The 114332-nt window shown below is 72.9% G+C and carries 99 protein-coding genes and 1 pseudogene (1 of these 100 running past the window's edge); 57 read left to right on the top strand and 43 right to left on the bottom strand.

What is annotated here, in order from left to right:
- The first annotated feature begins 186 nt into the window (after positions 1–186).
- The gene (locus ACFV57_RS14265) at positions 187–1590 is read left to right on the top strand and encodes an MFS transporter (protein WP_385230415.1); all 1404 of its coding nucleotides are present in this window, start codon (positions 187–189) and stop codon (positions 1588–1590) included.
- A 153-nt stretch (positions 1591–1743) separates the two neighbouring features.
- Here ACFV57_RS14265 and ACFV57_RS14270 read toward each other — a convergent pair.
- The 4 genes and pseudogenes from ACFV57_RS14270 to ACFV57_RS14285 form a co-directional block, all read right to left on the bottom strand.
- Positions 1744–1992, bottom strand: a pseudogene (locus ACFV57_RS14270) (RDD family protein); the annotation flags it as partial.
- Positions 1993–2072: 80 nt separating this feature from the next.
- Positions 2073–2603, bottom strand: a complete 531-nt coding sequence (locus tag ACFV57_RS14275) for a hypothetical protein (RefSeq protein ID WP_385230418.1) — start codon at positions 2601–2603, stop codon at positions 2073–2075.
- Between the two features lie 104 nt (positions 2604–2707).
- Positions 2708–4018 carry a phytase gene (locus ACFV57_RS14280; RefSeq protein WP_385230421.1) on the bottom strand — a complete coding sequence of 437 codons (1311 nt, stop codon included), beginning with the start codon at positions 4016–4018 and terminating at the stop codon, positions 2708–2710.
- Positions 4019–4264: 246 nt separating this feature from the next.
- Entirely contained in the window at positions 4265–5194 is a 930-nt protein-coding gene (locus ACFV57_RS14285; RefSeq protein WP_385230424.1) for a LysR family transcriptional regulator, read from the bottom strand.
- A gap of 146 nt (positions 5195–5340) precedes the next feature.
- Here ACFV57_RS14285 and ACFV57_RS14290 point away from each other — a divergent pair, with 146 nt between their 5' ends.
- A complete protein-coding gene (locus ACFV57_RS14290) occupies positions 5341–6600 on the top strand; it encodes an MFS transporter (protein ID WP_385230819.1) in 1260 nt (419 codons plus the stop codon).
- Here ACFV57_RS14290 and ACFV57_RS14295 read toward each other — a convergent pair.
- The gene (locus ACFV57_RS14295) at positions 6506–7348 is read right to left on the bottom strand and encodes a glutamate racemase (RefSeq protein WP_385230427.1); all 843 of its coding nucleotides are present in this window, start codon (positions 7346–7348) and stop codon (positions 6506–6508) included. The genes ACFV57_RS14290 and ACFV57_RS14295 overlap by 95 nt on opposite strands.
- Positions 7349–7608: 260 nt before the next feature.
- Here ACFV57_RS14295 and ACFV57_RS14300 point away from each other — a divergent pair, with 260 nt between their 5' ends.
- Positions 7609–7842 (top strand): hypothetical protein, encoded by a 234-nt coding sequence (locus ACFV57_RS14300; RefSeq protein WP_385230430.1) that lies wholly within the window; start codon positions 7609–7611, stop codon positions 7840–7842.
- Between the two features lie 98 nt (positions 7843–7940).
- On the opposite strand, the gene ACFV57_RS14305 is transcribed toward ACFV57_RS14300, so the two are convergent.
- Positions 7941–9104, bottom strand: a complete 1164-nt coding sequence (locus ACFV57_RS14305) for a PP2C family protein-serine/threonine phosphatase (protein ID WP_385230432.1) — start codon at positions 9102–9104, stop codon at positions 7941–7943.
- A 99-nt stretch (positions 9105–9203) separates the two neighbouring features.
- Here ACFV57_RS14305 and ACFV57_RS14310 point away from each other — a divergent pair, with 99 nt between their 5' ends.
- Together ACFV57_RS14310 and ACFV57_RS14315 are read left to right on the top strand one after the other, a co-directional pair.
- Positions 9204–9728: a MarR family winged helix-turn-helix transcriptional regulator gene (locus ACFV57_RS14310; protein WP_385230435.1), complete on the top strand. Its 525-nt coding sequence runs from the start codon at positions 9204–9206 to the stop codon at positions 9726–9728.
- Positions 9729–9920: 192 nt separating this feature from the next.
- A complete protein-coding gene (locus tag ACFV57_RS14315; protein ID WP_385230438.1) occupies positions 9921–10346 on the top strand; it encodes an STAS domain-containing protein in 426 nt (141 codons plus the stop codon).
- Between the two features lie 44 nt (positions 10347–10390).
- Here ACFV57_RS14315 and ACFV57_RS14320 read toward each other — a convergent pair whose 3' ends face one another.
- Positions 10391–10816, bottom strand: a complete 426-nt coding sequence (locus ACFV57_RS14320; RefSeq protein ID WP_385230822.1) for an SRPBCC family protein — start codon at positions 10814–10816, stop codon at positions 10391–10393.
- 312 nt (positions 10817–11128) lie between these two features.
- Between ACFV57_RS14320 and ACFV57_RS14325 the strand changes: the two genes are divergently transcribed.
- Positions 11129–11569: an ATP-binding protein gene (locus ACFV57_RS14325; RefSeq protein ID WP_385230441.1), complete on the top strand. Its 441-nt coding sequence runs from the start codon at positions 11129–11131 to the stop codon at positions 11567–11569.
- On the opposite strand, the gene ACFV57_RS14330 is transcribed toward ACFV57_RS14325, so the two are convergent.
- The 5 genes from ACFV57_RS14330 to ACFV57_RS14350 are packed head-to-tail and all read right to left on the bottom strand — an operon-like array spanning position 11558 to position 15800.
- Positions 11558–13027: a PP2C family protein-serine/threonine phosphatase gene (locus ACFV57_RS14330; RefSeq protein ID WP_385230444.1), complete on the bottom strand. Its 1470-nt coding sequence runs from the start codon at positions 13025–13027 to the stop codon at positions 11558–11560. The two genes, ACFV57_RS14325 and ACFV57_RS14330, sit on opposite strands and share 12 nt — an antisense overlap.
- Positions 13024–14040 (bottom strand): SpoIIE family protein phosphatase, encoded by a 1017-nt coding sequence (locus ACFV57_RS14335; protein WP_385230447.1) that lies wholly within the window; start codon positions 14038–14040, stop codon positions 13024–13026. The genes ACFV57_RS14330 and ACFV57_RS14335 overlap by 4 nt, the downstream gene beginning before the upstream one ends.
- Positions 14037–14525: an ATP-binding protein gene (locus ACFV57_RS14340; protein ID WP_385230450.1), complete on the bottom strand. Its 489-nt coding sequence runs from the start codon at positions 14523–14525 to the stop codon at positions 14037–14039. The genes ACFV57_RS14335 and ACFV57_RS14340 overlap by 4 nt, the downstream gene beginning before the upstream one ends.
- A complete protein-coding gene (locus ACFV57_RS14345) occupies positions 14509–14919 on the bottom strand; it encodes an STAS domain-containing protein (RefSeq protein ID WP_385230453.1) in 411 nt (136 codons plus the stop codon). The genes ACFV57_RS14340 and ACFV57_RS14345 overlap by 17 nt, the downstream gene beginning before the upstream one ends.
- Complete coding sequence (locus ACFV57_RS14350; protein WP_385230455.1) at positions 14916–15800, bottom strand: STAS domain-containing protein; 885 nt, start codon at positions 15798–15800, stop codon at positions 14916–14918. The genes ACFV57_RS14345 and ACFV57_RS14350 overlap by 4 nt, the downstream gene beginning before the upstream one ends.
- A gap of 282 nt (positions 15801–16082) precedes the next feature.
- Between ACFV57_RS14350 and ACFV57_RS14355 the strand changes: the two genes are divergently transcribed.
- Positions 16083–16973: a SigB/SigF/SigG family RNA polymerase sigma factor gene (locus tag ACFV57_RS14355; RefSeq protein WP_385230825.1), complete on the top strand. Its 891-nt coding sequence runs from the start codon at positions 16083–16085 to the stop codon at positions 16971–16973.
- Between the two features lie 96 nt (positions 16974–17069).
- Here the strand turns inward: ACFV57_RS14355 and narI are convergent, their stop codons facing one another.
- The 3 genes from narI to ACFV57_RS14370 form a co-directional block, all read right to left on the bottom strand.
- Positions 17070–17816 carry a respiratory nitrate reductase subunit gamma gene (narI, locus tag ACFV57_RS14360; protein ID WP_385230458.1) on the bottom strand — a complete coding sequence of 249 codons (747 nt, stop codon included), beginning with the start codon at positions 17814–17816 and terminating at the stop codon, positions 17070–17072.
- Positions 17813–18634, bottom strand: coding sequence for a molybdopterin-dependent oxidoreductase (locus tag ACFV57_RS14365; RefSeq protein WP_385230461.1), 822 nt, complete (start codon positions 18632–18634; stop codon positions 17813–17815). The genes narI and ACFV57_RS14365 overlap by 4 nt, the downstream gene beginning before the upstream one ends.
- 220 nt (positions 18635–18854) lie before the next feature.
- A complete protein-coding gene (locus ACFV57_RS14370; RefSeq protein WP_385230464.1) occupies positions 18855–19460 on the bottom strand; it encodes a hypothetical protein in 606 nt (201 codons plus the stop codon).
- A gap of 293 nt (positions 19461–19753) precedes the next feature.
- Here ACFV57_RS14370 and ACFV57_RS14375 point away from each other — a divergent pair, with 293 nt between their 5' ends.
- Positions 19754–21946: an NACHT domain-containing protein gene (locus ACFV57_RS14375; RefSeq protein ID WP_385230470.1), complete on the top strand. Its 2193-nt coding sequence runs from the start codon at positions 19754–19756 to the stop codon at positions 21944–21946.
- 124 nt (positions 21947–22070) lie between these two features.
- Here ACFV57_RS14375 and ACFV57_RS14380 read toward each other — a convergent pair whose 3' ends face one another.
- The 6 genes from ACFV57_RS14380 to ACFV57_RS14405 form a co-directional block, all read right to left on the bottom strand.
- Complete coding sequence (locus ACFV57_RS14380; protein WP_385230473.1) at positions 22071–23876, bottom strand: coagulation factor 5/8 type domain-containing protein; 1806 nt, start codon at positions 23874–23876, stop codon at positions 22071–22073.
- Between the two features lie 385 nt (positions 23877–24261).
- On the bottom strand, positions 24262–25317 hold the full coding sequence (locus ACFV57_RS14385) for a LacI family DNA-binding transcriptional regulator (protein ID WP_385230476.1): 1056 nt from the start codon (positions 25315–25317) through the stop codon (positions 24262–24264).
- 175 nt (positions 25318–25492) lie between these two features.
- Positions 25493–26593, bottom strand: a complete 1101-nt coding sequence (locus tag ACFV57_RS14390) for a PLP-dependent aminotransferase family protein (RefSeq protein ID WP_385230479.1) — start codon at positions 26591–26593, stop codon at positions 25493–25495.
- A gap of 188 nt (positions 26594–26781) precedes the next feature.
- The gene (locus ACFV57_RS14395; protein WP_385230482.1) at positions 26782–27879 is read right to left on the bottom strand and encodes an alpha-hydroxy acid oxidase; all 1098 of its coding nucleotides are present in this window, start codon (positions 27877–27879) and stop codon (positions 26782–26784) included.
- A gap of 145 nt (positions 27880–28024) precedes the next feature.
- Positions 28025–28792 carry a TSUP family transporter gene (locus tag ACFV57_RS14400; RefSeq protein WP_385230484.1) on the bottom strand — a complete coding sequence of 256 codons (768 nt, stop codon included), beginning with the start codon at positions 28790–28792 and terminating at the stop codon, positions 28025–28027.
- 129 nt (positions 28793–28921) lie between these two features.
- Complete coding sequence (locus tag ACFV57_RS14405) at positions 28922–29911, bottom strand: TauD/TfdA family dioxygenase (RefSeq protein ID WP_385230487.1); 990 nt, start codon at positions 29909–29911, stop codon at positions 28922–28924.
- Between the two features lie 699 nt (positions 29912–30610).
- Here ACFV57_RS14405 and ACFV57_RS14410 point away from each other — a divergent pair.
- The 3 genes from ACFV57_RS14410 (at position 30611) to ACFV57_RS14420 (ending at position 32664) form a co-directional block, all read left to right on the top strand.
- Entirely contained in the window at positions 30611–30985 is a 375-nt protein-coding gene (locus ACFV57_RS14410; RefSeq protein ID WP_385230490.1) for an STAS domain-containing protein, read from the top strand.
- 170 nt (positions 30986–31155) lie between these two features.
- Positions 31156–32028, top strand: a complete 873-nt coding sequence (locus tag ACFV57_RS14415; RefSeq protein ID WP_385230492.1) for a DUF5995 family protein — start codon at positions 31156–31158, stop codon at positions 32026–32028.
- 42 nt (positions 32029–32070) lie between these two features.
- On the top strand, positions 32071–32664 hold the full coding sequence (locus ACFV57_RS14420) for an exonuclease domain-containing protein (RefSeq protein WP_385230495.1): 594 nt from the start codon (positions 32071–32073) through the stop codon (positions 32662–32664).
- A 39-nt stretch (positions 32665–32703) separates the two neighbouring features.
- Here the strand turns inward: ACFV57_RS14420 and ACFV57_RS14425 are convergent, their stop codons facing one another.
- From ACFV57_RS14425 to ACFV57_RS14435, 3 genes are all read right to left on the bottom strand, one after another.
- Entirely contained in the window at positions 32704–34011 is a 1308-nt protein-coding gene (locus tag ACFV57_RS14425; protein ID WP_385230498.1) for a phenylacetate--CoA ligase family protein, read from the bottom strand.
- Positions 34012–34295: 284 nt separating this feature from the next.
- A complete protein-coding gene (locus ACFV57_RS14430; protein WP_385230501.1) occupies positions 34296–37001 on the bottom strand; it encodes a BTAD domain-containing putative transcriptional regulator in 2706 nt (901 codons plus the stop codon).
- A 133-nt stretch (positions 37002–37134) separates the two neighbouring features.
- The gene (locus ACFV57_RS14435) at positions 37135–38043 is read right to left on the bottom strand and encodes a LysR substrate-binding domain-containing protein (protein ID WP_385230504.1); all 909 of its coding nucleotides are present in this window, start codon (positions 38041–38043) and stop codon (positions 37135–37137) included.
- A gap of 214 nt (positions 38044–38257) precedes the next feature.
- On the opposite strand from ACFV57_RS14435, the gene ACFV57_RS14440 reads away from it, so the two are divergent.
- The 7 genes from ACFV57_RS14440 to ACFV57_RS14470 all read left to right on the top strand — a co-directional run bounded on the left by ACFV57_RS14440 (position 38258) and on the right by ACFV57_RS14470 (position 44682).
- Positions 38258–39202: an MBL fold metallo-hydrolase gene (locus ACFV57_RS14440; protein WP_385230507.1), complete on the top strand. Its 945-nt coding sequence runs from the start codon at positions 38258–38260 to the stop codon at positions 39200–39202.
- A gap of 310 nt (positions 39203–39512) precedes the next feature.
- Complete coding sequence (locus tag ACFV57_RS14445; RefSeq protein WP_385230510.1) at positions 39513–40424, top strand: RimK family alpha-L-glutamate ligase; 912 nt, start codon at positions 39513–39515, stop codon at positions 40422–40424.
- The gene (locus ACFV57_RS14450; protein ID WP_385230513.1) at positions 40421–41224 is read left to right on the top strand and encodes a RimK family alpha-L-glutamate ligase; all 804 of its coding nucleotides are present in this window, start codon (positions 40421–40423) and stop codon (positions 41222–41224) included. Before ACFV57_RS14445 ends, ACFV57_RS14450 begins: the two co-directional genes overlap by 4 nt.
- Before the next feature lie 57 nt (positions 41225–41281).
- The gene (locus ACFV57_RS14455) at positions 41282–41755 is read left to right on the top strand and encodes a MarR family winged helix-turn-helix transcriptional regulator (RefSeq protein ID WP_385230516.1); all 474 of its coding nucleotides are present in this window, start codon (positions 41282–41284) and stop codon (positions 41753–41755) included.
- 166 nt (positions 41756–41921) lie between these two features.
- On the top strand, positions 41922–42698 hold the full coding sequence (locus ACFV57_RS14460; protein ID WP_385230519.1) for an alpha/beta fold hydrolase: 777 nt from the start codon (positions 41922–41924) through the stop codon (positions 42696–42698).
- 80 nt (positions 42699–42778) lie between these two features.
- The gene (locus ACFV57_RS14465; RefSeq protein WP_385230522.1) at positions 42779–43462 is read left to right on the top strand and encodes a TetR/AcrR family transcriptional regulator; all 684 of its coding nucleotides are present in this window, start codon (positions 42779–42781) and stop codon (positions 43460–43462) included.
- Positions 43463–43518: 56 nt separating this feature from the next.
- On the top strand, positions 43519–44682 hold the full coding sequence (locus tag ACFV57_RS14470; RefSeq protein WP_385230525.1) for an FAD-dependent oxidoreductase: 1164 nt from the start codon (positions 43519–43521) through the stop codon (positions 44680–44682).
- A gap of 14 nt (positions 44683–44696) precedes the next feature.
- Here the strand turns inward: ACFV57_RS14470 and ACFV57_RS14475 are convergent, their stop codons facing one another.
- Together ACFV57_RS14475 and ACFV57_RS14480 are read right to left on the bottom strand one after the other, a co-directional pair.
- Positions 44697–45881 (bottom strand): GDSL-type esterase/lipase family protein, encoded by a 1185-nt coding sequence (locus tag ACFV57_RS14475; RefSeq protein WP_385230528.1) that lies wholly within the window; start codon positions 45879–45881, stop codon positions 44697–44699.
- Positions 45882–45967: 86 nt separating this feature from the next.
- Entirely contained in the window at positions 45968–46558 is a 591-nt protein-coding gene (locus ACFV57_RS14480; RefSeq protein WP_385230531.1) for a TetR/AcrR family transcriptional regulator, read from the bottom strand.
- 186 nt (positions 46559–46744) lie between these two features.
- On the opposite strand from ACFV57_RS14480, the gene ACFV57_RS14485 reads away from it, so the two are divergent.
- Positions 46745–47488, top strand: a complete 744-nt coding sequence (locus tag ACFV57_RS14485; RefSeq protein WP_385230828.1) for a 3-hydroxybutyrate dehydrogenase — start codon at positions 46745–46747, stop codon at positions 47486–47488.
- Positions 47489–47554: 66 nt separating this feature from the next.
- On the opposite strand, the gene ACFV57_RS14490 is transcribed toward ACFV57_RS14485, so the two are convergent.
- The 3 genes from ACFV57_RS14490 to ACFV57_RS14500 form a co-directional block, all read right to left on the bottom strand.
- Positions 47555–48037: a DUF3515 domain-containing protein gene (locus ACFV57_RS14490; RefSeq protein WP_385230533.1), complete on the bottom strand. Its 483-nt coding sequence runs from the start codon at positions 48035–48037 to the stop codon at positions 47555–47557.
- A 135-nt stretch (positions 48038–48172) separates the two neighbouring features.
- A complete protein-coding gene (locus ACFV57_RS14495; protein WP_385230536.1) occupies positions 48173–49720 on the bottom strand; it encodes an amidase in 1548 nt (515 codons plus the stop codon).
- Between the two features lie 78 nt (positions 49721–49798).
- Positions 49799–50278: a MarR family winged helix-turn-helix transcriptional regulator gene (locus ACFV57_RS14500; RefSeq protein ID WP_385230539.1), complete on the bottom strand. Its 480-nt coding sequence runs from the start codon at positions 50276–50278 to the stop codon at positions 49799–49801.
- A gap of 364 nt (positions 50279–50642) precedes the next feature.
- Here ACFV57_RS14500 and otr(B) point away from each other — a divergent pair, with 364 nt between their 5' ends.
- The 3 genes from otr(B) to ACFV57_RS14515 all read left to right on the top strand — a co-directional run bounded on the left by otr(B) (position 50643) and on the right by ACFV57_RS14515 (position 53573).
- A complete protein-coding gene (gene otr(B), locus ACFV57_RS14505) occupies positions 50643–52283 on the top strand; it encodes an oxytetracycline resistance efflux MFS transporter OtrB (RefSeq protein ID WP_385230542.1) in 1641 nt (546 codons plus the stop codon).
- A gap of 212 nt (positions 52284–52495) precedes the next feature.
- A complete protein-coding gene (locus ACFV57_RS14510; protein WP_385230831.1) occupies positions 52496–53035 on the top strand; it encodes a DoxX family protein in 540 nt (179 codons plus the stop codon).
- A gap of 208 nt (positions 53036–53243) precedes the next feature.
- Positions 53244–53573: a hypothetical protein gene (locus ACFV57_RS14515; protein ID WP_385230545.1), complete on the top strand. Its 330-nt coding sequence runs from the start codon at positions 53244–53246 to the stop codon at positions 53571–53573.
- A 185-nt stretch (positions 53574–53758) separates the two neighbouring features.
- Here the strand turns inward: ACFV57_RS14515 and ACFV57_RS14520 are convergent, their stop codons facing one another.
- Together ACFV57_RS14520 and ACFV57_RS14525 are read right to left on the bottom strand one after the other, a co-directional pair.
- Positions 53759–53893, bottom strand: a complete 135-nt coding sequence (locus tag ACFV57_RS14520; protein ID WP_385230548.1) for a hypothetical protein — start codon at positions 53891–53893, stop codon at positions 53759–53761.
- Positions 53894–53980: 87 nt separating this feature from the next.
- Positions 53981–55282 (bottom strand): DUF4334 domain-containing protein, encoded by a 1302-nt coding sequence (locus ACFV57_RS14525; RefSeq protein ID WP_385230551.1) that lies wholly within the window; start codon positions 55280–55282, stop codon positions 53981–53983.
- A gap of 148 nt (positions 55283–55430) precedes the next feature.
- Between ACFV57_RS14525 and ACFV57_RS14530 the strand changes: the two genes are divergently transcribed.
- A complete protein-coding gene (locus ACFV57_RS14530) occupies positions 55431–55598 on the top strand; it encodes a hypothetical protein (RefSeq protein ID WP_385230554.1) in 168 nt (55 codons plus the stop codon).
- A gap of 33 nt (positions 55599–55631) precedes the next feature.
- On the top strand, positions 55632–55952 hold the full coding sequence (locus ACFV57_RS14535; protein ID WP_385230557.1) for an SDR family oxidoreductase: 321 nt from the start codon (positions 55632–55634) through the stop codon (positions 55950–55952).
- 95 nt (positions 55953–56047) lie between these two features.
- Here the strand turns inward: ACFV57_RS14535 and ACFV57_RS14540 are convergent, their stop codons facing one another.
- From ACFV57_RS14540 to ACFV57_RS14550, 3 genes are all read right to left on the bottom strand, one after another.
- Complete coding sequence (locus ACFV57_RS14540) at positions 56048–56251, bottom strand: hypothetical protein (RefSeq protein ID WP_385230560.1); 204 nt, start codon at positions 56249–56251, stop codon at positions 56048–56050.
- 237 nt (positions 56252–56488) lie between these two features.
- Entirely contained in the window at positions 56489–56899 is a 411-nt protein-coding gene (locus ACFV57_RS14545; RefSeq protein ID WP_385230562.1) for a hypothetical protein, read from the bottom strand.
- Positions 56900–56962: 63 nt separating this feature from the next.
- Positions 56963–58582 carry a fibronectin type III domain-containing protein gene (locus ACFV57_RS14550; protein ID WP_385230565.1) on the bottom strand — a complete coding sequence of 540 codons (1620 nt, stop codon included), beginning with the start codon at positions 58580–58582 and terminating at the stop codon, positions 56963–56965.
- 592 nt (positions 58583–59174) lie between these two features.
- Here ACFV57_RS14550 and ACFV57_RS14555 point away from each other — a divergent pair.
- On the top strand, positions 59175–59594 hold the full coding sequence (locus ACFV57_RS14555) for a nuclear transport factor 2 family protein (protein ID WP_385230568.1): 420 nt from the start codon (positions 59175–59177) through the stop codon (positions 59592–59594).
- 287 nt (positions 59595–59881) lie between these two features.
- Here ACFV57_RS14555 and ACFV57_RS14560 read toward each other — a convergent pair whose 3' ends face one another.
- A complete protein-coding gene (locus ACFV57_RS14560; protein WP_385230571.1) occupies positions 59882–60670 on the bottom strand; it encodes an SDR family NAD(P)-dependent oxidoreductase in 789 nt (262 codons plus the stop codon).
- Positions 60671–60734: 64 nt separating this feature from the next.
- On the opposite strand from ACFV57_RS14560, the gene ACFV57_RS14565 reads away from it, so the two are divergent.
- Positions 60735–61136 (top strand): MerR family transcriptional regulator, encoded by a 402-nt coding sequence (locus tag ACFV57_RS14565; RefSeq protein ID WP_385230574.1) that lies wholly within the window; start codon positions 60735–60737, stop codon positions 61134–61136.
- A 25-nt stretch (positions 61137–61161) separates the two neighbouring features.
- On the opposite strand, the gene ACFV57_RS14570 is transcribed toward ACFV57_RS14565, so the two are convergent.
- Genes ACFV57_RS14570 through ACFV57_RS14585 form a run of 4 tightly spaced genes read right to left on the bottom strand, consistent with a single transcriptional unit; the run spans position 61162 to position 66079 of the window.
- Positions 61162–61674, bottom strand: a complete 513-nt coding sequence (locus ACFV57_RS14570; protein WP_385230577.1) for a flavodoxin domain-containing protein — start codon at positions 61672–61674, stop codon at positions 61162–61164.
- 35 nt (positions 61675–61709) lie between these two features.
- Entirely contained in the window at positions 61710–62432 is a 723-nt protein-coding gene (locus tag ACFV57_RS14575; protein ID WP_385230580.1) for a CBS domain-containing protein, read from the bottom strand.
- Positions 62433–62483: 51 nt separating this feature from the next.
- On the bottom strand, positions 62484–63371 hold the full coding sequence (locus ACFV57_RS14580) for a universal stress protein (RefSeq protein ID WP_385230583.1): 888 nt from the start codon (positions 63369–63371) through the stop codon (positions 62484–62486).
- A 14-nt stretch (positions 63372–63385) separates the two neighbouring features.
- Positions 63386–66079: a GNAT family N-acetyltransferase gene (locus tag ACFV57_RS14585; protein ID WP_385230585.1), complete on the bottom strand. Its 2694-nt coding sequence runs from the start codon at positions 66077–66079 to the stop codon at positions 63386–63388.
- Between the two features lie 229 nt (positions 66080–66308).
- Here ACFV57_RS14585 and ACFV57_RS14590 point away from each other — a divergent pair, with 229 nt between their 5' ends.
- From ACFV57_RS14590 to ACFV57_RS14600, 3 genes are all read left to right on the top strand, one after another.
- On the top strand, positions 66309–67184 hold the full coding sequence (locus ACFV57_RS14590; protein WP_385230588.1) for a universal stress protein: 876 nt from the start codon (positions 66309–66311) through the stop codon (positions 67182–67184).
- Positions 67185–67309: 125 nt separating this feature from the next.
- The gene (locus ACFV57_RS14595) at positions 67310–69031 is read left to right on the top strand and encodes a GAF domain-containing protein (protein WP_385230591.1); all 1722 of its coding nucleotides are present in this window, start codon (positions 67310–67312) and stop codon (positions 69029–69031) included.
- Positions 69028–70551, top strand: a complete 1524-nt coding sequence (locus ACFV57_RS14600; RefSeq protein ID WP_385230594.1) for a carboxylesterase/lipase family protein — start codon at positions 69028–69030, stop codon at positions 70549–70551. The genes ACFV57_RS14595 and ACFV57_RS14600 overlap by 4 nt, the downstream gene beginning before the upstream one ends.
- 50 nt (positions 70552–70601) lie before the next feature.
- Here the strand turns inward: ACFV57_RS14600 and ACFV57_RS14605 are convergent, their stop codons facing one another.
- Positions 70602–71297 carry a response regulator gene (locus ACFV57_RS14605; RefSeq protein WP_385230597.1) on the bottom strand — a complete coding sequence of 232 codons (696 nt, stop codon included), beginning with the start codon at positions 71295–71297 and terminating at the stop codon, positions 70602–70604.
- A 330-nt stretch (positions 71298–71627) separates the two neighbouring features.
- Between ACFV57_RS14605 and ACFV57_RS14610 the strand changes: the two genes are divergently transcribed.
- The 13 genes from ACFV57_RS14610 (at position 71628) to ACFV57_RS14670 (ending at position 86156) form a co-directional block, all read left to right on the top strand.
- Positions 71628–72971, top strand: coding sequence for a cytochrome P450 (locus tag ACFV57_RS14610; protein WP_385230600.1), 1344 nt, complete (start codon positions 71628–71630; stop codon positions 72969–72971).
- A gap of 42 nt (positions 72972–73013) precedes the next feature.
- Positions 73014–74621: an amino acid adenylation domain-containing protein gene (locus ACFV57_RS14615; protein ID WP_385230602.1), complete on the top strand. Its 1608-nt coding sequence runs from the start codon at positions 73014–73016 to the stop codon at positions 74619–74621.
- Positions 74618–74905: a phosphopantetheine-binding protein gene (locus ACFV57_RS14620; protein ID WP_385230605.1), complete on the top strand. Its 288-nt coding sequence runs from the start codon at positions 74618–74620 to the stop codon at positions 74903–74905. Before ACFV57_RS14615 ends, ACFV57_RS14620 begins: the two co-directional genes overlap by 4 nt.
- Before the next feature lie 239 nt (positions 74906–75144).
- A complete protein-coding gene (locus ACFV57_RS14625; RefSeq protein ID WP_385230608.1) occupies positions 75145–75669 on the top strand; it encodes an EF-hand domain-containing protein in 525 nt (174 codons plus the stop codon).
- A gap of 188 nt (positions 75670–75857) precedes the next feature.
- Positions 75858–76673, top strand: coding sequence for a hypothetical protein (locus ACFV57_RS14630; RefSeq protein WP_385230611.1), 816 nt, complete (start codon positions 75858–75860; stop codon positions 76671–76673).
- Positions 76670–77533: a class I SAM-dependent methyltransferase gene (locus tag ACFV57_RS14635; RefSeq protein WP_385230614.1), complete on the top strand. Its 864-nt coding sequence runs from the start codon at positions 76670–76672 to the stop codon at positions 77531–77533. Before ACFV57_RS14630 ends, ACFV57_RS14635 begins: the two co-directional genes overlap by 4 nt.
- Positions 77530–78765, top strand: coding sequence for a cytochrome P450 (locus tag ACFV57_RS14640; RefSeq protein ID WP_385230617.1), 1236 nt, complete (start codon positions 77530–77532; stop codon positions 78763–78765). Before ACFV57_RS14635 ends, ACFV57_RS14640 begins: the two co-directional genes overlap by 4 nt.
- Positions 78762–80600 carry a non-ribosomal peptide synthetase gene (locus tag ACFV57_RS14645; protein ID WP_385230620.1) on the top strand — a complete coding sequence of 613 codons (1839 nt, stop codon included), beginning with the start codon at positions 78762–78764 and terminating at the stop codon, positions 80598–80600. The genes ACFV57_RS14640 and ACFV57_RS14645 overlap by 4 nt, the downstream gene beginning before the upstream one ends.
- The gene (locus tag ACFV57_RS14650) at positions 80597–81400 is read left to right on the top strand and encodes a thioesterase II family protein (RefSeq protein WP_385230623.1); all 804 of its coding nucleotides are present in this window, start codon (positions 80597–80599) and stop codon (positions 81398–81400) included. Before ACFV57_RS14645 ends, ACFV57_RS14650 begins: the two co-directional genes overlap by 4 nt.
- Positions 81397–82236 carry a thioesterase II family protein gene (locus ACFV57_RS14655; protein ID WP_385230626.1) on the top strand — a complete coding sequence of 280 codons (840 nt, stop codon included), beginning with the start codon at positions 81397–81399 and terminating at the stop codon, positions 82234–82236. Before ACFV57_RS14650 ends, ACFV57_RS14655 begins: the two co-directional genes overlap by 4 nt.
- Positions 82237–82376: 140 nt before the next feature.
- A complete protein-coding gene (locus ACFV57_RS14660) occupies positions 82377–83945 on the top strand; it encodes a M48 family metalloprotease (protein ID WP_385230629.1) in 1569 nt (522 codons plus the stop codon).
- A 128-nt stretch (positions 83946–84073) separates the two neighbouring features.
- Positions 84074–85120, top strand: coding sequence for a hypothetical protein (locus ACFV57_RS14665; protein WP_385230632.1), 1047 nt, complete (start codon positions 84074–84076; stop codon positions 85118–85120).
- 148 nt (positions 85121–85268) lie between these two features.
- Positions 85269–86156 (top strand): DUF4190 domain-containing protein, encoded by an 888-nt coding sequence (locus tag ACFV57_RS14670; RefSeq protein ID WP_385230635.1) that lies wholly within the window; start codon positions 85269–85271, stop codon positions 86154–86156.
- 73 nt (positions 86157–86229) lie between these two features.
- Here ACFV57_RS14670 and ACFV57_RS14675 read toward each other — a convergent pair whose 3' ends face one another.
- Complete coding sequence (locus ACFV57_RS14675; RefSeq protein ID WP_385230638.1) at positions 86230–86820, bottom strand: TetR/AcrR family transcriptional regulator; 591 nt, start codon at positions 86818–86820, stop codon at positions 86230–86232.
- A gap of 163 nt (positions 86821–86983) precedes the next feature.
- Here ACFV57_RS14675 and ACFV57_RS14680 point away from each other — a divergent pair, with 163 nt between their 5' ends.
- The 3 genes from ACFV57_RS14680 (at position 86984) to ACFV57_RS14690 (ending at position 90968) form a co-directional block, all read left to right on the top strand.
- Positions 86984–87865 carry a class I SAM-dependent methyltransferase gene (locus ACFV57_RS14680; RefSeq protein WP_385230641.1) on the top strand — a complete coding sequence of 294 codons (882 nt, stop codon included), beginning with the start codon at positions 86984–86986 and terminating at the stop codon, positions 87863–87865.
- 87 nt (positions 87866–87952) lie between these two features.
- Positions 87953–89296 carry a hypothetical protein gene (locus tag ACFV57_RS14685; RefSeq protein ID WP_385230644.1) on the top strand — a complete coding sequence of 448 codons (1344 nt, stop codon included), beginning with the start codon at positions 87953–87955 and terminating at the stop codon, positions 89294–89296.
- 307 nt (positions 89297–89603) lie between these two features.
- Positions 89604–90968, top strand: a complete 1365-nt coding sequence (locus ACFV57_RS14690) for a rhodanese-like domain-containing protein (RefSeq protein ID WP_385230647.1) — start codon at positions 89604–89606, stop codon at positions 90966–90968.
- Between the two features lie 37 nt (positions 90969–91005).
- Here ACFV57_RS14690 and ACFV57_RS14695 read toward each other — a convergent pair whose 3' ends face one another.
- On the bottom strand, positions 91006–91284 hold the full coding sequence (locus ACFV57_RS14695; protein ID WP_385230650.1) for a metal-sensitive transcriptional regulator: 279 nt from the start codon (positions 91282–91284) through the stop codon (positions 91006–91008).
- Between the two features lie 101 nt (positions 91285–91385).
- On the opposite strand from ACFV57_RS14695, the gene ACFV57_RS14700 reads away from it, so the two are divergent.
- The 6 genes from ACFV57_RS14700 (at position 91386) to ACFV57_RS14725 (ending at position 105778) form a co-directional block, all read left to right on the top strand.
- Positions 91386–91952, top strand: a complete 567-nt coding sequence (locus ACFV57_RS14700; RefSeq protein WP_385230653.1) for a rhodanese-like domain-containing protein — start codon at positions 91386–91388, stop codon at positions 91950–91952.
- 529 nt (positions 91953–92481) lie between these two features.
- Positions 92482–100545, top strand: coding sequence for an amino acid adenylation domain-containing protein (locus tag ACFV57_RS14705; RefSeq protein WP_385230656.1), 8064 nt, complete (start codon positions 92482–92484; stop codon positions 100543–100545).
- A gap of 56 nt (positions 100546–100601) precedes the next feature.
- Complete coding sequence (locus tag ACFV57_RS14710; protein WP_385230834.1) at positions 100602–101408, top strand: SAM-dependent methyltransferase; 807 nt, start codon at positions 100602–100604, stop codon at positions 101406–101408.
- Between the two features lie 237 nt (positions 101409–101645).
- Complete coding sequence (locus tag ACFV57_RS14715) at positions 101646–102191, top strand: uridine kinase (RefSeq protein ID WP_385230659.1); 546 nt, start codon at positions 101646–101648, stop codon at positions 102189–102191.
- Between the two features lie 114 nt (positions 102192–102305).
- Complete coding sequence (locus ACFV57_RS14720; RefSeq protein ID WP_385230662.1) at positions 102306–102866, top strand: hypothetical protein; 561 nt, start codon at positions 102306–102308, stop codon at positions 102864–102866.
- Positions 102863–105778 carry a M48 family metalloprotease gene (locus ACFV57_RS14725; RefSeq protein WP_385230665.1) on the top strand — a complete coding sequence of 972 codons (2916 nt, stop codon included), beginning with the start codon at positions 102863–102865 and terminating at the stop codon, positions 105776–105778. The genes ACFV57_RS14720 and ACFV57_RS14725 overlap by 4 nt, the downstream gene beginning before the upstream one ends.
- Before the next feature lie 81 nt (positions 105779–105859).
- On the opposite strand, the gene ACFV57_RS14730 is transcribed toward ACFV57_RS14725, so the two are convergent.
- On the bottom strand, positions 105860–106240 hold the full coding sequence (locus ACFV57_RS14730) for a hypothetical protein (protein ID WP_385230668.1): 381 nt from the start codon (positions 106238–106240) through the stop codon (positions 105860–105862).
- A gap of 179 nt (positions 106241–106419) precedes the next feature.
- On the opposite strand from ACFV57_RS14730, the gene ACFV57_RS14735 reads away from it, so the two are divergent.
- The 6 genes from ACFV57_RS14735 to ACFV57_RS14760 all read left to right on the top strand — a co-directional run.
- Positions 106420–107373 (top strand): ABC transporter ATP-binding protein, encoded by a 954-nt coding sequence (locus ACFV57_RS14735; RefSeq protein WP_385230671.1) that lies wholly within the window; start codon positions 106420–106422, stop codon positions 107371–107373.
- Entirely contained in the window at positions 107370–108347 is a 978-nt protein-coding gene (locus tag ACFV57_RS14740; RefSeq protein WP_385230674.1) for an iron-siderophore ABC transporter substrate-binding protein, read from the top strand. The genes ACFV57_RS14735 and ACFV57_RS14740 overlap by 4 nt, the downstream gene beginning before the upstream one ends.
- 22 nt (positions 108348–108369) lie before the next feature.
- Positions 108370–110451 carry an iron ABC transporter permease gene (locus ACFV57_RS14745; RefSeq protein WP_385230677.1) on the top strand — a complete coding sequence of 694 codons (2082 nt, stop codon included), beginning with the start codon at positions 108370–108372 and terminating at the stop codon, positions 110449–110451.
- 553 nt (positions 110452–111004) lie between these two features.
- Positions 111005–112012: a zinc-binding dehydrogenase gene (locus tag ACFV57_RS14750; RefSeq protein WP_385230680.1), complete on the top strand. Its 1008-nt coding sequence runs from the start codon at positions 111005–111007 to the stop codon at positions 112010–112012.
- Positions 112013–112092: 80 nt separating this feature from the next.
- Positions 112093–113367 (top strand): DegT/DnrJ/EryC1/StrS family aminotransferase, encoded by a 1275-nt coding sequence (locus ACFV57_RS14755; RefSeq protein ID WP_385230683.1) that lies wholly within the window; start codon positions 112093–112095, stop codon positions 113365–113367.
- A gap of 56 nt (positions 113368–113423) precedes the next feature.
- Positions 113424–114332: the 5' portion of a 2-deoxy-scyllo-inosose synthase gene (locus tag ACFV57_RS14760; RefSeq protein WP_385230686.1), read on the top strand. 246 nt of this gene lie beyond the right edge of the window; only the first 909 of its 1155 coding nucleotides appear in the window; its start codon is at positions 113424–113426; its stop codon lies beyond the right edge, outside the window.

Consider the following 114332-nt stretch of genomic DNA (forward strand, 5'->3'; position numbering starts at 1 on the left):
CCTCCGTCTTAGGGGCGGTGCGGAGTGCCCCGCCCTCGGCGCCGAGCCTGCCCCCGCCCGCCCGGCCCGTCGTCACCCCCGGCGGGTGACGACCCGCGATCACCCCGCCACGATGCTGAACCGCGCCCGCCGCACGGCCCCACACCACACGCCGCACGCCGGACGAACGCGATCGGAGTCGAGACGATGGCCGTACCGCCCACCCCCACCGGATCGAGCACCCGCGGGCCCGCCCCGAGCACCCCCCGGCAGGTGCTCGTGCCGCTCGCGCTCGCCCAGTTCATCTGCAGCTTCGCCGGCTCCAACATGAACGTGATGATCAACGACATCAGCCGGGACCTGGACACCAGCGTGCAGGGAGTGCAGCTCGCCATCACCATTTTCCTGCTGGTCATGGCCGCGCTGATGATCCCCGGCGGCAAGCTCACCGACCGCTTCGGCCGCAAACGGTGCCTGGTGGCCGGCCTCACCGTCTACGGCGTCGGCGCCCTGCTCAGCGCCGCCGCGCCCGGCCTCGGCGTCCTTATCCTCGGCAACTCGATCCTCGAAGGCGTCGGCACGGCCCTGCTCATCCCGCCCGTCTACATCCTCACCACGCTGTACTTCACGGAACTGGCCGACCGCGCCCGCGCGTTCGGGGCGATCATGGCGATGGGCGGTATCGGCGCCGCCGCCGGTCCGCTGATCGGCGGACTGATCACCTCCGGCCTGAGCTGGCGGGCGGCCTTCGTCTTCCAGGCGCTGGTGGTCGCGGCGATCGTCGTCCTGAGCCGCCGGATCGCCGATCCGCTGCCCCCGGAGCCCTCGCGCCCCTTCGACCTCGGCGGCGCGGCCCTGTCGGCCGTCGGCCTGGTCCTCGTCGTCACCGGCATCCTCGCCACCGACGACAACGGCTGGCTGGCGGCGGGGCTGCTGGCGCTCGGCGTCCTCGTCCAGGCCGGGTTCTTCCGGTGGATACGGGCGAAGGAGCGCGCCGGCGCCGAACCGCTCCTGTCGACGAGCCTGTTCCGCAACCGCACGTCCAACCTCGGCCTGCTCACCCAGAACCTCCAGTGGCTGATCCTCATGGGTGTGTCCTTCGTGGTGGCCGCCTACCTCCAGGTCGTACGCGGCTACGACGCGATCCGCACCGGCGTGGTCTTCACGGCGGCCACCGCCGGCCTCCTCGCGGCCTCGCTCGCCGCCGAGCGCTTCGCGAAGCGGCGCACCCCGCGGACCCTCGTGACGACCGGCTTCGCCGTGACGGTCGCCGGCATCGCCACGCTCCTGGCCCTGGCCGGCGACACGTCGAGCGCCTGGGCCAGCACGCCCGGACTGCTCATGATCGGCCTGGGGCTCGGGGTGATGCTGACCCCGTCGGTGAACGTCGTCCAGTCCAGCTTCCCCGAGGAACAGCAGGGCGAGATCTCCGGTCTGTCGCGCAGCGTCTCCAACCTCGGCTCGTCACTCGGCACGGCGGTCGCCGGCACCGTCCTCGTCGCCGACCTGGCCTTCGGCTCGTACGCCGCCGCGCTGATCGTCCTGGCGGCCATCGGATGCGCCGGTCTCGTCGCCGCCCTGCTGCTCCCTCACCGGCAGGGAGCGGACTGACGGGACGGACGAGTCGCGGACCTGGCTCCCGTACCAGTCGTGCACGACAGCGCTGCGCACGACGGCATCGGCAACGGACGCGTCCCGCCTGCTCAACGCCACCCAGAGCAGCCCCAGCGGCAGCGCGACGCACAGTACGGCGCGGAGCAGGGCGCGGCCGGGCGGGAGCCGCCGTCCCGAACGGTCCACCACCCGCAGCCCCATGAGCAGGCCGCCCACCGTCCTGCCCGTCACCGTCCAGCACACGGCCGGATATCCGGTGGCGAGGGCGAAGCCGAGCGCGCCGGTCAGCCAGTCCGACGGCTTCGGCAGGTCGAACGGCGGCCCGAGGACCAGGAAGCGCACGGTCCCGGCGCCCAGCCCGGCCAGCAGGGCGAGGCCCAGCACCACGAGGGCGTCCATGACGGCGGCCAGGGCGCGGGACACCAGACCCGCGGTGCGGCCCTGCAGTGGGGAGGGCCCGTCGGTGGGCGGGGGAGGGGTCACCGGGGAGGCCGGTCGGGCGGTTGCGGTCGTGACGACGGTACGGTCCCGTTCCGTCGCAGCAGCCGGTCGGTGAAGGCGTCCACCAGCCGGTCGGCCCGCGCGCTCCGCAGCCGTACGGCATCCAGCGCCTCGCCGGTCAGGCCGCCGCCCGTGTCCCGGACGATCCGCCCGACGTCGATCTCGTCGAGCACCTGCCGGGTGAGCGCGACCGGATCGGCCCGGTCGACCATCGCGTCGACATCGACACGGCGGGCGACCCGTTCGACATCGACGCGGTCCGCGACGCGGTTCACGTCCACCCGGTCCGCCACCCTGTTCACGTCCACCCGGGACACCAGGTCGTCCAGGTCGAGCTGGTCGACGACCGCGGCGACGAGCCGCCGCAGCGCGGCGCGCCGGAGACGGCCCATTTCCGCCCCGGCGCGTCCGGCCACCGCATCCGCGGCGGCCACGGCGCCCAGGGCCAGCCGCGGCCCGAGCAGCAGAATCGTTTCCAGCGGGCTTTCGGCGCCGCGGTGTCCACCCATGGCCGCATCGCAGCGCCGCCCGGCGCGGCCCGCTTCATCCGCCATGGGTGAACCGCGCGTCGCAGATCCCGCCCGGCGGCCGGTCCCGGTCCGCCGCCCGCGGATCAGTCGTCCACGGCGTCCAGCACGTCCCCCAGGCCGACGAACTTGAAACCGGTCGAGGGCCGCACCTCGTCCCCGGGAGTGTCGTGCCCGTCCTGCACGACGAGCAGCCCCTTCGGGTACCGGGCGCCCAGGGGCGCCGCCAGCGCGGCGGCCCCGTCGCACTCCTCCGAACCGTCCAGCACCGCCGAGGCCGCGGTGACGCGGAAGCCGCCCTCGTACTCGTTGCCGTCGGATATCTCCCGGTCGTAGGCGACGAACGTGTCGTCGCCCTGGCTGGACGCCAGCAGATAGCCGTCCCCGCCGGGCTCGGTGACCAGCGTCAGCCCCTCCACGTCGGCCTTCAGGCGTCGGCCGCCGTAGCCCGGGTCGGCGCCCGCGACGCACTTGCCGGCCGCCTCGTCGTACGTGGCGGGGACGCCGTACTCGCGGACCTTGTCGATGAGCTTCGGCGCGCCGGTCAGGTCGGCGCGCAGCCGCCAGATGCCGACGTCCTCCTGGCCCGCGTACAGGGTGCCGGTGTCCGGGTCGACCACCATGCCCTCGACCTGCGGAAGTTCGCCGGGCTCGGCGCAGGGGGACCAGGACGTGCCGTTCGGGAGACGGAAGGCGGCGGGCAGGTCCAGGGTGCGGACCTTGCGGTAGCCGACCGTGCCGCCGGAGCCGGGGAGGATTTCGAGAAGGGCGAGGGTGGTCCGTTCGCGGCGGCTGACCAGGGCGTACGCGCGGCCGGTGGCCTTGTCGGTCCAGGTGGCCAGGCCGTACGCCGTGCGCTGCTCGTCGATCTCCTGCTGGGACGTGGAGAAGACGGGCGGCGCCGCGGGGTCCGTCACGTCGGTCAGCGGGCCGCCCGCGCGGTCGCGGTCGATGCGGTGGAAGCGCAGCCGGTCGCCGCCGCGGTCGCTGGTCACCGCGAGGTCGGCGCGGCCCGAGGACAGGCGCAGACCGTGCACGAGGTCGACGTTGTTGAAGCGGCCGGGCGCGTGGCCGGGGCCGGGCGCGGCGGGTGCGGGCAGGGCCTGCACCTCGCGGGCGTCGAGGTCGTAGACGCGCAGGCCGCCCTGTTTCGCGGTGGCGATCACCAGACTGCGGTCCGGGTCGGCGGCGTTGCGCCAGATCGCCGGATCGTCCGCGTCGGCGTTGCCGCCCGCCGCGTCGTCGTGCAGGGCCGGGGTCTCGGCCCGCGGGGTGACGGCGGGCGGCGCGGCGGACGGGGCGGCACCGGCCGGAGCGGGGGCTGCTGTGGCGGCGAGCGCGGCAAGTGCCGTGGCGAGCACGAGTGTTGTGGTCCGGGCGCTGCGGAAGGCGGCCATGTGGGGGCTCCTGGAGGTCGGAGGGCGGTGGAGAGACCGGGGGAGTCTGGAGCCCGCGTATGACGACTTACCGATAGGTAACGTGTCCGGCTCGCGTCCGGAACGTGAACAGGCAGTGGCCGAGCCCTGATTGACCCCACTTTGAGCCCGTCTCGGGTCCTCCTTCACCCCTCCTTGGACCAGCCTCGGGCCCTCCCTGGGCCGCACTCGGGCCGATGCCCCCGGCTCATGGCCCCGACCGGCCGGTCACCACGCCCACCCCGGCACCCAGGTCCCCTCGTCCCGCCGGTCCGGCCGCACGCTCCCCAGGAAGGCGCGGAGCGCGGCGAGCGTGGGATGCGGGTTGTCGCCGCGCCAGAGCAGCGAGTGCGGATAGACCGGGGTCGGGCGGACCACGGCGACGCGCCGCAGACCGTGGCCGGCGGGCGAGACGAAGGACGTCCCCTCGCCGACGAGTGTCGCCAGCGACGGCGAGCCGGCGATGGTGTCGAGGAGCGGCTCGGTGCCGAAGTCCGGCCCGGTCACCTCGATGGTGAGCCCGAACGCGGCGGCGAGGTCCGCGTAGTAGGCGGCCCACTCGGTACCGGCGACGAGGCCGGGCATCCAGATCCGGTGCCCGGCGAGCTGCGCGGGGGTGACCGTACGGGCCGCGGCCAGCGCGTGGTCCGGGCCGGTGAGGAGCTGGATCGGCTCGTCCAGCACCCGGGCCGCCTCGATCCCGTCGGGAAGCTGCCGCGCGGGCACGGTGACCGCGCGGAACGACGCGTCGATCGTGCCCGAGCGGATCGCGGCGACGGCCGCCTCGGCGTCGAAGAGGGTCACGACATCGAGTTCGGCCGCGGGACCGGCACGGTGGAAGGCGCGCACCAGGTCGGCCGGGGCGAGGCGGCGGCCGATCACGTCGACGCGCAGCGCGCGACTGCCGGGCCGCACGGAAGCCGCCGCCCGCTCCGCGGCCCGCAGGAGGTCGCGGGCGTGCGGCAGGAACGCCTGCCCGTCGATGGTCAGCCGGGCCCCGCGCGCGGTACGGGTGAACAGCCGCACCCCGAGGTCCCTCTCCAGCGCCGCGATGCGCTTGGAGACGGCCTGCTGGGTGATCGACAGATGGGCGGCGGCTTCCTGGAACTGCCCCGTGTCCGCGACGGCGGCGAAGGTGCGTACGGCGTTGAGATCCACGCCGCTCACGCTATCCACAACCAGCGGTTGTGCGCCGTGCTCGCGCCGGTTGTTTGCCCGTACGCCCGGGACCCGCTTCGATGGCGGAGCGCAACGGCCGGTGGTCCGGCCACCGGACGACGAGGGGTGTGCTCGACATGGGGGGCATGGGGTCCGGGCCGTCGCTGGGGCGGCGGTTCCGGTGGCTGTGGGCGTCGTACGCGATCAGTACGTTCGGGACGCGGCTCGCCTTCGACGCGTTCGCCCTGATCGCGCTCCTGGCGCTGCACGCCGGGCCCGCCGAGGTGTCGGCGCTGGCGGCGGCCGGGACGGCCGTGGGGGCGGTGGCGGCGGTGCCGCTCGGCCCCTGGGTGGAGTTCCGCCGCAAGCGGTCCGTGATGATCGCGATGGACCTGGTCCGGTTCGCGGCACTGGCGAGTGTCCCCGCCGCGTATGTGCTCGGCCTGCTCGGCTTCGGCCAGCTGCTGGTCGTGGCGGTCGTCGTCGCGGCGGCGGACATCACGTTCAACGCGGCCGGCGGCGCCTGCCTGAAAGCGCTCGTACCGGCGCCGGACCTGATCGTCGCGAACGGCCGGTTCGAGGCGACGACCTGGACCGCGACGGTGCTCGGACCGCCGCTCGGCGGCGCCGCCGTCGGGCTGTTCGGGCCGGTGGTGACCGTGCTGGCCGACGCGGTCAGCTATCTGCTCTCGGCCGCGGGCATCCGGGCGATCGGCGGCGGGGAGCCGCGCCCGGAGCGCACGGGCGCACCGGCGCGGGCCCGCGCCGGCGGCCTGCTCGAAGGCTGGCGGTATCTCCTGGCCCACCCGTCCCTGCGCCCGCTGTTGTTCAACATGGCCCTGGTCAGCGGCCTGATCATGGCGACCGCACCGCCGCTCGCCGTCCTCATGCTCGGCCGCCTCGGCTTCAGCCCCTGGCAGTACGGCCTCGCCTTCGCGGTGCCCTGCCTCGGCGGCCTGCTCGGCTCGCGCCTCTCGCCCCGGCTCGTCGCCCGCTACGGGCAGCACACCGTCCTGCGCACCGCCGGGACCCTGCGGGCCTGCTGGCTGCTCGGCCTGGCCTTCGTCCACCCCGGCGTCTCCGGGCTGGTGCTCGTCATGGCCGTCGAGTTCGGCCTGATCACCTGCATGGGCGTCTTCAACCCGGTGTTCGCCACCTACCGGCTCACCCTGACACCCTCGGACCGCGTCGCCCGTACGCTGTCCGCGTGGTCGGTGACGACCAAACTCGTCGTCGCGGCACTGACCGCCCTGTGGGGCCTGCTCGCCGCGGCCACCGGCCCCCGCACGGCGATCGTGACCGCCGGCGTCCTCATGCTGGCGACACCGCTCCTGCTGCCCGCAGCAGAAGCCGCCCCTGCGCGTACGTCAGCACCGAAGCCGGAAGGGGAGCTTCGCGCCCGCTGAGGATCGTGGTCAGTGTGCCGTCGGCGCGGGACTCGGGGGCGGGCGGGCGGCCGATGCGGCGCAGGGCCTGGGCGGCTACCGCGTGGGCCGAGCCGTACAGGGCGAGCGGCGGCCGGCCGGGGCGCCGGACGGCCGCGCGGATGCGTTCGGCGACGAGCTCGTAGTGGGTGCAGCCGAGGACGACGGCCCGGACGTCCTCCGGGGTGCGCCGCGCCGCGGCGGCGATCGCGAGGCCGGTGGCGGCCTGGTCCGCGTGCTCGACCGCGTCGGAGAGCCCGGGACACGGCACCTCGGTGACGGATGTGCCGTCGGCGAACTGCCGGATGAGGGCCCGCTGGTACGGGCTGCCCGTGGTGGCGGGGGTGGCCCAGACGGCGACGGGGCCGCCGGCCGCGGCGGCCGGCTTGACCGCGGGGACCGTGCCGATGACCGGCAGGTCCGGTTCGAAGCGGGCGCGCAGTGCGGGCAGGGCGTGCACGGTGGCGGTGTTGCAGGCCACGATCAGTGCCTGCGGGCGGTGCGCGGCGGCCGATGCGGCGACGGCGAGGGCACGGGCCGTGATGTCCCGCGGTGTGCGCGGCCCCCACGGCATCCCTTCGGGGTCCGAGGAGAGGACCAGGTCCGCGTCGGGGCGCAGGTGGCGTACGGCGGCGGCCGCCGCCAGCAGGCCGATGCCCGCGTCCATGACGGCGATGGTCACCCGGTCGTCCATACGGTGGTCCTCGCGGCTGTCCACGTACGCGCCCATGCTCTGTTCTCCCTGCCTGCTGTCTCCGGTGCGCGGCCGGTTGCCGCTGTCACCGGCACGGAGTCTGGACGGCGGCCGGCTCCCGGAACATGGCCAATCCCGACGAGATGGCATGGAACGGCGTTTCCCGGGACCGGTCGGCTCGTTGGGCGTGGACGGGTCCTTTCGAGCCGCCGGCCTCCGGCGAGCCGCGGGAGGGATCTCGCGTGTCCGGAGCGCAGGGCTCCGGCGTGAGCGGACGTGAAGGAGAGTGGACGACCATGCGACGGACGAGTTTCGCCCTGGCCGCGGCGGTGGCGATGAGCGGTGTGCTGTTCACGGGGGCTGCCGCCCAGGTGGCCGTGGCCGCCACGGCGCACCCCCAGGCGGGGACGAGCGGGCCCCCGTTCCCCTACGCCGACTGCCTCAAGGAGGTGAAGAAGCAGTACAAGGGGAAGAAGGACCCGGTGGCCACGTGTGACGCGCTGGTGAAGAAGGGCTGGATCAAGAAGTAGGGCGCCGACCCGGCTTCTTCCGGTGCCGGGCCGCGCACTCAGGACGCGCGGCCCGGTCCGTCGCCGGTGCGGCTCCCGGCCGTACCGTCAGGCCCGCCTCACCGGCGCCCGTCGCCGGACTTTCCGAACCAGTCGAGGCAGAGCACCAGCGCGTCGTCCATCGACTCCGCGTCGCGGTGTTCCGACAGGTCGCGCAGGACGGCCCGGGGCACGCTCGCCGCGGGAAGCAGGCTGGTGGCGTGGATGGCGCGGGCGAGGGCGTGCTCGCCGTACTCCTCGCCCGGCGGCGAGACCGCCGCGTACACGCCGTCGCTGACGAACAGGAGCCGGTCGCCGGGGAGCACCTCGAACTCCTGGGCCACGTACTGCGTCTCCTCGAACATGCCGAGCGGCAGCTGCGGCTCCAGGGGCACCAGGTCGATGGTGCGGCCCCGGCGCCGCCACAGCTGCGGGGAGCCGGCGTCCACGACCTCCACCCGCCCGGTCGCGAGCTCGAAGCGGAGCAGCAGCGTCGAGACGTAGGCGGAGCCGCGGTACTGCCCGTAGAGGGCCTGGTCGGCGAGGGCGGCCTGGTCCGCGATGCCGATGCCGGCGCGGCGGGCGTTGCGCAGCGCGTTGACCGCGAGGTGGGAGAGGACCGACGCCTCGATGCCGGTGCCCATGCCGTTGGTGACGGCGAGGGTCAGCTCGTTCGCGTCCGCGGCCCAGTCGTAGTTGTCGCCGTGGATCGCGTAGGCCGGCTCCAGCTGGGCGCCGATGGCGTACTCCTCGGCCGCGCAGGCGCGGGCGGGCAGCAGCTGCCACTGCATCTCGGCGGCCAGGGTGAGCCGGGTGGCGCGGCGGGCCCGCTGGTAGACGTCGGTGTCGCGCTCGGCGACGAGGATCTCGTGGCCGAGCAGGTCCGCCGCGTGTGCCAGGTCGTCGACGGCCTCGGGCAGGTTGCGCTCGTTGGGCAGCCGGACGGTCAGGATGCCGAGCCGTTCGCCGCGGACCGTCACGGGCAGGTGGTGATCGACGGCGTTGCCGTGCCGGAGCTGCTGCTCGTGCCGCTCCTGGCTGCCGAAAGCGCGTCCCTCCGGGGTGTTGGAGACGGACAGCGCGCCCGTGGTGCCCTCGTCGAGCGAGGAGAACGGCCTGAGCACCGTACCGCCGTAGTCCGCGAGGAACAGTTGCACGGACGTGGCTCCGTAGGCCGCGGCGAGCGCTGAGCGCAGCACGTCCACCAGGGCGTGCGGTGCCGCTGCGCGGACCGCTCTTTCCACATCACAGCTCAGGGTCACGGTCTCTCAAACATTCTTATTTCGGTGGATTTCGACATGGCCGGGCTGACGCGGGCGGCCGGAGGGTGACAGAGTGGTCGTGTGTCCCGTTTCCCCGGTCAGTCGTACCCACGCGAGCAGGTGACCGAGGCCACCCTTGCCGCCTCCGAGTTGCTGGAGGTCCTGTGGGGTCGTGGTCAGGAGACGGCACGCTCCGCGCAGGTCTCGCCGTCCCAGTTGCGGGCTCTTTTGGTGATCGAGGAATACGAGGGTACTAACCTGCGCGCGCTCGCCGACGAACTTGGCTCGCGTCCGCCCGCGGTGAGTCGTCTCTGCGACCGTCTGGAGGCCATGGGCCTGGCCGAACGGTGTCCGAGCGCGACGAGCCGACGGGAGGTCGAGCTGCGGCTGAGCCTGCGCGGGCGGGCGTTCCTGGAGGAGTACCGGGCGGCCCGCACGAGCGAGGTCGCCGCCATCGTGGCACGCATGGACCCGGCGCAGGTCGCCGATCTGGCGTCCGGCCTGGCGGCGTTCCGCAGGGCTGCCTCCTTGCACCGTACGGCCCAGGACAGCAGTCCGCTCGCCGTCCGCCGCTCGCTGGGCGCGGACAGCGCGGACAGTGCGTGATGTCATTCAGGCCCCGCTTCTCGATCCGAAGTCACTCCGGGCAGAGCCGTGTTGCACAGTGACGGGGACAAGATTGTTGCCTTTCTGGAATATTGTCAAACGGCAACAATCGCTTCTATTGTTGATCACTCCATCCGGCCGGACGGCTAGTCCGCTTCCGGCCACCGGCCCCGTTATCGCCTGAGGATCACCGTGCAGTCACAGCCCAGCGCAGACCGGCCGACGCGGGTCGTGGTGCGGGAAGGCCGCCGTGCCGGGGACGCGTTGCTCGTCACCGTCACCGGACCGCTCGACATCGACACCGTCCCGCCACTGGACGAGGCCCTGCGCGAGGCGGGCGCCGCGCGGGACGGGACCGGACCGGGCGACAGCGCCGCGCGACCGGTGGTCGTCGACCTGTCCGGGGTGGACTTCGCGGACTCCACGACGGTCAACGTGCTGCTGCAACAGCACGCCGCGCTGGGTGCCCGGCTGCGCCTGGCCGCCCCGTCCCCGGGGCTGCGCCGGCTCTTCGAGCTGACCGGCCTGGACGGCGTTCTCCCGCTGTACGCGACGGTGGGGGAGGCCGGGGCGGCCGACGGCGTGGCCGGTGCGGGGGAGCGGCCGTACGGGCCGTGAAGCGGCGGCCCGTACGAAGCGGACCCCAGGGGCCGGGCCCCGCCTCAGCCCGCCACGACCGTCTCCGCGAGTTTCTTGAATTCACCCAGGTCATAGTTGGCGAGGGTGGAGTCCAGGTTGGTCAGGGCACCCAGATGCTCCACGAAACCTTCCGGTGAGTAATCTATTTGCAGCGTGACGCGGCTCGCCGTGTCACTGAGCCGGTGGAAGGTGACGACTCCCGCGTGATGGACGCCTTCCGTCGTTTTCCAGGCGATGCGTTCGTGGGGTTTCACCTCTGTGAGTTCCGCCACGAAATTCTTGTCCGCGCCCGGCAGTGACAGCTGCCAGGCGAAATGCGTGTCGTCCAGGCGCTCGACCAGCCGCACATGGCTCAGGAACTTCGGCCAGTGCGTGACGTCCGACCACAGCGCCCAGCTCACCGCGACGGGAGCCTCGATGTCCACACTCTCCAGCAGCGAGGACGACATGACGTATTCCTCCTTGGTCTCGTGGGTGTTCGCCACCGGGCATCCGCTCCCACGGCCGCGTACGGCCGCGTTCGCGGGTGTCCGGGTACCCTGCCCGGTCGTGTCGGCACACGGTCCGGGGTTGCCCTTGTACCCCGTGGCCCGGCAAGTACCCGGCCGCCGGGGTACCGGCCGGGGGCAATCCGCCGGGGCGGGATATCGCCCCATGGGGAACTCGCAGTTCCGTATGTGTCGGTGTGATTGCGTCGTTGCCTGGCGGGAAAGGTGCCTACTTGTACGCCTTACGGTCCAACGGGAAACGAGGTGAAACCGATGAGCAGCGCCACGGCCCCGCACAGGGTTTCCACAGCGCCGTCGCTGGTGGTGACGCTGGAGAACTGTCCTGAAGCGGCTGCCGTTGCGCGGGATGTCGCCGGTGACTTTCTGCAAGGGCTGGGACCGCCACCGGACCGGGACGCCGCCGACGCCGTCGTACTGATCGTCTCCGAACTGGTCACCAACGCCGTCCGGCACACCCACACCCGGACGTGCACCCTGAGCCTGGCGGCCGGCCCCGGCATCGTGACGGTGGGCGTGGCCGACGCCAGCCCCCGGCCGCCGTGCGAGCGCGACCCCGACGTGCGCGGCGAGGGCGGCGGCTTCGGCTGGCCGATGGTCCGCCGCCTCGCCGTCTCCACCTCGGTGGAGACCTCCCCGCACGGCAAGACGGTCAGCGCCGTCGTCGCCCGGGTGAACCGGCCGTCAGCCGCCTGAGCGCGGCGACAGCCGCACGGCCAGGGCGAGCGTGTCGTCGGAGTGCAGGATGACGGTGTGCATGTCCTCGGCGATGGCTCCGGGAATCTCCCCGATGGGCCGGTCGCGGTGCCGCCGGGCGCTCTCGGCCAGCCGCTGCTCGCCCTCCCTGGGGTCCCGGCGGCTCTCGGTCAGCCCGTCGGTGTACAGGACGAGCAGGTCGCCGTCGTCCAGCCGCGCGTGCAGCAGCCGCTCGCTGCCGGGGAACGGATAACCCACCCCGCGCCCGCGGACCTCCAGATACTCCTCCTTGCCCGCGCTCCGTACGACCAGCGCCGGGGGATGGCTGCCGTTGGCGAGTTCCAGGTCCCCGCTGACCGGGTCGATCCGGGCCAGCAGCACCGTGGCCATCAGCTCGGGGTCGAGCGGTGAGAGGATCTCGTCCGTCCGGGCCACGATGGACTTCAGCGGGTGGCCTTCCAGCGCGAGGGTCCGTACGGCGTGGGTGACGTTCAGCGCACTGCGCGTACTGCGTACGCCGTGCCCGAGCGCGTCGACGACGGTGATGTGGACCGTTCCGTCCGGCAGCGTGAACCAGTCGTAGAAGTCGCCGCCGGTGGGCGCGTCGGTGCCGGCCGGCGCGTAGTGGACGGCGAGCTCCAGACCGTCCACCGCGATCGGCGGCGGGCGCAGCGCGTCCTCCAGTTCGCGCAGGATGTGGCCGTGGGCCGTCCGCAGTTGCTCGTCGCGCTCCTCCAGCTGCACGTACAGCGCCAGTACGCCGCTGTTCGTCTCGGCCAGTTCATGCGTCAGACGGCGCTGGTCGGTGGCGAGGGAGTCCACCCGGGCCAGGGCGACCCGCAGTTCCTCCTCCAGCAGACCGGTCTCGGCGGCCGGGTCGGCCACCGGGCCGGCCCCGTCGCCGGCCGGGCCCGCGGGAGCGTCGCCGCCGCGGGCCCGTCCGCCGCCGGTCGTCGTGCCGTCCGACCGCCGCCCCGCGGGGATACGGACCTCCGGCGTCCCGGGCGGGAGCGGTACGTGCCAGGTGGCCGCATCGGGCGACACCTCGGCGGGAAGCAGCAGCCCGGCACCGGCGGGCGGTGCGAGCAGCGGGGCGGGGGTGCGCAGTGTGACGGCGAGGAAGCCGGTCGCGGCGCCGCCGTCGGCACGCGAGGCCCCGGCGGGGGAACCGGCACCCGGCTCCGCGGCGTCCTGCGGACCGGTCCCGTTACCGGGGGCGCGCCCTGACGGCCCGCCGGAACCCGCGTCCGCGGACCCCGCCGAGGAGGAACGATCCGTCGCAGCCGTGCGGGCCGACTCCAGCGTGACCCCGTACCCGGCGCGGAGCGCCGTGTCGGCCAGCGTGCTCACGGACAGCACGAGTCGCGCCCGGGTCTCGACGGGCAGGGCGTTGGCCGCGCCCAGCCGGCGCACGGCATGGCGCAGCGCCGGCAGCGCGTGGAAGGTGTGGCGTTTCACGAGAGTCTCTGGTGGAGGTTGGCGGCGAGTACGGTCGCGTCGTCCCGGCTGCGGCGGTGGCCGTGCATGAGGGCCGCGGCCAGCAGCGGCGCGGGCAGCCGTACGAGGAAGGGGTCCGGGCTGTGCGCCCAGCGGTGGTCGATGCCGTCGCTGTGCAGGAGGGCGGTGAAGTGCGGCTCCCAGGGGAGGTCACGGACCACCGGGTGCGGCATCTCCAGTCCCACCACGCCGGGCTGGCCGGTCAGGCGGTGCCGGACGTCCTGCTGCGTGAGCGTCACGCACCGTACGTTGCCGATCCCGCAGTACTGGGCGCGCCCGGCGTGCAGCCGCAGCAGCCCGACGGCAGCGCCCCGGCTGTGCCGCAGGGCGCGGTGCAAACCGGTCAGCAGAGCGGGCAGCGGCTGGTCCGGGGCCCTGGCGAAGGTACGCAGCGCGAGCTGCGCCGCCTCGGCCGCCGGCGGCCCGTGCCCGAGGCCGTCGACGACGATCGCGGTCAGCCCCTGCCCGGTCTCGGCCACCGCGCACGCGTCGCCGCTGACCTCCTCCCGCTCGGCGGGCAGGCAGACCGAGCCGATCGCCCGGCGGCCGGCGTCCGCGTCCTCGGGCGGCGTGAGCCGCGCACAGGCCACGGTGCCGCCGGGCTCGTGGGTCCGGACGGTGAAACTGGTGGCTATGCGGTTGACGCCGCCGATACCGGCACCGAGCGTCTCGGTCGTCGTGTACCCGTCGGCCAGACAGCGCCGGAACTCCCGCATCCCCGGCCCCCGGTCCGCGGCGATGATCTCCACGCCGTTGCCCAGCGGCAGCTCCTGGACGTACAGCGCCCCGTCGACCGCGTGCTTGGCGAGGTTGCTGCCCAGCTCGGACGCGATGACCGCGGCCTGGTCGGGCAGCGCCCCCTGGAGCCCGCGGCGTTGTGCGACCGACCGCGCCGTCTGGGCGGCCAGGTGTACGGCGCTGTAGTGGTCGACGGGGACGTACGCCGTCGGGTGGGCGGCGGGTGGCAGGGTCAACGGTCGGCCCACCGCGTCGCGGTCACCGTCGTGCCCCCGCCCTCGCGGGTGCGGATCTCGAACTCGTCCATCAGGCGCCGCGCGCCGCCCAGCCCGTGGCCGAGCCCCGCGCCGGTGGTGTAGCCGTCGGTGAGCGCGGCGTCGATGTCGGCGATGCCGGGCCCGGAGTCGTGCACGGTCAGCCGCAGGCCCACCGCGCCGGGCCGGGTCGGGTACTCGATGCTTATCGTGCCGCCACCTCCGTGGATGTAGGCGTTGCGGGCCAGCTCGCTGGCGGCCGTGACCACCCGGGTCTGGTCGACGATACTGAAGCCGACCGTGAGGGTGGCGTCGCGCACCGCGTGCCGGATCGCCAGCAGGTCCTGTTCGCTGCGCACGGTGAGCACCGTGGCGTCGGCCGGCAGGCCCGCCCGTTCCGTACTGTCACCGGTCAGCGTCGTGGTACCGGCGGCGCCGGCACTGCCGAATTCACCGGGTCCCGTCATGCGGTACCTCTCCTGCGGGACGGGGACTTTGATGCCAGCCCAGGGCCGCCATGCCGTGTTCCGCGTTCAGGGCGGTCTCCACGCCGGTCAGCCGCAGTCCCAGCTCGGCCAGGGTCATGGCCACCGGGGGACGCATACCCGCGACGATCACACGGGCGCCCAGGAGCCGCGCCATCGTGGTGAGTTCCATCAGCGTCCGCGCCACGAAGGAGTCGATGATCTCCAGCCGGGAGATGTCGATGAGCACCCCGCGGGCCCGGTCGGCCGTGATACGGGTGGTCAGCTCCTCGGTGAAGGCCACCACCGTGGCGTCGTCGAGCTCGTTGAGCAGCCCGGTGACCAGCACGTCGCCCAGCCTGAGGATGGGCACTCCGGCCGTGGGCCGGGCGTTCAACGGTTCTCCCGCACGCCCGTGGACGGCTGGTCCGCCGCCTCGTCGGTGAGTCTGACGGCGGCGGCCAGCGCGTCGGCGAGGGTGGTGCGGGTCAAGATGGTCGACAGGTCGATGCCGAGCTGGGCGATGGTCTGCGCGATGGACGGCCGGATGCCGCTGATCACACAGTCCGCGCCCATCAGCCGCACCGCGTTGACGGTCTGCATCAGGTGCTGGGCGACCGCGGTGTCGACGGTCGGCACACCGGTGATGTCGATGATGGCGACCAGCGCCTCGTGCTCCTGGATGGCCTCCAGGAGGTTCTCCATGACGACCTGGGTGCGGGTGGTGTCGAGCGTACCGATCAGCGGTACGGCCAGGACCTGCCGCCACAGCCGCACGACCGGCGTGGACACCTCCAGGAGCTGCCGGCTCTGCCGGCGGATGATCTCCTCGCGGCCCTCCACGTACGTCTCGAAGGAGAGCGCTCCGGCGCTGTCCAGCAGCCGGTTGACCAGGACGGCGCTGGCGAAGAGCTCTTCGGTGTCCCGGGTCTGCCGCTGTACCGCCTCCAGGAGCGCTTCCTTGAGCGAGAGGACGGCCAGCGAGGTGACGGTCGGCATGGCGCCGGCCCGGGCCCTGCGCATGGAGAGATCGATCACGGCCTGGCGCAGCGGCCGGTCGGTGGCCACCACCCGGTTCGCCGGGACGTCGCTCTCCAGGCCCTGGAGAAGGGCACCGAGCAAGGCGTCGGCCTCCTCGCGAAGTTCGCCCTCGCTGACTATCTCGCGCATCTCGTCCTGGGCCAGCTGCAGCTGCACCCAGCGGTCGGAGACGGTGTCGGACTCTGCGCGCAGCGCGCCGATGACACGCTCGCGTGCCGCGGCCTCGGTGGAACTCAACCCATGGTCCTTTCCTGGTGATTGGCGATAGCACAAGCGCGCGTGGTGTGCTGCTCGCGCGGTGCGTGTTCAACCGCACGCGATCTTCCATTGCCGTCCGGCAAATGTTACCGAGCGCAGGCCAGGGCATGAAGGCCGGACCACTGCGGCCGCGCCCCGAACCCGTGCCCCTCGCTCTTCCGCCACCTCATGAGCAACTGTTTCCCACTGGCAAGGGTTGAACACCTAAGAGTAGGGCAGGTGCACCTGACCGTACGTACTGTGAAGGGTGAAGACGTGACCATGCTTGCCGTGCAGGACAGTGCAGCGGGACCGGAGGCGGCGCGGGCCGCGGGCGCGGGGCGGGCGGCGCGGGCGCCCGGCCTGCCCCATGTGCCCGACGCGACCAAGGTGGCGCCCCGGGACGCCCGGGAGCTGTCGAAGCTCTTCCTCGTCCGGCTGGCCGCGCTGGAGGAGGGGACGGCCGAGTACCAGTACGCGCGCAACACGCTCATCGAGATGAATCTCTCACTGGTGCGGTTCGCCGCCTCCCGGTTCCGCGGCCGGGGCCAGGATCTCGGGCACGCGGAGGACATCATCCAGGTCGGCACCATCGGCCTGATCAAGGCGATCGACCGGTTCGACCTCTCCCGCGAGGTCGAGTTCTCCACCTTCGCCGTCCCCTACATCGTCGGTGAGATCAAGCGTTTCTTCCGCGACTCCACCTGGGCCGTGCATGTGCCCCGCCGGGTCCAGGAGTTGCGGGTGGAGCTGTCCAGGTCGGGGGAGCGGCTCTCCGCCGACCTGGGGCGCGAGCCCACCGTCCCCGAGCTGGCGGCCGACATGGAGATCGGCGAGGACGAGGTCGTCGACGCGATCGCCGCGAGCAACGGCTACACGGCGGGCTCGCTCGACGGTCCGGGCGACGGGGCCGGCGCGGCCGGCGAGAGCCGCGCCATCGCCGACGTCATGGGCGACGACGACCCGGCGATGGAGCTGGTCGAGAACCTGAACGCGCTGGCCCCGCTGCTGCACGAGCTGGACGACCGCCGGCGCCGCATCATCGAGATGCGCTTCGTCAAGGAGATGACACAGGCTCAGATCGGCGCCGAGCTGGGCATCTCCCAGATGCACGTCTCACGGCTGCTCTCCAGGACCCTGGCGCAGCTGCGGAAGGGGATGCTGGACCAGTAGCCGGATGCCGGTGGAGCCGGGGTGTCGGTGCGTGCCGCGCCGTCCGGCTGCAGGTCCGGCGGGCACCTCTCAGAGCAATCTGGGTGAAAAGCCTCATCATGAACGGTGTACCCATTCCTCCCCCGTACCGAACCGCCCTTTCCGTCCCCGGCTCCCGTGCCCCTGCGGCCCGCGCGGGCGGTAGACGATGTACGGGCGTACGAGATAGCCGACGGGCGCGGTGAAGGCGTGCACGAGCCGGCTGAAGGGCCACAGTGCGAACAGCGCCAGGCCCAGGAGCGTATGGAGCCGGTAGACGAACGGCGCGTGCGCCATGACCGGCACGTCCGGGTCGAAGGCGAACAGGGAGCGGAACCAGACCGAGACGCCCTGCCGGTAGTCGTACGGGTGGGTGCCGGTCGTGGTGGCGGTGGCGGCCAGCCCGGCGATCAGCGTCGCGGCGAGCAGCGGATGCAGGACACGGTCGGTACGCAGGGAGCCCGCGCGCACCGCCGGGACGCACAGCCGCCGGAAGACCAGGAGGGCCAGGCCCGCCGTCGTGACCAGCCCGGCCACGCCCCCGATGGCGAGGGCGTTGGCGTGGTAGAGCCACTCGTGGACGTGTACGCGTTCGGTGAACGTCTCGGGGATGAGCAGGCCGGTGAGGTGGCCCGCGACGACGAAGAGCATCCCGTAGTGGAACAGCGGCGAGCCGACGCGCAGCAGCGTGCTCTCGTGCAGCTGGCTGGAGCGGGTGGTGAAGCCGAAGCGGTCGTAGCGGTAGCGCCAGGCGCTGCCCGCGACGAACAGGGTCACGACGACATAGGGGAGCACGCCCCACAGCGCGGTGTGCAGATGGTTCACCGTCGGACTCCTCGGGGTCCGGAGCCGGGGAACGGGGCCGGCCCCACGGTCTCCACGGGCGGTGGTCCGGTACGGGCCAGGAGGCGGTCGGCGGTCCGGGCCGGGCCGGGCCGGGTCCCGACGTTGTCGAACCACACGTATTCCGTACCGGTGCGGTTGGTCCAGGTCTGTTTGCAGGTGACCGAGCAGGTGTGGCAGCCGATGCACGTGTCGAGATTCATGCGGTCGGGGCCGTGCTCGCGCAGGGTGTGCACATGGGCGGCGGCCGCGATCTCCAGGGCCTCGTCCCAGCCGACGCGCACCAGCCCGCCCTTGCCGCGCGCCCGCTGGTAGCGCAGCCGCTGTTGCGGGTCCCCGGTGACCTGTGCCCAGGCGGCGACCGGGTCGCCCAGACGCGCCCGCGCCGCCCGGTACATCTCCAGCAGCACCCCGCGCGCATACGGGTAGCGCACCCGGGTCGGCGAATAGGTGTACCAGGAAAAGGACGCCCCGCGCGGACAGCCCCGCGGTTCGTATTCCGGACGGTCCGGGCCCACCGACGGATAATCCGTCGCCTGGGTCTCCCACGTGATCAGACCGTCCTTGACGAACACCTGCCACGAACACGATCCTGTGCAATTCACCCCATGGGTGGAGCGCACCACCTTGTCGTGCGCCCACCGTTCACGGTAAGGCGCGTCATTCACCCCCTGATCCGTGCGGAAAACCGCCCGACCGTCGTCCGTCACCGGCACCCGCCGCAACAGCCCCCCGGCCGCCAGAAGCCGTTCGGCCGCGTCCGCCGCGGCACGTTCCGCCTTCGCCCTGCCACGCCACATACGAGGGCTCCTTCCGGGACCGGGTGGCGGACCCGCTCGGCACGCCACGTCACGAAACGACCCCGGATTCCTCCCGCGACGGGCCGACACAAAGTCACCTTTTCGTCAATTGGCCAGCTTTGGGAGTTGTTCTCCTCGTGTTGGGCCGTGGCTGTGCGGAGGTCACCTGAACGACACATTCTCGTGCCCCGGGCAGCGGCGTAAGGCGGAACGCGGCCGGTTACGGCCGGGGCGTCCCGGTCGCCTTGGGGACCGCCCAACCGTCCGACGCCGGGGGACGCATGTCGCCGGTATCCATGGTCGCCGCGTAATGAATCCGAGTCGGCCTGCGGTCCGCGGGCACCGAGTACACGACTTCACCGCGGGTGCATTCGCCGGCCCGTACCTGCGTTTCGACGGGGAACCGGGGCCGCGGGAAAACGTCGCGCTCCGTCTCGGACGGCGCGACAGCCGTCCCGTCGGCATAAAGCAGACTCCAGTCGGAGCCGGTGGCGGTCACACTCCCGGACTCCGCACACACCTCTATGTCGAGAGCGGCCCATACGGAGCCGTCTTTCCCTTTTCCGTCGCCCGCCGAGTCGCCGGAAGCGGCCGACTGCCGGTAGCCGAAGACCTTTGCGGTGCCGCGCCCGGAGCCGTCCTTGCGCTGCCAGGCCAGTGGGCGGCCGAATGCCAGAAGCGCGGGAGAGGCTGCCGATTCTTCCGGTGCGGCGGCTGCCGCCTTCGAAGGCGGGCCGTCGGGGGACTGCGAGGGCGGGGCGGTACTGCCGCAAGCGGTGAGTGCCGCCGAGAGCAGCACGGGTAACAGCAGCAAGGTTTTGCGCACGACTTCTCCAGGAGTGGTGGCCGGGGTGAAACGCGTACGGTCATCTTCACACCGGTTACCGCCAGCCGGCCAACAAAAGTGGGCGGGCGGGGAGTTGCCCGGTCCGCGGCGGAATTGCCCTCCGGAGGCCGCCGCCCCGCCCGCATCCCGTTCCGCTGCGACTTTTTCACCCACTCGGGTGACTTACCGAACACCGGCGTCCCACTCCCGACATGCTGGGACGGTCGCAGCGCGGAGGGCCCGGCCGAGCCGGTCGGGGGTGCCGCCGCCCGGGAGGGAGGAGACGCCGGGAGATGTGGCGCCCCTCGCAGTTCACCACCGTTGTGGTCTTCGTCATCACCGTCGTGGTGATCCCCCTCTCCGTCAACATCGCCGGCACGGCCGTACCGAAGCCCGTCGAGCCGTACTTGTGGCTCGCCTGGCCCCTCTCCGTGGTCGCCGCGATCCTGGCGGCCGTGGTGGAGAGCCGGCGCAGGGCCGCGTCCGGCGCCGCCGAGGGGGCGGACCAGCCGCAACGCGACCCGCGGGCCTGTGCGGCCGACCAGCTGGCGCGCACCCTGTTCAGCCAGTGGTCCGCGGAGGCGGAGATGCGGATGCTGCACCGCCCCCACCCCCTGCGGCTGCGGTGGTCGGCCACCAGCCGCCCGGTCGTGCCCCGGCCGGGCGCCGCCGACAGCGCCACGCGATCAGGTGACGGAGCGTCAGGCGAGTTGAGCGGGTCGGGCGGAGGCCTGCCGGGAGACGGCCACGACGAACTCCTCAGGAACTTCCTGGGCCTGCGCAGCCGACGGCTCGTGCTGCTCGGCGACCCTGGAGCCGGCAAGACCGTACTCGCCATCCTGCTCACGCTGGGCCTGCTGGAACACCGGCGCGACCACGGCGGGCCGGTCCCCGTCCTGCTGTCGCTCTCCTCCTGGGACCCGCGCACCGAGCACCTGCACACCTGGGTGGTCCGGCGACTGGTCGAGGACTACCCGGCGCTCGCCAACACCGACGTCTTCGGCGCGGACGCGGCCCGCGGGCTGGTCACCGACGGGTCGGTACTGCCCGTCCTCGACGGCCTCGACGAGATGCCCGCCCTGCTGCACGGGGCCGCCCTCGAAGCGCTCGACCGGATCGCGCCCGCCCACCCGATGGTGGTCACCTGCCGCAGCATCGAGTACGAGACGGCCGTGGAGACCGGGGGGACGGTGCTGACCACGGCCGCGGTGGTGGAGCTGGAGCCGGTGGGCGCGCACGACGTGATCGCTTTCCTCGACGCGGGCGGCGTGACCATAGGGGAGCGCTGGACCCCCGTACTGGCCCACCTGCGGCAGCAGCCGCACGGCCCGCTGGCCGGGGCACTGTCGTCGCCGCTGATGACCTCCCTGCTGCGGACGGTCTACCGCGATCCGTCCGCCGACCCCGGCGAACTGCTGGACCCGGAGCGGTTCCCCGACCGGGCAGCAGTCGAAGGGCACCTGCTGGACGCCTTCCTCCCCGCCGCCTACCAGCACCTGCCCGCACCTCCCTCGGCAGCACCCGAATCGGACCGGACGGCAACGGGACGGCCGCACTACCCGCCCGAGCACGCACACCACTGGCTGGCCTTCCTCGCGGCGCACCTCCAGCGCAACCGGACACGCGACCTGGTGCTGTGGCACCTGCACCACGGCCTGCCCCAGGGCGGGCACAAAGCCGTCGGGGTGGTCCTGGAAGTGGCGACCGGCTGCGTCGCGGGGCTCGGGGTGGCGGCGGGCGCCGGGTGGGACGTGGGGATGACCGCCGGGCTCGCGGGCGGGTTCGGCGCCGGGCTGATGGCCGCGCCCCCGGCGCACCCGGGCTGCGTCAACCTGGAGATCCGGGGGCGGCTGCGCCCGATCGTCCGGAAGTTCGCCGTGGGCCAGGCACTCGGCCTCGTCACCGGCTTCGGCGCGCTGATCGCGGCCGCGCTCGCGGCCTCGCTGGGGTTCGGGCTGGTGGGCGGCGTGGCGGGGATGGCGAAGGTGTCGTTCGCCGTCGGGCTCGGCGCGGGGCTCGCCTTCGGGGCGATGATGTGCCTCAACACGCCGGCGGACGCGATCCGTTCGCCGACCCCCTGGTCCGTCATGCGGGACGACCGCACGGTCAGCGCGATCCGCGCCGTCGTGGAGACCCTGGGCTCGGGCGTGCTGGCCGGCGTCCTCCTGGGCCGGGGCGAGTTCGGACTCACCGTCGGCATCGAGGCGGCCGCGCTCTTCGGGCTGGGCAGCGGCCTGGCCGTAGGGCTGGCCGGACGCTTCACCTCGCGCTTCCAGACCGGCCTGGCGGCGAGCGCCTGGGCCTGGTACGCCGCCAGCCGCTGCTGGCTCGCGCTGCGGGGCCGCATCCCCTGGCGGCTGACGAGGTTCCTCGCGGACGCCCACCGCCGGGGCGTACTGCGCCAGACCGGCGCCGTCTACCAGTTCCGCCACGCCCGCCTCCAGGACCGGCTGGCCGAACCGGCCGCCGGGAGGACGCGGGAGTGAGGGGGCGGGACGACCGGGCCCGCGGCGAAGAGGCCACCCCACAGGCGGCCTCTGATACGCCAGGGCGGTGGCGGGTGGGCCCCGGGCGCGGTCGTCCGTCCTCGGCGACAAGCCGTACGCGGGATCAGGGGTACGAGACCACCTTCGACGGCTTGGTGTCCGAGCCGGAGGTCGGCGCGCCGTGGTCGTTGACGACATGGGCGTACTGGCCCTTGCCGCCGAGGGAAACCACCAGCAGCCCGTGGAACTTCACCCCGGGCACCCGCGGCGAGGCGAAACCGTGGTCCTGGACGATGGTCGGGTCGTCCTTGTAGAAGCAGTAGCTGCCCATTCCCCAGGCTTCGTGCGTGGTGACGGAATCGGCGACCTTGTAGGCGGCGAAGCCGCGGGTGGAGCCGTTCTGGACGGCCGCCTGGTTCGGGGCGTCGTACGCCTTCTCGTTCTGGTAGAACACGGTGCGGCCGCGCTCGCCGTTCCACTGCACGTCGTACTTGTTGAAGTGTTCCACGAACAGCCCGGTGGCCAGGACGTCGTCGCCGTTGACGACGACACCGTAGTCGGCCCGGTTGGTCTCCCAGCCCACCCCGTCACCGTGGTCGGCGCGCCAGATCCAGGTGTGGTCGACGATCGTGTGGTGGCTGTTGACGACCAGGCTGGTGGTCGCTCGCCCCGCGCCCGCGCCGCCGATGCGTACGAACACGTCCTGCACGGTGATCGGGTCCGCCGCGTGCCCGGCGGACGCGCCCTTGGGGCCGATCTGCACCAGGACCTCGGAGTTCTGCGGGCCCGCGTCGACGAGGAGCCCGGCGAGCCGTACGCCGTCCACGTCGGCGACCTTGATCGCGCTCACCCCGTGGTCCGGGACGATCGTGGGGTAGCCGATGCCGAGGACGACGGTGCCGGCCCGCTTGATCTCGATCGGCCGGTCCACGTGGTAGACGCCGGGAGTGAACAGCAGGTGCAGGCCCTGCTCGACCGCCGCGTTGACGGTCGCCGCGGTCGCCCCTTCCTTGACCACGTAGAACCGGCTCAGCGGCAGGGACGTTCCCTTCGGTGTGCCGCTGCCCCAGGTGGTGCCGCGGGCGCCGGTGCGCAGCGCGGGCAGGAACACCTTGTACTCCCCGCGGTCCAGGTACAGGAACGGTTTTTCGCGGGAGACCGGCGTGGTCCGAAGAGCCGTGTACGGCGGGTCCGGGAAGGACTGCGCGGGGGCGCCCTCGACGCCGGAGAAGACCATGTTCCACACGCCGTTGAGCCAGCCGCCGACGGAGCTGTCGCGGGTGTACCACTGCTGCTGCGAGTACGGCTGCACGGTGCCGTCGATCCGGCAGTCGGCGATGTAGCCGCCGCTGGCCCATCCGTAGCCGTCCGGCGCGAGGTTGAGGTTGCCCTTGACGTGCATACGACGGAACGGGGCCGCCTGGGAGACGGCGAAGCGGTTGGTGCCGCTGACCGGCTTCAGCGCGAGATTCTCCGCCGAGCGCCAGAAGTTCTGGGTGGCGTTGCCGTCGAACCAGCCGGCGTCGACCGTCACATCGCCGTTGATGAGCGTGTCGTCGGGCGACAGCCCCAGGCCCATGATGGAGGTGTAGAACCCCAGTTGGGCGTTGAGCCCGTGGTACGTGCCCGGCTTGAAGAGCAGGGCGTACCGGCCGCCGCCGAACTGCGCTCTCTCCTGCCGCGCGAAGACCTCGTCCAGCTTGGCCTGGATGCCGGGCGTGCCGGGGTCGAAGACGATCACGTTCGGGCCGAGGTCGCCGCCGCCCGGCAGCCGCGCGTCGGCCGACCGGCCCGGCGCGCGAGGTGCCGGTGCCGCGGCCGCCGTTCCGGTCCGGGCGAGCAGGCCGGCGGCGGGAAGCGCGGCTGCCGCGGTGGCGAGGACGCGGCGGCGCGAGGGGGACGGGCCGGGAGGTACGGGGGGTACGGGCATGGGAGTCTCCTGAGTCGTCGGCCCGCCGGGCGAGAGGTGTCGGGGGCCGAGGAGTGGGGGGGTGCCGGGAGGTGCGGGGTGCCCGGGTAGGCCTGTCCGGGCTTCAAGGAACGAACACTTACGGGCGAGAGAGCGCTCTCTTGCGTGTGGGGATGGTGGCGCTGACACGAACGCGGCGTCAAGGGCATGTGCATGGCGGGAGTGGGAGAGGGAGAGTCTGGTCCCGTTATGTCAGCGTTCGGGAGCCGGTGGCGGCGAAATCAAGGCACGCAACGGGCGTGAGCCGCGGCCTGGTTGCGTTCAGGAGGTGACGGCAGCCCGTACCGGAGCGGGTTGTACGGGTGTGAGCCGTACGGGAGCGGGCCCGCCCGCCGACATCGCCCCGCTACGCCGTCTCCCGTACCACCAGATCCGGCCGGAAGATCACCGACGACGGAGCACCGTTGGCCCCCTCGATCTGCCGCAGTACGATCCGCGCCATCTCGGACGCCATCTCCTCCACCGGCTGACGGACCGTCGTCAGCGCCGGATCGCACGCCGTGGCCGCCTCGCTGTCGTCGAAACCGACCACCGCCACGTCCTGCGGGAGCCGCCGTCCCGCGCGCAGGAGCACCGGCACGGCGCCCAGCGCCATCAGATCCGAGGCGACGAACACGCCGTCCAGATCAGGACACCGCTCCAGCAGCCGCCGCATCGCCGCGGCGCCGCCCGCGCGCGTGAAATCCCCCTCGGCCCAGGGGGCGTCGCCGATACCGGTGCTCTTCAGCGCTCTGCGGAACCCTTCGAGGCGTGTCTGCGCCGCGGGCATGTCCTGCGGTCCGGCCACCGTGCCGATCCGGCGGCGCCCCTGGGAAGCCAGGTGATCCACGGCCAGCTGGACCCCGGTCCGCTGGTCGACCTCCACGTAGGGCAGTGGGACCGTACGGCCCGGCCGCCCGGCCAGCACGGCGGGGAGGCCGGTCCCGGCCAGCATCCGGGGCAGCGGGTCGTCGGGGTGCGAGGACACCAGCACCACGCCGTCCACGTGGCCTTGGCGCAGGTACGTCAGGACCTGCCCGCAGGACGCCGCGTCGTCCGCGAGCATCAGCACGGTCTGCACCCGGGCGGGACGCAGCACCTCCATCAGCCCGCTGACCACCCGCCCGAAGTGCGGGTCGGTGAACATCCGGCCGATGAAGGGAGTACGGACGACGGGGCTCCGCTCGCGCTCGGAGACCACCAGGGCGATGGAGTCGGTACGCCGGGTCACCAGGGAGCGGGCGGCGTGGTTGGGCACGTAGTGGGTGGCCGAGACGGCCTCCCGCACCTTGTGGCGCAGCACCGGGTCGACGGAGGAGGACCCGTTGACGACCCGGGAGACCGTCGCACGCGACACCCCGGCGGCCCGGGCGACGTCCTCCAGAGTGGCCGGTCGCGTGGACTTCGGTGTTTCACGAGTCATACGGCCTTTTATAGCGGTCAGTTGGGACGCTTAGACAGGCAGAGGTTCACCGCCGGGAGCGGGGAGGCGGGCGACGGCTCGCGCCGCGCCGGTCCGGTGCTCCGGGCGGAGTCCGTTCCGCCCGGAGCACGTCCGGTACCTGGCGGTTCCCGGGAGACCTGGTGGTACCTGGTCGTCAGCCCTTCGCCGCCACCGCGGCCAGCCGCTCGACGCCGGCGGCGAACTCGTCCGGCTCGAAGGACTGGAACGGCAGCCGGAGGAAGACCCTGCCCTCCGGCGGCGCCGCGTCGCCCGGGTAGAAGCCCGAACCCCGGGTCAGCTTCAGGCTGTCGGCCGTCGCGGCCTTCAGGAACGTCGCCTCGTCCGTGGCGACGGGCAGGTGTACGCCCACGTAGTAGCCGCCGTGCGGTACGGCGATGAGCGCGTCCTCGCCCAGCAGCTCGCGCACGGCCTTGACCGCGCCGTCGTGCCGGGGGCCGAGCAGCTCGCGGACGCGCGCCACGTTCTCCTGGGCGAGCCCGGCCTCCAGGGCCTTCGCGGCGACGGCCTGGAGCAGCGGGGCGGGCGAGAGGTAGGTCCCCTCGGCGAGCGCGGCCAGGGCGCCGAGCGTGGCGGGCTCGCCGATGACGTACCCCACGCGCAGCCCCGGGCTGAGGATCTTGCTCAGCGACCCCATGGTGATGACCCGTCCGGCGGGCGCCAGCTCGAAGAACCCGGCGGGTGCCTCGCCGCCGTACCGCAGCTCCCGGTAGGGGATGTCCTCCAGGATGAGGAAGTCGTGGGTCTCGGCGAGCTGCACGAGGCGGCGGCGCTTGTCCTCGCTCATGGTGACGCCGCTCGGGTTCTGGAAGTCCGGGATGACGTAGACGAGCGCGGGGACGCGGGTCGCCAGCCGGGCTTCGAGGGCGTCCAGGTCGAGGCCGTCGTGCCGCAGGGTGACGCCGGAGACCTGCCCACCGTGCCGCTCGAAGATCTGCACCGCGCGGTCGTAGGTGGGGGCCTCCACGTACACGTCCTTGCGGTCGCCCGCCAGGAGGTGGGCGGCGAGCAGGTCGAGCGCCTGGAGCGAACCGTTGGTGACGAAAATCCGGTCGGCGCCGACCGAGTGGAAGGCCGCGATCTGCTCCCGCAGCGCCGCGTCACCGGTGTGGTTGCCGATCGGCGCGTACTGGAACACCCGGTCCTCGCTGTCCCGCAGGACGGCGGCGGTGTGCTCGGCGATCTGTCGCGAGGGGATCGCTTCCTGCGGGGGGATGCCGCGCGAGAAGTGGAACATGGTGGGTCTCCGTTCTCGGTTCTCGGAAAATCGTCGTACGGGTACGGCGGTGATACGGGTACGGCGGTGATGGGGGTGGGGCGTTGTCACGGGGACGGTGACGGCGTCGCCACGGGCAGGGCCCGGTGACGAGGGGGATCAGGCGCGCGATGTCCGGCCACCGGGCACAGCCGTCGGTCCCAGGTCTCTCAGGCCGCTCCGGCTCCGGCTCCGGCCCTGGCCACGAAGTGCGGTCCCAGCTCGTCGACATCGGCCGCGCCCAGCTGGCGAAGGGTGTCCTCGATCTCCCGGCGCAGGAGCCGCAGCACCGCCTCGACCCCCTCGCGCCCGGCGATCCCCAGGCCCCACAGGTACGGGCGCCCGAGGCAGACCGCGTCGGCGCCGAGGGCGAGGGCCTTGACGACGTGGACGCCGGAGCGTATGCCGCCGTCGACCAGGACGGCGCACCGGCCGTCGACCTCGGCCGCGACCTCGCTCAGAGCGACCACACTGGGCACCGCCCCGTCCAGCTGCCGCCCGCCGTGGTTGGACACGATGACGCCGTCGGCGCCGCTGTCCAGGCAGCGACGGGCGTCGTCGGCCCGCAGCACGCCCTTCACCAGGAGGGGGAGCCGGGTGCGCTCACGAATCCACAGCAGGTCCTCCCAGCTCAGGGCCAGCCGGTCGATGCGGGCGCCGGCCGGTACCTCGCCCTCCAGGATGCCGAGGGCACGCAGTGTCCCGAAGTCCACGTGATCGGGGGTGGCGAACCCGGCGCGCCGGGCGTGCACCCGCAGCGCGGCGTGACTGGCGTCGACCGTGACCACCAGGGCCGAGGCGCCGGCGGTCTCGGCCATGTCGATCGTCGCGGCGATGTCGTCGCGCGACCGGTAGGCGTACAGCTGGAACCAGCTGGCCCCGCCGGACGCCTTGGCGATCTCCGGGTAGGGCACGTGGCTGTCGGTGCTGACGATGGGCACGACCCCGGCCGCCTCGGCGGCGAGGGAGGTGGCGATCTCCGCGTCCTCGTGCAGCAGCCGCTGCGGGCTCGTCGGCGCGAGCAGGACGGGCAGCGCCATGCGGTGCCCGAGGACGGTCACCTCGGTACGGGGCTCGGTCGCCGTGGACGCGAGGACCCGTGGCCGGAGCCAGATGTCGTCGAAAGCGGCGATGTTGGCACGCACGGTGCGGTCGGTTCCGGCGCCGCCGGCGACATACGCCCGGCAGCCCTGGTCGAGCACCGCATCGCTGGCGGCCTCGAAATCCGGCAGGGTCAGGTATTCGTCGAGGTTCCGTACGGTTGCCATGGCGGGCCTCCGGTCACTCGGGGTAGGTGTCGGTGAGTTCTCTCGTCGTTCCCATCAAGTGCTGGACGTGCATTCGTGCTAGTGCTCGTACGTGCTTGAGCGCGTGCCTGCCTGCGCGTATACGTGCTTGCGCGCAAACGTTTCTTCAGGCGAACTGGTCGAACGCCATCTTCGTCACCATGCCGACCACCACGAGCACCAGCACGGTACGGACGAATCCGGAGCCCTTCTTCAAGGCCATCCGCGAACCGATCAGCGCGCCGGTCACATTGCCCACGGCCATGCCGAGCCCCAGCGCCCAGAGCACATTCCCCTGGAGCGCGAAGACCAGCAGGGCGCCGAGGTTGGACGAGGCGTTGATGACCTTCGACATCGCCGCGCTCTCCAGGAACTGCGTCGCCAGGAGCGTGGTGAAGGAGATGATGAGGAAGGTGCCCACGCCGGGCCCGAACAGCCCGTCGTAGAAACCGACCACACAGCCGCCGAGGAGTACGGCGACGACGCGCCGCCGCCGGGTCACCTCGCGGGACAGCGTCTGGGTGCCGAAGCTCGGCTTCAGCGCCACGAACAGGGCGACCGAGATCAGCAGGACCATGATGACCGGGCGGAAGTACGACGTGGGCACGGTGGCCGCGGACAGGGCGCCCAGCGCGCCGGCCGGTACCGCGCAGGCGGCGGCCGGCACGAGGATCTTCCGGTCCAGGGTCGTGCGCCGCGCGTACATGGCGGCGGCGGTCGCCGTGCCCGTGATGGCGGCGATCTTGTTGGTGCCCAGTGCCGTGGCCGGCGGCAGGTGCGGAAAGCTGAGCAGCAGAACGGGGATGAGGAGCACCCCGCCCCCGCCGACCACGGCATCCACCCACCCGGCGGCCACCGCGGCGGTGAGCAGCCCTACGACATCTATGAAATCCACGGTATTCCGGTCCTCGGTACAAGGGCGCGCAGTCCGGGGCGGCTGCGCGGGCAGGGCGGGTCCAGGAGCGGACGGCCGCGCGGGGCGGTCACGCTCGGCGGGGCGCCGCGATCACGCGCGGCAGCGGCCTCAGAGCACGCCCTGGATGTCCTCCATCGTCGGGATGACGCGCTGACGGGGCATCATGTGCTGCGTCCAGCCGAGGATGGAGCGTACGGAGTAGAACCGGCGCAGCCAGCGGTCCCGGCCGTCGTACCGCGGGACGAACGGGCTGCGGCCGTGCGCCGCGACGTGGTTGTCGACCACGACCAGGTCGCCGGGCTCCAGTACGACGTTGTGGCAGACGGCCTCCAGGGCCTCGGCCAGCGCCTTGAGGGCCACGGTCGCCTCGGCGCCGGCGGCGTGCGTGGTGTGCGAGTTGAAGCGCATGAACGGCCGGTCGTCCGGCCCGAAGACGGCGGGGTGCGGCCCGGAGCGGGGCACCGGGCCGGTCCTGCCCCGGGTGAAGGAGGTCGGGTAGGAGCTGTAGAACTGCGGGGTGCGCAGGATCGCCAGCTGTTCGTCGGTCAGGTGCCGGACCGCTTCGCGCACCGAGGCGACGCGGGTGGCCGCGACGCCTTCGTGGTCCTGGCGCAGGCACAGCAGGCCCAGGTAGTCGGGGCGCAGCGGGTGGTGGACGTTCTCGGTGTGGAAGTCGAAGGCCACCGATCCGCTGTTCTCGATGCGCTTCTCCTCACCGGGCACGGCGTGCACGTCGTGGATGAGCGCCCCGTCCTTCTCGTCCTGGTAGCCGACGAGCGAGCCGAGCAGGTCCGCCACGAGCGTGAGGGTGCCGTCGGTGGGGTGGCCGCGCAGGGCGCCGGAGTGGTGGACGGTGGGGGTGTCGGGAAGCTCCCCGAGGGTGACTCCGCGCAGCAGGAAGAACCCCGAGTCGCCACTGCCCTCGGCGAATTCGAGCAGCGCGGTGCGTACGGATTTCGGCAGGTCGAGAAGTAGACCGGAAAGTGCCAGCGCAGACGCTTCCGAGGCGTGGGCGGCGAGCTGGGAGAGCTGCCAGAGCTTGCGTGTTTCGGCCTCGGACAGGCGGTGGATCTGCTGTTCGGCGAGTGCGGGGGTCACCGTGTCTCCTCGTTCTTGATTGCTGCGTTCGAGTTGCGTCTTCAGGCCGCTCGGGCGCGCGGACCTGGCCGGCAAACATCAGAAAACATGCGCACGTGCAAATGGTGAACGGGTGGCATACCGCCCACTATGAGCTGAAAGGAGGGAATGGGCCGGAATTTGCCCGTAACAGTAGAGACAGCGATTCTGGGGTGTCAACGAAAGTTTCCGGTCATCCATGGATGGTGTTGCGCCGATGTCGGCCGCCATCGATTGCCCGTGTAAGGCATAGATAAAGGAGTTACGTCGCATTTGTTCGCCGTGGAGGTTGTAGAGGACCTGTGAGGGTCCTGTGATGGGTGGCGGAACTGCGCCGAGAGTGCCGGACAGGTCGTTACGCGTGTCCGTCTCACTCAGTGGACACCGTCAATTCGGCCGAGTTCCGGTCCCTGGTTCGAGCCATCGTGAGCCCATAGCTTTCGGTCATGGCGTGCATAACCAGCCACACAGGATGACCAAAACTTTACTCTTGGCGGCCGGGGGCATGTGCCCGAGGAACGCCCGTACCTTTCCGACGGCCTTTCCGGAGTCCCGAATTCCCCGTCGTGAATCCCCTCGGCGGGCTGGCCGGGGCCCGCGCCCAAGGCGGCGTTATGTTCGGCGCGAGGGGTCGCCCGGCCTCCTCGCCGCCCCCACCGGCCCGACGCCGGAGAGCCGACCGTGAGCGACATCTTCCAGCTGACCACCCAGCACACCGACGGCGATCTCGCCCTGGCCGCGCTGGCCGGCGACATCGACCTGACCAGCGCCCCCGCCCTGCGCGCCGAGGCGCTGAACCTCATCGGGCGAGGCCACCGCCACCTGGTCCTCGACCTGGAGGAGGTCGCCTTCTGCGACTCCTCGGGCTTCAACGCCCTGGTCGGCATCTGGCGTTGCGCCAAGGCGGCCGACGGCACCCTCAGCCTGGCCGCCGCCTCCGGCCGGCTCACCCGGCTGCTGAACATCACCGGCCTCGACACCCTGCTGCCGGCCTACCCCACCACGGCCGAAGCCCTCGCCGCCCATCACCGCGACGGCAAAGCGGCCACTTCGTAACCCGCGCGTCCCCGGCCCGCGTCCCGACCCCGAAGCCCCGCTGAACGCCTCCTCGATTTCCTGCGTGACCTTCACCGGATGCGGTCGTTCGGCAGACCGGTGCGGTGTACCACGGCGCGATGGCAAGGAGGCGGGGGAGTATGACTCGAACGCGTGGCGCATGCGTCAGGATGTGTACCGCTGTTGTGGCGGGGGCGGTGCTGCTGACGGGAGGGCCGGCTCTCGCCGCGCCACCACCGCGTGACCAAGTCCGGCGCCTTTCCTGCGACGGGCCGGCTGTCGGGTGCGTACAGGAAGCGCGCCGGACGTTGACCCGGGTACGCGACACGTTGGGCTGCGATCACCGTGCGCCCTTTCCCGTCATCTACGTCCATCTCGAACGCTCTCTGGAAGCCGCCGCCGCGAAACCGGGTTCCTTCGACGAGCCGGACTGGCTGGCCGGCGACCTCAACAGCGGGTTCGTCAACCTGTATCTGGACGCCTATCACGCGGACCAGAAAGGCAGAGCCGTCCCGCAGGCGTGGAAGACGGCCTTCGAGGCGGCGCGGGCGGGCGATGCGAACGCGGGCCAGGACGTCCTGCTCGGCGCCAACGCCCATATCCAGCGGGACATGCCGTACGTGCTGGCCTCCCTCGGACTCACCCGCCCCGGCGGCACTTCACGCAAAGCCGACTACAACCGTTTCCAGGCGGTTCTGGACCGCGCCTACGCGCCCGCCGTACAGGAGATCGCCCGCCGCTACGATCCCGTCCTGGGCCTGGCCGACGCGCGCTGGAACCCCATCGCCGGTTACACCGCCGGCCGGCTCTTCCGTATGTGGCGGGAACAGGCGTGGACGCACGCACAACAACTCGTCGACGCCACCACCCCCGCCGCCCGCGCCGGAGCCGTACGGCGGATCGAGACGAACGCGGCCCGATGGGCGGCCCTGCTGAACACCGTGCACGTACCCGGATACCGCGCGATGCGCGACACGTACTGCCGGACACATCACGGCAGCGCCAGCGGGAGCGGGAGTGGCAGGGCGTGGGGGCGGCGATAGACTCCGGGCCGGGAAAGGACTGAGTGCAGGGGGAGTTCCACCGTGTCCACCTTCGTCGTGTTCGACCTCGAATTCACCTCATGGCCGGGAGCGCTGGAGCACGACTGGTCAAAGCCGGGACAGCTTCGGGAGATCGTGCAGATCGGGGCTCTGCGCCTGGCCGACGATCATTCGGTGGTCGAGGAGTACGAAACGCTGGTCCGGCCGGTCGCCAACCCCCGGCTGTCGGCGTACTTCACCGATCTCACCGGCATCGACCAGGAGTCGGTCGACCGGAAAGGGCTGCCGCCGGCCGAAGCGCTCGGTGACTTTTTGGGGTTCTGCCGGGGGCAGTCCGTACTCTCCTACGGCAACGACATGGTCGTCCTCGGGGAGAACGTGGGATGGGCGCGCCTTCGCGGCGAACAGGTCGAAAGCGGCTTTCTCGACGCCCGTTTCTCCAACGTGCGCCCCTGGCTGAACACCGTCGCGCCGGTGACGGCGCCGGTCAACGTCGGCCGCCTGTGGGAAGTGCTCGGCCTGCCCAGGCCCGCCGCCGGAAATGAGCACTCGGCGCTGTTCGACTGCTATTCCTTCGCCGCGGCCCTTTCCTGGCTGCGCGACGCCGGGACCGCATTGCCGGAGGGATTCCGGTAGCCGCCTCGGCGGTTCACCGGACGGACGGCCGGGGACGCGTCAACAGAGGAGACCACGGGACCAGTCCTCGTCGGGGCCGAAGAGACTGCGGGGCATGAGCACGTCGCCCGGCGCGGACAGCACCTCGCCGGGCATCAGGGTGCCCGGCGGCACGGGGGCCACCTCGCAGTCCACGCCCAGGTGCGTACGTACCGCGCGGGCCAGTTCCGCGCAGGCGGCCCCGGCGTGCGCGCTGTCCACCTCCACTTCGGTGGCGATCCGGTCCGCCCCGGCCCGCGCCCGCCAGAACAGCACGCCGTACGCGGCGGGCAGCCGGAACACCAGCTCTTCGAGCTGGACCTGGGAGACGCGCCGCCCGGCGACCGCGAAGGCCTGCTTGGCGCGGCCCGCGAGCCGGATGACGGGGAGCCGGCTGCCGCAGGCGCAGGGCTCGTGGCTCAGGTGGACGTGGTCCTCCAGGTTGTACCGGAGCAGCGGCATGGCCTCGCGGTACAGCGGGGTGATGACGAGATCGCCGGTGCCGTCCGGGGTGATCTCCCCGGTGGCGGGGTCCAGGACCTCGGGTACGACGCGGTCGGCGTAGAAGTGACGGCGGCCCGAGCGGCAGGCGGAGGCGAGCGGCCCGACCTCGGTGGCGCCGTAGTCCTCGATCACGGACACGTCCCACAGTTCGCCCAGCCGTCTGCGGCGTGCCTCGCTCAGCGGCTCGCCGCAGACCAGGAGCGCGCGCAGGCGCGGGAAGTCGGTGCGGGGGTCCAGCCCCGCGGCGCGGGCCGCGGCGGCCCAGATGAGCGGCTCGGTGGGGTTGGACCAGGTGAGGGTGACGTCCAGGTCGCGCAGCAGCCGGACGACGCGCGCGTAGGGGGTGGCGAAGCTGCGGCTGTCGGCGGGGATCACCGTCGCGCCCTTCGCCCGCGCGCCGTAGTGGCCGATGTGCCCGGCCAGGACCATGGCGTACGGGACGCGCACCAGCAGGGTGTCGGCGGCGCCGATGCCGACCGGCATACGGTTGAAGCGCTCACCGATGTCCACCCAGTCGTCCTCGGTACAGAACGAGGATGTCGCCGGTCCCGAATCCGCCCCGGACTCGTGGTACGTGGCGATGCGCCGTCTCGGCACCGCCAGCATGCCGAAGGGGTAGGCGGCACGCAGGTCCGCCTTCGTCGTCACCGGCACGTCGGCGAGGCCGGCGGGCATCGTCCCGCCGCGCTCCAGACGGAACCTGTCGCGGTAGAAGGGGGCGTTCGCGGCCCGGCGCAGGACCGTACCGACGCGTTCCCGCTGGAGCGCGTGCAGTTCCTCGAAGCCGCTCCGCGGCCGGGGTGTGGTCGGTCGCGTCCGTGACATGGCGCTGTCCGCCTCTCCGGCCGGATGAATCCCCCGAATTCCAGGCCCGGGACGGTGGTGCGGTCGGCCGGCCCGGCTCCGGCCAGGGGCGACGGCCCGGTCGATTCCTCGTGGCACGGGGCAGTGTGAGGATCGCAGATCACAAGAAACCTACGACGCGTTCCGCGGTAATCCAAGGTTCCGTTTTCACGGTTGGACAGCGGAGCGAATCGGCCGGCGGCACCATCCACCCGCCCCGTGGCGTTCGTTCGGCTCGTCCGGCCCGCTGGTCGTGCCCGGTCCGTTCAGCCCGCGAGGGCCCGCAGGTTTCCCCCGGCGGCGCGGCCGTTCCGTCCGGCGGCCGTCTTCTCGTCCGGGCCCGGGGTCCCGGTGAGGGCCGCCGCCTCGGCGAAGCAGCGGCGGGCCTCGGCGTCGCGGCCGAGGGCCTGGAGCGCCTTGCCGCAGGTGTCGAGGAGCAGCGCCCGCCGCTCGTCCGACTGTTCGTCCGGGGCCAGCGTCAGGCCGTGCCGGCAGTGGGCCACCGCCTCGTCGGGACGGCCGACGAGGAGGCAGTGGGCCGCCAGGTGGTAGAGGGAGAGCGACTCGGTGTGCGGGTGGTCGAGGGCGTGCGCCATCCGTGCGGCCAGTTCCCGCCGGGTTCCGGCACCGGTCAGGTCGCCGACGTGCTCCAGCGCGGCCGCCCAGTTGATCAGCGCGATGACCTGGCCGCGCGGGTCCCCGGCCCGTACGGCCAGGTCCGGTGCGCGGCGCAGGTGTTCCAGCGCCGCGGTGTGCTGCCCGTTCTCGGTGAGGACCCAGCCGAGCAGCGAGCACAGGCGCGACTCGGCGTCCGGGTCGTCCAGCGCGGTGGCGGCGGCCAGGGCGCGTTCGAGCGTCGGCTCCCAGCCGTCGTGCACCTGCCGTACGACGACCGGCCACAGCTGTACGGCGATGCGCCAGGCCAGCCCCGGGTGCCCGGCGTCGGCCGCGGTGGCCACCGCGGCGGTCAGGTTGGCGCGCTCGGTGACGTACCAGGTCATCGCGTCGGCACGGTTGGCGAAGACCGGCGGCGCGGCGGGCGGGGGCACGTCCGGGGGCAGCGAGGAGCAGGGCTGGCTGCCGGGTTCGGCCGCCGCCGCGGCGGCCTGGGCGGCGGCCAGGTAGTACACCAGCAGCCGGTGCAGCCCCGCCGTGTCGGCGCGCTCGGCGAGGGAACGGGCGTACAGCCTGGTCAGGTCGTGCATCAGATACCGGTCGCCGGTCCACTCCTCGACGAGGTGGGCGGCGGCCAGCTCGTCCAGGGCGGTACGGGCCGCGGCCGGCGGCAGGCCGCTGAGCGCGGCGGCGGCACCGGCGTCGAGGTCCGACCCGACATGCAGCGCCAGCTGGCGGAAGAGCAGCGCACCGGCCGGCGGGAGTTGCTGCACGCTCAGGCGCAGTGTCGCCTCGACGCCGAGGTCCTCGCCGGACAGCAGGGAGAGCCGCCGGTGTTCGTCGACCAGGTCGTCGGCCATGGCGCGGAGGGCGAGCCGGGGCCGTGCGGCGAGCCGGGCGGCGGCCAGCCGCAGCGCCAGCGGCAGGCCGTCGCAGAGGGCGGCGAGTTCGGCCGCGGCGGCGGGCTCGGCGGCCACCCGGACGTCGCCGATGACGGTACGCAGGACCCGTACGCCGTCCGCGGGCGCCAGCCGTTCCAGCGGCAGCAGCCGGGCGCAGTCGGTGGCCACCAGCCCCTCCAGCCGGTTGCGGCTGGTGACCAGGACGGTGCAGCCGGGGGTACCGGGCAGCAGGGGGCGGACCTGCGCCGAGTCGCGGGCGTTGTCCAGCAGGACGAGGACGCGGCGGGTGGCCAGCAGAGAGCGGTAGAGCTGTTCCGCGGCGCGCGCGTCGGCGGGCAGGCGCTCCTCGGGGACGCCGAGCGCCTGCAGGAAGTCGTGCAGGACACCGGCCGGCTGGGGTCCGGTGCCGTCGGGTTCCGTGGCGTGCAGGTCGGCGTAGAGGACGCCGTCGGGGAAGTCACCGGCGTGCGCGTACGCCCAGTGGACCGCCAGTGAGGTCTTGCCGACCCCGGCCGGGCCGGTGACCACGCTCAAGGGCGGGTTGCCCGACCGTGCGGTCTCGGTGAGCCGTGCCAGGTGGTCCGTGCGGCCCACGAAGCCGGCCGGGGCGCGCGGGAGGAGGCAGGGCGGCGGGGGAGTGTCCGGGGTGACGGGAAGCGTGGGGGCGGCGGGCTGTTGCGCGATGGCCTCGGGCTGCGGCGATGCCGGGGCCGGCTGGTCGCCAGCCGGCCGGGAACGCAGGATGGCGAGGTAGGCGTCGGACAGCGCGCTCCCGGGATCGACGCCCAGCTCCCGGGCGAGCAGGCGCTGCGTGCGGTGGTAGAGGTCGATGGCGTCGGCCTGACGGTCGGCGTCGTGCAGGGCGCGGACGGCGACCGCTACCAACGACTCGCGCAGCGGGTGCTGTTCGACGGCGGGCCGCAGCTGGGCGAGGGCTTCCGCGCCTCGGCCGCACGCGTGCAGGGCGGTGGCGAAGTGCTCCAGCGCGGCGAGCCGTTCCTCCGTGAGGCGCTCGGCCGCCGCGGCCATCAGCGGTGTGTCGCCGGTGCCTCCGAGCACCTGGCCCCGCCACAGGCCGACGGCCTCCCGCAGCAGCGCGAGCGACGCCTCGCCGGGGGAGCCGGCCGTCGCCCGGCGCACCAGGTCGCGGAAGCGCCACACGTCCGCCGACTCCGGCGCGGCGTGCAGGGCGTAGCCGCCGCTCCCGGTGACGACCTGGGCCGCGGGCTCGGCGTGCAGCAGCCCGCGCAGGGCGGAGACGTGGCCGTAGACGATGGTCCGGGCATGCTTCGGCGGCCGGGTGTCCCACAGCGCTTCGATGATGCGGTCGGCGGCCACGGGTGCGCCTTCGGCCAGCACCAGCAGCGCCAGCACCGCCCGGCGTTTGGGCGGCCCGATGGGCAGCTGGACGTCCCCCGAGGAGGCCGACACCGGCCCGAGCAGCCGGAATTCCATCAGTGTCGTCTCCCCCTGGCCACGTCGTTACGGCGGAAATCTTACGAGGTCATAGGGCCATGCTCACGTCAGAAGGGGAAAATGCGGCCGGAACTGAACCATGAGAGGCGGCCGGGCCGTATAACGGAAGGAATCAGGGTGAAGTGGTTATGTGGTGCCGAACCGTACGCCGGTCCCGCGGCGGCCGGTTCCACAAGGCCGTCGCGATCCCCACGAAGGAACGCACGAGCGGACCCGGATCGGCGGTCCGCCAGGCGATGACGAGATGGCTGGGCGGCATGTCCACCAACGGGACCGCGGCCAGCCCCTCGGGCAGGGGGTGGGTCAGCGGCGTCAGCCCCACCGCCCCGTCCCACAGGACGGCCTGAAGGCACTCCTGGGCCGTGCGCACGACCGGGCCGTCCCGGCGTGCGGCGTGCGGCGGACGGCTCCAGAAGGCCGCCCACACGGGGTCGGTGCCGTCCGGGAAGCGGAACCACCGGCGGTCGGCGAGGTCGTCGAGGCGCAGGCCGCCGCGGCCGGCGAGCGGGTCGTCGGCCCGCAGGACCACGCCGACCGGGTCCGGGCGCAGCACGCGGGTGGTCAGGCCGGTGTCCGTGAACGGCGCGCGGGTCAGCGCGACATCGACCAGCCCCGCGCGCAGCCCGGTGGTCGGGTCGGTCAGGTCGGCCTCGCGGATGCGGACGCGTACGTGCGGGTGGCGGGCCCGGTACGCGGCGGCGAGCCGGGTCCCGGCCTGCTCGGCGCTGTCGGCCAGGCTGCCGACCGTCAGGGTGGCCGAACCCGCCGCGGCGGCCACCCGGACGCGCGCCTGGTCGGCCTGTGCCAGGAGCGTACGGGCCTCGTCGTGCAGCGCGGCTCCGGCCGCGGTCAGGGAGACGCCGGTGGGGGAGCGGAGCAGCAGGGCGCAGCCGAGGTCGGTCTCCAGCTGACGGATGGCGCGGCTCAGCGGAGGCTGCGTCATCCGGAGCCGGGCGGCGGCCCTGCCGAAGTGGAGTTCCTCGGCGACGGCGACGAAATAGCGCAGCAGGCGTAGCTCCATCCAGCAACGATACCGGCGCGGTATCGGGGATACGGGATCGGTGTTGGACGCCACGGTGCCCCGGGCGGTGGACTCGACGCCGTACCGCATCCGCCGTCGCAACGGATCTGCCGTCCTACCGGATCTGCCGCTGTGGCGAGCCCGCGCGGACGGCCGAAGAAACGTCCCGGCGGATCGCGATGTCCCCATGCATGCCGAATGCCGAGGAGCAGAGATGGCCGAGATGGCCGGGCAGGCGTTGCCCGAGCAGCCGTTGCCGGAGCCCGTCGTACGCGTCGAAGGAGCCAGGGAGCTTGCCCCTGACGTGATCGTCATCCCCGACGAGGGTGTGCGGCTGGTGCCGAACATCGGGATCATCGGCGGCCGGGACGCGGTCCTGGTCGTCGACACCGGCATGGGTACGCGAAACGCGGAGGCGGTGCTGGAGTTCGCGGCCGACCACGCCCGCGGACGCAGGCTGTACCTGACGTCGACGCACTTCCACCCCGAGCACGCCTTCGGGGCGCAGGCCTTCGCCGGCGCGGCGACGTACCTGGTCAACCGGGCCCAGGCCGAGGACCTGCGGGACAGGGGGCCCGGCTACCTGGAGATGTTCCGGCGGCTCGGCGCGCCGGTCGCACGCCGGCTGGAGGGCGTCGTCCTGGCCCGGCCCGACCTCGTCTACGACCGGACCCACGACCTGGACCTGGGCGGCCGCGTCGTGCGGCTGCGGGCCACCGGCCGCGCGCACAGCAGGGGCGACCAGGTGGTCTCCGTGCCGGACGCGGACGTCCTGTTCACCGGGGACCTCGTGGAGGCCGGGCAGTTCGCCATCTTCCCCTGGTTCCCGCCCCACGACACGGACGTCTCGGGCACCCGCTGGCTCGCCGTCATGCGGCGGCTGGCGGAGCGGAGCCCGCGGACCGTGGTGCCCGGCCACGGCGCGGTCGGCGGCCCGCAACTGCTCGCCGACGTCCGCGACTACCTCGAACTGCTCCGGCACGAGACGTGGCTACGCCGCGATTCGGCGGTCGGCGAGCAGACCATCGTCGAGGAGGTCACGGCGCTGATGCTCCGACGGCACCCGGAGTGGGCGGGCCGGGAGTGGATCGAGAAGGGCGTCGGCTGCCTGTGCGCCGAGCACGCCCAGCACGGTGGACACGGGCCCGCCGGGCACTGACCTCGTACGTCACCGGAGCCGCACGCCGCTGCCCCCGTACGTACGCCTCCGGAGCCGTACCCACCGAAGTCTCCGACTTGCCAGGGTCGGTGGCATCCACCCCGCCGCGCCCCTCGGCCCCGCCGCACACCGCTTCGCTCCGGCACTCGCCCGTACGGCCCGGCCACGCGGAGCCCGTCGACCACCCCGTACGCGCGACCTCGCGCGGAAACAGCTCTCCCCGGCGCCGGGGAGAGCGCCGCTGACGGGACATGACATCCTGTGATCTCGCTACGCGCGCCGGGCGGCCGGCGGATTACAAGGAAGATCGATGAGGCTCTGCTTCCTGGTGGAGGAACATTACCGTCACGACGGGATGCCGAACGAGGTGATCCGTCAACTGACAGCTTGGGGACACCAGGTGGACGTGCTGCGGCCGGGCGGCTCCCTGCTGTGCATGACCGAGGCGGTACGGGCGGGGTCGCACGACGCCTGGGTGCTCAAGACGGTCTCCGGCGGCCCGGGGCTCACCCTGCTCGAAGCGGCGGCCTCGGCCGGGATGACCACGGTCAACGACGCCCGGTCGATACGCCGTGTACGGGACAAGGCGCTCGCCGCGGCGATCGGCCGCGGCCGGGGACTCCCCATGCCGCCCACGTACGCCGCGGCGCGTCCCGAACTGCTGGCGGAGCTGCCGGCGTCGGAATACCCGCTGGTGGTCAAGCCCGCCGACGGCAGCTCGGGGAGGGCCGTGCACCTGGTGGCGTCGCCGGAGCAGCTCATCGCGATGGCGCCCGAACTGGCCCGGGAGGGCCTGCTCATCGCCCAGCCGTACGTGCCCAATTCGGGCATCGACGTCAAGGTGTACTGCGTCGGCGGCGAGCTGTACGCCACCGAACGCTGCTCCCCGCTGCATCCGGAGCGCTCGGTACGGGAACGCCGGGTGCCGCTCTCCGCCGAGGTGGCCGCGATCGCGGGCCAGGTCGGGGCGGTCTACGGGCTCGACCTGTACGGCGTGGACGTCCTGCTGGGCCCCGAGGGACCGGTGGTCGTCGACGTGAACGACTTCCCCAGCTTCCGGCAGGTCCCGGACGCCGTGGCACGGGTGGCACGGGCCGTACTCGGGCTGGCGCGCGCGGGACAGTCGCCTGCCCCGGGCGCACCGTCCGCCGTGGCCGCGCCGGGCCCACGCGCACCGCAGATCCCGGTGCAGGTCTCCGCGTCGGCGGGGGAGACCGCATGAGGATCGGCCTGATCACGGCCGACCCCGACCACCCGTTGCTGGCCGCGACCGCCGCCCTCCTCACCCCCGGGCACCACGTGGAGACGCTGGCCCCCGAAGCGGCGCCCGGCATTCCCGACCCGTGTGCCGACGTCTACCTGCTGAAAGCCCGTACGCCCCGGGCCCTCGCCCTCGCCCGCGGCCTGGAGCGCCGCGGCGCCGCGGTGATCAACTCGGCCGCGGCCACCACGCTGTGCCAGGACCGTACGGTGATGGCGGAACGCGCCCGGCAGGCCGGCCTCCCGTTCGCGGGCACCCGTACCTTCGACACGCTCGCGCACCTGGCCGACGGACCGGGGCTGTCCGGCCCCGTGGTGGTCAAGAGCCGGCACAGCCGCAAGCGGGACCTGGTGGCCCGCCTCGACGACGACGCACAGCTGCGGAAACTGGCCGCCACCCACCCGCAGGAGCCCGTCGTGCTCCAGGAGTTCGCCCCGAACAGCGGCTGGGACCACAAACTCTGGGCGGTCGGCGACCGGCTCTTCGCCGCCCTGCGCCGCTCCGAACTCTCGGCCGCAGGGCGGGGTCCCGACCTGCCGCTGGCCTTCGGCGACCTGCCGCCCGGCTGGCCGGCCCTGGTGCGCCGGGTCGGCGAGGTCTTCGCACTGGACGTCTACGGCGTGGACGTCATCGACGCGGGCGACGGTACACCGCTCATCGTGGACATCAACGCCTTCCCGGGCATCCGGGGGCAGTCCGGCGCCCCGGAGGCCCTGGCGGAACTGACGCTGCGCCGGGCGGGCGGAGCGTCGCACGCGTAGCGGGCCCGTACCGGGTGGGCGTGAACCATATGGCAACCCTGGTGTCATGATGGTGGGGTGAGTGAGGACAACGGCAGTCAGGCACCCGGCGATCCGGGCGACCGGTTCGTGGAGATCTTCGACCTGGTGGGGCCGCTGTACCGGCGCGCGCAGCGCAAGGTGGAGCAGGACGCGCCCCTCGAAGGGCTGTCGGTGGGGGTGCGGGCGGTGCTCAACATGCTCCGCGAGGACGGGCCCCTGACCGTGCCCCAGATGGGCCGGGCGCAGGCGCTGAGCCGGCAGTTCGTGCAGCGGATGACCAACGACGCGGCCGGGCTCGGCCTGGTCGAGTTCCTGCCCAACCCGGCACACAAGAAGTCCTCGCTCATCGCGCTCACCGAGGACGGCCGGGCCGCCATCAACGCCGTGATCGACCGCGAACGCACCACGCTGCGCGAGGCGGGCGCCGACCTCACGGACACCGACATCACCGCCTGTATCAGGGTGCTCTCCTGTCTGCTGCACTCCCTCGACGACATCGATGTGAACTGACGCGGGGGCGACGCGAACCGGCACGAACGCGACGGGAACTGACACGGGGGCGACGCGAGCCGACGTGCGCGTGAGGGGAACCGGCGCGGGCGGATCTCCGAGCCCGGACCCGCCAAGAATGACACCCTGGTTGTCATCTTTCGTCATCCATGACACCTTGGTTGTCATGGATGATCTGTTCTGGCTCGACACCGGCAACGGCCGCCCTCTCGTCCTGCTGCACGGCGGCTTTCTCGATCACCGCATGTGGGACCGTCAGGTCCCGTTCCTCTCCTCGCGATACCGCGTCATCGCCCCCGACGCCCGTGGTCACGGCCGGTCCGCCAACGCCGTCGAACCGTTCAGGGCCGTCGACGACCTGGCCGCGCTGCTGCGCCGACTCGGCACCGGTCCCGTGATCCTGATGGGGGTCTCCATGGGGGCGGGGGTCGCCGTCGACACCGCGCTGGAGTATCCGGAGCTGGTCGACGGCGTGGTCGTCAGTGGCGCGGGCACCAGTGAGCCGTACTTCTCCGACCCCTGGACCACCCGGACCACGGCTGCCTGGCAGACGGCGGGGGCGGCGGGCGACCTCGACGCGTGCGTGGAGGCGTTCACCCTCTTCGCCGCGGGGCCGCACCGTGACATCGGCGAGGTCGATCCCGGAGTCGCGGCACACCTCCGCGACATGACCAGGGGCACGTTGTCCAAGCACCGCGGCGACGAGCCCAACCTGCTCGTCCCGGTCACCGGCACGTGGGCGCGGATCGCCGCGATCGAGGTCCCCGTGCTCGCCGTCCACGGGGGCGTCGACTCTCCCGACCACATCGGCATGGCCGAACGCCTGGTCCGTACCGTACGGAACGGACGCGCGACCACCGTCGACGGGACCGCCCACTACCCCAACTTGGAACGCCCGGAGGAGTACAACCGGATCGTCGAACGCTTCCTGAAGGAGATCTGACTCCCCTCCCGAAGCCGTTCGCGCACCGGTCGAGCCGTGACGAACTTGTTCGTGACGAACATGTTCGTTACGGTTGTGGTGTGACGCCCCGGACCCCCGCTTCCCGCAGCCGCCGCGAGCGGCCCGCCAAGCCCGCCCTCACCTACGAAGGCATCGTGGCCACGGCCGTCGCCCTGATGCGTTCCGAAGGGCTGCGGCGGGTGACGATGCGCCGCCTCGCCCAGGAGCTGGACACCGGCCCCGCCTCGCTGTACGTGTACGTGGCCAACACCGCCGAGCTGCACGCCGCGATCCTTGAGGAACTCCTCGGCGAGGTCGACCTCGGCCCGGTCCGCGCGCCCGGTGACTGGCGCGAACGGCTGGTGGCCCTCCTCGGCTCCTGCACGCTCACCCTTTTCCGGCACCCCGGCCTGGCGCACTCCGCGCTGGTGGCCCGCCCCAGCGGACCGAACTACCTCGCGCTCGTCGAGTCGATCCTCGCCCTGCTGCACGAGGGCGGGGTCCCCGACGCGCAGGCCGCATGGGGCGTGGACGTCCTCCTCCAGGTGGCCACCGCCACCGCCGCCGAGCAGTCCGGTCGCGACGCCGCCGCCGACGACGACCACGAGTCACTCGTGAACGCGCTGCGGCAGGTCTGCGACCGTACGCATCCCCGGATCGCCGCTCTCGGCGACGATCTTTACTCCGGAACCCCCGAACAGCGGTTGGCCTGGATCTTCCGCCTGGTCATCAATGGCACGGAGGCCACCCCCCGACACGGCTGAGCCCCAGTGCGTACGTCGGCACACCCATCACCCCGCCAGCGAATCGAGGTACCACCATGACCACCGGCACCACCCCGCACCATGACATCGCCATCGTCGGCGGCGGCCTGGGCGGCCTCACCCTCGCCCGCGTCCTGCACGTACACGGCATCGACGCGGCCGTCTACGAACGGGAGGCCGACCGGCACACCCGCACCCAGGGCGGAATGCTCGACATCCACGAGGACTCCGGCCAGGCGGCCCTGCGCGAAGCGGGCCTGTACGACCGGTTCCGTACGCTCATCCACCCGGGCGGCGAAGCCCTGCGCGTCGTCGACCCGCAGGGCACCGTACGTCTGGAGGAAGCGGACGAGGGGGACGGCACCCGGCCCGAGGTGGACCGCGGGCAGCTGCGCGACCTGCTGCTGGACTCCCTGCCCGAAGACACCGTCCGCTGGGGCGGCAAGGTCACCGGCGCACGGCCGCTGGACGGCGGGCGCCACGAGGTGACCCTCGCCGACGGCACCGCCTTCACCACCGACCTGCTCGTCGGCGGAGACGGCGCCTGGTCCAGAATCCGGCCGCTGGTCTCACCGGCCACCCCGGCCTACACCGGCATCTCCTTCGTCGAGACCGACCTGCTGGACGCCGGCACCCGCCACCCGGACAGCGCCGCTCTCATCGGCGGCGGCTTCTTCTTCTGCCTCGGCGACGAGAAGGGCATCCTCGCCCACAGCGAGAGCGACGGCAGCCTGCACGTCTACACCGCGCTCAAGACCGCCCCGGACTGGATCGACACCATCGACTTCACCGGCGCGGGCACCGACCTCGCCAAGAAGGCCGTACTCGCGCATTTCGAGGGCTGGCACCCGGGCCTGCGGGCGCTGATCGCCGACGCCGACGGCGCACTGGTCCCGCGCCGTATCCACGCCCTGCCCGTCGGCCACCGCTGGGACCGCGTCCCCGGCGTCACGCTGCTCGGCGACGCCGCCCACCTGATGTCCCCGTTCGCCGGTGAGGGCGCCAACCTCGCCATGCTCGACGGCGCCGAACTCGGCCGGGCGCTCGCCGCGCACCCCGGCGACACCGAAGCCGCCCTCACCGTCTACGAACAGGCACTCTTCCCCCGTGGCGAGGCGGCTGCCGCGGAGTCCGCCGACAGCCTGGACCGGATGTTCGGCGACGATGCCCTGCGGCGCCTGCTCGACATGTTCGCCGCGCACCGGCAAGACGGTGCCTGAACGGGGCGTGCGCCTCAGACACCGCGGTCCGCGAAGGCACCGTCGGCGGTGAAGACCCGCTCGGCGAACCGCTCACCGATCCGGCGGTGGCCCGCGGCGTCCGGGTGCACCTGGTCGGGCAGCGGCAGCTCGGCGTGGTCCGCCTCGCCGTAGAGCTCCCGGCCGTCGAGATAGTGCAGATTCGGGTCCTCGGCGGCCCGCTGCGCCACGATCCGGGCCAGCTCGTCCCGGATGACGTTCAGGGTCAGCTTCCCGCTCGCCCGCTCCGCCGGATCACCCATGGCCCGGAACGTCAGCTGCCCGGAGCCGGAGCCGAGGCCGGAGAAGTCCGGGGCGAGGGGCCCCGGCGTGTCCTCGTGAATCGGGCACAGGGTGGGGGAGACGACCAGCAGCGGCGCATCGGGGTGGCCGTCGCGGATCGTGTCGAGGAAGCCGTGGACGGCGGGGGTGAAGGCACGCAGCCGCATCAGGTCGGCGTTCACCACATTGATGCCGATCTTGAAGCTGACCAGGTCGGCAGGGGTGTCCCGCAGGGTACGGGCGGTGAACGGGTCGAGCAGGGCGCCGCCGCCCAGGCCCAGGTTGATCAGCTCCACGCCGCCCAGGGAAGCGGCGAGGGCGGGCCACGTCGAGGTGGGACCGGCGGCGTCGGAACCCTGGCTGAGCGAACTGCCGTGGTGCAGCCACACCCTTCGGCCCCGGTCCGGCGCGGGCTCGACGGGAGCGTCGGTGCGCAGGCCGACGAGTTCGGTGGTCTCGTTGTGCGGCAGCCAGATCTCGACGTCCTTCGGCTCGCCGGACAGGCCGGTGAAGCGGAGGGTGCCGACCGGTCCCGGCCGGTGCTCGTGGGTCCCGGCGACCATGTCGATGGTCAGCGTGTTGCCGCCCGTCACGCTCGCCCGACCGGCCGGACGGCCGTCGACGAGCAGCTCGTACACGCCGTCCGGGCGGGGCGGGACACCCACGTAGACCCGCTTGGTGGGCCGGGTGGCCAGCTCGACGGCGGTGGCCCGGGTGCGAAAGACCAGCCGTACGCCGGAGGGCTGTGACTCGGCCATGGCCAGCTGCCCGTCGGTGTTCTGGGCACGGGCCCAGGCGGGCAGCCGGTGCGGCAGCACACCGTGCTCGGTGTGCTCAAGGTCAATGGCGCCGCGGAGGAGATCCGCGGTGATGGGCGTGCTGATCCAGCTGTCGTTCATGTGGATGACCTCAACCAGTTGATCAAATACTCGGACGTCTGATGCTGCGGGTGCGGGTGCGGGTGCGGTTACGGATGGGATTGCGGCTACGCCTGCTGCTGCGGCTGAGCCTCGGGCCAGTTCCGCAACAGGGCGTCGAGGGCGTCCAGGACCCGGGACCACGTCTCGTCCGAGCCGGGGGCGCTGTGGCTGAACCCGCCGGCCAGCTCCAGGCTGACGTAGCCGTGGAAGACGCTCCCCAGCAGCCGGACCGCATGGGTCTGGTCCGGCTCCGTCAGGTCGTAGCCGCGCAGGATCGCCCGCGTCATCTGGGAGTGCCTGCCGCCGGCGCTGGCGGCGGCGTCCTCCGGGGTGAGCCGGAACTGGCCCGCGGCGTACCGGCCGGGGTGCTCCCGCGCGTAGTCGCGGTAGACGTTGGCCAAAGCGGCCAGAGCATCCTTGCCGGCCCGCCCGGCCAGCGCGGCGGCACCCCGGTCGGCGAGTTCCTCCAGGGCGAGCAGGGCGATCCGGGTCTTGAGGTCGTGCGAGTTCTTCACATGCGAGTACAGACTCGCGACCTTGACATCGAACCGCCTCGCCAGCGCCGAGACGGTCACCCCCTCGAAGCCGACCTCGTCGGCCAGCTCGGCGCCCGCCTGGGTGAGGCGGTCGGTGGTGAGCCCTACGCGTGGTGCCATGACGATCCTTTCAACTTCCGAATACCAGTGTGCATCTGCCTAAAGCGTTTAGGCAAGCTGTGCTGTCTTTTAGGTTCCGCGAGGCCGCACCGCGAGTGGATCTGCGGCGTAGCATCCGGAGGCATGGACGGGACAGCCGACGGGCACGGAGGGGCCGCCGGGCTCGCACCCTCGCCCACGACCGGCGTGCACCTCAGTGGGCGTACTGCCCTGGTGACCGGTGGTGGCAGCGGCATCGGCAAGGCGTGTGCCGTGGCGCTGGCGGCGGCGCGTGCCGAGGTGCACGTCGTCGACAAGGACGGCGACGCGGCCGAGGCGGTCGCCGGGGAGATCGGCGGCCGGGCCCACATCGTCGACCTGGCCGAGCCCGCCGCCATCGACACACTCCCTGTCGAAGTCGACATCCTCGTCAACAACGCCGGGTTCCAGCACGTCGCCCCGCTCACCGACTTCCCGCCGGAGCGCTTCGCGCTCATGCAGCAGGTGATGGTCACCGCCCCGTTCCTGCTGCTGCGCCGCACGCTGCCGCACATGTACGCGAACGGCTGGGGGCGTGTCATCAACATCTCCAGCGTCCACGGACTGCGCGCGAGTGCCTTCAAGTCCGCCTATGTCGCCGCGAAGCACGCACTGGAGGGGCTGAGCAAGGTCGCTGCTGTTGAGGGCGCGCAGTATGGCGTGACGAGCAACTGCGTCAACCCCGGTTACGTCCGCACGCCTCTGGTCGAGAAGCAGATCCGGGACCAGGCCGCCGCTCACGGGATCGACGCCGCGGACGTACTCGCCGACGTCCTGCTGGCCCGGTCGCCGATCAAGCGGCTGCTGGAACCCGAGGAGGTCGCCGCGGTCGCGCTGTGGCTGTGCGCGGAGCACACCTCCTACGTCAACGGCGCCTCCGTACCCGTGGACGGCGGCTGGTCGGCCGGCTGACCGCACGTACCGGTCCCGGCGCCGGCGGAACCTCCCCTTCGACGCCGCGATCCGTAAGCCCGCCCGCTAAGAAACGCACTCCGACTTCTGCGGAATTTCCCGCACCGCATTGCCGAGATCCACCAGGCTGTCACCGGCCGAAGGCAGGCCGCCCGCAACAGTCACTTCGACGGCGGGGTCCCGCCCGTAGGTGATGAGCGTCTTACTGCCGTCTTCCGCTGTGCCGTCCGTCAGCACCCAGTCCACGCCGCTTATCGTGAAGCAGGGGGCGGTGGTCGGCCTCGGGGGCGTCATTCCGCAGCGGAGAACGACAGTTGAATCTCCCCAGACGGCCACCCCGGGCGCTCCCGTGTCTTCGCGATTCTTCCCCATGAGCCGGGACGGATATCGCTTGGCGATGTCGGTGCAGGCCGGGTGGCCCGCATGGGGTGCGCTCCCGATGTCCGGTGTACGGGAAGTGGCGGCCGCAAGGATGATCACTCCGAGCGTGGCGAGGGCGCCGACCGCTGTTCCGGCGGTTATGAGCGCCTTTCTCGATGGTGAAGCCATTTCGCGCCACGCCCTTTTCGGTCGGTCTCCGTCATCTGCCGTGCTGTGCCGTGTTGTTCTGTTCTGTGCCGGGCGAAAATACCGTCGTATTCGGGGCGGGGGCGCCCCTGGATACGTACCGCAGCGTATGCCGGATTACGCCGTGAAAGCGGGCGGCCGGACGGGCTCGGGCAGGAGGCGGGCGAGTTTCCCGGCCATGTCCAGGACCGTGCGGTCGGCCAGGTACGGGCCGGTGATCTGGACGGCCAACGGCAGCCCCTCGGCGGTCTTTCCGGCCGGGACGACCACGGACGGCAGGCCCACCAGGCCGGTCAGGTTGAGCCAGCTCGTCTGGTCGAAGAACGGGCGCTTCTCACCGTCGACCGTGATGTACCGCTGCGGCGGCGGGGTGCCGGTCTGGTCGGGTACGGCCGCCGTCGGCGTGGCCGGGGTGATCAGGACGTCGTGCTCGGCGAAGTAGCCGGCCCACGCCCCGCGGAGTTGCTGGCGCGCCTCGTCGGCGACGCACCAGTCGCGGTGCCGCATCGTCCGGGAGCGGAGGAACAGGCCCGACGGGTCGTCCGCGGGAATCCCGTCCGCGGCCTCGATGTCCGCGGCGAACGCGCTGTCCGTGGCGGTGGCGGACCCCGTCGCGAACAACAGGCGCTGGAACAGCAGGTTGCTCGCGGCGAAGTCGACGGGCCGCGTGGACTCGTCGATGCTCGCGCCGGCGGTGCGCAGGAGCGTGGTGACCTGTTCGAGGACGGCGCGGATGTCGGCATCGACGCGGCAGTACGCGTCGTCGGCCCAGACGCCGACGCGGTACTGGTCGAGGGTGCTCATGGTGGGGGCCGGCAGGTCGATCCGCCAGCCGGCCCGGTCGGCGGGCGCGGGCGCGGCGAGTACGTCCAGGAGCAGGTCCAGGTCGTCGGCCGTACGGGCCATCGGGCCGAGCGTGACCATGTCGCTGCTGGTGGCCCAGCCGGGCAGGCGGGGGATGTGGCCGCGGGTGGGCACGACCGGACCGGCGCCGCGGGAGGTTCGCAGCGCGTAGACCCCGCAGTAGGCGGCCGGCAGGCGCAGGGAGCCCGCGAGGTCGGAGCCGACTTCGAGGCCGGTGAGGCCCGCGGCGACGGCGGCGGCCGCGCCACCGGAGGAGCCGCCCGCGGTCCTCGTGGCGTCGAAGGGGTTGTGCGTCGCGCCGAAGACGGGGTTCGACGTCTGGATGTCCTGGCACATGACCGGCACGTTCGTCTTGCCGATGAGGACGGCGCCGGCGGCCCGCAGCAGCGCCACGGCGTCGGCGTCCTGGCCGGGGACGTGGTCGGCGAGGTCGGGGGAGCCGCTGGTGGTCCGCATCCCCTTGGTTTCGAGAGCGTCCTTGACCGTCATCGGGAGGCCGTGCAGCGGCCCGAGGGGCTCGCCGGTCCCGATCAGGTGCTGGTCGGCCCGGTCGGCGGCGGCGCGCGCGGCGTCGGCGTCGAGGGTGACGACGGCGTTGAGGCCGGGGCCGGCCTCCGCGATGTGCTGGAGGTACTGCTCCAGAAGCTCGCGGCTGCTGATCTCGCCGCGGCGCAGTGCGGCGAGTTGGTCGCGGGCGGGTGCCAGGTGGAGCGTCTTGAGGTCGGTCTCGTGGGTGGGTTCGTGATCGGTGCCGTGGGTGGTCTCGTGGTCGGTGCCGGGGAGGGTGCGGTGGTGGTTCACGTGCGGGCTCCTGGTGTGGTGCCGGCGGAGGAGTGCCGGGGGCGTCGGCCGGGGCGGCGGGCGTCAGTCGGCCGGCCGTCAGGACGGCCGTCGGCCGGGGTCGGTCCCCAGCGTCGGGCGGGCGTCCAGCTTTTCCCGCAGCCGTCGCAGCACCGCGAGCGCGACGCGCATGTCCTCGGGCGGGATGTCCTCGGCCAGATGCTCCAGCCACTGCTGTTCCAGGGGCCCCAGATCCTCCAGGGCCTGTCGGCCGCCGGTGGTGAGTTCGACCAGGGGGCTGCGCTGGTCCTGCGGGTTGGGCCGGGTCGTCACGACGCCTTCGGCCCGCAGGCGTTCGACGGTCTGCTGGACCGCCTGTCGCCGCAGTCCTCGTTCGCGGGCCAGCCGGGCGACCGTCGACGGGCCGTCCAGCAGGAGTCCGGCCACCTGCCAGCGTGCCGAGGTGAGGCCCGCGTGGGCGGAGAGCCAGTCCCCCTCGCGCAGCAAGCGGCCGTTGACCGCGAAGACCTCGGCGGTCACCTCGATCAGGGCGTCCACGTCCGGGGGTGAGGAATCCATGGTCACAGCGTATGTGCTCGGTCGTGAGGTGATCGCGGCCCGGGTGGAACGACAAGAACTTGTCAAAAACCGGAGTGGTGATTACGCTCGGCGTCCGGCCGCGGCACCGCAACAGCGGGATGGGTGCAGGGGTCGTGGCCGGGAGTTGGGGGGATGGGGCCGGGTGCCGAGGTCGGGGCCGGAATCTTCGACCTACGGAGCCCGGCCTTTCCGGGGGACCCCGGACTCTCCGGGGGGCCGGGGACCCCGGAGAGCCCGGGGTCCCCGGAAGACCTGAAAGGCCCGCAAGTCCGCAGGTGCGGAAGCCCGGATGCCTGAAAGTCCGGAAGTTCGAGAGTTTCGAGAGTCTGGAGAGTGAAGACCCGTGTCATCCGCGCATCCGGGCACCGCCGAGGGAGCGGACCGGACCGGCCCGGTGTTCACGCACCGGCAGATCCTGACGGCCATGTCGGGTCTGCTGCTGGCCGTGTTCCTCGCGGCACTGGACCAGACGGTCATCGCCACCGCGATGCGTACCATCGCGGACGACCTCCACGGCCAGACCCGGCAGGCGTGGGCGACGACGGCGTACCTCATCGCGTCCGTCCTGGCGATGCCCTTCTACGGCAAGCTGTCCGACATGTACGGGCGCAAGCCCATGTACCTGCTCTCGATCGCGGTGTTCGTCGCCGGGTCGGTGCTGTGCGCGACGGCCGGGTCCATGGAGGAACTCGCCCTCTACCGGGGAGTCCAGGGTCTGGGCGGCGGCGGGCTGATGTCGTTGCCCACCGCGGTGGTCGCCGATCTGGCTCCGGTGCGCGAACGCGGCCGCTACTTCGCCTTCCTGCAGATGGCCTGGGTGGCGGCCAGCGTCGCGGGCCCGCTGGCGGGCGGGGCGTTCGCGGAAGCGGGTGCGGTGTTCGGCGTCGACGGCTGGCGCTGGGTGTTCCTGCTCAACGTCCCCCTGGGGCTGCTGGCCCTGGTCACCGTACGCAAGGCCCTCGCACTGCCGCATGAGCAACGCGAGCACCGGGTGGACGTGCTGGGGGCCGCGGCGCTGGCGCTGTTCCTGGTGCCCCTGCTGATCGTGGCCGAGCAGGGGCGGTCCTGGGGGTGGGGCGCGCCGGCCTCGCTCGCGCTCTTCGCGCTGGGCGCGGCCGGGCTGGCGCTGTTCGTTCCCGTCGAGCTGCGGCGGGGCGACGAGGCGATGCTGCCGCTACGGCTCTTCCGGCGGGGCGGCATCGCCCTGTGCTCGGCGGTCAACTTCACGATCGGCGTGGGCATCTTCGGTACGGTGACGACGCTGCCGCTGTTCCTCCAACTGGTGCAGGGCCGGCATCCCACCGAGGCCGGGCTGGTGATCATCCCGTTCATGGTGGGCACCATCGCCTCCCAGGTGGTCTCCGGCAAACTCATCGCGGCCTCGGGGCGGTTCAAGAAGCTCGCCGTCGTGGGCCTGGGCTCCATGGCGGGAGCGCTGCTGACCCTGGCGACCACCGGCGCCGGGACGCCGATGTGGACCGTCGCCCTGATCGTCAGCTGGCTGGGCATCGGCATCGGCCTGTCGCAGACCGTCATCACGCTGGCCATGCAGAACGCGGCGCCCAAGAGCCAGCTGGGAGTGGCGAACGCGGCCTCCGGCCTGTGCCGGCAGATCGGTGGCTCCGCCGGTATCGCGGCGCTGTTCTCCGTCATGTTCGCGGTGGCGTTCGGACGCCTGGCCGGTCAGCTGCACTCGCCTCGCTTCGCCGGGGTCCTGGCGGACCCGGCGGTCACCTCGGACCCCGCCGGCCGCCGTTTCCTGAACATGGTCGAATCGGGCCGCGGAGCGGGCATCGACATCGAGGACACCTCGCTGTTCCACGGCATCGACGCCAGGTTGGCGCACCTGGTCACGGACTCCTTCGCACACGGCTTCCACGTCATGTTCCTCGTCGCCGGTGTGGTGCTGTGCGTCGGTTTCCTCATGACCTGGTTCCTGCGTGAACTCGACGACGGCCCGGAGATGCCGCGGCGGGCACGCTAGAGCCTGGCCGATGGGTGGAAGACGCCGGGCTTTTCCGCCCCGTTCCCGCAGGTCGGCCCCTGGATGGGCGATGCCGGCCCGGTGCGCGGACGGTGGTGGGAAAAGGTGCGCGTCACCCGGATGGACGGATGGGTGAGGTCGTGGCGCGCCGGGCGGGCGACGATGGACGCGTGGCGGGGACTGTCCGCTGCGAGCTGCCCCGGGAGCCCATCGTGACCTGTTTCGACCGACGTGATCTGGGGCTGTTGCTCCTCCGTGTGGGCACCGGCGGGGTGCTGGCCGCGCACGGCGCGCAGAAGCTGTTCGGCTGGTTCGGCGGGGGAGGGATCGAGGGGACCGGCCAGTTCATGGAGTCCGTCGGCTACGTACCCGGCAAGGCGAATGCGGCGGTCGCGGGGGGCACCGAGGTCGGCAGCGGTGTGCTGCTGGCGCTGGGGCTGGCCACACCCGCCGCCGGTGCGGCCGCCGCGGGCGCGATGGCGGGCGCCGCCGCCGTACACACCCCCAACGGGTTCTTCGCGCAGAGCGGCGGCTACGAGCACCCGGCCTTCCTCGGGCTGACGGCGACCGGCCTCGCCGTCGCGGGGCCCGGGCGGCTCTCCCTCGACCACGCGGCCGGGCACTGCGTCAACCGAGGCTGGATGGTTCCTGCGGCGCTCGCGGTGACGGCTGCCGCGACCGCGCTGGTCGTGGGTGCGCGCAACAAGAGGGTGAGGGAGGGCGGAGGAGAGGAAGAGGGCGGGGAGGGGTGAATGGGGGAGTGGGGGACGGCTGCTGAGTGGGTGTCAAGAGCATGGGGGCTCAACCGGGTTGGGTTCGTGCGCACATGCAGCCGGGGGAAGCGGAACCTAAGGTCCTTCGAAGCCCCGTGACGTCAGCAGCGTATGGACTGCTGACTCCTGGCAAGAGGCGGGGTGTGTGCCGATGTCTTTGCACACCACGAATGGAGGACCAGTACGTATGCGTAAGTTCAGCCGTGTCATCACGTCCGTGGCGGTTGCCGCGATGGCGGTGACGGGACCGGTCGCTCTCGGCGCTTCTTCGGCGAGCGCGGCCCAGCCCGCCGCCACGGCGTCGGTTTCGGCGCTCGCGGGCAAGGCCCGTTGCAATCCGCTCGAACTGAAGCACAAGGCGGACCAGTACAAGCTCAAGTCCGACCGGTACGAGGCCGCGGCGCGGCACGAGATGGGGCTCGGCCACAAGAAGAAGGCCGTCGCCTACAAGAAGAAGGCGCGGGCCTACGACAAGAAGGCCACCGCTTACCGCGCCAAGGCCAAGCGCTGCCACTGACGCGAATGCGCCGAGGTGGGTCGAGGTGCGCCGAGACGCATTGCTGATGGCCGCGGCGCCGGTTGATCGCCGGGGCCGCGGCCATCGTCGGCGACGAGCCGTGCGGGAGCAAGGCGTTCATGGGGCCACGATCAAGCGTCGGTCGGGCCCAGAGCCGGTTCGGCGCCGTGAACCTGAGTGTCGGCTCAGCCAATCGTCGCGGTCAGGGGTACGACCGGAAGGCTGCCGATGGCGATCTTTCCGTCGGCGAGGCAGCTCGGCTCCGGGCCGCACGGCCCGGCCACCGGCGGCAGCCGCTCGCGCGGCGCCAAGTGCTCCACCGCGACCCGATGCCGCGACCCGATCGGCCGCAGTCGTTTCCCGGGCGTCAGGCCCGTAACCCGTAACCCGTCATCGGCGGTACGGTGTCAGGCCCGCACCTCTTCGCCCGGTACGCGGGTGAGGTGGAAGAAGAAGTCCGCCGGGTCACCCTTCTTGTCCATCACACACAGCAGGACATCGTCGGTCAGCCGGCGGAAGTGGTCGATGACGGGCAGCTGGTCGTAGACCATCGCCGTGGACTGCCTGCCACGGAAGACGACCTCACGCAGGCTCGCGAGGCCCATGTCCGTGTACGAGTAGACGGCCCCGCCCTCGTCGCGGCACAGCAGCGGCTCCACGTTGTCGGCGTCGACGAACCGCTTGCCGCACCACCGCATCTTCGCCAGCAGCACGGCGTTCTCGCTGCTGTGCTCGAACGCGTCGCCCTGCCAGGTGCCGATGAGGAGACCGACGTCGACCGGTTCGAGGCGGTCGAAGAGTTCCGCCAGCTTCGCGGCGTCGTACTCTCCTCCGGACGCGATGGTGTCCAGGACTTCCTGCTCCATGCCCATGGGCGGGCTCTCCCTCGGCTGGGGGACGGACGGGGTGTGCGCCGTGCTGCCCGGCAGGGGAGGCGTGGCCGCCTGGCCGGGCCGTACGGGGTCGAAGCGGTGGTACATCCGCGCGTGCCAGAGCACCACCCGCTCCAAGGCCACCGCGGGACCGTACCCGGTCGCGGTGAGCGGAGCCAGGGCCCGTCGGCAGTTTTCGAGCCCCTCCTCGGCGCGCCGGTACACCTCCCGCTCGGTCAGGCCGCTGGCCAGTACGCCGGACTTCCCCTCGCCCTGTTCCCTGCGGTGGCCGCGCAGGTCGTTGAGCAGCCGGATCGCGATCGCGGCCTGGCGCAGCGCGCTTAGCAGCACGGGCAGGCGCCGGGGGAGTCCCGGCTCGTCCATGAGCGCCCACAGGGCGGTGACCTGCTGTTCGACGCCGATGCTCCAGGCGCCGTACAGCAGGTAGTCGGTCAGCCGGGGCGTATCGCCCCCGGCCGCCGCCGTACGGGCAGCCTCGTGTTCGCGCCGCATGCCGACCAGCGTCTGATGCGTGCTTTCCCGCCAGACGCGGACGAGTTCGGGCCGGCCGTCACGGCGCAGATGCTCGGCGATCTCCGCCAGCGCGCGACACGGGGTCGTCGCCGCCAGGCTACGTCCCGCTCGCCGGCGCGAGCGCCGGCACCCCGTACCTCCGCACCGAACGACTGACGCAACCGGAACAGCAACAGAATCAGCGGAATCAGCGGAGTCAGCGAGAGCAGAGCGATCAGAGCGATCCGTGAAAGCAGCAGAACCAGCGAAATCGGCGGGATCACAGAAATCATCGAGGCCAGATGTCAGCACGACGTGCGTCATCGCACGTGCCGGTCGCGCGCTTGTCGCCCACGCTCGCGCCACGGGTGAACCGTGCACTCGCCCTTGCCACCCGGCATGCCCTCACCCCCCAGCGGGACAACGGCTCATGGCTCGCCACCTCCGCCCCGCGCGTCACCGAGACCGCACTGTGGAGGCCCATTTCGGTGACCGGACAGCCGCTCGGTGCGCCGCCCGCGCGCTCGCCGACGAGCAGTCCCCGTCGGCCGACTTCTTCGCCAACCCGGTCACCACCGCCCTCGCCTCGCTCGCGCTCCAGGCCGCCGCCCGGCACCGCTGCCGCCCGCCGCTGCGCTGAGTCCCTGCCGGCCGGTCAGCTCCCCGACGGGACGTGGCGCTTTTCCACCAGCGACGTCCGGGACACCGCGCTGACGGTACGTGCCTTCCAGGGCGCCGCGGACTTCGACCGCCACGGACTGCCGGGCGCCATCGCGTTCCTGGTCGCGGCCCAGAACCCGGACGGCGGCTGGCCGTACCGCCTGGGCGTCGAGTCCGACAACGCACCACCGACGGCCTCCTCGCCTCCGTACCGCTGCGGCGCACCGCGCAGCCGGCCGAGATCGCCGCGCTGATCGCGTTCCTGGTGTCCGACGACGCCTCGTACGTGACCGGCAGCGATCATGTGGTCGACGGTGGTTACCTGGCCAAGTAGCCGGACGGCCGCAGCCGGGCGCCATCGCCGCGGCGGGCGTGTCGGTGCCCCCGCGCCGCGCCCGCCTCCTCCGGCCGGTCCGTACGGTGACCGGCTCAGCCGAGCCCGGTCATGATGCGGCCGACGAGCTCGCGGTTGCCCTGAGGGACGGCGCCGAATCCGGCGTCGGCGGTGTCGACGCCGGTGGTGTCACTCTTCGGCGCCCCCACGGGGCCGTCGTCGGCCACCGCGGCGGACGCCGCGGGAACCACGGTGGCCGCGGCCAGCACCGCACCGGCCAGGACGAGACGTACACGCATGCAGATCACTCCTCTGTGCAACGGGACAACGAAACGGGGCCGACGGGCCGGGGACGACGGCCAGGGGCGGTCAGGCGATGACCGCCTGAATCCCTCGGGCCGCCCGAAGCGCCCGGACCCCTTGAATCTCCAGCACACCCCTTCTCCCCGGCGCCCGCACCCTGTCCGCGGCACCCGGGTGGTGCCGGTGTCGTCCCTGCCCGCCGCCTGAGCCCGCACCCGGCCCCTCCGGCCGTCTCACCTGTGCGCCTCGACATTCGCCATGTAGCGGGTGCGCGCCGTGCGAATCCTGTCGAACCGCTCGGCCCGGTCCCCGATGGCCCGCTCCTGGTACGCGGCTTTGGCCTTCCACCAGGCGCCGACGAGCGACGTACGGCGTTTGCATGCGACATCGGCCCGCGCGGTGGCGACCTCCGCCCGCGAGGGGGTCTTCGCGCCGGCGTTCCACGCGGGGTCGTTGTCGGCGGCCATCGGGTCCTGGTAGGAGAAGCCTTTCGCCCGCATACAGGCGCTCCGGCGCGCGAACGCCTTCCGTACGGCCGGGGCGCGCCGGGACTGTTCGTACGAGGCGGTCGAGACCTGGTCGACCAGGCTGAAGTCCGCGTTCGGCACTCCGCGCAGCAGTTCCCGCCCGGCCTGCCGAGCCACCTCATACGGACGAACGGCCGCGCATGAGGCGGCCGTTCGCCGTGCGGAGAGACGGTGGAGCCGTTACACCTGGCTCTGTGTGCCGATGGTCGGGGTGGCGCCGTTCTTGTAGAGGGCGATGAGCTTGCTGAAGTCGAACGGCCGCTGGTCCACGCAGGTACAGCGGTACGTGTCGCACTGCTCGCAGCCGACGGTGCACGGCGGCTGGACGTCGGTGTTGCCCTGATTGTGGTCGCGGGTGGCGTCCCAGCCGGAGAGGGCGCCGAGCGCGTTCTCGTGGGCGAACTCGACCAGGCTGCGCTGGTTTTCGAGGGTGAAGACCCGCTTGTTGATGTTGCAGCCGAACATCGGGGTGGCGCCCGTACGGTTCCAGACCTTCCCGGCGTCCCAGGAGGGCCACAGCGAACCGATCTGGCCGTGCATGGCCTTGAGGCCGATGACGCAGCACTCGTACATGTCGGGCGGCGCGCTCTGGCCGAACTCCATGAGCATGCCGTTGACCAGGCCGGGTTCGATGCCGGCGGCGGCGATCTTGGCCAGGAACTTGACGCCGACCGGGCTGAACCCGGCCGAGCCCTCACCGGGCTGCGCGTCGGCGGGGAGGGTGTAGGAGATCTTGAGGCCGGGGTGCTTGACGAGGACCTGGGAGATCGCCGCCGTGTGCCGCAGGTGCGCCGCCTCGTCGGCCAGGAAGTCGCCCTCGAAGTCGAAGTCGATGCGCGCCACCGGGTAGTTGCGCAGGAACGCCTCGTACTGCTCGACGATCTTCGGGACGCTCGTCTCGACGGCTTCCAGGGGCCTTCCGGAGGCCCCGCCGCAGGAGAAGGCGACCTTGCCGCCGGTGGCGGCCAGCTGCTCGATGTCCTTCTTGCCGTACGAGCTCTGGTCGACTTCCCAGTCGGGGCCGTCCTGCCCGGCCCACGCCAGCTTCTTGTTGTTGTTGGCGACGATGAAGCCCAGCATGAAGCCGTCCACGCCGGATTCCTGGGCGTACTGGGGGAGGCTGGGGTTCGGCCAGGCCATGTAGTCCACGTACGGCGCGCGCGGCATGTCCCACGGGCCGCCGTCCGGGAGCTTGTCGGACGTGGTGAAGTCCAGCGGCTGGGACGGCTCGGAGCGGTTGCCCGCGAGGTCCAGGGCGGTGATCCGGACCGTGTACTTGGTCGTCGGGGAGAGCCCGGAGATCACCGCCGTCTCGTCCTTGACCCGCAGCGGCTGGGCGCCGCCGTAGGCCACCTCGTAGCCCCGTACGCCGATGTTGTCGGTGGAGGGGTTCCAGGAGAGCGTGACCTGCGTCGGGCCGACGGTGTCCACCCGCAGGTTGCCCGGCGCGCTCGGCGGCGTCGTGTCGTCGGGTACGTCGGCGGGCTGACCGTTGATCTTGAACTCGGTCGGCAGCGGGCCGGGGCCCGGCTTGGACCGGGCGAAGCCGAGCCTGAACTCCTGGGTGCCGCGCCGCGGCGGAACGGTCTTGCGCTCGGGGACCAGACGCCCGGTGATGACGTTGCCCGACCGCTGCCAGACGAGCCCGTAGACGTCGGTGACGTTCTGGTCGGACTGGACGCGGAAGGAGATCTCCGGATCGACAAGCGGTTCGCTTTCGAAATTCCAGACCGTGGCCTTCATGGTGCCGTACCACTCACCAGGGGATTCCCATTCCGGCGTGACGTACTGCTTTGCCATTTCCACCCCTCGCTTCACGCTTTCGGGTCCAGGGTTTTCCTCCCCCGTTGCGACAGGGAACCTAGGCCCCGAAAATGCCAGCGTCAATCACGGAAACCGGCCAGCGGCGGACGGGGCGCCGGCGCGCACGGGGCGTCGGAAACACGCCCCCGCCGGTCCGGCGGGGGCGATACGGAGCGTGTCCGGGCATCAAGCGGAGGCCGGTCCGCCTGGGAGAGCGCGCGGCGCGGAGCCTGCGCCCGGTGACGCTCCGTCCTCGCCACCGGCTCGTCGGCGGACCGGTGCGACGCCGGAACGCGATGTCCGCCATTGGGCGGAAACGGTCCCGAGGTGATAGCGCGCGGCGTGTTGCCGATGTGTTCGCCTCAATTCATGAGGAGGTCTGTGTTCGCGGGGCCAAATTCGTGCGTGGCGGGTGGCGGTGTCGGTACGCCGCCGGAGCGGGGAATATCCGAATTCAACTACCGATCCAACTGCCGAGGTTCCGCCGTGCGCGCACGAACGTTTTTTTCGGCCCCTCAAGGGGCGTCGGCGCAAACTCCGTTCGAGCGGAACGTGCCGGGTCGCCGCCGCCCCGGCTACGCTGCGACCCATGCCGGATCAGCCGCAGCACCCCAACGTCGCAACGGCCGTCCGCTACCACGAAGCGGTGTCCCGAGGGGCCGTGGGCGACGAACTGGCCCGCTTCTTCCACGAGGAGGCGGTGCAGCAGGAGTTCCCCAACCTTCTCTTCCCCGACGGCGTGCGGCGCGCCCTGCCCGACGTGCTCGCGAGTGCCGAGCGGGGCCGTGGAGTTCTCGGCCACCAGCGCTTCGAGGTGCACAACGCGGTCGCGGCCGGCGACCAGGTGGCCTTGGAAGTGACGTGGGCCGGAACCCTCGCCGCTCCGATGGGCGGGCTGCCCGCCGGTCACGTACTGCGCGCCCACATCGCGGTCTTCCTCGAATTCCGCGACGGCAGGATCGTGGCGCAGCGCAACTACGACTGCTACGAACGTCCGGACCGCGGGTGAAGCTCGGTGGACGAGTGGAGCGCGGCGCACGGGTGGTGCCCGGTCGTATGCGTCGGTGACCGGCTGTCGGATAACGCTGGTGGAGGTGATGGAGGAGGAGATCCGGGCGACCACGGTGGACGCGGGAGCGACGGTGCCGTCCACGGCGTCAGCGCGGCGCTGCGCTCGCGAGCAGCCGGCGGCTGAGCCGGCCGGGGGGCATGCGGCTGGTCCCGGAACCCGACCGGCCTCAGGCCGGAGGACCGGCACGACCGGCCGTCGGCGGGGTGCCGTCGGCCGGTCTTAGGTCAGTTGCCGAGCGCCGCCTTGCGCAGGGACCGCTCCGCGATCCGGGCAGCTGCCGACGCGGGCAACAGGCGGCTGAAGACGAAGGTCTGCAACGTGTTGAGACGGCCGTCGACGACCGCCGGGCCCCGGCCGCGCAACGCAGACATGACGGTGTCCGCGACGGCGTCGGGCTCGCGCTTGCCCGGCATGCGCCGGGTGTTCATCGCGGTGGCGGTCGGCCCGGGGCAGACCGCCACGACCCGTACTCCCGTCGACCTCGTCTCGGCCCACACCGCCTGGGTGAAGGACAGCACGAACGCCTTCGAGGCCGCGTAGGCGGCCACATACGGAGCGGGCGCGTACGCACCGGTGCTCGCGATGTTGACGATCGCGCCCCCGCCCCGCGCGACCATGGCGGGCAGCAGGCGCGCCGTCAGCTCCGCCACCGCGCCGGCATTGAGGTCGACCAGGTGCCGCACCCGCGCGGGATCGCTGCCGGCGACCGGTCCCGTCAGGCCGGCGCCGGCGTTGTTGACCAGCACGTCGACCTCCGTTCCCGCGTTCGCCAGCCACTCGGCCAGCCGGGAAGGCGCATCCTGCTGCGACAGGTCCAGCGCCAGGGTGGACACCTGGGTCCCGTACTCGGCACGCAGCCGCTCGGCCGCCGCCTCCAGGCGTGCGCCGTCCCGTGCGACCAGGACCAGGTGCATGCCCTGCCCGGCCAGCCGCTCGGTGACCGCGGCCCCGATGCCGGTCGCGGCGCCGGTCACGACCGCGGTTCGCCGTTTGGTCTCTTCTTTCCTCTGCATGCCCCGAACGGTAGACTTTGACATTAACGTCAATGTCAAGCCTGGCTCGGTGGAGGAGAACGGCGTGCGCATCGGAGAACTGAGCAGGGCCACCGGGGCCAGCACCCGTTCGCTGCGCTACTACGAGAACCAAGGGCTGCTCTCCAGCGACCGCCGCCCCAACGGATACCGGGAGTACGGTGCGGAAGCCGTGCGCCAGGTCGCCTTCATCCAGGACCTGTACCGCGCGGGGCTGCCCTCCCAGATCATCAGGGACATCCTGCCCTGCACCTCACCCACGCCGCCTCCGGGCGGGTGCACGCAGCTCCTGGCCCGCGTCCGGCAGGTCCGCGACGAACTCGCCCGCCAGGAGCAGCAGATCGCTCGGCGCCGCGAGATGCTCGACCGGTACCTCTCGGGCACGGCGGCCCCCGCCGGCCTTGACGCCGCGGCCGACGGGACCCGTCGCGCTTCGGGTGACGAGTAGCGCGCCGACCGTCACCCGTTGAAGATCACTGAGACCGCCCCCGCTCGTGCAACTCGGCCGCGACGGCGCGCGCCCAGGCCTGTACCTGGTCGAAGTCCCGCCAGTCGTGGGCCATTCCCCGCTTGGCCATCGAGCGGGCGAGGCGGCCCTTCGGGTACGGGGCGAGCCGGCCGCCGAAGGTGACGTGGCCGCGTGCTGTGACGCGGGACATGGCGCGCCGGACTCCCCGGGCGGGCGGGATGTCCTTCTCGGTGGCGCTGGCGTCGAGCGGGCCGCTGCTGAAGAACCACACCGGGCGGTCGCGCAGTGGGGCCCGCAGCCTGCGTACGAGGCGCCGTGCGTCGCGGTGCCAGCGGCCGGCGTACAGGCCGCCGCCCAGGACGACCGCGTCGTAGGCCGCCAGGTCGCCGATCTCGGCGGCCGGACGGGCCTCCGCGGTGAGGCCCTCCTTGCCGAGCGTCGCCGCGATCTCCTCGGCGATGCCCGCGGTTCCCTGGTTCGTCGAGCCGTACGCGACCAGGACACGCTGGTTGGCCATGGTGGTGCACCTCCGTGGCGTACGTGTGCAAGGGGTCAGATCTTGCGGAGCCATGCCTCGGCGATGCCGTGCAGGGCCTGTTCGGTGGGGCGCAGATGGGAGTCGTCCTCCTGGTAGGCGAGCCGGTCGGTGACGCTGACGACGCCGTCGACGCGCCCGGCCAGCCGTACCGCGATGGGCACTTCGCTGCGTCGCCGGAGCTTTCCGGTGAGGGTGACGACGCCGTCGTCGACGGTCACCCCGACGGTGTGCGGGGCGAGCCAGAGAGTACGCACGAGGACGTCCTCGATGATCTCGTCGCGGATGGCGGCGTCGGAGCGGCGGAAGACGGACAGCAGATCGCTGCGGGTGACGATGCCCATGAGACGGCCCTCGTCGTCGACGACCGGGAGGCGTTCGACGTGGTGCGAGGCCATGACGCGGGCCGCCTCGGTGACGGTCTGCCGCGGGCCGGCCGTCACGGCGGGCGAGGACATCAGCTCCCGGGCCGTACGGCCGCGGGCCCCGGTGCCGCGTGACCTGCGCGGGCGCCAGGAGAGGAGGGCGTTTTGGCGGTGCGGCGGGTCCTCCCGGGCCGCCTGGCGGAGCAGGAGGTCGGTCTCGGACACGACGCCCAGGACCTTGTCGTCCCCATCGACGACGGGGACTCCGCCGACACCGTGCCGCGCCAGCAGGTCGGCCACCTCCTTGAAGGAGGCGGCGGGGCCGGTCCTGACGACGTCACGGTTCATGACCTGGTCGATCAGCCGGTGGTTCATTGCCTTCTTCCCCCCTGAGGCCGGGTGCTCTTGGCTGTGGTGGGTCCGCGGTCAGCCGGCGGGGACCAGCACGACCGGGCAGTGCGCGTGGTGCAGCATCGCGTGGGCGACGGGGCCCAGTTGCAGGCCGATGTGGCGGGGGCGGCGGTGGGCGGACAGTACGGCCACGTCGGCCTCCCGGCTCGCCGTGACGAGGGCCTGCGCGGCCCGTTCACGGACGGCCTCGGCGCGCACGGTGACGCCCGGGTACGCCACGCGCAGGGGCGCGGCGGCGTACTGGGGCACGGCTTCGGCGCTCTTGCGCAGGTGCTCCAGTTCGTCCCAGCTCAGGTGGTACGAGGGGCTGTGCGAGCCGCGGGGCGCCGCCGGGTACTGCCAGGCGTGCAGCACGTGCAGTTCGCAGCGGCGCCGCACGGCTTCCTGGAAGGCGTAGCGCAGGGCGTCGGTGTCGTCGTCCGATTCGACGCCGACGAGGACGCGGTCCCGTTCGGCCCCCTGGTCGCCGCGTACGACCATCAGGGGCGTGGTGCAGTGGGCTGCCACGCGCAGGCTCACCGAGCCGAGCAGCAGCCCGGCGAAGCCGCCGTGGCCCCGGGTGCCGACGACGGTCAGCGCGGCGTGGCGGCCGCAGCGCAGCAGTGCGCGAGCCGCGGACTCCGTGGTCAGCGACTCGCTGACGGCCAGGTGCGGGGCGCGGGCGCGGACGCGTTCGGTGGCGGTGTCGACCAGGCGCCGTGCGCTGCTGTAGAGCAGCTTGCCGGTCTCGTCGGTGACCCCGAAGTCGGGCAGCGGGTGCTTGCCCCAGGGCCAGCCGCAGAGGATTTCCAGGGACGCGCCGTGGCGTACGGCTTCGTCGGCGGCGCGGTCGAGGGCGCGTACGGCGGGCCCGGAGCCGTCGAAGCCGACGACCACCCGGCCGGGGAAGGGTTCCGGTGCCATCGCGAAGGCCTCCTTCAGCGGGCGCGCAGACGGCGCAGGTAGGGATCGCGCGCGGTGTGGGGCAGCAGCCGGATGCGGACGTCCAGGGGGAGGACCGCGTCCGGGCGGGCGAGTACGGGGTTGAGGTCGGCCTCGGCCAGCTGCGGCAGGTCGCACGCCATGCGGGACAGGCGCAGCAGCAGCTGTTCGAGCCCTTCGAGGTCGGCGGGGCGGCCGGTGCGGTGGCCGAACAGCAGCGGCGCGCACCGGGGAGCGGTGATCAGCGCGTGGACGTCCCGGTCGGTGAGCGGCGCGAGGCGGGCGGCGTGGTCGGCGAGGATCTCGGTGGCGGTGCCGCCGAGGCCGAAGAGCACCAGCGGCCCGAACACCTGGTCCTGGACGACGCCCGCGACCAGTTCGACGCCCCGCCCGGCCATCGGCTGGAGCACCGCGCCGGTCATCACGTCCGCGAAGCGCCCGGACAGCCGCGCGTACGCGGCGCGGATCTGCGCGGCGCCTTCCAGGTCCAGGTGCAGCGCTCCCACGTCGGTCTTGTGCAACAGACCCGGCCAGTACGCCTTGAGCGCCATCCGGCCGCCGCCGAGCCGCTCCGCCGCGGCCACCGCCGTATCGGCGTCGGCCACCCACTCCCAGGGCGGCTGCCGGATGCCGTACGCGTCCAGCAGCGCCCCGCACAGCCGCGGGCCGGCCCAGCCGCCGTCGGGGTGGCGGGCCAGGAAGTCCGTCACGAGCGCCGTGGCGGCCTCGGTGTCGATGCCGTCGAGCGGGGGGACGGTGCCCAGTGGTTCGGCGCGCCAGTGGGCGTAGGAGACGGCGTGGGCGAGGGCCCGCGCGGCGGCGGACGGCTCGGCGTAGGCCGGAACGGCGGTTCCGGGGCCGTCCAGCAGCCGTACGGGCACGTCCTGGTCGAGCAGGGCCGCGACGACCGGGCGGGGCCTTGTCCCGGACGGCGGGACGAGGACCCGGGTCGGGTCGTCCCCGGTCGCCGCGGAGAGTGCGGTGGGCACGAGCACCACGAGGACGCTGTCCACGGCGCCGTGCCGGGTCAGCAGGTCCAGGCAGGCCGCCAGCTGCGTCCCGGAGACGGCGGCGGTGGCGTCCACAGGGTTGACGGCACGTGCTCCGGCGGGGAGCACGCCGAGGAGTTCGCGGACGAGCGGCGCCGGCAGCTCGGGCACCCCGAGCCCGGCCTCCGCGCAGGCGTCCGCGGCCAGCACGGCCGCCCCGCCCGCGTTGCTGACCACGGCGGTCCGCGGCCCCGCCGGAAGCGGTTGGGTACGCAGCAGGGCGGCGGTCGCGACGAGGTCGCCGATGCTGTCGGTGGCGATGATTCCGGCCTGGGTGAACAGGGCCCGGCGGGTCATGGTGGGGGTGGCGACGGCCGCGGTGTGCGAGGCGGCGGCACGCCGCCCGGCCTCCGAGCGGCCCGCGTCCACGGTCAGGACGGGCATGGCGCGGGCCACCCGGCGGGCGGTGCGCGAGAAGCCGCGCGGGTTGCCGAAGGACTCCAGGTGCAGCAGCGCCAGGTCGGTGACGCCGTCGCTCTCCCACCACTGCAGCAGGTCGTTGCCGCTGACGTCGTACTTGTCGCCGAGCGAGACGAAGGAGGACACACCGATGCCGAGCCGGGACAGGGCGCCGAGCAGCGCGATGCCGACCCCGCCGGACTGCACGGCGACCCCCGCGGTGCCCGGACGGGGCGGTTGCGCGGCGAACGTCGCGTCCAGCCGTACGGCGCGATCGGTGTTGGCCAGGCCCAGGCAGTTGGGGCCCACCAGCCGCATCCCGTGGCGCCGGCAGGCGGCCAGCAGCCCCTTCGCCTGGCCGTCGTCGAGTCCGGATGCGACGGTGACCAGGGCCTTGACGCCGTGCTTGCCGCACTGTTCGGCGGCGTCGGGTACGGCTGCGGCGGGTACGGCCAGGACCGCGAGGTCGGGCACGTAGGGCAGCTGCTCGACCGACGGGTGGCAGGGCGTGCCGTCGATGGTGCCGGCGTGCGGGTTCACGGCGGCGAGCCGGCCGGTGAAGCCGTGCGCGCGGAGGTTGCCGAGCAGCGCGCGGCCGACCGACGACGGCGCACGTCCGGCGCCGACGACGGCGACCGAGGCGGGCCGCAGGAGGGGCTGGAGACTGGCTACGCCGGCGGTGCGGCCCCGGGCCTCCACGGCGCTCAAGTACGGTTCGTCCTCGGCCAGTTCGATGGTGCAGTGCACCTCGGGCCCGTCGAAGCGCCGGGCGGTGCGCAGGCCTAGGTCGGAGATGACCTTCAGCATGAGGTGGTTCTCGGTGAGGGCGTCGGCGGTGAACCTGCGGACGCCGGCCCTGCGGGCGGCGTGCACCAGGTGCTCCAGCAGCAGGGTGCCGATGCCGCGGCCGTGCCAGGCGTCGGCTACGGCGAGGCCGATGTCGGCGGACGCCCGGCCGGGGTCCCGGCGGTGGAACTCGGCGGTGCCGGTGACCTCGTCACCGGCGAGCGCGAGCAGTGCCCCGCCGTCCCCGTCCTCCGCGGCGCAGACGCGGTCCGCGGCCAGGACTGCGGAGTCGGTGCCCACGGTGAAGAACCGCAGCCGCAGGTTTTCGGGGGACATGCCGGTGAACATCCGCAGCACCCGCCCGTGGTCGCCGGGCCCGGCGGGCCGGATGCAGACCGTGGTGCCGTCGGAAAGCAGCGCGTGAACACTGCTGCCGGGCCGTGCGGCACGCGTCATCACAGCTCCTCAAGGTCGAGGCGGGGCCTGCTGCCGGGCTCTGCCGCCGAACCGGCGGCGCCGGGAAGCGGACCCGCAGCCCTGCACTGCCAGAGTGCGACCGCGGCTCACCTCCTGGCCCTGGGCCGAACGGCCCTGGGCATGGCCCGATCCGCCCCTGCACGGACGGGCGCCGGGGGAGCACGGTGCGAGCGACGCATCCGCAGAACAGCCCGCAGGAGTGATGGACATGGTGGAGCGGCCCGTGGTCGTGGGCGTCGACGGTTCGAACGGCAGCCTGGAAGCCGTGGACTGGGCGGCGCAGGAGGCCCGGCTGCGGGGGCTGCCGCTGCGGATCGTCCTCGCGTCGGCGTGGGAACGCTACGAAGGGGCGCTGCCGTCCTGCACCGACAAGCCGTCCGCGGAGCGCGTCGAGGAGCAGCGCGTGCTGGACAGCGCCGCAGAACGGGTCGCCAAGCAGTTCCCGGAACTGGCCACCACCACGCAGCTGGCAGCCCAGGACGCGGCGTCCGCGCTCGTCGAAGCGGGCCACACCGCCGCCCTTTTGGTCATGGGCCACCGCGGCCGGGGCGAACTCTCCTCGCTGTTGCTGGGTTCGGTGAGCCTCGGGGTCGTGGCGCGCGCCCGGTGCCCCGTGATCGTCGTACGGGGAAGCACCGCACGCCGGGCGGATGCCGGGAGCCGGATCGTCGTCGGCGTCGACGAGGGCTCGCGCAGTGAGGCCCAGGTGATGTTCGCGTACACGGAGGCGCTGCTGCGCCACGGCACGGTCGAAGCCGTCCACGCCTGGCGGTGTGCCCACAGCGGACTGCCGGAGGAGGGCGGGCCGCAGCACGCCAGAACGGCGGAACACACACAGCGGGCGACGGACATCCTCGACGGCGCGATGCGGTCGGCGGCCGCCGCGCACCCCGACGTCCCGCTGACGCTCCGGCCCGCCGAAGGCACGCCCCGCGACACCCTGCTCGCCGCCTCCGCCACCGCCGCCCTGCTGGTGGTCGGCGCCAAGCGGCGCACCAACGCCCACGGACTCCAACTGGGCCTGGTCAACCACGCCGTGCTCCACCACGCCGAGTGCCCGGTGGCCGTCGTACCGCACAGCTGATCCGGCGGCCGAAACCCGCCCGCGCGCCGGACTCCCCGCACCCTGCCCGGCGGCCTACGCTGCAAGACAAGGGGCCGGACGGGGAGGGGCGGCCGATGACGGACGGGGGCGGAGGGGACCGGCGAATGCCTCGTTCCCTGCCGCAGTTGCGCCTGGACGAACTGCTGGACGAGCTGCAGGCGCGGCTGGACGCCGCGCGGGTGGTCCAGAGCCGTATGCACAGCCTCCTGGAAGCGGTCCTGGGCGTGGGCCGTGAACTCGACCTCTCCCAGGTGCTGCGGCGCATCGTGGAGGCGGCAGTGATCCTCGCCGACGCCGAGTACGGGGCACTGGGCACGGTCGGCCGGGGCGCGTACCTCTCCGACTTCCTGCCGGTCGGCATGTCCGGCGAACTGATCGAGAAGATCGGCCCGCTGCCCGCCGGACACGGGATCCTCGGCGAGCTGATCCGCCACCCCGAGCCCCTGCGGCTGGCCGACCTGTCCCGGCATCCGGCCAGCTACGGCTTCCCCGCGCACCACCCGCCGATGCGGACCTTCCTCGGCGTGCCGATCCGGGTCCGCGGCGAGGTCTTCGGCAACCTCTACCTCACCGAGAAGCACGGCGGCGCCCTGTTCGACGCCGACGACGAAGCGGTCCTGACCACGCTGGCGGTCGCGGCCGGCGTGGCCATCGACAACGCCCGCCTCTACCACGAGAGCCTGCGCCGCGAACAACGCCTGGAAGCGCTGGGCGAGATCACCCGCAGTCTCCTGGCCGGCACGCACGCGGACGAGGTGCTGTCCCTGATCGTGCGGCGCGCACGCGAGGTCGCGCGCGCGGACGCGGCGGCGGTCCTGCTGCCGAGACCCGGCTCCGACGACCTGGCCGTCGAGGTGGCACACGGCCGGGACGCCGAACTGCTGTCCGGAGAGGTGGTGCCGTTGCGGGGCTCGCTGGCGGGGCTGGCCGCGCGCACGGGAGAGCCCGTCGTGACGGCGGACATCCGTACGGACCCTCGCGCCCATGCCATGCCCCACTCCGGACGGCGGGCGTACGGCCCGGTCGTCACCGTGCCCCTCCCGCTCGACCAGCACGCCACCGGCGCGCTGCGGCTGAGCCGGCTGACCGGCCGGGCACCGTTCGACGACGCAGAGGTGGAGCTGCTGTCCGGCTTCGCGGCCCAGGCGGCGCTCGCCCTGGAACTGGGTCGCCACCGCCGCGAGGCGGAACAGGTCGCCCTGCTGCACGACCGCGACCGGATCGCCCGGGACCTGCACGATCTCGCCATCCAGCGGCTGTTCGCCGCGGGCATGACGCTGCAGAGCGCGGGGCGGCTCATCGACCGCCCCGAAGCGGCCGAGCGGGTGGGCCGGGTGGTGGACGACCTGGACGAGACCATAAAGATCATCCGCTCCACGATCTTCGAACTCCGTACCGACAGCGGCGGGCGGAATCCGGCGGGCCTGCGCCGCCGGGCCGTCGAGGCCGTCACCGCGGCGGCCGGGCCGCTCGGCTTCGCCCCCTCCCTCACCATGGACGGCCGGGTCGACACCGACATCCCGGCGGCGACCGCCGAACACGTCCTGGCGGTGCTCGCCGAGGCCCTCAGCAACATCGCCCGGCACGCACACGCCCGGCACGCGGAGGTCCGCCTCAGCGTCCAGGACGACATCGTCCTGGAGATCGCCGATGACGGGACGGGCATCGCGGGCAGCGCCCCCGGCGGCGGACTGGCCAACATGCGGCGGCGCGCCGAACTGCTCGGCGGCACCGCCGAGGTGGCGGAGCGCGCGGGCTCGGGCGGCACCACGGTGGTGTGGCGCGTGCCGCTCCAGACGGCACCCCGGACGAAAGGAACCACATGACCCGAACCACCCCGGCACCCGAAGTCCGTACGGCGCGCGGCTCCGTCCGGGGCCAATGGCAGGACGGCGTGGCCGTCTTCCTGGGCATCCCGTACGCCCGGCCGCCCGTCGGCGACCTGCACCTGGCGGCGCCCGTGCCCGCCCTGCCCTGGGAAGGCGTCCGCGAGGCCGACGCCTTCGGGCCCCCGCCGCCGCAGTCCCTCGCACTCGGCTACGGCACCGGCCGGCCCGGCACGAAGGGCGCGGACGACTGGCTGACCGTCAACGTCTTCAGCCCCGATCCCGGCGCGGCGGGGCTCGCGGTCATGGTCTGGATCTACGGCGGTATGTACATGATCGGTTCGGCCGACGGGCCCGGCTACGACGGTACGGGCCTGGCGCGGCGGGACACCGTCGTCGTCACCTTCAACCACCGGGTGGGCGCGGAAGGCTACGGGCAGTTCGCGGACGCGCCGCCCAACCGGGCCCTGCTGGACCAGATCACCGCGCTGGAATGGGTCCGCGACAACATCGCGGCCTTCGGCGGCGACCCGGGCCGGGTGACCGTCTTCGGCGAGTCCGCCGGCGCGGGCGCGGTGGCCGCGCTGATGGCGATGCCCCGCGCGGCCGGCCTCTTCCACCGGGCCGTGGCGCAGAGCGTGCCGGGCACCTTCTTCACCGTGCCGCTGGCCGCGGACATCGGCCGGGCCGTCGCCGCCGAACTGGGCGTGGCCCCCACCCGCGCCGCGCTCGCACCGGTGACGCCCGACGCCCTGCGGGACGCGGCGGACTCCGTATGGAACGGGATGGCAGGCCGCCACCCGCGGTGGGGTCGGGCGGCCCGTGCACAGATGCCGTTCGCGCCCGTGGTCGACGGCGAGGTGCTGCCGCGGACACCGTGGGAAGCGCTGCGCACCGGGCAGAGCGCCGGTATCGGCCTCGTCGTGGGGCACACCCGGGACGAATGCCGGGGGTTCACCGCGCTCTCGGGGCGGCGCGGAAAGGTCACCGAGGACGAAGCCGCCGCCACCCTCGGATGGTGCGCGCCCGGCCCCGAGGGAGCGCGCGCCTACCGGACGGGGTACCCGGCCGCGAACCCCACCGACATGCAGGATCTGGTGCTGTCCGACTGGCTGTTCCGCATGCCCAGCCTCCATCTGGCCGAGGCCCACGTCGCCGGCGGCGGCACCGCGTACCTGTACGAACTGGCCTGGCCGAGCCCGGCGATGGACGGCGCGCTCGGCGCCTGCCACGGGCTCGACGTCCCGCTGGTCTTCGGCGCCTTCGACGGGGAGATCGCGGAAGCGCTCCTGGGGAAGGAACCCTCCGCCGAGGCCAGGGCCCTTTCGGAGTCGATGATGGCGTCCTGGACCGGCTTCGCCCGGACCGACGACCCCGGCTGGGTCCCGTACCGGCCCGAGGACCGGCTGACCCGGGTGTTCACCGCGGACTCCGTCACGGTGCCGTACCCGGCGCAGACATCACGTCTGATCTGGGCGGACTGGGCCTTCGCCGCGCTCGGACCGGCGGACGGCGGGTAACCGGCGACGGGCCGGCCCCGGACCGCCCCCGGGCCGCACGCCCGCCCGGCTCAGTTCTCCGGGTCCCGGTCACGAATCCGCTCGGCGAGGACCGCCGCCTGGATACGGCGGCCCACGCCGAGCTTCGCGAGGATCACGGAGATGCGGTTCTTGACGGTCTTCTCCGCGAGGTAGAGGCGGTGGGCGATCTGCCGGTTGGTCAGCCCCTCGCCGACGAGTTCGAGGATCTCCCGCTCCCTGGGGGAGAGGCGGGCCAGTTCGGGCGGTACGGGGTCCTCCTCGCCGCGGACCCGGGCCATGACCCGCGCGGTGGCGCCCGGGTCGAGCAGGGACGCCCCGGCCGCCACCGTCCGTACGGCCGACACCAGGTCGGAGCCCTTGATCTGCTTGAGGACGTACCCGGCGGCGCCCGCCATGATCGCGTCGAACAGCGCCTCGTCGTCGTCGAAGGACGTGAGCATCAGACAGGCCAGCTCCGGCATCCGGGCGCGCAGTTCCCGGCACACCTCGATGCCCTCGTGGTCGCCGCCCGCGTCGCCCGAACCGAGCCGTACGTCCAGCACCGCGACCCGGGGGCGCAGGGCGGGCGCCCTGGCCAGGGCTTCGCGCCGGTCGGCGGCCTCGCCCACCACCTCGATGTCCGGCTCGCCGTCGAGCAGATCACGCACACCCCGGCGCACCACCTCGTGGTCGTCCAGCAGGAAGACGCGGATCGGGGCGGGGGTGTCCGGTGCCGGTGTGGTCATGGGGCGTCGCTCCGTCCTGGGCGTGGCGGACCGCCTAGATGATGCTCCTTCCCGGACGGGCCCGACAGCGGGCGGTGCGCGATGCCCGGAGCCCGGGTGCCGGTTTCCCGCCAGACCCGGTCATCCCCGTGGCGGCCGCACGGTACCCGCAGGAGCGCATCTCCGTGCCGCCCGGCGGCGTCATCGCGTGCCACGGGAGGGAACGGCCGTTTCGACTCAATCGGCACGTTGTGCGGCGGTCGTGGCGGCGGCAAGGTTGAGAGCCGTTTGCCGGTGAGCACCCGAGGCCGTCCTCTGCCGCAGTCGTTGCGTAGAAGGGACTGACGGGCCATGTCCGCCACGTTGACGTTCGGCGCCGCCCCTGGAGCCGTGCCCCTGCTGGGCCACATCCCCGCCATCGGCAGGTCGTCACTGGATTTCATGGCCGCCCTGCCCGCGCACGGCGATCTGGTCCGGATTCGGCTGGGCCCGTGGCCGGCCTACGTGGTGTGCCATCCCACGCTGATCCATCAGGTCCTGGTCGACGACCGCCTCTTCGACAAGGGCGGCCCGACCTACGACAAGCTGCGCGAGGTGGGCGGCAACGGCCTGGTGACCTGTGAGCACCGGTACCACCGCAGGCAGCGGCGACTGGTGCAGCCCGCCTTCCACCGGAACCGGCTGCCCGGGTACGCGGAGGTGATGTCCGGGCAGGTGGACGCGGTCACCCGGTCCTGGAGCGACGGGCAGGTGCTCGACGTGGTCGCGGTCATGAACGCGTTCAGTACCGGCGTCGCGACCCGGACCCTGTTCGCCGGCGATGTCGACCCCGCGGTGCTGGCCGAGATCCAGCAGGCCACGACGGAGATCTTCACCGGTGTGGCCCGGCGCCTGATCGTGCCGTTCGCGTGGCTGGACCGGATTCCGACGCCGGGAAACCGCCGCTTCCTGCGCGCCCGGCGCCGCTTGGAGCACCACACCCACCAACTGATCGCCGACTACCGCAGGGCGGGCGTCGACCACGGCGACCTGATGTCGATGCTGCTGGCCGCCCGCGACGACGACGCGCACGGCCTGACCGACGACGAGATCCACGACCAGGTCCTCACCTTCTTCTCCGCCGGCAGCGAGACGGTGTCGCCCGCGCTGTCCTGGGCGTGGCACCTGCTGGCGCACCACCCGGAGGCCGAGGCCCGGCTGCACGACGAGGTCGACGCCGTACTCGCGGGCCGCACCGCCCACTACGACGACATCCCGAAGCTGCGGACGACCGCGCGGATCATCACCGAGACGCTGCGCCTGTACCCGCCGGTCTGGCTGCTGACCCGGCGTACCTCAGCGGAAACCGAACTGGCCGGACAGCGCCTGCCGAGCGGCAGTGTCCTGGTCTTCAGCCCGTACGTCCTGCACCACCATCCCGGCTTCTATCCGGACCCCGACCGGTTCGACCCCGGCCGGTGGGAGGACGGGACCGTCTGTCCCCGTTCCGAGCAGGCCTTCACACCGTTCGGCGGCGGGGCCCGCAAGTGCATCGGGGACGAATTCGCCAAGACCGAAGCCACGCTCGCGCTGGCCTCCATGGCCGCGCGCTGGCGGCTCGAACCCCTCCCTCGCGAACGGGTACGCCCCGCACCACGCCTCGCGCTCGCCCCGCACGCACTGCGCATGCGCCTGCGCCGGAGGTGCGGCCCTTGAGCAGCGAGCAGGCCGCCGCACCCCGTCCAGCCTCCTGAAAGCGTGAAATCCGCGATGCAGAAGCTGAGCTGCTCCGACACCGCCCTGGCCGCCCACCGCGAGATCAACCGGACGTCGAGGCCCTATCCGCGCGACAGCAGCCTGCCGGAGCGCTTCGAGTACTGGGCCGCGCGCCGCCCGGACGCGCCCGCGGTCGTGCAGGGGGGCCGTGAACTGAGCTACGGCCGACTCAACCGGCTCGCCAACGGACTGGCGCGCACCTTGCGGGGGAGAGGCGTCGGGCCGGGCGCCACGATCGGCGTGTGTGTGGCCCGTTCGCCGGAGATGCTGGTGGCGCTGCTGGGAATCCTGAAAGCGGGCGCGGCCTACGTGCCGCTGGACCCCGGCTGGCCGGACGAGCGGCTCCGGTACGTCCTCGACGACGCCGGCAGTACCTGGGTGCTCGGCGACCGGCCGGCGGCGCTCGCGCAACGGCTCGGCGGTGCCGTTTGCCGCGTCCTGCCGAGCTGGGCGCACACGGAGGCGGGTGAGGACACGAACCCGCCGCGCCGGTCGGGTCCCGACAGCATCGCCTGCGTCAACTTCACTTCCGGCTCGATGGGCCGGCCCAAAGGCGTACCGATCTTCCACCGCGGCATCAACCGGCTGGTGCACGGCCCCACGTACGGACCGATGAACGCGCACAGCCGCGTCCTGCAGATCACACCCGTCACGTTCGACATCGCCACCTGGGAGATCTGGGGAGCGCTCCTCAACGGCGGGGTGTCGGTGCTGTATCCCGCCGAGCCGATCCGCCTGTCCGTGCTCGACAAGGTCGTGAAGGACGGGCGCGTGACCATCACGCTCCTGACCACGGCCCTGTTCAACCTGGTCGTCGACGAAGCTCCGGAAGCCCTGGAAACCGTGGCCACCATCACCTCCGGCGGCGAGGCCCACTCGATCCGGCACATGGCCAAGGCGGTACGGACGTACGGGCCCGGCCGCGTGGTCAATCTGTACGGCCCCACCGAGTGCACCTGCATCGGCACCTTCTTCCCCGTGGACGAGCCGCCGCGCGAGGACGCCCCGCTGCCGATCGGGAAACCCATCCAGAACACCCGGCTCTACCTTCTCGACGACGCCGCGGAAAGGCTGTGCGAACCGGGGGAGAGCGGGGAGATCTGCCTGGCCGGGGACGGGCTGGCGGCCGGTTATCTGGGGCTGCCGGAGCTGACCCGTAAGCATTTCATCCACCGTCGCGTCGACGGCGTGCCGGAGCGCCTCTACCGGACGGGGGACCGGGGGCATCTGCTGCCCAGCGGCGACGTGGTCTTCGACGGGCGCCTGGACGACCAGGTCAAGGTGAACAGCTATCGCATCGAGCTGGGTGAGATCAGCCACCACCTCAACGAAAACGTGGCGGTCAAACGCAGTTATGTGACGGTCCGCGACCGTCGCGGCGAGAGGTCACTGGTGGCGTTCGTCGTCCCCGCCGTCCCGGACATCACGCCGGAAATCCTGCGTGCCCACCTGGCGGCGAAACTTCCTCGCTACATGGTCCCGGCACAGATATATCTCTGCGACACCTTTCCTTTGACCCCGAACGGAAAAGTCGACGGCCGGGCCCTGCTCGCGCACTTCACCGATCCGCAAGGAGCGTCCGCGCCGTGAGCGATGTCGCCGAACCGGCTCCCGCCGCCCCTGAAGGGCTGGTCCGAACGACCCCTACGGAGGCGATCCTCGCGGATATGTGGCGCGACCTCCTGGGGCGCTCCGCGGCCGGTACCGGGGAGAACTTCTTCGAGGCCGGCGGCACGTCGGTCATGGCCATCCGATTCCTGCAGCGGGTGGAGAAGAGATTCGGCCCCGACGTACTGACACCCGAGCAGCTCTATGAAGATCCCCGGCTCGGCGCGCTGGCGAAGGCCGTCGACGTCTCGCTCGCCGACGGCTGATTCCGCCACCCGCACCGTGCACTCCCGTTTCCGCGAACTCACCGGTTGCCACACCGCACAACAACAGCACCCGAATTACAAGCCGGGGCGCGATTTCATCCGCCGGCCGCCTGGCTTGAACGGTTGCTTGCGAGCGGTACGGACCCCCAGTAGTTTTCGCAGCGGCGCCGAGAAATCTCTCGTGAAGCGCTCGTTCCACATTCGACCGTCGGACTCACCGATGCGCGTGGAGGCGAAACATGGCGACGGACAACGCGGCTCAGGTCTTCGAATTGCGTTTCGAGCACTTCGACGCGAACAAGGACGGCCGTATCGACCGCTCCGACTTCGAGCAGGAGGCGAACAGTCTGATCCGCGCTTTCGGCGCCGACCCGGACTCGCCGCGCGCTCTCGCCCTGGAGAACAGCTACCTGGCGGTCTACGAGTACCTCGTGCGCAAGGCCGGGGCGACGGGCGGCGAACTGCGCCGCGAGGAGTTCGTCGCGGCGTCGAAGGCCGCCATCACCGACCGGGGCGGCGCGGGCTTCGGCGAGGTCCTGGCACCGTACGCACACGCCTGCGCCAACCTGTGCGACGCCGACGGCGAGATCAGCCAGGAGGAGTACGGCAAGTGGCTCACGGTCATCGGCGTCCCCAAGGAGGCCGCGGCCGAGTCGTACCGGGCCATCGACACCGACAAGGACGGCAAGGTCTCCGTCGACGAGTTCATCTCGGCGATCAAGAGCTACGTCCTCGGGGAGTCGAACATCGGGATGCTCGGCTAGGAGCGCTCGCCGGCACACCTCGGGCACGGCTGGCGGACGTGTCGTGCCCGACCCCGCGACCTGCGGGAACCCCTTGCCATGACAAGGGCGTTCCCGCAGGTCGGCACCGGTTCGCAGACGACCGTGCCGCAACATCGCGCGATCACGGCCATGCGCCCTGATCTTCGACCACGGAGGAGTACGACGCCATGACCGCGACCGCTGTCGACGACCTGGTGAGCCGCATCCGCGACCACCGGTGCCACCACCACCCGATCTTCGACCACTGGCGGCAGGCGCCGCCCGGCAGCGCCGTTCTGGCGGCCCTGTTCCACCAGATCCGGAGTTTCTGCGACGCCACCCGGCCGGGCGGGCAGTTCCCCCGGGCCCTGGCGACGCACCGGCTCTCGGCCGAGAGCGCACTGCTCCAGGAGATCGTCGAGAGCGAGGAGAACCACGGCGCCGACCTCGCGACGATGGCGGGACACCTCGTCAACCGCGCCGCCGGCCGGACGGTCTTCCCCGACATCCACGACCAGGGCCTGGTCGAATCCGGTCTCAAGGAGTACTCCGACCACCTCCTCGGGAACCTGCCGGGATACGACCCGGAAACCGGACTGCTGGCGCAGACACGCCGCGCGCGTGCGGTCTTCGCCGGCAGGCAGCGGACCGGCCGGGAAGCCACGCTCCGCAACCTCGGAACGGCGCTGGCACTGGAGATGATTTCCAACCGGCACCTGATTCCCGGCTGGAAGGCCGCGCTGATCGACTCCGGCCACTACGGCGTCGCCCTCGAAGACCCCGAAATGCACTACCTGCTGGAACACTGGGGCGAGATCGGCGCGGAGGAACAGCACGAGAAGAACGCGATCGCCGCCGTCGGATCGGTCCTCGGCCCCACCACCGAGGCGCTGATCACCGAGGGCGTGGATATTTTCCTCGATGCCCTGACGGCGCTGTGGGACGTGCTCGACGCCGCGCTGCTGGCATCCGGTTGCCCCACGGACGACCTCGTCTCCGCGTGAGCCGGTCACCGGTGCGGAAGAAGGGCGCGGGCAGCCGGTTCGACCTGCTGGCCCACGACTACGCGCTGATGGCCGCGGAGAATCCCGTACGGCTGCACAGCGAGCGCCACACCTTGCTGGAAGTGCTCGGCGACATCCGCGGAAAGACCGTGCTGGACATGGGCTGTGGTGCCGGGCAGTACACACGGCTCCTGCGGGAACGGGGTGCGGCGATGGTCACCGGGATCGACATCTCGGAAGGGATGCTGGAATACGCCCGGCAGCGGGAACGCGACGAACCGCGCGGACTGCGGTATCTGCACCGGAATGCCGCTCGTCCACCCGCCGCACCGGACACGGAAATCGACGGCACCTGCGATGTGGTGTTCTGCGTGTACGCGCTTCCCTACGCGAGCACCCAGCAGGAGCTGACCGCCATGTGCCGGACGGCGCGCCGCTCGCTCAGGCACGAAGGCGGGCGCTTCGTCACGGCCGTATTGAACCCGGATATCTCCACGGTGCCGGGCTGGTACGCCCCGTACGGCTACGAGGTCGTGAGCGCGCCCGGAACGGAGCACGGCACGGCGGCCGACGGTTTTCCGTACCGGGCGAGAATACGGGTGGGCGACGGTGCGGTGACGCTCGACGCGTACCGCTGGTCGGTGGCGGCCCATGAGCGCGCATTCCGGGAAGCCGGATTCGGTCACCTCACCTGGGTGACACCGGCGGTTTCCGACGAAGGCCGCCGCCTGTTCGGCGACGCCTTCTGGCGGAACCACCTTTCCTGCCCGCAGATCCTGATCGCGGACTGCACGGCGGTGGCCGGACCGGACGGGCCCCCTTCGCCGGCCGTCACCGACTCGCCGGAAGGCAGCGCATGACCGCCCCTCGGCCACCGCACGACCGGTCGCTGAGCCTCTATGCGCTGTCGTCGCGGAAAGGGCGCCAGGACGCCCGCAGCCTGTTCTCCCGCCTGAGCCGGGAAGCACCCGTCCACTGGGACCCGTACGCGGGGACCTGGCTGGTCGCGGGCCCTGTCGAGGCGGCGCGGGTGTGCACGGGCGAGGAGTACAGCGCCGTACGGCTGTCGGGGCTGGGCCGCTCCACGACGCCGGGCGATCCGCCCGACACGCGGGACCTCGTCGGCGACGTACTCGCCCGGCAGGCCCTCTTCCTGGACGGCCCGGCGCACACCACCTGGGCGCGCGTCATCCGTCACGCCCTCGCGCCCGGCCGGATCGACGCCCTCGCCCCGTGGATGCGGCGCAAGGTCGCGGAACTGGCCGACGCCGGCGGAGGCCACCACCTGGACGTCACCACCGACCTCGCCCGGCCGCTCCCACTGGAAGCGATCGCCCGGCTGTTCGGCCTCCCGGCCGCCGACCTGCCGGCGATGCGGGTCTGGTCGGACGCCTACACCCGCATCGTGACCGGCGTCGCCCCCGAGGCCGATCCCGGAGTGTACGCACGGGTCGCCGAGTTCACCGACTACGCGCGCGACCTGGTCGGGCACCGCCGGGCCGCGCCCGGACCGGACAGCCTGAGCGCCCTGATCGCCGGGGCGGACGCCACCGCGACGGTCACCGACACCGACATCGCCGCCAACCTCCTCATGCTCATCGCCGCCGGACACCAGACGACCACCGGCTTCCTCGCGGGCGCGGTACTCGAACGCGTCCGCCCCTCGTGGGGCCCGCTCGGGACGGACCTGCCGCCGGAAGCCGAGGTGGAGGAGCTGCTCGCCCGGGTCTCCCCGTCCCGGTTCGTGGGACGGCTGGTCACCCGGGACACCGAGCTGGGCGGCCGGCGGCTGCGATCGGGGGAGTCGGTCGTGGTGCTGCTCGCCGCCGCCAACTGGAGCGCGCTGTCCGATCGCGGGGACCGTGGCGCACTCACCCGGCACAGCGCGTTCGGCCACGGCAGACACCGCTGTCCGGGCGCCCGGCTGGCACGCCTCGAAGGGAGACTCGTGCTGGAGCACCTCTTCGGCGCCGGACGGCACCCGACCCTGTCGCGCCCCTGCGGGCCGTGGTCGGACAACGTGAACCTGCCGTGCCCGCTGCACGTTCCGCTCTCGCTGAGCAGCCCTGCGCAGAAGGGGAGAACCGCATGACTCTGGTCCAGGACGGCTCGGCAGCGGCCGCCACCGGCGCCGGCGGCGCTTGCGTGCCCGACATGGTGGAGGAACACGTCCGCCGCCGGCCGACCGCCGCTGCCGTCGACGCCGCCGACGGCCGTATCGACTACGCGGCCCTCTCGGCCCGCGCCGGCCTGTGCGCGAGGGAACTGCGCCGACGGGGCATCCGGCCCGGCGAACCGGTGGCCGTACGCATGACGCCGTCCGCCGCGGGTGTCGGCGCGCTGCTCGGCGTGCTGCGGTCCGGCGGCGTGCTCGTACCGCTCGATCCCGTGCAACCACCGTTGCGGCAGCGGGAGATCACGGGTCTCGCCGGGGTCCGGCTGACGCTGTCCGAAGGCGCGGGCACCGAGCCGTACGCGGTCACCGACAACGGCAACGCGCCCCGCACCCTCGGCGCGACGCCCGGCGCCGCGTACGTCATCCACACCTCCGGCAGCACCGGCACTCCCAAAGGGGTGGTGTGCACCCACGCGGCGCTGGCCAATGTGGCGCACGCCCAGCGCACGGTCTTCGGGATCACGCCCGGCGACCGGGTGGCGCAGCTGGCCCCTTGGTGCGTCGACGCGTTCCTCTTCGAAATCACCCTGGCGCTGACCGCGGGCGCCTGTCTGCACGTCGCCACGCCGGACGACCGCTACCCGGGGCCACCGCTGGAGCGGTTCCTCACCCGGACGCGGGCCACCGCCGCAGTGATCACTCCCTCGGGGCTGCGCGCCCTGCGGCCCGAGCAGGTCCCCGGCCTCCACCTGGTCGTCAGCGCCGGCGAGGCCCTCCTCCCCGGCCCGGCACGAACCTGGGCGGCCGGGCGGCGACTGGTCAACGCCTACGGCGTCACCGAAGGCACCATCTGGACCAGCTACGCCGAACTCGACGACGAAACGCTCGGCCGCTACGACGGAACGGCCGGACACGACGACGGAACGGCCGGACACGACGACGGAACGGCCGGACACGACGACGGAACGGCCGGGCACGGCGACGAAACGGCCGGCAGCGGCAACTCGGTGCCCCTGGGGCGCCCCATCCCCGGCTGCTCCCTCACCGTCCTCGACCGGCAGCTCCGGCCCGTCCCGCCGGGGACGCCCGGCGAGGCGTACATCGGCGGTGCCGGCCTGGCCGCCGGATACCTCGACCACGACGAGCTGACCGCCGAACGCTTTCCCGCCACTCCCACGGGACGCGCCTTCCGCACGGGAGACATCGTCGTCCGGGACGCCGCGGGCGGCCTGAGATTCGTCGGGCGCGACGACGAACAGGTCAAACTCGGCGGCGTCAGGATCGAACTCGGCGAAGTACGCCACGTCCTGAGCCGGCACCCCACCGTCCACGACTGCACCGTGCGCCGGGACGGCCCCCGCCTGGTGGCCTACGTCGTCCCCCGCCAGGACGCCGCGGTCGACCGGTACGCCCTCACCGAATGGCTCGAACAACGGCTGCCGATCCAGATGGTGCCCAGCCTGTACGTGCCCATGGCGGCGCTGCCGCTGACTCCGTGGGGAAAGCTGGACGTCACCGCCCTGCCCGCGCCGGACAAAGAGGTCGCCGCCCAGCAGGACCGGACATCCACCCCGGGAACCGCCACCGAGTCCTGGCTCACGGCTCTCGCGGCGACGCTGCTGGGCGTCCCCGCCGTCTCCCCGCGCGACGACCTGTTCCTGATCGGCATGACGTCGGTGACCATGGCGCGGCTGCTGCGCCAGGTGATCGAGGACCTCGGCGTCGACCTCGATCCCGTCGACGTCTTCGAGAACCCGACCCCGGCGGAACTGGCCACCGTCCTCGACGAGCGCGGCGCGGAGCGGACATGAGCACACCGACCCGGCAGACCGGCCCCGGCGGACCCGGGCCCTGGTTCAGCTACGTCACCCGGCGGCCCGGCCCCCGCCGGCGCCTGCTGTGCCTGGCGGGCGCCGGCAGCGGGCCGTCGGAGTTCGTGTCCTGGCACGCGGTGCTGCCCCCGGACACCGAACTGTGGCCCGTCCAGCTCCCCGGCCGCGAAAAACGCCTGCGCGAGGAGCCGTACACGGACCTGTCGGCCCTCATGACAGGGCTGACGACGGCACTGGAGGCGGCCGAAGGCGCCGCGCCGCTGCCGCTGATCCTGTTCGGCCACAGCTTCGGCGCCCTGGTCATGTACGAGCTGGCCCGCAGGATCGGCGCCCGGCAGCCGCACCGCGTCCAAGGGCTCCTGGTCTCGGGCCTGGCCGCGCCCGGCCGCCCCGCCCCGCACGGGGAGGTCGGCGGCCTCGGCGACACCGACCTGCTGGACTGGCTCCGCCACCTCGGCGGGACCCCCACGGAACTGCTCGACGAAGCCTGGTTCGCCACCTGGCTGCTGCGCGACGTGCGGGCCTCGTACCGTATCCGCGAGGCGTACACCGCCGCCCTCACACCGCCCCTGACCTGCCCCGTCACGGCCTTCGGCGGCCAGGACGACTTCGAGGCCGACGCCGCGGACCTCGACGCGTGGGCACGGCTGACCACCGGCCGGTTCCACCGCCACACCCTGCCCGGCGGGCACTTCTTCCTCCGCGAACAGCGCGCCCCCTTCCTCCGCCTTCTGGAACAGGAACTGCGCGAACTGAGCCACGCGGAGCCCCGGACATGACCCCGCGGACCTCCCGTGCGTTCGAGCTCTGGTTCCCCGGCGTCTCACCGGACGCAGAACCGCCCGCGCTGCTGTGCCTGGCCGGATCGGGCGCCGGCCCCGGGGAGTTCCGGCCCTGGAAGGACGCCATGGCGGGCCGGGCGCGGGTGGCCGCGGTCGCCCTGCCCGGCCGGGAATTCCGCGCGCGCGAATCCTGCATCACCGCCCTGCCGGAACTGGTCACGCAGCTGGCCGCCGCCGCCCGGCCCCTCCTCGCCGCACCGTTCGCGCTGTTCGGCTACAGCACCGGCGCCCTGGTCATGTACGAGCTGGCGCGGTCGCTGGCCCCCGAACTCCGGGGCAACCTGCTGCACCTGTTCGTCGGCGGGCAGCCGGCCCCGCGCTGGCCGCAGACGGACAGCGGCCACAGCGGCCAGACCGACGACCAGCTGATCGCCTACCTGCGCCGCATGGGCGGCACTCCGGAAGACGTCCTCAACAGCCCGCCGTTCATGCGTCTTTTCCTGCGCTGCCTGCGCGCCGACCTGCATTTCGCCGAACAGTACGACTATCCGGGCCCCGCCTGCCTGCCCTGCCCGCTGACGGTCTTCGCCGCCCGCCATGACGCCGTGGTTCCCCCCGGGACCCTTCCGGCATGGCAGCGGGAGACCCGGGGGTTCTTCCGGCACGTCCCTCTCCCCGGCACGCACTTCGCCCTCCGCACCGAGCGCGACCGGATTCTCAAGGAGATCGCCCACGGCTTGTCAGCTGCCCGCACCGCGTCACCCGGCACCGCGCTTCCAGGCGCTGTGTCACCCGGCACCGCGTCCCCCGGCATGGGGCCGCTCCCGGAGTGACGGGCCCGGCCCGGTGCGGCCCGGACCCGCCCCCGGCGCGGTGCGGTGATCACGAAAAATGGTCCGGACCACCCCCAAGTCGCACATATGATCCTCTCGCTCTGTTTTTCTGTTGGTTGTTTGTGGGGGGACTCTGCCCTGTGGGCACATCTCTGCGCGCGCTGCGCGCACTGTTCCTGCTGGCCGGCTTCTACGTTCTCGCCCTCGTCGTACTCGGTGTGCTCACCGGCGCCGCCGCCGTGGCCTGGTTCCGGGCTCCGCTCGGGAGCGCGCTCACGGTCACGGTCATCGCCGCTCTGCTGGGCCTGCCGGTCGTGCGGGGCATCGGCACGCTCGGCGCGGGCGGCCGGGACGGCGCCGACGGACTGCCGGTCACCGAGGCCGAGCAGCCCGAACTGTGGCGCGCCGTACGCTCGCTGGCCGAACGGACCGGCACCCGCGCGCCCGACGCCGTCCTCCTCACCGGAGAGGTGAACGCGGCCGTCCACGAGAAGACCCGGCTGCTCGGCCTGCTGCCCGGCCGGCGCCGTCTGTACCTCGGCGTACCGCTGCTGATCGGGCTCGACGAGCCGCAGCTGCGCTCGGTCATCGCCCACGAACTCGGCCACTACGGCAACGCGGACACCCGCCTCGCCGGCATCACCCTGCGCGGCCGCGACAGCGTGCTGCGGACGGTGGAGGGCTTCCGGGAGCCACAGCGGGAGCGGGCGCAGAAGACGCGGTCCCGCTTCGGACACCGGCAGCTGCTCAGCCCGTCCCTGTACAGGGCGATGGGCCGGCCGTTCCAGGCGTACGCGCGGTTCTACCTGCGGGCCACCCACAGTGTGGGACGGCAGCAGGAACTCGCCGCCGACCGGGTGGCAGCCCAGGTCGCGGGCCGGGACGCGACAGCCTCGGCACTGCGCGAGATCGCGGTCCTGGAGGCCGCCCACGACTTCTACCTGGGCCGGTACCTCGCACTGGGCGCCCGGGCAGGGCTGCTTCCGCCGCGCGGCGAGGTCTGCGGCGGCGTACGGCGCCTGCTCGACGACCCCGAGCTGCGGGTCGTTCTGGCGAAGCTGCGCGAAGATCCTCCGCCCGGCGAGATGTCCCCGTACGATTCGCATCCGCCGGTCGCCGAACGCGTGCGGCTGATCGAGGCACTGCCCGACGACGTCCCGGCCGCGGCTCCGACACGGTCCGCGCCGATGCCGTTGCGTGATGCCGGGCGGGTGCTGGTGGAACTGGAGGGCGTCGTCCTCACACCGGAAGCCCAGGCCATGGAACGGGCCGACTGGCCGGACCTGACGCACCGGGCGGCGTACGCGCTGACGGAAACCCGCGCGCGGCCGCTGCGGGCGGCGCTGGCCGCAGCCGGGCTCGCGCCGGGCGGCCCGGCGGCGGAACTGACGGCCCTGCTCGACGCCGCCGACTCGGGGCGGCTGTGGGAGGTCGCCGGCAACCTGCCCAAGTCGCCGGAAGCCGCCCGGGCGACCGGCCGGGCCGCACGCGAGTTCCTGCGCCCGGACCTGGAGCACGGCATGGACCACCTGGCGGAACTGGCCGTGGTGGAGGCGGCCGGGGCGCGTTGGGAGCTGTGCTGGTCCGCCGCTCCCCGGCTGCGACTGCCGGGGGACCGGGACGTGGCGGAGGAACTGGAGGCGGCGGTACGGGCGGCCGTCGCGGACGCCCCGGACACGAAGCCGCTGCGCGCCCTCCTCGGCCGCTGAACCCGGCGAACAGCCGTCAAGTGCGGGGAGCCGGTCGAACCGGGCGCCCGCCATCCCCCTCATCCACCGTTTCGCCGGTGATCACCGACACCTGGCGAATCCACCCTCGAACGGATCACACCTACCTCATGCACGGAGTACTTCCCGCCATCGTCCTCACCGTCATGCTCTGCGTCTGGCTGTGGAAGAGGAGACGTACGGCGAAGCTGGCCGCGGCGGCCGGTGCGGACCTGTTGCCGGTGGAGCGTCAGGACACGCTGCGCTCCTGCCCGGACCCCCAGTGGGACGCCGTGTCGGCGGCGCTCGCCCGGGGCGAGTGGCGGACCGCCGCGCGGGCGGTCACCGCTGTGGGCACCGACTGGGAGCGGCGCTGCGATCTGGTCGACGCGATCGCCGACGAGGCGGCCAAGGACGACACCTGGCTGCGTGCCTGGGAGGCCGAGCGCCCCGACGACCCGGACGCGGCCGTGGTCCGCGCGGCCGCGCAGGTGGCTCTGGCTTGGGAAATACGGGGTGGAGGCTGGGCCAAGGACACCACCTCCGAGCAGTTCGCCGGATTCCACCGGTTGCTGACGGAGGCCCGGGAGGCCTTCGCGCGGGCGGAGGCGCTGGCGCTGCCGGGCGACCCCACCCCGTACATCGAGAAGATTCCGCTGTACATGGGCCTGAGCGCGCCGCACGAGGCGATGCTCGAACTGTGGAAAGAGGTCACCGACCGCGCGCCGTACCACTACGCGGCCCACGCGAGCGCGCTCCAGTACTGGTGCGCGAAGTGGCGGGGCTCGGCCGAGACCGCGCGTGACTTCGCGGGCCAGGCCGCGGCGGCGGCTCCGCCCGGCAGCCTGCTGACGGCGTTGCGGCTGGTCGCCTGGTACGAGCACCACGACGACGAGGCGCCGGACGAGGCCTACGGCTGGCCCGAGGTCATGAGCATGACGGACGCGGCGCTGGTGGACGTCGGCGCGGCGCGCCCGGACCACCCGGCGCTGGCGTCGGCCAGGCACCTGCTGGCGTACTTCCTCACCAGGCAGGGCCGTTACGAGGTGGCCCTGGAGCAGTTCCGGGCGGTGGACGGCTACGTCAACGCGCGGCCGTGGTGCTACTACACGAAACCGGCCGTGGTCTTCTGCCACTTCCGCAGCAAGGCGCTGAAGGGGGCCGTGAGCGGCGGCTGAGGTCCTGCCCGACTGGCGCGACCTGCCCGAACGCCGGCCGAGAGACCTGCCCGGGCACCGATTGAGAGGCCTGCCCGAACGCCGACGTGCACATGGCGACTGATATGCTCGTCAGCTTTTCCGTTTCGACCCGATTCGAGGACTGTTCGTGACCGCACCCACCCCATCGCCCGACGGCCCGCAGCCCGTTGCCCCGGCCGCGGACGACCACGACCCGTGGAAGCCGCCGGCTCCCGGACAGGGCCCCGAACACGGCCCCGGACAGGGCCCCGCGCACTGGGCGCCGCCCGCGATGGAGCCGTTCATGGCGCCGCGCCCCCGCAACGGGATGGGCATCACGGCGCTGGTGCTCGGCATCGTCGGCGTCGCGCTCGGCCTGCTCGTCATCCTGTTCTGGCTGTCCTGGCTGCCGGCGCTGCTGGCCGTGATCTTCGGGTGTATCGGGGTGAGCCAGGCGCGCAAGGGCCTGGCGACGAACAGGGCGATGGCCCTGGCCGGTGCGATCCTGGGCGGCGTCGGGCTGCTGATCGCGGCCGGCGGCCTGGTCCTCACCGTCTTCACGGTGAAGAAGGCGGTCGACGACGGGCGCGCGAGGATCAAGGAGGTGCGGTCCTCGGCCTCGGCCGCGGAGGAGGCCCGCCAGCTGGCTTTCGGCGAGTCCTACACCTTCGCGAACGGTCTGAAGGTCACGGTCGCCGAGCCGCAGCCGTTCGTCCCCGACGACTACGCCTCCGGGCACGCCAAGGGCAACAAGGCCGTGCAGGTGACGATCACGGTGGTCAACACGGGCACCGAGCGGGTCGGGGTCGAGACCGGGCTGCCCAGCGTCAACGACGCCGACGGGGCCTCGGCGGAGCTGGTGATCGACGGCAGCGGACGGCAGAAGGTCATCTCCGGCTACGTCCTGCCCGGCAGGCAGGCCGTCGGCAAGTACGCCTTCTCGCTGCCGCCGGACGCCGCCGACAGCATGGAGGTCGAGTTCACCCCCGACGCGAAGCGGTGGCAGGACGCGTACTGGAGCGGCCCCACGAAGTGACGGGACCTTCCGGAAGTCCGGCCCGGCGGCAGCGGCGGAACACCATCCGCGAGCCGGCGCGGCGGACTTCCGGCTATCCGCCGTCGCCCACCAAAGCGGCCACCAGTCGTGTCATGGAAGGCCGCGGGTCGGGTGCGCCCGGCCGGCCGGTCATCAGGAGATGGTGGGCGGCGCCGACGACGGCGAGCGCCACGGAGCGCGGGTCGACCCGCTCCGCGACCCGGCCGAGTTCCTGTTCGGCCTCCAGATAGCCGGTGACGGCCTCCTGGATCGTGCCGAAGCCGGGCGCCCCGCCTTCCAGGGCCTCGCGGATGCGCAGGGTGGCGGTGGGGCGGGTCAGGGCCAGCCCCGAGATGGACGGGCCGCCGGAGACGAACAGCGCGAGGACGACGGCGTCGAGGTTGCGTGTCACCGTGTTCCGTCCGGCCAGTTCCGCCAGCGCCCGCGCCTTCGCGGCCGTCCGCGCGAACCGGTCGAGGCAGAGCGCGGCCACGAACTCGTCGAACCCCGCGAAGTGCGCGTGCAGCAGCCCCTTGGCGCAGCCCGCCTCCGTGGTGACGGCCCGGCTGGTCAGCGCGCCGGGCCCGTCCCTCTCCACGATGCGTTCGGCGGCGGCGAACAGCCGCTCGCACACGTCCGGCGTCGCCACTCCGCGCGGTGACATGAGCCCCTCTTCCGATCCGTCTCCGTCGCCCTCAAGGGCCACGACCCGACGCCCCCACGGGCGCAACTTCCGTGCATCGTAACCGGGATTGCCAGTTTGGGCACTTGCCCATACTGTTTGGGCGCATGCCCATTCTCCGTCGTCCGCCACGGGAGGCCGCACCATGCCCGACATCGTCAACACCGAACAGGCCCAGGCGTGGAACGGCCCCGAAGGCGTCCACTGGGCCCGTCACCAGGACCGCTGGAACGCCGTCAACGAGGGCTTCAATGCCCCGCTGCTCGACGCCGCCCGGATCACCGGGGACCGGACCGCCGAAGACCACCGGGTCCTCGACCTCGGCTGCGGCTCGGGGCAGACCACGCGCCTGGCCGCGCGCAGGGTGCCCCGGGGGTACGCGCTGGGCCTCGACCTGTCCGGCCCGATGCTGGCCGAGGCGCGGGCCCGCGCCGGGCGGGAGGGCATCGCCAACGTCTCCTTCGCGCAGGGCGACGCGCAGGCATACCCCTTCGAGGAGGGCGCATTCGACGCGGCGATCAGCCGTTACGGGGTGATGTTCTTCGCCGACCCCGTCGCGGCCTTCGGCAACATCGGCCGGGCGCTGCGCCCCGGCGGGCGCCTGGCGTTCGTCTGCCCGGCCGAAGCCGCGCTCAACGGCTGGGCGACGGCGATGGCGTCGCTGCGCGACCTCCTGCCGGCCGCCGGCCACGGGTGGACGGGGCTGCCCGGCATGTTCTCCCTGGCCGCTCCGGACCGTATCCGCGAGGTGCTCGCCGCGGCCGGGTTCGCCGCCGTCACCGTCAACCGGGCCCAGGTGTGCGGCGCATGGGGCGACGGAGCCGAGGACGCGGCGGAGTTCCTGCTGAACACCGGCCCCGGCCGCCACCTGCTGGAGCGCGCCGACGCGACCGTACGCGGCCGGGCCCGCCGCACCCTGACGGACCGTCTGCGCGCCCACGAGGCGGCGGACGGCACGGTGCGGCTGCGCAGCACATCGTGGCTGGTCACGGCGGACCGCCCGGCCGGCCCGCCGGACAAGTCCTGAATGGCCGGTTCCCGCGTTGCCCGGCGTGGTGCCTGGGGGTTGGCTTGCCCCGAATCCGTTTGGTGCCCCTGGGGTGAGGGAGGAACCGTGCGTCGATGGACGGCAGTTCTGGCGGCCCTGGCGGGGGCCTGTGCCGCGACGCTGCCCACCGCTTCCGCCGTCGGGGCGGGGCCCGCGGCGGGCGGCGAGGGCGGGAGCCTGTGGCGGGTCAGTGTCGGCGCCACCGGAGAGCAGGCCGACGGCGACTCCTCCGCCCCCGTCCTCAGCGCGAACGGGCGGGTGCTGGTCTTCGTCAGCCGGGCCCGCAATCTCGTGCCGGGCCTTCCCGAGGGGACCGGCATGCAGGTGTACGCCAAGGACCTGCGGACCGGGCGGGTCGACCTGGTCAGCGCGAACCCGGACGGCTCGCCCGGATACGAGCCCGGCTACACGCGCTCGGTGAGCGCCGACGGGCGCTTCGTCGCCTTCGACTCGCCGTCGAAGACGCTCGATCCGCACGACAGCGGCGACGGTATGGATGTCTTCGTCCGCGACCGCTGGAAAGGCACCACCGAGCTGGTCACCCGGCATGACGGCGCACCGGACGCCGCGCGCAGCTTCCTGCCCTCGATCAGCGCCGACGGCCGCCGCGTCGCCTTCACCTCGCTGCGCGACGACCTCGTACCGGGCGACGCCAACGGGTACGCGGATGTCTTCGTGCGCGACCGGCTGACGGGCGCCACCCGGCTCGTCAGCGTGGCCGGTGACGGCACACAGGGCACCGCGGCCTCCTCCGACCCGGTCATCAGCGCCGACGGGCGGCAGGTCGCCTTCACCACCGAGGCCAGGAACCTCTTCCCCTGGCCCCAGGGCGGACCCGGCATCGCCAGGCCGCAGCCGCCGTACGTGTCCTTCGGGGTCCACGACCTGCGCAGCGGTGAAACCAGGGCGGGCGCGTACAACCTGAACGGCATCCCGGCCCGGGTCCAGTACGGCCTGCGCTTCTCACCGGACGGCCGCTATCTGCAGTTCGACACCAGCGACGCGCTGCTGCCGGGCGACGAGCCGGGCTGGTGGGGCTCCTACTCCCGTGACCTGCGGACGGGTGCGTACGCGCGGCTGGCCGCCCGGCCGGACGGCGGCCGCCCCACGGGCAGCGTCACCGGAGGCGGCCTCAGCGCCGACAACCGCACCACGTTCTTCACCACCAACGCCCCCGACCTGGTCCCGGACGACACCAACGGCACCTGGGACGTGTTCGCGCGCGACGTGGAGAGCGGGCGGGTGACCCGCCTGAGCACGACCCCCGACGGCGGTTCCCCCACCGCGGGCTCGTACGGCGCGTCCCCCGACCGCAGCGGGCGGCTGGTGGCCTTCGCCAGTGACAGCACCGACCTGGTGGCGGACGACACCAACGGCGCGACGGACATCTTCGTACGCCGCGTGCGCTGAGAAGGCGCCGGGGCTCGGGGCGGGACCCTCGGCGGTCCCCGTCGGAGCCCTGACCGGCCGTGGGCATGTCCCGCACGGGCCTCGGCTGTCCCGGCCGGGGCGGGCGCCCGGTACGGAAGACCGGATTCTCCGATACCCCACCGGGTACCCGAGTCGTGGGTGGTGCCGCCGGACGGGAGCACTCCGGACCCCGCGCCCTCCGGGGCACCCCCGGGCACACCTTCAGGAATACCCCCCGGGGTACCGCTGTTAAGGTGGGCAACAGATACCCCCCGGGGTACACCCGTATGAGCAAGGAGGCGCAGTCGTGTTCTTCGTCGACACCCTGGAGTTCGCAGGCCTGGGCAACCGCAGCTACCTGGCCGGCGGCGACGGCGCCGCGGTCGTGGTCGACCCGCCGCGCGACATCGACCAGGTGATCGGCGCCGCGGCGAGGCGCGGGGTGCGCATCGCGTTCGTGGCGGAGACCCACCTGCACAACGACTACGTCACCGGCGGCCTGGAACTGGCCCGCGTCACCGGCGCCGCCTACCTGGTCCCGGCCGCGGCGAAGGTGTCCTTCGCCCGCACCCCGGTCGCCGACGGCGACACGGTCGCGGTGGACGACGGCCTGGTGCTGCGGGCGATCGCCACGCCCGGCCACACCCCGCACCACACCTCGTACGCCCTGGAGGACCGCGGTCGCGCGGTCGCCGCCTTCACCGGCGGATCGCTGCTCATCGGTACGGTGGGCCGCCCGGACCTGGTCGAGCCGCGGCTGACGGAGGAGCTGGCCCGCGCCCAGCACGCCTCCGCCCACCGCCTCGCCGACGAGTTCGACGACGAGGTGCCGGTGCTGCCCACGCACGGCTTCGGCAGTTTCTGCTCCTCCTCGCAGGCCGAGGGGGACAGCACCACGATCGGCAAGGAACGCACGGCCAACGACGCCCTCACCCTGGACGTGGACACCTTCGTCGCCCGTACCCTCGCCGGCCTGGAGGACGTGCCCGCCTACTACGCCCACATGGGCCCGGTCAACGCCGCCGGCCCCGCCCCCGTCGACCTCACCCCGCCCGAACCGGCCGACGCGCGGCAGATCGCCGAACGGCTGGCCGCGGGGGAGTGGGTGGTGGACCTGCGCAACCGCGTCGCCTTCGCGGCGGGGCACGTGGCCGGCTCGTACAACTTCGAGGGGGACGGCAAGCTCGCGACGTACCTGGCCTGGCTGATTCCGTGGGGCAAGCCCGTCACCCTGCTCGCCGGGACCCCGGAGCGGATCGCCGACGCGCAGCGGGAGCTGGCCCGGGTCGGCATCGACCGCCCGGCCGCTGCCGCCACCGGCGACCCGGCCGGCTGGATCCGCCGGGGCGAGCGGCTCGCCTCGTTCCCCCGCGCCGCCTTCGCCGACCTCGCCGCCGTCCGGGAGCGCGGCGAAGCGGTGGTGGTCCTCGATGTGCGCCGCGCCTCGGAGCGCGCCGAAGGGCACGTGGCGGGCTCGGTGCACATCCCGGTCCATGAGCTGTACGGCCGGATCGGCGATGTCCCGGAGGGCACCGTCTGGGTGCACTGCGCGGGCGGGATGCGCGCGGCGATCGCCGCTTCCCTGCTGGACGCCGCGGGGCGGCGGGTCGTCGCCGTCGACGACGGCTTCGCAGCCGCCGTCGACGCGGGCCTGGTCGTCAGCCGCCCCTGATGGCGCCGCGTCGGCGGGCCGTGGCCCGTCCCGTAGCTCAGGCCAGCGAAAGGAACAGCTTCTCCAGCCTCGCGCGCATCTGCTCCCGGTCGCCGGCGGCCTGCTCCCCGTCGGCCATGCAGTGCTGCAGGCCCGTCGCGATGATCGCGAACCCGGCCCGGTCCAGCGCGCGGGAGACCGCGGCGAGCTGGGTGATGACGTCCTCGCAGTCCCGGCCGTCCTCGATCATCTTGATGATCCCGGCGATCTGCCCCTGCGCCCGCCGCAGCCGGTTGAGCACGCTCTTCAGCTCATCGGCCGCCATCTCCAACTCCACGCTTCCTCCTCCATAGCCAGGCCGTGGATACCCCCGAGGGTATTCCATTCCGTACGGGGCACGCCTTCCCGGACGAAGAAACGCAAAGGAACCCCACACTCATGATCACCCACGTCGCCGTCCACCCCGACCAGGCGGCCGGCCGCCTGAGCGCCTACACCGTCATCGACGTGCGCACTCCCGGCGAGTACGCGGCCGGCCACCTGCCCGGCGCGCACAACATCCCCCTCGACCGTCTCGCGATCGCCCTGCCCGCCCTCAAGACGGCAGCCGCCCGCGGCGAGCTGCTGATGGTCTGCGCCTCCGGCAACCGCTCCACCACCGCCTGCGAACGACTCGCGGAAGCCGGTGTTCATGCCGCCACCCTCACCGGCGGCACCGCCGCCTGGGCCGCGCAGGGCCGGCCCGTCGAGCGCGCGGCGGACACCACGGCCGTCTGGCCCATGGAACGTCAGGTCCGCCTCGCCGCAGGCTCCCTCGTCGTCGCCGGTCTCGCGCTCGGTATCCGCTACCGTCACGCCCGCTGGCTGTCCGCCGCAATCGGTGGCGGCCTGGTCTTCTCCGCCGCCACCGACACCTGCGGAATGGCCGCTCTCCTGGCCAGGCTTCCGCACAACCGGGCCCGTGCCACCGACCTCGACGCCACACTGGAGGCCATCGGCGCTTGAGGCCCTCGGCCGGTAATCTCCTTTCGCGGCAAACCCGCCGTCACCCCCTGCCCTCGGCGAAACAACCAGTTGGACGCGCAATTGCCCGAACGCCCGTCCAACTGGTTGCAGTTGACCCCGTACATAGGGGACCGCAAAGTGAGGGCAGTCGACCCTGAATTCACCGGACCTGCTCCGACGCGGAAGCGGAACGCGCGGCATGTGCCGCGCCGATGTCCTTGAGACTTTTCCGATTGCCGCGGCCGCAGCGGTGAAGGACGTCGCCGTCCCGGCGGTTTCCGTGCGTATCCGGTGCCGGTGCACGCGTTTGTGTGCGGCGCGGTCGAAACTGCGTGCCGCCCGCCGAAGGGGGAAGTATGAACGGCTTCGCGTATCCCACTCCGCCCCTCTCCGCGCTCCACAACGGGGTGTGGCGAACTTCGTTCTCCGGCCGGAAATGGCGGCGCTCCGCCACCGAAACGGGGGATTCGCCCACGCATTTCCCCGGGCGTCGCGCGCACGGCCGCCGGCGGCACACCGGAGCCGGGCGATGACCGCCACGATGGCCGGCCCGGAAACCGCGGTGGCCGGGACGCCGGCCGCTTCCGTGCCGGAGCTGATCGGCCGCCAGGCGGCCCGCACACCGCACGCGGTGGCGGTGACGGACGGCGAACGCGAGCTGACGTACGAGGAGCTGGAGGCGGCGTCGGGCCGCCTCGCCGCGTATCTGTCCGCCCGGGGAGTGCGGCGCGGTGACCGGGTCGCGGTGGTGCTGGAGCGGTCGGCGGGGCTGCTGGTGGCGTTGTTGGGGGTGTGGAAGGCGGGTGCCGCGTACGTACCGGTGGACAGCGGATATCCGGCGGAGAGGGTGGCGTTCCTGCTGGCGGACTCGGCCCCGGTGGCGGTGCTGTGCGCGAGCGCGACCCGGCCCGTCGTCCCGGCGGCGCCGCAGGCGGGGGTGCCGGAACCGGTGGTGCTGGACGCACCGCGGGTGACGGAAGCGGTGGCCGGGTGCCCGGCCGACGGCGCAGTGGCGCGGGTGGCCGCGCAGGACGCCGCGTACGTGATGTACACCTCCGGGTCGACCGGGGTGCCGAAGGGCGTCGTGGTGCCGCACGGGGCCGTGGCGGCTCTGGTGAGCGATCCGCGGTGGGGCATGGGGCCGGGAGAGAGGGTGCTCGCGCACGCGCCGTACGCGTTCGACGCGTCGCTGTTCGACCTGTGGCTGCCGTTGGCGGTGGGCGGCCGGGTGGTGATGGCGGGACCGGGCGTACTGGACGCGCGGCGGCTCGGCGAGGCGGCGGCCGGCGGTGTGACGGCGGTCCAGCTGACGGCGGGACTGTTCCGGGTGATCGCGGAGGAGGCGCCGGAGTGCTTCCGGGGCTTCCGGCAGGTGATGTGCGGCGGGGACGTGGTGCCGGCCGCGGCGGTGGCACGCGTACGGGAGGCGTGCCCCGAGCTGACCGTGCAGCATTTGTACGGGCCGACGGAGACGACGCTGTGCGCGACCTCGCGTCCGGTGGCGCCGGGCGACGTGGTGCCGGACGTGCTGCCGATCGGGCGGCCGATGACCGGCCGCCACCTCTACGTACTGGACGCGAGTCTGCGGCCCGCCGCACCGGGAACGGACGGGGAGCTGTACATCGCGGGGGCGGGGCTGGCGCGCGGGTACCTGGGGCGCGCGGCGTTCACCGGGGAGCGCTTCGCGGCCTGCCCGTTCGCGCGGGGCGAGCGGATGTACCGGACCGGGGACCTGGTGCGGCGGACCGAGGACGGGGAACTGGTCTTCGTCGGGCGGACCGACGAGCAGGTCAAGATCCGTGGATTCCGGGTGGAGCCGGGCGAGGTGGAGGCGGCCCTGGCCGCGCACCCGGCCGTCGGGCAGGCCGTGGTGGTGGCCCGGGAGGACCACCCGGGCGAACGGCGCCTGGTCGGGTACGTCGTCCCCGCCGCCGGCCGCCGTACGGGCGCGCCGCGCACCGTCCTGCGCGATCACCTGGCCGCGACGCTGCCGGAATACCTGGTCCCCGCCGCGCTCGTACCGCTGGACCGGCTGCCCCTGACCCCGCACGGGAAGGTCGACCGCAAGGCCCTCCCGGCGCCCGACTTCAGCGGAGCCGGAGCCGGGGATGAAGCCGGGGATGGAGCCGCGGCCGGTACCGTAACCCGCTCCGTAACCCCCCACGACCACCCCCTGACCGCGGCCGAGCAGACCCTGCGCGGCCTGTTCGCCGAGGTGCTGGGGCTGGACCGGGTGGGCCCCGGGGACGGGTTCTTCGAGCTGGGCGGCGACTCGATCAGCTCCATGCAGCTGGTGTCCCGGGCCCGGCGGGCTGGCCTGGAACTGACGCCCGATCAGGTCTTCGGCCTCAGGACGCCGGAGCGGCTGGCGGAGGCGGCCGGGGCCGTCGAGCGGGAGGCGGGGCGCGCCACGGAGGACGTGGGGACCGGGGACGTGCCCTGGACCCCGGTGATGCGGGCGCTGGGAGAGCGGGCCGCGCGCGGCGGGTTCGCGCAATGGGTGATCGTCGGCGCGCCCGCCGGGCTGACGCGGGATGTGCTGACGGCCGGGCTGGCCGCCGTACTGGACACGCACGACATGCTGCGCGCGCGTGCCGTGACGGACGGTCCGGAGCCGGTCCTGACGGTGGCCGCACGCGGCACGGTGGACCCGGCCCCGCTGATCACCGCGGTGGACGCGGCCTCCTGGCCCACCACGACGGACGCGCCCTCGCCGGTCACCCAGCCGCCTCCCGAGGACGGCTCCTGCCTGGACACCGCCGCCGAGCAGGCGGCGCGGGACGCGCTGCGGCGGCTCGATCCTGCCTCCGGCACGCTCGTACAGGTCGTCTGGCTGGACGCGGGGCCCGAGCGGACCGGCCGACTGGTGCTGGTCGTGCACCACATGGTGGTGGACGGCGTCTCGTGGCGCATCCTGGTCCCGGACCTCCGGGCCGCCTGCGAGGCGGTGGCCGCGGGACGGGAGCCGGCCCTCGACCCGGCCGGGACCTCCTTCCGCCGGTGGGCCGGACTGCTGGCCGCGCAGGCCACGTCCGAGCGCCGTACCGCCGAACTGGCGGACTGGACGGCGCTGCTGGACGGCGGCGACCTGCCGCTGGGGACGCGCCCGCCCGCCCCGGCGCGGGACACCGCCGCCACCGTGCGCCGTACGGAGTGGACCGTTCCGGCACACCAAGCGGCGACCCTGACCGGCCGTACACCCGCCGCCTTCCACTGCGGCGTCCACGAGGTCCTGCTGTCCACACTGGCGGGAGCGCTCACCCACTGGCGGCCCGACGCCGTCCCGGCCTCCGGGGTCCTGGTGGACGTGGAGGGCCACGGCCGCGAGCCGCTCGCCGAAGGAGCGGAACTCTCCCGTACGGTGGGGTGGTTCACCGACGTGCACCCGGTCCGGCTGAACACCGCCGGTGTCGATCTGGGCGAGGCACTGACAGGCGGTCCGGCAGCCGGTGCGCTGCTGAAGGCGGTCAAGGAACAGGCGCGCGCGGTGCCCGGCGACGGACTCGGCCACGGCCTGCTGCGCCACCTCAACCCCGAAACGGCGCCGGTGCTCGCCGCGCTCCCGGCCCCGCAGGTCTCGTTCAACTACCTGGGCAGGTTCGTCACCGCCGGGACGCGGCCGGGCGCGGCCGTGCCCTGGCAGCCCGCCGGTTCCACCACGATCGGCGAAGCCGCCGACCCCGCCCTGCCCCTCCTCCACACCATCGAAGCCGAGGCCGCGATACGGGACACCCCCGGCGGCCCCGCACTGACCCTCGCTCTGAGCTGGGCGGACCACCTCCTGGACGAGGCCGCCGTACGAACGCTGGGACAGCTGTGGCTGGGCCTGCTCGACGGCCTGGCCGCGCACACCGGCGCCCCCGGCGCGGGCGGGCACACACCCTCGGACTTCCCGCTGCTCGGCCTCACCCAGCAGGACGTGACGGAACTGGAGGCGGCGGTACCGCGGCTCGCGGACATCTGGCCGCTGGCACCGTTGCAGGAAGGGCTGTTGTTCCAGGCCGTCCACGACGAGCAGGGACCGGATGTCTACAAGAGCCGCTGGACACTGGAGCTGGACGGCCCGCTGGACACCGCCCGGCTGCGGGCCGCCTGGCAGGCACTGGTGGACCGGCACGCCGTCCTGCGGACGAGCTTCCGCCGGAGCGCGTCCGGCGTGGCCGTACAGGTCGTGTCGCGGGAGGTTCCGCTGCCCTGGCAGGAAGCGGACGTGTCGCACCTGCCGGAGGACGAGGCGGCGGCCGGGGCCGACGGACTGGCCGTACGGGAGCAGCAACGGCCGCTCGACCTGGCGGAGGCGCCGCTGTGGCGGCTGCTGCTGATCCGCCTCGGCACCGACCGGCACCGCCTCGTCGTCCTCACCCACCACGTCCTGATGGACGGCTGGTCGCTCCCCGTGCTGGTCGCGGAGCTGTCCGCGGCGTACGAGACGGGCGGCGACGGCCCGCGGCCCGGCCCGGTCACCTCCTACCGGGAGTACCTGGCGTGGCTCGCGCGGCAGGACAAGGCAGGCGCACGGGACGCCTGGCGCGCCGAGTTCCGCGGCACCGGTGAACCGACCCTGGTGGCGCCCACCGCACCGACACACGGCGCGACCGACCCCGAACACCTCCACGCGGACCTGCCCGAAGAGCTGTCCCGCCGGCTGGTGGAACTGGCCCGGACGCACGGCCTGACGGCCAACACCGTCGTACTGGGCGCGTGGGCGCTGGTGCTGGCCCGGCTGGCCGGCCGTACGGACGTGGTCTTCGGCGCCACCATGGCCGACCGCCCGCCCGAACTCGCGGGCGTCGAGACCATGGTGGGCCTCCTGATCAACACGCTGCCGGTACGGGTCCCGCTGGACGCGGCGCAGCCGGTGCTCGCGTTGCTCAAGGACGTACAGGCGCGCCAGCTCGCCCTGCTGCCCCACCGGCACCTCGGCCTGTCCGAGGCGCAGCGGCTGGGCGGCCCCGGCGCGCTCTTCGACAGCATCGTGGTCTACCAGAACCTGCCCGGCCCGCCGCCCGCCACCGCGGCCCGGCCCGGCGCGCTCACCATCCGCCTCTCGGACGTCACCGACGTCGTCCACTATCCGCTGGGCCTGAACGTCACCCCCGGCGACCGTTTCCGTATCCACCTCATCCACCAGCGCGGTCTGCTGCCCAGGGAGGTCGTCGAAGCGCTGCCCGGACGGCTGACACGCGTGCTCGATCAGCTGGTCGCCGACGGCCCGGCGCCCGTCGTGGGACGGGTCGGTGTCCTGGGCGCGGAAGAACGCCGCCTGGTGGTGACGGACTGGAACCGTACGAAGACGCCGCTGCCGGCCGTACTGCTGCCGGAACTGCTCCGGCGCCGGGCGGCGCGGTCGCCCGACGCCGTGGCCGTCGAGGACACCCGAAGGACCGTGACGTACGGCGAACTGGCGGCCGGGGCGGGACGTCTGGCCCGCCACCTGATCGAGCTGGGGGCGGGCCCCGAGCGCCGCGTCGCGGTGGTGCTGCGCCGGTCCGCCGAGTCCCTGACGGCCGCGCTGGCCGTGATCATGGCGGGCGGCGTCCACGTACCCGTCGATCCGGACTACCCGCCGGAGCGCCGGGCGTTCCTGCTCCGGGACGCGGACCCGGCCGTGGTGCTGTGCGCCGCCGACACCCGGCACGCGGTCCCGGACGGCCGCGGCGCCCGGGTGGTGGACCTGGACGACCCCGCCGTGACCGAGGCCGTGGCGCGCCGCGAGGGCGGCTTCGTGACGCAGGCGGAGCGCCGCACGCCGCTGGGCGCGGACCACGCGGCCTACGTGATCTACACCTCGGGGACCACGGGCGTACCGAAGGGCGTGACGGTCACCCACCGCGGCCTGCGCAACCTCGTCGCCGACCGGGTGTCCCGGTTCGCCCTGGGCCCGGACAGCCGCGTCCTCCAACTGGCCGCCCCCAGCTTCGACGTGTCGATCGCCGACACCTGGCCGGTGCTCTGCGCGGGCGGACGCCTCGTCCTGGCACCGCCCGGCCCGCCGCCGCTGGGCGAGGACCTGGCCCGTCTGCTGCGCACCCGGCGGATCACCCAGCTCGGCGGCACCCCGTCCTTCCTGACGCGGCTCCCGCCGGGGGACCTGCCGGAGCTGCGCACGCTGGTCACCGGCGGCGAGCCGCTCACCGAGGACCTGCGCCGCCGGTGGGCGCCGGGGCGGCAGGTCCACGAGGAGTACGGCGTCACCGAGGCCACCGTCGTCCAGACCTCCACCGCCCCGCTGACCGGCGGCGAGACACCCACGGTCGGCCGCCCCGTCGCCAACACCCGGCTGTACGTGCTGGACGCGTTCCTCCAGCCGGTGCCGCCCGGCGTGGCCGGGGAACTGTACGTGGCGGGGGAGAGCCTGGCGCGCGGCTACCACGACCGGGCGACGCCGACCGCGCAGCGGTTCGTGGCGTGCCCGTACGCGCCCGGCGAGCGGATGTACCGCACCGGTGACCTGGTGCGCTGGACCGCCGACGGCGAACTGGTCTTCGCCGGGCGGGCCGACACCCAGGTCAAGATCCGCGGCTACCGCGTCGAACTCGGCGAGGTGGAAGCCGCACTCGCCGCCCACCCGGCCGTCGGCGAGGCGGTGGCCGCAGTCCGCGAGGACCGGCCGGGCGAGCGCCGGCTGATCGGCTACGTGGTGCCGGCCGGGCGGACGGCGGACGGCCGGTCCGTACGGGCACACGTCGCCGGGAGGCTCCCCGAGTTCATGGTGCCCGCGGCCGTGGTCGTGCTCGACGCGCTGCCGCGGACACCGAACGCGAAGGTCGACCGCGCGGCCCTGCCCGCGCCCGACTTCACCGCGCGGGCCGCGGGACGGGCACCGCGCACCCCGGCCGAGGAGACCCTGTGCGCGCTGTTCGCCGAGGTCCTGGGGCTCGAACGGGTCGGCGCCGAGGACAGCTTCTTCGAGCTGGGCGGCGACTCGATCGTCTCGCTGCAACTGGTGGCCCGCGCCCGCCGCGCCGGGCTGGTACTGACCTCGCCGCAGGTGTTCGAGGCGAAGACCCCCGAAGGGCTCGCACGGCTGGCCCGTACGGCCGACGACGGAACCGGTCCCCGGACATCCGCCGACGCCGGAGCCGGTACGGAGACCGGCCGGGTGCCCTGGACCCCGCTCATGCGGAGGCTGGGCGAGCGGATCACCGGCGGCAGGTTCGCGCAGTGGACGGTCGTCGCCGCACCCGCCGGACTCACCCGGGACGCCCTGGTGGCCGGGCTGGGCGCCGTACTCGACACCCACGCGATGCTGCGGGCCAGGGTGGTGCCGGACGGGGGCCGGGCCCGACGGGCGCTGGAGGTGGGGGAGCGGGGCTCGGTGGACGCCGCGCCGCTGGTCACCCGCCTGCCGGTCACCGCCGATGACCTGGACGGGGCCGCCGAGCGCGCGGCGCACGACGCCGTGGGGCGGCTCGATCCGGCCGCGGGCGTCATGCTCCGAGCGGTGTGGCTCGACGCGGGCCCCGACCGGCCGGGGCGGCTGGCGCTGGTCGTCCACCACCTGTCGGTCGACGGAGTGTCGTGGCGCATCCTGCTCCCGGACCTGCGGGCCGCCTGCGAGGCGGCCATGGCGGGCAGCCGCCCGCGCCTTGATCCGGTGGGGATGTCCTTCCGGGGATGGGCGGGTGCGGTGGCGGGCGGGGGAGAGCGCGCCTCTTTCCCGCCCGCGACACCGACCCCGGCCCCGCTCCCGACCGGCCCTCTCCCCGCCGATCCGCTGCCGGTCGGGCGGGCCCTCGACCCGGCCGCCGACACCGCCGCGACCCTGCGCGACCGCAGCTGGCCGGTGCCGGCCGGCCAGGCGGCCGTTCTGACGTCCCGCACCCTGGCGGCGTACCACTGCGGCGCGCACGAAGTGCTGCTCGCGGCGCTCGCGGGAGCGCTGGTACGGGGATGGCCGGGCAGCGGCACCGTCCTGCTGGACATCGAGGGGCACGGCCGCGACACGGTCGACGGCGCCGACCTCTCCCGTACGGTGGGCTGGTTCACCGGCATCCGCCCGCAGGGGCTGGACCTCACCGGCGTCGACCTGGACGAGGCCTCGGCAGGCGGCCCCGCGGCCGGCCGACTGCTCAAAGCGGTCAAGGAGCAGACCCGGGCCGCATCCGCGCCCGGCGTACCCGAACCCGAAGCGGAACCGGCCCGAGCCCACCCGGCACCCCGCATCGGCTTCAACTACATGGGCCGCTTCCCCGCGCACACCCGGACGGACACGGGCCCGGCCGAGGCCTGGGCACTGACCGGCGATCCCGTCATCGGCTCCTCGTCCGACCCGGACATGCCCGCGCCCCACGTACTGGAAGCCGGCGCGCTCATCCGCGACACCCCGGACGGCGCCGCCCTGACCCTGACCCTCACCTGGCCGGGCCGGCTGCTGGACGAGGCGGTGGCGGCGCGCCTGGGCCGCCTCTGGCTGGACCTGCTGGACGGCCTGGCCACCCACACCGTCACCCCGGAGGCGGGCGGGCACACCCCCTCCGACTTCCCGCTGCTCGACCTCGATCAGGACGAAGTGGAGCAATTCGAAGCGATTGCCGACCGGTTGAGCGGGGCGGCGCACCCGCCGGCCGGTCAAGATCACGACAGCGCCTAGACTCACCGTGGCGCCGGACCGTCATGGCGCAGGTACGACCGTAAGGAGCAGGGGTGTTGGAGCAGGGATACCCGGTGGACCGGATCGATACCGGCACGGCTCACTCGGCGCGCGTGTACGACTACATCCTCGGCGGCAAGGACCACTACGCCGTGGACCGCGAAGCCGGTGACGTGATGTGCCGGGAGTGGCCGGCGCTGCCCGTGCACATGCGGGCCAACCGGAAGTTCATGCACCGCGCGGCCCGCCACCTGGCCCGGGAGGAGGGCATCGGGCAGTTCCTCGACATCGGCACCGGCCTGCCCACCTCGCCGAATCTGCACGAGGTGGTCCAGCAGGTGCGCCCGGACGCGCGGGCCGTGTACGTCGACAACGACCCGATCGTGCTGACCCACGCGCGGGCGCTGCTGACCGGCTCCGCCGAGGGCCGGACCGCGTACGTCGACGCCGACATGCGCGACCCCGAGGCCATCATCGGCTCCGAGCAGTTCCGGGAACTGCTGGACCTGAAGCAGCCGGTCGGCCTGATGATCATCGGAATCCTCCACTTCATCCTCCCGCCCGACGACCACAGCCTGGTGCACCGCCTCCTGGAGCCGCTGCCGGCGGGCAGCTTCCTGGCCATGACCATCGGAACCGCCGACTTCGCGCCGCGCGAGGTCAACCGGGTCGCGGACGAGTACGCGCGCCGTGGAATGCCGATGAAGCTGCGGACGAAGGCCGAGTCCGAGGCGCTCTTCGAGGGGCTGGAGCTGGTCGACCCCGGGCTGACACAGGTCCACCACTGGCGCCCGGACGCCGACCAGGAGCCGGTCGACGACCGGGACATCGCGATGTACGGGGCCGTCGCCCGCAAGAACTGAGGCCCCCGGCTGCCGGCCCACTGTGGCCGACGCCCGGAACCGCCGCCGGTGAACGTGCGAAAGCAACTCCACCGGCGGCGAGAGCGCGCCCCGGACTTCGCCACAGCCCGGCCGCCTTCCCACGTCCCCCTCACCCGTCAGCTCCGAAGAACAGGCAGCGAGCCGACGGGGCAGGCCGCCGCGCCATGAGCGGCCCGCGGTCCCGCGGCCCTACGACCAAGGGGGAAGGGGAACCACATGCTGCTGACGGTGACCGGAGGCTCCGGCGCGGGCAAGACCACGCTGGCGAGCGCACTGACCGCCACCGCACCTTACGTCTCCACCCGGGTGCTGCACGGCGACGACTATTACTTCGACACTCCGGAACGCGGCGTATGGATGCGTGACGACGCCGGGGTGCCGCACCTGGACTTCGGGTCCCCGCAGTCGATGGACATCGAACGGCTCACCCGCGACGCCAACGCGGCCCTGGCCAAAGCCGCCGTCGTCATCATCGAGGGCCTGTTCGCCCGCCACGTCACCCCCACGGCCCGGTGCGCACGCTTCGACGTCTTCGTCGACCTGCCGGCCGACCTCCGGCTGGTACGGAAGATCCAGCGCAAGTGCCTGCTGCACGGCTTCCCCCTCGACGTCCTCCTGCGCAACTACCTGCACCACCGCCGCGCCGCGCACGAACTCCACGTCGAACCGGCCCGTTGTGAGAGCGACTTGGTCCTGGACGGAATCCTGCCTGCCGACACGCTGGCTCATCAGGTGTGGTCGGCGGCCGGTAAAAAGCTCTGACAACGGTCCCCCGTCCGGAACCGGCTCTCCGGCACCCGATCGGGTCTCTTGCACCTGCGGCGAATCGTGCTCCAATGGGTTCGACGAGCTGGTGAACGACGGGGGTTGCTCACGGTGTTGGTACGTGACGTGGTGCGCGAGGTGGTGGCGGAGCGGGCCGCGCATGAGCTGCCGCTCGTCGACAGCCTGCGCAGGCTCGACGACGACCGGGTCGTCAGGACCCTCACCCGGCGCAAACAGCACCGGGAACCCCTCGGCTTCGGCTACGCCGAACTGGCCGCGCTGGTCACGCCTGTGGTGTGGCTGGTCCTCGACCAGGCGGCCCGCCGTGGCGTCGACGCGGCCGTGGAGAGCGTGACGGCGCGCGGCCGGGCGGGGGTGCGCCGACTGCTGCGCCGGCCTCCGGCCGCGCCGGACCGGGTGCTGCCCGGGCTGGGGCCCGCCGAGCTGGCGCTCGTACGCACACACATCCTGGAGCGGGCGGCCGAGCGCGGCATCGGACGCCGGGAGGCCGAGGCCCTGGCGGACAGCGTCGTGGCGCGGATCGCGACGGGGCGCGGTCAGGAGGAGCCTGCGGCACCGGAAGCGCCCGACGCGCCCCACAGCCCCGATGCCCGCGACGTGCCCGACGGGCCCCACGACCCCGACTCCTCCCGGCCGCCGGGCGCCTCGTGAAACCTTTCGCCGCGCTCAGGAGCGTCACCGGGACCGGCGCCCGCTTCGCGCTGCTGATGGTCCTGGTGACGGCGTCGAGCGTCCCCATGTTCCACACCCTGCTCTCGGCCGCCCTGGGCCGGCGCGACAGCGCGAGTCAGCTGCGCGGCTTCATGGGCTGTCTGTACGCGGCGGGTTTTGACCCGGGAGGCAGCGACCTGGACAACCTCCAGGCGACCATGCGGCGCGGCGGGCTTCTGAGCAAGTGTTTCGCCGATCATATGGAGGGTCCCTACCGGGATGTGCTCGCGACCCTGGGACTGTTCGCCCTGGCCGCGCTGGTGTACTGGTTCCTGCCGAAGCTGCGCGACAGGTGGCGCCGGACCGTGGCCGTCGCCGAGGTCGACGCGGACGGCACGCTGGGCGCGGAGCTGGCCGCGCTGCTCGGGCGTACCGGAATCCGTTCGGCTCTTCGCTTCCGGGTCGATCCGGCCCGGATGACGTCCGGCGCCGCCGTCCACGGCCGTACCGGCAGCTACACCGTCTGCCTGCACGCGGGCCTGCTGGCCCGGCGCGGCACCGATCTCGCGGGCTTCCGCGCCGTGGTCCTGCACGAACTCGCCCATGTCCACCACCGCGACGTGGACTACGCGTACGCCAGTACGGCGCTGTGGCGGGTCTTCGTCCTGTTCGCCCTGGTGCCCACGTTGGCCCTGGACGCCTGGATCGTCGTCCTCGCCCTGTCCGGTACCGGTTCGCCGTGGTGGCCCGACGCCGCGTCCCTGGTCTTCGCCTCCGCCGCGTCGGGAATCCTGCTGGCGGGCCTGGTCCATCTGGCCCGGGCCGACCTGCTGCGTCGGCGCGAACATTACGCCGACATCCAGGCGGTGGCGTGGGGCGCGTGCCCCGACGGCTGGAACCGGCCCGATCCGCCCGGCGCCATGCTCTCCTTCCTGCACCGCTTCTCCGCGCTGCTGCGGACGCATCCGGGCTGGGCGGAACGCCGGCAGGCGCTCGCCGACCCCGGCCGCCTCTCCCGGGTCAGCCCCCTGGAAATGTTCCTCACCGGCGCCTCGGCATCGCTGCTGTACAGCGCGATGGGGACGCTCACGTTCCTGGGTTCCGGCACGGCCCTGTGGCTCGCGGTTCTGACGGTGGCCCCGGCGGTCTGCCTGGCTGTGGGCCTGCCGGTCGTACGGGCCGTGCGTACGGCGGCCGGGCGTACCGGTTCCGGCGCGGTCGCCGGGCTCTGGCTGGGCTGCGGTCTGCTCGTCGGCGAGTTCGTGGGCAGCGGCCGTCATCGGGTCGACTGGCTCATGCCGCAGCCCCAGTACCTGCTGGCGTTCCTGTTCATCGCGGCCGTGCCCACGGTGTGGTGGTCCCTGACCCTGCGGCTGTCCCTCGGCCTGCCGAAGCGGGGGCTGCGGCGGGCGGCGGTGGTGCTCTGCGCGCTGGTGACCACGGCGGTGCTGTGGTGCGGCCTGCGGTGGTGGCAGCTGGGAGGCCGGCGGATCGCCATGGGAGGCAGCGATCTGGGCGGCGGGCAGGCGGCCGACCTCTACGCCGGGACCGTTCCGGGCTTCGCACAGCACTACGGCACGGACATGTCGGCCCTCTCCCTCGGCATGGCGCTGATCACGCCGCTGCACACGACGCGGGCCGCCGGTGCCGCCACGGTCCTGATGTGGCTCGTACCGCTCGTTCTCCTGCTACTTCAGCGCGCGGGCGCGGGGCTGCGGGTGCGCCGGACACTGGGCGCCGGTCTTGCGGGCGGGCTCGTGTCCTGGGCGGGTCTGGCCCTCGCGTCGTACGCGATGTACGTCCAGCGGCCGGGCACCGCCCAAGCGCGCACCGGCCCCGTCCTCGTCGTCCATATGTGGTGGACGATCGTGGCGGTCATGGCCGCCTGCCTGCTGACGGCCGCGTTCGTGGCTGCCTTTTCCCGGCGGTACGGGCTGCTGCGGGCGCTGATCGCCGCGCAGGTCACGCAACTGGTGGCGTACGCCGGGGTGTTCCTGCTGTACTCCGCCGACGGCTGCCTGGGGCCGCTGAACCCCGTGTTCGACGCCTGCCAATGGCATCCCGGGAACGGCCTGAACGTCGATCGCGCGGTCGTCCTTCTCACCTTGATCAGCACCGTACTCGGCTCGGCCTGCGCGGCGTTGGTGGGCGCGGGCGCGGCGGCACTGATCCGCCGGGTGCGGCGGAGGCGGGCCGAGACCGTACCCGCGGAGCCGGCGCCGGCCCCCGCCCCGCCCCTGGCAGCGCCCCGGGAGCCGGCCGCGCCGGTTCGCCGGCGTCCGGCGCTGTCGAGGCTCGTCGGCGCGGGTACGGTCCTGGCGCTCGGCGTCCCCGCCGTGCTGCTGGCCGCTGCCGTGACGAGCATGCCGGCGCCCGCTTCACCCCTGTTGTCCCGGCCCGGGCAGAGCACGGCCGATCCGGGCAGGAAGCCGGGGCGTACCCCGCCTACGACGCCGTCTTCCCAAGTGCGTCTGTGGCAGACCTGGTCCTGGATGGACGGCGGCGGGGCCGGGCACATGCGGCAGATCAACAGCGCCGTGCTGGCCCTGAACTCCGAGATCATCAGGACCGTCGCCCAGAAGCGGAACGCGAACGGAAAGGTCGGCGCGGACGACAAGGCGTTCCACCGGGTGTGCGGCGCCCTGGGCAAGCAGGTGGACGAGGCCCTGGACTACTTCCCCGTACCCGTGCCGGACCTGGACAAGGCGTGGTCGGACGCACTGCGGCAGGTGCGCGGCGGAACCCGGAACTGCCAGGCGGCGTTGATCCCGCCCAAGGGCGGGCCGCACCGTACGGATGCGGAGCGCGCGCGGCTTTTCACCGCTTCCCTCAGCGAGATCAAGAACGGGATGCTCGGCGTCGGCAACACCTATCGGCGGATCTACCGGGCGGCCGACTCGAAGGCCAAGTGAGGGGTGCGAAGGGCGGCTTCGGCCGCCCTTCCGCCGCCCCGTACCGTGCCTACGGCGCGCTGCTCCCGGCGATTTTTGGAACTACTTGCCGCAGTGGTACTTGCCGTCGTCTCCCGTATTGCCCACCTTGCCGCCGAAGTTGACGCAGGCGCCCTTGGTGTAGAGCTTCACCGGGCCCGCATGCTTCGTGTAGTAGCCGTAGTCCTGCTTCTTCGTCCCGCCGACCACCGTGAGATAGGCGCCCATGTGGTACTTCACGCCCGGCTTGCGGTTATGGGTGATGACGCAGTTGTAGTTCTTGCTGGAATACAGGTCGGTCCAGCCGGTGTCGTAGCTGACCCGCTTGATCCGTTTTCCGGGGCACGAGGAAGCGGCCTCGGCGCTCCCCGCCCCCACGAATGTCACGGTGCCGGCCGCCAGCACCGTAGCCGCGAGCGTCGCCATGCCTTTGGTCCACTTCATAACCCCTCCTGTCATCAATGGCCCGGCGCGCCCGGGGAACAGGGGCGCGCGTAACTCCCCACCACCTGTATCAGACGGGAGTGGGCGATGGTGAAGGCGGTCTTCCGTGGTGCGGGTGTGCGGCGGCAGCGGCACCCGGCGATTTTCAGCCAAGGTTAGGTTAGGCTAACCTCTGCGTCGTGAAGGTCGGTGAAGAACTCTCCCGGGCCGCGCGTTCCCGCGGCCACACCCTCGCCGCCACGGGCGTCACCGTGGCGTACGACGGTGTCGATGTCGTGCACGAGGCGTGCCTGGAGCTGCTGCCGGGGCAGGTGACCGTACTGGTCGGGCCCAACGGCAGCGGCAAGTCGACGCTGCTGCGGGCCGTGTCGCGGCTGCAGCGGGCACGGAGCGCGGCCCTGGACCTCGACGAGGGGACGGACGGGTTCGCGCTGACGCCCCGCGAGTTCTCCCGCCACGTGGCGCTGCTGCCCCAGGGGCGGCCCACGCCCAGCGGGCTGACCGTCCGGGACGTCGTGGAATTCGGGCGGTATCCGTACCGCGGGCGCTGGGGCCGGGCCGACCCGGGCGGGCGCGCCGCGGTGGAGCGGGCGCTCAAGATGACCGGCGTCGCCGAGCTGGCCGAGCGCGGTGTCGAGCACCTCTCCGGCGGCCAGCTGCAACGGGTGTGGCTCGCGGGATGCCTCGCGCAGGAGACCGGCGTGCTGCTGCTGGACGAGCCGACGACCTACCTCGACCTGCGGTACCAGGTGGAACTGCTGGACCTGATACGGGACCTGGCGGACGACCACGGGATCGCCGTCGGCGTGGTGCTGCACGACCTGGACCAGGCGGCGGCCGTCGCCGACCGGATCGTGCTGCTCCGGGCGGGACGGGTGATCGCGGACGGAACGCCCGAGGACGTGCTCACGGCGGAGCGGCTGACGGACACCTACGGCATCCGGATCGAGGTCTCCACCGATCCGCTGACCGGGCGGCTGCGCACCCGCGCGATCGGCCGGCACCACACGCGCCGGACGCCGGACGGCGACCCGTCCCCACCCGGCCAACCGCCCCGGGACGACACCCCACCCCAAGACAGCAAGCACCACGCGCGCGACGCGCACAGCGAAAGGCTCAGTGCCACCTCATGAGACGACTCCTCCTCACCGCCGCCGCGGCCACCGCCGCCGCGCTCGCCCTGAGCGCGTGCGGTACGACTCAGCCCGCCGCGGACCAGTCGAAGAAGTCCGGCGGTCACATCACCCTCACCGGTGCCTCCGGTACGAAGGTGGAGCTGGACGGGCCCGCCAAGAAGGTCGTCGGCACCGAGTGGAACGTCGTCGAGCACCTGGTCTCGCTGGGCGTCGCGCCGGCCGGTGTCGCCGACGTCAAGGGATACAAGACCTGGGACCGGGCCGCACCGCTGAAGAACGAGCCGAAGGACATCGGCCTGCGCGGCGAGCCGAGCATGGACACCGTCGCCGCGCTCGCGCCCGACCTCATCGTCGCCACCAGCGACCTGCCCAAGGCCGCCCTCACGCAGCTGCGCAAGATCGCCCCGGTGCTGGACCTGAAGTCCGCCGACGACACCGACCCGATCGGGCAGATGACCGGGGAACTGGACCTGATCGCCAAGGCCACGGGCACCACGGAGCAGGCCGCCAAGCTCAAGAAGGGCTTCGAGGCGAAGCTCGCCGAGGGCCGGCGGGAACTGGAGAAGGCCGGACGCAAGGGCACGAAGTTCGCCTTCGCGGACGGGTACGTGACCGGCGGCCAGGTGACCATCCGGCCGTACACCCGCGGTTCGCTGCTCGGCGCGGTGAACGACCGGCTCGGGCTGGAGAACCCCTGGAAGGTGAAGGCCGAGCCGGGCTCCGGGCTCGCCAAGACCGATGTCGAGGGACTGACCAAGCTCGGTGACGTGGAGTTCGCGTACATCGGCAGCGATGACGACAAGGGCGCCACGCCGTTCACCGGGGTGCTCGCCGACAACGCGGTGTGGAAGTCGCTGCCGTTCGTCAAGGGAGGCAAGGTGCACCGGCTGCCCGACGGTGTGTGGATGTTCGGCGGCACCGCGTCGATGGAGTCGTACGTCGACTCCGTCGTCGCCGCGCTGAAGAAGTGACGGCGAGGCACGCGTAGACATCATGGCCGTCACCACCACCGCTCCCTCCGCCCCCACCACGGCACCGGCACCCCGGAAAGGCGGCGCGGTCGCGGTGACGGCCGTGCTCGTCGTGCTGATCGCCGTCCTCGCGGTCGTCGACATCGCCCAGGGCACCTCCGGCGTCGGCGCCGCGGAGGTGTGGAAGGCGCTCACCGGGCGGGCCGACGCGGCCGACTCCTCCGTCGTCGTCGCCTCACGGCTGCCGCGCATGGCCGCCGGACTCCTCGTCGGCGCGGCGCTCGGCATGGCGGGCGCCGCCCTCCAGGCCGTCAGCCGCAACGTGCTCGCCGCCCCCGACACCCTCGCCGTCAACGCCGGTTCCTACCTCTCGCTCGGGCTGGTCGCCACGACCGGCGTCTCGCTGCCGCTGCTCGCCTCCTCCGGCGTCGCCTTCGTCGGCGGCCTGGCGGCGGCGGCCGTCGTGCTCGGGCTGTCCGGCCTGGGAGCCGGGACCGTACGGCTGGTGCTGGCGGGCAGCGCCCTGACCCTCGGCCTCGGCTCCGTCACGGAGGGACTGCTGCTGCTGTTCCCCGAGCGGACGGAGGGGCTGTACGCCTGGAACCAGGGCAGCATCGCGCAGAACGGTTTCGGCGGCGTGCTGTGGATGTTGCCGCTCATCGTCGTGGGGCTGGCCGGACTGCTGCTGGCCGCCCGCCGGGTCGACGCCCTCTCGCTCGGCGACGACGCCGCGCGGGGGCTCGGCGTACCGGTACGGGCCACCCGGGTGACCGCCGTCGTGCTGGCCGCGCTGCTGTCCGCCGCGGCCGTCACCCTCGCCGGGCCGATCGGCTTCGTCGGACTGTGCGCCCCGGCCGTCGTACGCCTGCTGGCGCGCCGCTACCGGGGTCTGATCCGGACGCGGGCGAACGTGACGCTGTCCGCGCTGACCGGTACGGCTCTGGTGCTCGGCTCGGACGTCGCCCTGCGGGCCCTGGTGCCGTCCGACGTGGCGGTGGCCGTGCCGACCGGCGTGGTGACGAGCCTGGTCGGCGCCGTCTTCCTGGTGACGCTGGCGACCCGGGGCCGGGACACCGGAGCCGCCGCCCCGCCCGACCGGCTGCGCATCCGCAGCCGGGCCGTCTTCCTGACCGTGGCCGGGACGCTGGTGGCGGTGCTGATCGCGGTGGCCGTCGCCGCCGTACTGCTCGGCGATTCCAAGCTGCTGCTCGGCGACGTGATGAACTGGGCGCAGGGCAGGGCCGGCCGGGCGGTCTCCTTCGTCCTCGACACCCGGGTGCCCCGGGTGCTCGCCGCCGTGCTCGCGGGTGCGGCTCTCGCGCTGGCGGGCACCCTGGTCCAGGCGGTGACCCGCAACCCGCTCGCCGAACCGGGCGTCACGGGCGTCTCCGGCGGGGCCGCGCTGGGCGCGGTGATCCTGGTGACGGCGGCGCCCGGGGCCGGGCCGGTGGGTATAGCCGGCGCGGCCTTCGCGGGCGCGGCCCTCGCCGCCGCGGTCGTCTTCGGACTGTCCGCGCGCGGCGGCTTCCGGCAGAACCGCCTGGTCCTGGTCGGTATGGGTGTCGCCACCGCGAGCGCCGCCCTGATCAGCCTGGTCATCGTCCTCACCGACCCGTTCAACGCCACCAAGGCGCTGACCTGGCTGTCCGGTTCGACGTACGGGCGCACCCTGCCCGACCTGCTGCCGCTCGCCGTCGTCCTCGTCGTGGCGGTCGTCGTGGCGGTCCTGCGGCGCACCGAACTCGACCTCGTCTCGCTCGACGAGGACAGTCCGAGGCTGCTGGGGCTGGGACTACCCCGGGCGCGCCTCGGATTCCTGGCGCTGGGCGTCCTGTTGAGCGGGACGGCCGTCGCCGTCACCGGGACCGTCGCCTTCGTCGGCCTGGTCGCCCCGCACGCCGCGCGCGCCCTGGTGGGGCGCCGGCACGTACGGGTGGTGCCGGTGGCGGTGCTGCTGGGCGCGGTGCTGGTGGGTGCGGCGGACGCCGTGGGCCGTACGGTCATCGCGCCGGCCCAACTCGGTGCGGGGCTGCTCACGGCGGTCATCGGGACGCCGTACTTCCTGTGGCTGCTGATCCGGACCAGGGGAGCCAACTCCCGCTGAACCGCGGCCCGTTCACCACTCGTCGGCCCCTTCGGCCCGCCATGACGCGGAGCCGGAGGGGCCGCGTCGTTCCGGCGGCGAAGCGGGCGGCGGCGCATGCGGCCGGTCGGCGCGCCGGCGCCCAACTGCGCGGTGTACGCCGCCCGTAGCGACCGCACCGATACCGCGCGATGGCGGCGGTGCGCCGGGACAACCCCGCTCATTCGTACGCCGGCACGCGGCGCCGGGGGTCCGGAGACCCCGTGGTGACCCGCTGCCGGGCGGGTGGGCCGGGGTTCGTCCGGCTCGTTATCCGTTTTAGTTGACAAGATGCCTACGGCTTGGCGTACGCTCACCAGGCATTCCGTTCACAAGAGCGGACAGCTTTCACGGCAGTCACTCCTTGCTCAGCTCTCGTCCGGCCCTCGCCCCACACCTGTGCACCGCCTGCCCGTCACCCGCTCAGCGCCACCGCCCAGCTCCGCGCGGCGTTCGTCCGCCTCTCATCAGCCCGCCCTCGCCCGGCACCTGCTCGGTTTCGTGGACACGGAGGTCCAGCACGATGAAAGCCCTGATGTTCGAAGCTCCCGAGCGAGCCGTGCTCATCCGGCGCGACCTGCCGGAGCCGGCCCCGGGAGAGGCGCTGGTGCGCCTCGCGTACAACTCGGTCTGCGGCAGCGACCTCTCCTTCTACAAGGGGGTCTGGCACGGCTCCACCTACCCCGTCGTGCCGGGGCACGAGTGGAGCGGCACCGTGGTGGACGTCAACGGGGCCGACCACGGGCTGGTCGGCGTCGACGTGGTCGGAGACCTCACCTGCTCCTGCGGGACCTGCCGGCACTGCGCCGAGGGCAAGCCCACGCTCTGCGGGGACCTTCAGGAGCTGGGGTTCACCCGGGACGGCGCGTGCGCCGAGTACATGACCATTCCGGCCGCCAACCTGCACCGGCTGCCCGCGGGGACGTCGCTGCGCGCGGCGTGCCAGGTGGAGCCGCTGGCCGTGGCGCTCAACGCCGTGGACCGGCTGGCCGTCGCCCCCGGGGAGAAGGTGGCCATCACCGGCGCCGGCGGCATCGGCCTGCTGCTCGCGCTGGCCGTCCGGCAGCGCGGGGGAGAGGTCACCGCGTTCGCCGAGCCCGTCGCCGAGCGGCGGGAGGCGGCTGCCTCCCTGGGGGTGGCCGCCACCGTCGGCGGTGAGCCGGGCGACCTCGTCGCGCTCGTCGAGAAACGCCCGGAACTGCGGCCCGACGTCGTCCTGGAGGCGTCCGGCTACCCGTCGGCCGTGCAGGAGGCCATCGAAGCTGTCCGCTCTGGCGGACGGGTGGGACTCGTCGGCTACCGCGTCGAGGAGACCGGGCCGATGGCGCCCCAGCACATCGTCATCAAGATGCTGACGCTCCAGGCGTCCATGGGCCCCGGCACCCGCTTCGGCGAGGCGATCGGACTGCTGGCGTCGGGCGCGGTCGACGTGGAGCCCCTGCTGAGCCACGAGTTCGCCCTGGAGGACCACGACCGGGCCCTGGACGTGGCCCTGCGCCGCGCCGACGGCAACACCCGCTCGTTCTTCAACCTCCGCACTTGACCGCACCGGCAGGTTCCGTCGCACGCCCAGGGGCGGTCCCCGCCGCCCCCACCGGTCCCATGCTCAGGAAGGACGATCCGATGGCGCAATCCCTGGCAGTGCAAGGCGGCAGCGCGGTACGCACCCGGCCCTGGCCCCTGTGGCCCCGGCCCGCGGCCGGCGCGGCCGAGGCGGTGCAGCAGGTGCTCTCCTCGGGCCGCTGGTCCATCAGCGGGCCCTACCGGGGCACCGATTCCCACGAGCGGCGCTTCGCCCGCGCGTTCGCCGAGTACAACGGCGTCTCCCACTGCGTGCCCGCCGCCAGCGGCACCGCCAGCCTGATGCTGGCCCTGGAGGCGTGCGGCGTCGGCGCCGGTGACGAGGTCATCGTGCCGGGACTGTCCTGGGTGGCGTCCGGCTCCACCATCCTCGGCGTCAACGCCGTACCCGTCTTCTGCGACGTGGACCCCCGCACCCTGTGCCTGGACCCCGCTGCCGTCGAGGCCGCCGTCACCGAACGCACCAAGGCCATCGTCGTCGTCCACCTCTACTCGGCGGTCGCCGACATGGACGCCCTCACCGCGCTCGCCGAGCGCCACTCGCTGCCCCTGATCGAGGACTGCGCCCAGGCGCACGGCGCCGCCTACCGCGGCGTCAAGGTCGGCGCGCTCGCCACGGCCGGCACCTTCAGCATGCAGCACAGCAAGATGCTCACCAGCGGCGAGGGCGGCGCGGTCGTCACCCAGGACGCCGACTTCGCGCGCCGGGTGGAACACCTGCGCGCGGACGGCCGCTGCCTGGCCGGACAGCGCCCCGCGCCCGGTGAGATGGAACTGGTCGAGACCGGCGAGCTGATGGGCAACAACCGCTGCCTGTCGGAGTTCCAGGCGGCCCTGCTGACCGAACAGCTCAAGGAGCTCGACGGCCAGCACGCGATCCGCCGCCGCAACGCCGCTCTCCTCGACGGCCTGCTCCGCGCGTCCGGTTACGTCCCCCAGGAGACCTCCGAGGGCACCAGCACCCGCACCCACTACACCTACGCCGCCCGGCTGCCCGAGGACCACCTCACCCACGTCGGCATCACCACCGTGGCCAGGGCGCTCAGCGCCGAACTGGGGCTCACCGTCGCACCGTCGTACGCGCCGATCACCCGCAACCGGCTGTACGACCCGGGCAGCCGCCGACGCTACGCGCTCGGTGTCGAGCACCAGGCACTGACCGACCCCAAGCGCTTCGAGCTGCCGGTGGCCGAGGCCGCCGCCCGGCGCGTCCTGACCCTCCACCATGCCGCCCTGCTCGGTGACGAGAACGACATGCGCGACATCGCGGCGGCGTTCGGCAAGGTCCTGCGGCACGGCGCCGACCTGACCGGATGAGACCGCAGCACCGCCTTGGGACCGTTCCGCGATCCGCCGCAGAAATCGGGGTGAACATGCACGTCACGGCCATCACCATGGAAGACGCCACCTTTCCCTACCGGCTCGGCACCGACTGCGCCGAGGAGATCGTCGCCCGGCTCGGCGACCGCGCCGCCAGCCGCTACCTCGTGGTCTGCGACACCACCGTGGCCGCGCTCTACGGACACGACCTCGTGGCCCGCCTGGAGAAGGACGCCGGCCCGGCCGTCCTGCTCACCCACGAGGCGGGCGAGGTGCACAAGGACGTCACCACCGTCGGCGCGCTGGCCGAACAGGCCCTGGGCGCGGGCGCCGACCGGCGCAGCGTCGTCGTGGCCCTGGGCGGCGGCATCACCGGCAACATCGCCGGACTGCTGGCCGCGCTGCTCTTCCGGGGCATCACGCTGGTGCACGTGCCGACCACCGTCGTCGCCATGCTGGACTCCGTGCTCTCGCTGAAGCAGGCGGTCAACGCGAGTTTCGGCAAGAACCTCGTCGGCACCTTCTACCAGCCCGCCGAGGTCCTCGCCGACACGGCGATGCTGCGCACCCTGCCCGTACGGGAACTGCGCTCCGGCATGGGCGAGGTGGTCAAGAACGCCCTCGCCATCCGCCCCGCCATGACCGAGCGGCTCGCCCAACTCCTGCGCCCCGACGCGCGCTACGGCGACGACGCGCTGCGCTGGATCATCGCCGAGAGCGTCGCCGCCAAGGCCGACGTCACCGGCGCCGACAAGCACGAGCGCCGGGACGGCCTGGTCCTGGAGTACGGGCACACCGCCGGCCACGCCATCGAGCACGCCGCCCGCGGCGAGGTCGCCCACGGCGCGGGCGTCGCCGTCGGCATGGTGATCGCCGCCGAGGTCTCCCGCCGGCTCGGCCACGCCACCGCCTCCTTCGTCGCCCTGCACCGCGAACTGATCGCCAAGGCGGGCCTGGAACAC

This window comes from Streptomyces sp. NPDC059788, assembly GCF_042732265.1.
GTDB lineage: Bacteria > Actinomycetota > Actinomycetes > Streptomycetales > Streptomycetaceae > Streptomyces.

What these genes read in the sequence shown, in the direction of transcription:
- ACFV57_RS14265 (WP_385230415.1), top strand. Translation starts at nt 187, where the DNA reads ATGGCCGTACCGCCCACCCCCACCGGATCGAGCACCCGCGGGCCCGCC.
- ACFV57_RS14275 (WP_385230418.1), bottom strand. Translation starts at nt 2,603, where the DNA reads ATGGGTGGACACCGCGGCGCCGAAAGCCCGCTGGAAACGATTCTGCTG.
- ACFV57_RS14280 (WP_385230421.1), bottom strand. Translation starts at nt 4,018, where the DNA reads ATGGCCGCCTTCCGCAGCGCCCGGACCACAACACTCGTGCTCGCCACG.
- ACFV57_RS14290 (WP_385230819.1), top strand. Translation starts at nt 5,341, where the DNA reads ATGGGGTCCGGGCCGTCGCTGGGGCGGCGGTTCCGGTGGCTGTGGGCG.
- ACFV57_RS14295 (WP_385230427.1), bottom strand. Translation starts at nt 7,348, where the DNA reads ATGGGCGCGTACGTGGACAGCCGCGAGGACCACCGTATGGACGACCGG.
- ACFV57_RS14300 (WP_385230430.1), top strand. Translation starts at nt 7,609, where the DNA reads ATGCGACGGACGAGTTTCGCCCTGGCCGCGGCGGTGGCGATGAGCGGT.
- ACFV57_RS14320 (WP_385230822.1), bottom strand. Translation starts at nt 10,816, where the DNA reads ATGTCGTCCTCGCTGCTGGAGAGTGTGGACATCGAGGCTCCCGTCGCG.
- ACFV57_RS14325 (WP_385230441.1), top strand. Translation starts at nt 11,129, where the DNA reads ATGAGCAGCGCCACGGCCCCGCACAGGGTTTCCACAGCGCCGTCGCTG.
- ACFV57_RS14340 (WP_385230450.1), bottom strand. Translation starts at nt 14,525, where the DNA reads ATGACGGGACCCGGTGAATTCGGCAGTGCCGGCGCCGCCGGTACCACG.
- ACFV57_RS14355 (WP_385230825.1), top strand. Translation starts at nt 16,083, where the DNA reads ATGCTTGCCGTGCAGGACAGTGCAGCGGGACCGGAGGCGGCGCGGGCC.
- ACFV57_RS14365 (WP_385230461.1), bottom strand. Translation starts at nt 18,634, where the DNA reads ATGTGGCGTGGCAGGGCGAAGGCGGAACGTGCCGCGGCGGACGCGGCC.
- ACFV57_RS14375 (WP_385230470.1), top strand. Translation starts at nt 19,754, where the DNA reads ATGTGGCGCCCCTCGCAGTTCACCACCGTTGTGGTCTTCGTCATCACC.
- ACFV57_RS14380 (WP_385230473.1), bottom strand. Translation starts at nt 23,876, where the DNA reads ATGCCCGTACCCCCCGTACCTCCCGGCCCGTCCCCCTCGCGCCGCCGC.
- ACFV57_RS14385 (WP_385230476.1), bottom strand. Translation starts at nt 25,317, where the DNA reads ATGACTCGTGAAACACCGAAGTCCACGCGACCGGCCACTCTGGAGGAC.
- ACFV57_RS14390 (WP_385230479.1), bottom strand. Translation starts at nt 26,593, where the DNA reads ATGTTCCACTTCTCGCGCGGCATCCCCCCGCAGGAAGCGATCCCCTCG.
- ACFV57_RS14395 (WP_385230482.1), bottom strand. Translation starts at nt 27,879, where the DNA reads ATGGCAACCGTACGGAACCTCGACGAATACCTGACCCTGCCGGATTTC.
- ACFV57_RS14415 (WP_385230492.1), top strand. Translation starts at nt 31,156, where the DNA reads ATGTGTACCGCTGTTGTGGCGGGGGCGGTGCTGCTGACGGGAGGGCCG.
- ACFV57_RS14425 (WP_385230498.1), bottom strand. Translation starts at nt 34,011, where the DNA reads ATGTCACGGACGCGACCGACCACACCCCGGCCGCGGAGCGGCTTCGAG.
- ACFV57_RS14430 (WP_385230501.1), bottom strand. Translation starts at nt 37,001, where the DNA reads ATGGAATTCCGGCTGCTCGGGCCGGTGTCGGCCTCCTCGGGGGACGTC.
- ACFV57_RS14435 (WP_385230504.1), bottom strand. Translation starts at nt 38,043, where the DNA reads ATGGAGCTACGCCTGCTGCGCTATTTCGTCGCCGTCGCCGAGGAACTC.
- ACFV57_RS14440 (WP_385230507.1), top strand. Translation starts at nt 38,258, where the DNA reads ATGGCCGAGATGGCCGGGCAGGCGTTGCCCGAGCAGCCGTTGCCGGAG.
- ACFV57_RS14445 (WP_385230510.1), top strand. Translation starts at nt 39,513, where the DNA reads ATGAGGCTCTGCTTCCTGGTGGAGGAACATTACCGTCACGACGGGATG.
- ACFV57_RS14450 (WP_385230513.1), top strand. Translation starts at nt 40,421, where the DNA reads ATGAGGATCGGCCTGATCACGGCCGACCCCGACCACCCGTTGCTGGCC.
- ACFV57_RS14460 (WP_385230519.1), top strand. Translation starts at nt 41,922, where the DNA reads ATGGATGATCTGTTCTGGCTCGACACCGGCAACGGCCGCCCTCTCGTC.
- ACFV57_RS14470 (WP_385230525.1), top strand. Translation starts at nt 43,519, where the DNA reads ATGACCACCGGCACCACCCCGCACCATGACATCGCCATCGTCGGCGGC.
- ACFV57_RS14475 (WP_385230528.1), bottom strand. Translation starts at nt 45,881, where the DNA reads ATGAACGACAGCTGGATCAGCACGCCCATCACCGCGGATCTCCTCCGC.
- ACFV57_RS14480 (WP_385230531.1), bottom strand. Translation starts at nt 46,558, where the DNA reads ATGGCACCACGCGTAGGGCTCACCACCGACCGCCTCACCCAGGCGGGC.
- ACFV57_RS14490 (WP_385230533.1), bottom strand. Translation starts at nt 48,037, where the DNA reads ATGGCTTCACCATCGAGAAAGGCGCTCATAACCGCCGGAACAGCGGTC.
- ACFV57_RS14500 (WP_385230539.1), bottom strand. Translation starts at nt 50,278, where the DNA reads ATGGATTCCTCACCCCCGGACGTGGACGCCCTGATCGAGGTGACCGCC.
- ACFV57_RS14515 (WP_385230545.1), top strand. Translation starts at nt 53,244, where the DNA reads ATGCGTAAGTTCAGCCGTGTCATCACGTCCGTGGCGGTTGCCGCGATG.
- ACFV57_RS14525 (WP_385230551.1), bottom strand. Translation starts at nt 55,282, where the DNA reads ATGACGCACGTCGTGCTGACATCTGGCCTCGATGATTTCTGTGATCCC.
- ACFV57_RS14540 (WP_385230560.1), bottom strand. Translation starts at nt 56,251, where the DNA reads ATGCGTGTACGTCTCGTCCTGGCCGGTGCGGTGCTGGCCGCGGCCACC.
- ACFV57_RS14550 (WP_385230565.1), bottom strand. Translation starts at nt 58,582, where the DNA reads ATGGCAAAGCAGTACGTCACGCCGGAATGGGAATCCCCTGGTGAGTGG.
- ACFV57_RS14555 (WP_385230568.1), top strand. Translation starts at nt 59,175, where the DNA reads ATGCCGGATCAGCCGCAGCACCCCAACGTCGCAACGGCCGTCCGCTAC.
- ACFV57_RS14560 (WP_385230571.1), bottom strand. Translation starts at nt 60,670, where the DNA reads ATGCAGAGGAAAGAAGAGACCAAACGGCGAACCGCGGTCGTGACCGGC.
- ACFV57_RS14570 (WP_385230577.1), bottom strand. Translation starts at nt 61,674, where the DNA reads ATGGCCAACCAGCGTGTCCTGGTCGCGTACGGCTCGACGAACCAGGGA.
- ACFV57_RS14575 (WP_385230580.1), bottom strand. Translation starts at nt 62,432, where the DNA reads ATGAACCACCGGCTGATCGACCAGGTCATGAACCGTGACGTCGTCAGG.
- ACFV57_RS14580 (WP_385230583.1), bottom strand. Translation starts at nt 63,371, where the DNA reads ATGGCACCGGAACCCTTCCCCGGCCGGGTGGTCGTCGGCTTCGACGGC.
- ACFV57_RS14585 (WP_385230585.1), bottom strand. Translation starts at nt 66,079, where the DNA reads ATGACGCGTGCCGCACGGCCCGGCAGCAGTGTTCACGCGCTGCTTTCC.
- ACFV57_RS14590 (WP_385230588.1), top strand. Translation starts at nt 66,309, where the DNA reads ATGGTGGAGCGGCCCGTGGTCGTGGGCGTCGACGGTTCGAACGGCAGC.
- ACFV57_RS14595 (WP_385230591.1), top strand. Translation starts at nt 67,310, where the DNA reads ATGCCTCGTTCCCTGCCGCAGTTGCGCCTGGACGAACTGCTGGACGAG.
- ACFV57_RS14600 (WP_385230594.1), top strand. Translation starts at nt 69,028, where the DNA reads ATGACCCGAACCACCCCGGCACCCGAAGTCCGTACGGCGCGCGGCTCC.
- ACFV57_RS14605 (WP_385230597.1), bottom strand. Translation starts at nt 71,297, where the DNA reads ATGACCACACCGGCACCGGACACCCCCGCCCCGATCCGCGTCTTCCTG.
- ACFV57_RS14610 (WP_385230600.1), top strand. Translation starts at nt 71,628, where the DNA reads ATGTCCGCCACGTTGACGTTCGGCGCCGCCCCTGGAGCCGTGCCCCTG.
- ACFV57_RS14625 (WP_385230608.1), top strand. Translation starts at nt 75,145, where the DNA reads ATGGCGACGGACAACGCGGCTCAGGTCTTCGAATTGCGTTTCGAGCAC.
- ACFV57_RS14630 (WP_385230611.1), top strand. Translation starts at nt 75,858, where the DNA reads ATGACCGCGACCGCTGTCGACGACCTGGTGAGCCGCATCCGCGACCAC.
- ACFV57_RS14640 (WP_385230617.1), top strand. Translation starts at nt 77,530, where the DNA reads ATGACCGCCCCTCGGCCACCGCACGACCGGTCGCTGAGCCTCTATGCG.
- ACFV57_RS14645 (WP_385230620.1), top strand. Translation starts at nt 78,762, where the DNA reads ATGACTCTGGTCCAGGACGGCTCGGCAGCGGCCGCCACCGGCGCCGGC.
- ACFV57_RS14650 (WP_385230623.1), top strand. Translation starts at nt 80,597, where the DNA reads ATGAGCACACCGACCCGGCAGACCGGCCCCGGCGGACCCGGGCCCTGG.
- ACFV57_RS14655 (WP_385230626.1), top strand. Translation starts at nt 81,397, where the DNA reads ATGACCCCGCGGACCTCCCGTGCGTTCGAGCTCTGGTTCCCCGGCGTC.
- ACFV57_RS14665 (WP_385230632.1), top strand. Translation starts at nt 84,074, where the DNA reads ATGCACGGAGTACTTCCCGCCATCGTCCTCACCGTCATGCTCTGCGTC.
- ACFV57_RS14675 (WP_385230638.1), bottom strand. Translation starts at nt 86,820, where the DNA reads ATGTCACCGCGCGGAGTGGCGACGCCGGACGTGTGCGAGCGGCTGTTC.
- ACFV57_RS14680 (WP_385230641.1), top strand. Translation starts at nt 86,984, where the DNA reads ATGCCCGACATCGTCAACACCGAACAGGCCCAGGCGTGGAACGGCCCC.
- ACFV57_RS14700 (WP_385230653.1), top strand. Translation starts at nt 91,386, where the DNA reads ATGATCACCCACGTCGCCGTCCACCCCGACCAGGCGGCCGGCCGCCTG.
- ACFV57_RS14705 (WP_385230656.1), top strand. Translation starts at nt 92,482, where the DNA reads ATGACCGCCACGATGGCCGGCCCGGAAACCGCGGTGGCCGGGACGCCG.
- ACFV57_RS14715 (WP_385230659.1), top strand. Translation starts at nt 101,646, where the DNA reads ATGCTGCTGACGGTGACCGGAGGCTCCGGCGCGGGCAAGACCACGCTG.
- ACFV57_RS14730 (WP_385230668.1), bottom strand. Translation starts at nt 106,240, where the DNA reads ATGAAGTGGACCAAAGGCATGGCGACGCTCGCGGCTACGGTGCTGGCG.
- ACFV57_RS14740 (WP_385230674.1), top strand. Translation starts at nt 107,370, where the DNA reads ATGAGACGACTCCTCCTCACCGCCGCCGCGGCCACCGCCGCCGCGCTC.
- ACFV57_RS14745 (WP_385230677.1), top strand. Translation starts at nt 108,370, where the DNA reads ATGGCCGTCACCACCACCGCTCCCTCCGCCCCCACCACGGCACCGGCA.
- ACFV57_RS14750 (WP_385230680.1), top strand. Translation starts at nt 111,005, where the DNA reads ATGTTCGAAGCTCCCGAGCGAGCCGTGCTCATCCGGCGCGACCTGCCG.
- ACFV57_RS14755 (WP_385230683.1), top strand. Translation starts at nt 112,093, where the DNA reads ATGGCGCAATCCCTGGCAGTGCAAGGCGGCAGCGCGGTACGCACCCGG.